This window comes from Vreelandella subterranea, from assembly GCF_900111305.1.
In the GTDB taxonomy this organism is placed as follows: domain Bacteria; phylum Pseudomonadota; class Gammaproteobacteria; order Pseudomonadales; family Halomonadaceae; genus Vreelandella; species Vreelandella subterranea.
This window is the reverse complement of the sequence record NZ_FOGS01000003.1, coordinates 196090-310103: the sequence shown is the minus strand read 5'-3', so window position 1 is coordinate 310103 and position 114014 is coordinate 196090. Positions and strand designations below refer to the sequence as shown.

Sequence of the window (114014 nt, the reverse complement as noted above, 5' to 3'; positions counted from 1 at the left end):
TCATTGAAGCGAGCAGCGACTGGTTGTAGATGTTATTGGACGAACGAATGCAGACGCTATACCCAAGGTCGTCGCTGGCAAGGTCTTCATAACGCGTGATGTCACTGGGATCCACATTCTCACGGTTGTAGTAGATCGCCCTTGCGCGTTGGCTAAACCCGAACCACATGCCTTCAGGGTGGCGCATGGATTCGGGGAGACGTTCAGCGAGCACGTCGGACTCGATTCCCTGGAAAATGCCCTCCTGTTCAGCGCGCCATAGCCTGCCGGCATCAACCGTCATCATGATATCGGCAGGGCTGGCGACGCCTTCGCGCTGGATGCGTTCTATCAGTTGGTCGGAGTCACCTTCGAGAATATTGACTTCGATGCCGGTTTGCTCAGTAAATGCAGTATAAAGCCGCTCGTCAGAATCGTAGTGACGAGCGGAGTAGACATTCAGCTCATCCGCCAGGGCATGACTAGCGAAGGCGGAGCTGGCGAGAGCAACCGCGACCGGAGCGGCAAAACGTGCAGTTTTCATCGATTATGATCCTTACGTTGCTAATGATAATAAGTTGTATTATTAACACTATTATTAAAGCTTTTTGGAGCGTTAACGTCAAGGCGACTTACCGTTGAAGCGTGCATATGGAGTAAATAGAAAATAGAATGTTAATTACTTTCAAACGTATTGTAGGGTTGCCTGTAGCAGGCAATCGAGAATAGAGCGGTGAGGCAATGACAGCAACCATGAAGGCGGCGCAAAAAGCGCTTAATGAGACGGCGCTAACGATGCATCAGGTGCAGCACGCTTTTGACCAGCATACCGTTGTAAAGGGTGTAGACCTGACCGTGGCACCGGGAGAAGTGGTGTGTCTGCTTGGTCCTTCTGGCTGTGGCAAGACCACCTTGCTGCGTATTGCGGCGGGTTTGGAAACGCTGCAAGAAGGCAGTGTCAGTCTGCAAGATGAACAAATTGCCGCGCCAGGACTTCGTCACGTGCCGCCAGAAAAGCGTAACGTCGGGCTGGCGTTTCAAGACTCGGCGCTATTCCCTCATCTGTCCGTGATGGAAAATGTCACCTTTGGCCTGAAGCACTTGTCGGCCAGTGCCCGGCGTGAGCGTGCCGAGGAGTTGTTAACTCAGTTGGGAATGGCGAATTATGCGTCAACCTATCCCCATATGCTGTCGGGCGGTCAACAGCAGCGTGTTGCCCTTGCCCGGGCATTGGCGCCCGAGCCGCGGCTGATGCTACTGGATGAGCCTTTTTCAAGTCTGGATGCGCGGCTGAGAGATCGGATACGCGACGATACACTGCACGTCCTGAAAAAAGTCGGGGCTGCGACCTTGCTGGTTACCCATGATCCGGAAGAAGCCATGTTCATGGCGGATCGTATTGCGCTGATGCGCGAGGGACGCATTGTGCAAACAGGCACGCCGAGAGAGCTCTACTGCTCACCCAAAGACCCGTTCGTGGTGACCTTTTTTGGTGAGGTCAATGAGATTGAAGGCGTGGTTGAAGGGGGGCAGGTTACAACGCCTGTGGGCTGGGTGCCGGCTGAGGGTATCGCTGATGGGACGCGCGTGCAGGTGATGATTCGTCCGGAAGCCTTGCGTGTCATCGAGCGAGACCTGCCTGCGGATACTCACTCGCATAGTCATATCGTCATGGCCAAGTTACTAGGTCGCAGTAGTTTGCTGCATTTATGTGCCCATGCAGATGGTGGTCAGGAAGCCCACCTTCATGCCAGGGTTCCCGGGGTTTTCTTGCCTGCTGAAGGGCAGCCGATCGATATTCATTTGGATTTGTCGCAGGTGTTCGTATTTCCCCGCGCCGCTGAGGAACATTAACGGCATTCTTGGCAGTGACGGTTATGCCCCGGGTCGTGAGCGACGCATGGCCATACTCAGCAGTATCACGGGCAGAATGCCGACCACAACGATCGCCAGCGATGAAGTGGAGGCTTCCGCCAGGCGTTCATCAGACGCCAGGTTGTGTGCCCTGACGGCAAGGGTATCGAAATTGAACGGTCGCAGTATGACCGTTGCGGGGAGCTCTTTCATGACATCAACGAAGACCAGAATCCCTGCCGCTAGCAAGCTGCTGCGCATCAAGGGCGTGTGCACGTAGCGCAAAGTACCGCCCGCCGTTTGTCCCAGGGTGCGAGAGGCTGCATCCATGCTGGGGGTGACCTTGCCGAGACTGGCTTCTACGGCATTGAAGGAAACGGCTAAAAAGCGCACGACGTAGGCGTAGAGCAGGATAAAGGCCGAGCCGCTGAAGATCAGACCAATGATCTGGCCGTTATATGCCTGTAAGCTCGTATTGATGATGTTATCCAGCCACGCAAAGGGAATCAGGATGCCCACGGCCACCACCGAGCCGGGAATGGCGTAGCCCATCGCCGAAATGCGCGTTGTAAAGCGCGCAAGCGCTGTGTCGTGTACCCGAACACCATAGCTGAGCAGCACCGCCGTGCCGACGGCGATGATGGCCGCAAGCGCCGCCAGGCTTAGGCTATTCCAGGCAAAGCCGATAAAGCGTGATCCCCACAGTGAATCTCCTTGTGTCAGCGCCAAATCGAGAAGAATGCCGCTAGGCAGCAGAAACCCGACGATGATTGGAATGGCGCATGCTGCGGTGGCAGCCGCTGCCCGCCATCCGTGAAGCGCATATTCGGGCAATTGCTGATAACGGTTGGTGGTATGGAAGTAGCGCCGCTTACCGCGAGACCAGCGTTCCAGTAATACCAGAACAATGACGAAGCTGAGCAGGCAGGCAGCTAGCTGAGCCGCCGCCACGGGCTCACCCATGCCGAACCAGGTGCGATAGATGCCGGTGGTGAAGGTGTCGACCCCAAAAAACTGCACTGCCCCAAACTCATTGAGGGTTTCCATCAGTACCAGCGATACGCCGCCCACCAGCGCCGGGCGTGCTAGCGGAACCGCAATACTGAAAAACAGACGCCAGGGACCTCGCCCCAGCGTACGGCCGACGTCGAGAACGCATACCGACTGTTCTAGAAAGGAAGCACGGGCCAGCAGGTAAACATAGGGGTAAAGCACCATGGTGATAAGGGTGGCAGCACCGCCTAGCGATCGAACGTTAGGAAAGAAATAATCGCCGTGTTCCCAGCCGAACATGTCACGCAGGGCGCTCTGAAAGGGACCAGAAAATTGCAGGAAGTCGGTATAGGCATAGGCGATCACATAGGTGGGGACCGCCAGGGGGAGAAGTAATGCCCACTCGAATAATCGTTTGCCCGGAAAGCGGCACATAACGACCAGCCAGGCGCTTCCTGTGCCGATGATCAGGGTGCCGAGCCCCACCCAGACGACAAGCCAAAAGGTATTGCTCAGGTAGCGCGGCAGCACCGTGCTGGCGAGATGTTGCCATACGCCATCGGTCGGCAGCGCAATATGCGCAAACACCACGATGACAGGCAGTGCCACTACCAATGCGACGCTGATGAGGACTGTCGACCAGAAATTCAGTTTGCGCTGAGGGCTGGGCCGCTGTGCGGCTAACTCACCAGAAGTGGAGCGGGACACGTGGAGACTCCTAGCAAAAGCAGACGGGGATCGCAGCGACATAGGGCGCGCACGGTGAGAAATAGTACCATTGGCCGCCGACAGCTGCAGCCACTTGACGTCCAGTCAGTTGCTATTCACAAAAAGCCCGGCGTTATGCCGGGCTGAATGACTTGAAGGATGATGAAGATCAGCCAACCAACACGCTGGGTAGACCGGTGATCAGGACGGGGAAAAAGGCCATCAGTGCGCACGCGAACAGAATGATTGCCACAAACGGAATAACCGCTTTGTAGAGGTCAACGATCTCTACGCCAGGCGGTGCCACCCCCTTGAGATAAAACAGAGCATAGCCGAATGGAGGGGTAAGGAAGGAGGTCTGGAGCACAACGGCGACCATCACCACGAACCACAGCACATCGATGCCCATCGTCTCGACAATCGGCAGCATAATGGGGAAGCTGAGCAGCACGATTCCCGTCCAGTCCAGGAACATCCCCAGGATGAATACCAGAAAGAGCATCAGCACCAGAGCGCCGAACGTACCGCCTGGCATGGAGAGGACGACATCGCTGATGACCTCCATACCACCACCAATCGAAAACACCCCGGTAAACGCCGTGGCGCCGACCAGTACCAGCATCACCATGGTGGTGGTTTTGCCCGCTTCGATCATGGTGCTGTAGCAGGTGGAGAGCTTGCGGTCTCCGAAAATCATGAACAGCATAAAGGCGATGAAGACACCAATGGCGGACGCTTCAGTGGCGGTGGCAATGCCGGTGAACAGGGCCCCCAATACGCCCAGAATCAATGACATCGGTGGGACCACGTACTTCGCCAGCATGACCAGAAGCTGCCTGGTGCTGACTTCGGCGCGCTCCGCTGCGGGCACCTTCGGGCCGTAGGAGGGTTTTACATAGCAAATGATCAGCACGTAAAGCGCATACATGACGCCGAGTATCAAGCCGGGTACCAGCGCTCCGGCAAATAGCGCACCCACCGATACCGGGGAGTAGCTCGCCATCAGGATCAACATGATGCTGGGCGGAATCAAGATCCCCAGGCAGCCGCTGGCCATGATGACACCGGCGCTCAGCTCTTTGTTATAGCCGTACTTGAGCATCGGTACCAGGGCAATCATGCCCATCACCGCAATGGACGCACCGACAATCCCCGTTGTGGCAGCGAGCAACACCGAGACTACAACCACCGTCAGCGCAAGCCCGCCACGCAAGTTGGCAAGCAATAAACGCATGACGTCGAACATTTTCTCGGTCACGCCTGAGTCGTTCAAGAATCGCGCCATCAGGATAAACAGCGGGATGGCGACAAGCACGTAGTTATCCATGGCGTTGCCATAGACGTTGTTGATAATGATGCCAAGGGTGTTGGCGCCAGGGCCCAGAAAAGCGCCAATGACGGCCACGCCCCCCAGCACAAACGCTAGCGGATGGCCCATGAACAGGCCGACTAGCAGGCCGCCAAACATCACCAGAGTCAGTAATTCTGCACTCATGCGTGGTTCTCCTCACGCAGTTGAATAATAGCGCGCAGCACGATGGCAATGGCCTGCAGCAAAATCAAAGCCGCCGCCAGGACAATCACCCCTTTGACGGGATATACCGGAATGGAAACCATACCGTAGGTGGTCTCGCCACGGCTGATGGAGCGCTCGAAAAAAAGCCAGCCGTAGGTCAACATCAGCCAGATAAACGGGATGAAAAATACCACATAGCCGACGATTTCCAGGGCTGCCTGTTTCCTGCGGGCTAACAGACGCTTCAACACGTCGACTTCCACATGCGCATGGTGACGAAGTCCATAGGCGGCCATCAGCATAAAGTGAGCGCCGAAGAGCATTTTGGTCACGTCAAAGGCCCAGTCGCTTGGGCGCCCAAGGAAAAAACGCATCGCGATGTCATACAACACAATCAGTGTGATAACCGCGATAAGGGGTGCAACAATTCGCCCGAAGAGCTCATTGAACCTGTCAATGGCTTTTGCGATCGCATGCATGAGTTATCTCCCGATTCCGGATTGGCACTAGACGTAAAAACCGCCCCGACGCTGACATCGGGGCGGTTATCGACGGTTAATTACATGCAGGCTTCGATTTCTTCAAGCGATGGCAGGTTGTCGATTGAGCGGGTCATGTTGAACGGCACGGTGATATCACGCCAGCTCGCGTAGTGCTCCATATAGCTGATCATGGAGTGGTAAACCTTTGCGTGCATTGGGTCCTCACATGCGCCGCGCAGAATCACTTCGTTGGTCGCGTCCTGGATGGTGGCAAGGTCTTCAGCCGAGAGCGTGCTGATTTCGACGCCATCTTCCTGGAATTTCACGGTTGCCTCGGTGGATTGACGTTCTGACCATGCCAGCGACCAAGCCATTGTCGCGTCCGCAGCGATTTTCAGGGTTTCCTGAGTTTCCTCGGAAAGCTCATCCCAGGCATCCTTGTTGATCATTACACCGAAGACACTCGCCGACTGGTGCCAGCCAGGGGTTGACCAGTAATCGGCCACTTCGGAGAAGCCAGCGTTATAGTCGACGCCCGGTGTAGAAAACTCACCCGCATCGATCACGCCGCGCTCGATCGCCTGGTAAACTTCCCCACCGGCCAGCGTGACCTGCGAGCCACCCAGCTTTTCGAGGACGCGGCCCTGGTCGCGGCCAGACAGGCGCAGGCGCTTGCCTTCAAGGTCGGCAATGCTTTCGATGGGCGTGTTACCCATGAAGCCGGATTCGTTATTGGTGATCCCGTAAGGCAGGTACACCATGTTGTAGTCGCCGTATACTTCTTGATAGAGGTCCCAGCCGCCCCACTGCTGAATCCAGTTGAGATAGTCAACGCCGTTGAAAAGGCTGGTGGTCGTGGCGAGCGGCGAAAACGCCGGGTTGCGGCCTGCCCAGTAGCCGGGCCAGTCGCCCGAGGCCTGGATCGAGCCGGTTTCGGTGGCGTCAAACACCTCGGTACCGGGCATCAGCGTGCCGCCGGCACGGAAGTTGATCTGCAGCTCGTCGCCTGCCAACTGGTTGACCAGCTCGACCCAATGCTGGTCAATTTTAATGAGGTCCAGGTTGTCTGGCCACGTCGTGGTCATGGTCCACTCTTGCTGGGCATGAGCGGTCGAGGAGATGGCTGCCAATGCAACACCGGCAGCGAGACTTGTAATGGCAAACTTGGCAGTTTTTTTCATGTTGGATCCTGTTGGTCGCCGTTAGATTTATTAGGGGATTTGGATGCAGTTCGTGCAGTTGGCATGCATTACGTTTACGTAAAGGAATGGATTACCCTGCAGGCTTAAATTAGCACATTCAGGCCGTTGCAATGCAACATCCCTGCTGTGTCGGGCAGATGCCGGGCAAGCAGGGCGTAGATGTTTCTTATTTATATATAAATCATGTGGTTAGTATTTAATTGGGTCGTTCGGGCGACACCACCTAAGTGTGAAAAACGTTGAAAGGGTCTCGGTGATGCAACCAAAGTTGTAAGCTGTCTATCCCGTCGAGGAGATGTTATGTCGTCGTTATCAACCGGCGAAGCGGTAGTGTCACGGTCGATCACGCTACTGGTTCAACGGGCAAGACAGCTGGAAAGGCGGCGTTGGCGTCAGCTCGTCTGGCTGCAAGGCGGTGCCAGGCAATGTGAAGCGCTGGCGGTTGCGCTATGGCAAACCCAGGCTTGGCATTCCCCACTATGGATAGGCAAGGGTGCCCCCGTTCAGCCCGCACTGAAAGCCAATCAGGCCACTCACCGGCTCGGTACCGAACATCAACTGGTGGTGGTCAATGCCCATGACCACGCCGGTGGCTTCAATCCTGATGCGTTAGGTGCCATTGGCGGGACCCTGACAGCGGGGGGGCTGCTTTTGTTGATCACGCCCGACGACTGGGGGCGGGAGCCCGACCCGGACTACGCGCGCATTGCCGACGCCCCCTGGCAGTGGAGCGACCTGACAGCGCGCTACCTGGCACGTCTGGCCGCTCAGTTGAAAGCGTCAGAGCAGATCATCCGCTGGGTACCCGGAGCGCTGCCTCGACTGGGGCGCCTCGTGGCAACGCCGCCGATAATGCAAAAGCCCGAGGATACCGATTGCGTTACCCTGGATCAGGCGGCTGCCGTCAGGGCACTGGTCGGTCTCAAACGACGGCGACCGCTGGTCATCACCGCCGACCGAGGCCGGGGTAAAAGCGCCGCGCTGGGCATTGCCTGTGTTCGATTGCTACAGCAGCAGAGAACCTCGCGGGTGATTGTCACCGCGCCACGCCTGGCCGCCGTGGAGGCTGTGTTTGAGCGTGTAGTGGCGCTATGTCCTGATGGCAACCGAGTCACCCCTGAGCGATTTACCTTCACCAACGGCGCTGAGCTTTTATTCGTTACGCCCGATGCGCTTGGCGAACACCTGGCATCAGGAACGCTGGGCGGCGACGGCAGCTACCTGATGGTCGATGAAGCCGCAGCGCTCCCCCCGGCGCTGTTAGCGCAATGGCTGGCCGCCTTTCCAAGGCTTGCGTTTGCCACCACCGTGCATGGTTACGAGGGGTCCGGGCGCGGGTTTGCACTGCGTTTTCGTCACGTACTGGATGTGCAGACACCGGACTGGAAGGCGCTCACGCTCAATACGCCGGTTCGCTGGCAGGCGGCGGATCCGCTTGAGACAGCGCTCAATCAGCTACTGCTATTGAACGCGCCGTTGCCTAACGCTAAGGAGGCATTATCGCGACCCTCGGCTTCGTACGCAGTCCCCCGCGATGAACTGGCCCAGAACGAGGCGGCGCTGGCCCCATTATTTGGTCTGCTGGTGCAGTCCCACTATCGTACGACCCCCAGCGACTTGCGCCAGTTGTTGGATGGCCCCGGTATGCACCTGCGCGTTATCGGCCAGCAGCAACGGCCACAGGCAGTGCTGGTCACCCGTGAAGAAGGCGGCTTTACAACGGACCTTGCTGATCAGGTGGCGCGCGGAGAACGCCGCCCCCAGGGGCATTTAATGGCTCAGTCACTGGCGGCGCATGCAGGCTGCCGGGATGCGCTGACAGCGCGTTGGCGGCGGGTGGTTCGTATTGCCTGCCACCCTGGCTGGCGTCGTCAGGGGTTGGGGGGCAGGCTGTTGGGTGACGATCGGCAACAAGCCGCCGATCAGGGCGTCATGCTGTATGGCGCCACCTTTGGCGCGGATGCGGGGCTGCTGCGTTTCTGGCGTGCCGAAGGGTTTAGAACGGTGCGCCTGGGCGTTACCCGGGAACCTTCAAGCGGTGAGTTTGCCATCATGGTGGCCAGCGCCTTGAACCCGGCAGGTGAAAAAGTGCTGGATGCCCTTTCCGAACGATTTATCGCCCTGCTGCCCAACTTGTTAGCATTTGAACTGGCGCGTTTGCCTGCCGAGGTGGTGAGCCTGGTGATCAGCGAACTGCCCGAGCAGCCGTTGACCGCGGTTGAATGGCAGGACATCGACGATGTGGCGACAGCGCATCGGGCCCCTTCCCTTGCCCGGTCGTCCTTGCAGGCACTGGCCCGCGAAGCGAGTCGCTGGCCGCTGTCGGCCACGGGGCAATCAGCACACCAGCAACTGGCTGCCTGGGCGTTCCAGAATCAGCCGCTTGCCGAGGCGCCGGGTGTGTCCGTGCGAGCGCTACGCGAGGCGGTGCGAACTCTTTGGGCTCAGCAACCGCTTCCCCCCGCTGCCCGGGACCGTTAAAGTAAGCCAGTTATCCATGATAAAGAGTTTCCATGAACGAACATCTTGATGCGCTGACCCCAACACTCGTGTGGCAGCATTTTCGTACGTTGTGTAATACGCCTCGCCCATCCGGCCATGAGGCCCAGCTTGTTGAGTTGCTGGAAGCCTGGGCAGAGACACAAGGCATGACCCACGACCGTGATGCCTTTGGCAATTTGCGTCTGTGCAAGTCGGCTACTCCGGGGTATGAACACGTTCCTGGGCTTATTCTGCAGGGCCATTTGGATATGGTGGCTCAAGCCAATGCCGGTCACGCGCATGACTTCCAGCGTGACCCGATCGCGACCTATGTCGCTGACGGCTGGCTGCATGCCGAGGGCACGACCCTGGGGGCTGATAATGGCCTGGGCGTGGCCGCGATTCTGGCGCTGCTTGAGGACCCAGAGCTAACCCATGGCCCTCTGGAGGCCTTGTTTACCCTTGAGGAAGAAACGTCAATGGGCGGTGCCCTGCATCTGGCCGAAAACTGGCTGGAAGGAGAGCGCCTGCTGAACCTCGACAGCGAGGATCACGGCGAGGTGTTTATTGGCTGTGCGGGCGGGGCTGATGTGGTCGTGAATGCCCAGTTGCCCAGCGCCGCACTCAGGGACGACGAGTGCCTGCTCAGACTGTCGCTGACGGGATTGAAGGGGGGGCATTCGGGGTTGGATATCCATCAGCCGCTGGGTAACGCCAACCGCCTGTTGGTGCGCGTACTGCGCTCACTCGAGGATGTCGATGCCCGATTGCTGAGCTATCAGGGTGGCACATTGCGCAATGCGATCCCTCGCGAAGCCTTCGCCGATATCGCCCTGCCTGTTGACGAGCAGCAAGAGGCGCTGGCAATTGTCAAGGAGCTGACGCAGACGCTGCAGCGTGAGCTGGGCAGTGGCGATGAGGGTATGCGGCTGGTTGCCGAGCCCATCAGCCCAAGCGGAGACGTTGAGCCGCTGACACTGGATGCCAGCACCATGCTGGTGGCCGCGTTGCATGCCGCCCCCTGTGGCGTCGAACGGATGAGTGCTGATGTGCCCGGCGTGGTTGAAACGTCCAACAACCTGGGGGTGGTAAGCCTGGATAAAGGGCGCTTTCACCTTTGTGCACTGGTGCGCTCGCTGCACGACAGCGCCGTCGTGGCCATGGCGGACCGTTTTAAAGCGCTGTTTGGACTGATCGGGGCAAGGGTCAATGTCGAGCACGGCTACCCGGGCTGGGTGCCCAATCCCGACGGTGACCTGCTCAAGCGCTTTAAAGCCTGCCACCAGTCGCTGTTAGGCAAACAGCCAGCGGTCAAGGTGATTCATGCGGGGCTCGAGTGCGGCATTCTGGGCAGTAAATATCCACACCTCGATATGCTGTCATTTGGCCCGACGATTCGCGGCGCGCACTCGCCGGATGAGCGCGTTGAACTGGCAACGGTGGACGAGTTCTGGGGCTTGTTGAGAGCGTTGGTGGAAGACCTGGCGCACAACTCCTGAACCCAAAACGGCACCCGATGGGTGCCGTTTTGATTCGGTGAATGGCTTCTTGAGCGCTTATTTACTGAGGTAGGCGTTCAGCATCCAGACGGTTTTTTCCTGCTCGCGGATGTAATCGCTTGCCTGCGAAGCGGTGCCTTCATCGTCGGCGTCTGACGCGATGGACAGCAGTTCACGCTGCAGTTCGATCAGCGCTTGATAGCCGCGCAGTACGCCATTGACGCAGGCGGTGCCATCGTGGACGTCCTTGTCTTCCTCGATCCGCGATAGCTTGATGTAGTCGCTGTATGCGTGGACCGGTTTGTGGCCCAATGTGAGGATGCGCTCGGCAACTTCATCCACTTTCGTCAGCAGGTCGGTGTAAAATTCTTCGAACTTGGCGTGCAGCTCAAAAAAATCATTACCCCTGACGTTCCAGTGATAGCCACGAACGTTCATGTAAAAAATCTGGTAGTTGGCGAGCAGGTGATTGAGTTTTTCTGCCAACTGGGTGGCGCTGCCTTCGTGAAGACCGATGCTGTTGGTATCGGACATATCTTGGCTCCTTGGTGAGCGCCGCTGTGCGGCGACTGACGTTGGTGGTCAGGTTAAGTGGGCGAGCGTGCGGTGCAAAGCAGGTTTTTTGCATTGCCGCTATAGCGCTAGCCCATTACCTATCAATGTGTAGCCATTAAGTCTGTAGGTATTAAGTGCTGACGAGGCCGTCGCTTTTCAAGGGCGGGCCGCCCGCCAGAGCCGAATCAGGTTTTCGCAGCGGGCTTCAAGCAGCTCTGCCGTGCGCGGTAAAGCGTCGCTTAACGGCATCGGGCCATCGGCAAGCGCAAAGGCGGCGGTCACGCCCTCCTGGAAACAGGCCTGCCAGCCATCGCCCAGACTGCCCGCTAATACAACCACCGGTACCTGTTGCCCTGCAGCCGCCCGCGCAACGCCGATGGGAGTCTTGCCGGAAAGGCTCTGGCCGTCCAGGCGCCCCTCACCGGTAATCACCAGGTCGGCCTGGGCGAGCAGGGTGTCAAACCCGGCCTGCTGCATGAGCATGTCGATGCCGGGTTTCAGCGTGGCACCCAGGAAGGCGTGCGCCGCAAAGCCCATGCCGCCCGCTGCCCCCGCGCCGGGCAGGTCGCGGTCATCCCGGCCCAGAACATTGGCCGCGATGTCGGCAAAGTGGCCAAGCGCCTGGTCAAGTTGCTGAACCTGAGCGGGGGTCGCCCCTTTTTGTGGTCCGAAAACGGCGCTGGCGCCGTGCTCGCCAAGCAGCGGGTTATCGACATCCACGGCGGCGTCAATGTCCAGCTTGCCAAGCCGAGGGTCCAGCTCCTCTAATGACAGCGTCGCCAGGTCGGCAAGCGCTGCCCCGCCCGGAGGCAGCGACTGCCCCTGGCTATCGAGCAAGCGAGCCCCCAGCGCCTGAAGCATGCCAGCACCGCCATCGTTGGTGGCGCTACCGCCCAATAAAAGCAGCGCTTTCTCTGCGCCGTGATCCAGTGCGGCGAGAAACAGTTGGCCTACGCCATAGGTAGACGTATAACGCGCATCGCGCTCCTGCTCGGTAAGGGGTTGCAGACCACTGGCTTCTGCCAGTTCAATAAACGCGGTACGCTGGTCAGCGAGCCAACCCCAAGCGGCCATACGCGGGCGGCCCAGGGCATCCAGCACCGTTTGTTGGCGACGCTCGGCCCCGGTTGCCGCGATCAGGGCGTCGAGGCTGCCTTCACCGCCGTCAGCCAATGGGCAGATCAGCGGATGAAGGTCGGTGGCTGCCCGTGCGGCGCCACGGGCCATGGCATGTGCCGCTTCTTCGGCGCTCAGTGCGTCTTTAAAACTATCGGGGCAAAACAGGATATGCATGGGCACCCTTTTCAATGATCATGGTCAGTAGAGTGAGCTTAGCGCGCCGTGTCGGTGCAAACCAGCGCCACCCGTCAACCCAAGGAGTGGTTATGAAGTGGATGCCTTTCAGTTTCATATGCCTGCTCGCCCTTGGCGGCTGCCAGGCGGTACCGTCATCGCTGCCCTACGCGGACCCCCCGCCTTCCCAGGCGTGCTACTTTCCAAGCGCTGCGTCTTCAACCTTGACCGCAAGTGTCGATGTGCTGACTGAATGGGGTTTCAGCCTGGACGCAAGCGATACCCGGCTAGGCCTGTTAAGCGCCAGTCGAGAGCGTGAGCTACATGGCGCGTCGGACCTTTACGCCTCGCCGCACTTCAGTTCTCGAACGTCGCTGAGCGTGTTCGGTGGAATGGGTATTGGCGGCCGGTCGCACTTGGGGGTCGGCTTGGGCGGTGGGTTTGGTCAGTTGCCCATTGAAGTGGAGCGTGTATCGCTATTGTGGGATAACCATCACGTGCGGGTGTCACGGGATATCCGCCGGTTTGACCAGTATGGCAGCTTGCGCACGGGGCGTAGCGCCAGTACCGACGATTTTTGCGCGCGATTCCAGCGTGCCCTGGACGCGAATACGGCCACAGGAGACAGCCCATCATGAGCGTGATTCACTGGGCCGCGGCTGGCTTGCTGGTAATGCTCAGCGGCTGCGCGACGACAGCATCACCCGAGCCCCGCGAACTGGTCTATCAGGTACCGTCCGAAGACACCTTTCGTGCGGCAGTTAGCCTGATGATCGAGCAAGGCTATGTCGTGCGCCATGCCGATTTATCGCTTGGGCGTGCCGAAGGCGTGTTGGCCCGCTGGCCTGGTTACCGGCTAGTGCTCGAGGTGAATGAGGTAGGCAGGGAAAGCCATGTAAGCGTTTCGGCGTGGCGGGGCGGGCAGCCGTTACCGCCTGATCGTCTGGATCCATGGCTGGTGGCGCTCCAGAGTCGCCTGGAGGTGGCACCATGAGGTTTGTCACCCGTTGGCTGACGCCTGCATGGATGGGCTTTATAGGGGCGTTGAGCCTGTTGACCAGCGCGAGCGCCATGGCGCATCCCCACGGATGGATCGACATCAGCGTCCGTGTGCTTACTAATGACGAGGGGCGGGTAACGGGGCTGCACCAAACCTGGCAAATGGATCCGTTCTATAGCCTGGTGGTGTTCGACGAGCTGCAACGTGTTGATGGGGCGACGCTCGACGAGGGGCTGGATCAGCTGGGCGGCGAAATACGCAACAATCTCGCAAGCCAAGGCTACTTCACCGAAGTGCGGGTGGACGGAGAGCGCCTGCCGCTGGGGGAGGTGAGCGAATACACTGCCATGCAACGCGATAATCGACTGACGTTTATTTTTATCCTGCCGTTTGCATCTGCGCCAGCATTAAGCGGCAGCAAGCTCACGTATCAAGTCTATGACCCGACGTATTACCTTGAGGTGGTGCATGAAGCAGAAGGTGACCAGCCAAGCGACAATGCCCTTGTGCTGCGTGCCATGCCCGAGTGCGAACTCTCCATCATGCCTGCGGACCCGGATCCCGAGAAGGTCGTGGAGGCGTCACGCCTTGATGCCGATGAAAGCGGCGAGCCGGGTTTAGGGCGTTATTTTGCTGAAACAGGCCAGGTGGTGTGTCCATGATGTCTCGGCGTTTACCCTGGGGGCTGCTATGCCTGTTAGCGGTGTTGGTAGCGGTGGCCAGCCTTGTTGTGTGGCTGGGTGGGCCGACCTCCATGAGTTATACCCTGCTCGGCTGGCAGCGTGAGCTACACCGGGAACTCACCCTTGCACTGACGGCGCTTTCGGCACAGTCAGCGGCGGCCACCTGGGCAGCACTGCTGGGCGTAAGCTTCGGCTATGGCGTGTTTCATGCCGCCGGGCCGGGGCATGGCAAAGCGGTGCTGGCAACATTTCTGATGTCTCACGGTGGCGCCGTAGGGCGTGCCCTGGGGCTTTCGTTTGCCGCGGCGCTGCTTCAGGGGCTCACGGCCGTTTTATTGGTGGCCGTCCTGGTCTACGGCCTCGGCTGGGTGACGCGTCAGGCGATGGGCAGTGTCGTATGGGTGGAATACGCCAGTTTTCTTCTGGTAGCCGCGCTGGGCGTATGGCTTTGCTGGCGGGCTGTCGGCCAGCTGCGCCGAGCTTATGCTATGCACGACCACGACCACGACCACGACCACGACCACGACCACGACCACGACCATGCATGCTGCGGGGGACATCATATTAGCCCGCAGCAGTCGCTGGATTGGCGCACCGCGCTAATGACCGTCGGTGCGATTGGCATGCGCCCATGCAGCGGGGCGGTGCTGATGCTGGGGGCTGCAGGCCTGCTGGGCCAGTTTGCCGTGGGGGTGGCCGCTGTTGCCGCCATGTCGCTGGGTACGGGGCTGACAGTGTCGGTGCTTGCGTTGGCCAGTGTGGTGGCGCGGGGCTGGGCACAGCGGCGCCTGGCGCGTCAGGGGGCGACTCACCGGCGCGCTCAGCGGGTAGCCGGCTGGGTCGCGCTTGCGGGGGGCATCGTGATCGTGACGCTGGGCGTTTCCCTCTGGGCGGCGGGCGTTGCCCAGCCCGTGGGTGACCCCGTGTTGGGGGAACCGCCGTCTCGGTCAGGCAATCCGCTCACTGGCGGTTAGCCCCTTAGGTCCAGCGTTTCGATCAGCGCCGTGAGGTGTGCCTGAATTGCCTGCTGTTCGCCGGGTGAATAAGGCTCGGCAATACCGTGGCCCCAAACCGGTGCTGGCCAGGCGTCGTCGTCATGGCGGCGAATCACCACATGCACATGCAGCTGGCTGACCACGTTACCCAACGTGGCGATATTGAGCTTGTCGCCGTTAAAGGCGGCCTTCATCGCCCGGCCCAGCTGGCCGGCCTCCCGCCAGAGTTGTTGCTGATCGTCGGGCGTCAGTTCAAACACCTCGCTCAGCGCAGCATGCCTGGGCACCAGGACCACCCAGGGATAGCGCGCGTCGAGCATCAACAGGGCGCGACAGAGCGGCAAGTCTGCCAGTGGCTGCGTATCGTTAGCCAGGCGTTCATCGAGTAAAAAGGGCGTCATTAGTTGGTTCCTTATTGGGGAGTGCATCCTGTGCGCGGCAAAGTAGGCGTAATCCTGAAAAGGCTGTTACCCTGAAAGTGCTTTTGGCTCATACGCATTGAGTTGAAGTATCCCGATAGTGAATGAATTTGTTAAGGAGAACACTCATGAAAAAACTACTGGCAATGAGCTTTATTCTTTTAATGTCGGCAGGCGCACTGGCGGGCTGTAATACTATCAGCGGGGCAGGTAAGGACGTACAAGAGGGCGGTAAAGCCGTTCAAGACGCTGCAAGCTAAGCAAAACGGTGCTTAGCGGGCCGACGTTTTGCGTCGGCCTGCTGCGTTATAAGCGCTTTTTATGTGACAGGAGTTCCAAGGATGACATGTCAACGTGGTTGGCAGCTTGCTGTTTTGATGTTTTTCCCCCTCTTCTTGGCAGCCTGTGCCCAGACGCCAGGCAAAGGAGGCGAAGTTCCGAGTGCGCCACCGCCTCCGACGGTGGATAACGCTCAGTCTTCCGGTGATGAAGCAGCCTGTCGTCTGGACGACATTCAGTACGCCGTGGGAATGCCGCTTGGTGACCCGTCAAGCGACGCGCTGGCGCGCCAAGGTGGCGCTGAGCAAGTCCGCGTGTTGCGACCAGGGGAGGCGGCCACCATGGACCATCGCCCCGGGCGGTTGAATATCCACCTCGATGATAATGACGTCATCGAAGAGCTTCGATGCGGTTAGTCGTAGCGGTCCTTCCAGCGCTGGCGGTTGACCTGTTCTTTAAGTAATTCCAGGACGTCGTACACCACCTGCTCGGTGACCCGGTCACTGCCTTCGTCCGGTGTCAGCCAGCTGTCAAAGCCGTTTTCCGCCGCGCCTTCAACGAGCCGTTGGAACTCGGGGGAGTGAATCGACAGGGCGACTTCATCTACCAGCCGTTGGGCAACGCCACTTAACGACGCTTCCATGGCGCTGGCTGCAGGCTCACCCATGGGCAGGCGTCGCAGCCGCTGGATTTCGGGGCTTTCACGCAGCGTACGGCTGACCAGGTTGCTGATTGCCGCCATGATGGCCTGTCGGTTGTGCTGGTAGGCGGTGCCCACCGACGTCTCGAGCCGCTGGGCAATTTCCTGGATGAGTTGCTGTTTGCGAGGCATGACGACACGGTCTATGACCTGTTCGGTCAATGAATCGCTTGAGCGTATCTGCTGCTGAACATTCCCCAGCAACCGCAGGGCGATACGGTCGGAGAGCTCTTCCAGCAAGATATCGTAATACTTGGCGAAGAACTGATAGATCCACCAACCCTTGACGTTGATCAGACGCAGCCGGTGCAGCCGGTACAGCAGCGAGATAACCCGCAGAATGCGCAGCCAGCGCAACCCGCTCAGGGGGATGCAGCCCAGGACGTCGTACCAATGTACAAAGGGGTAAAAGAACCAGCGATGGTAGCGCCGCTCGGCAATCGCCACGGCCCAGCCCAGCAGCACGTCGGCGATAAAAATGCCGACAAAGAACAGGTCGATGGTAATAAAACGGCTGTGAATGGTTGTCGCGTAGGCGCTGTGAAAACTCGGCGATACCGCCTCTATCGTCTGGTTGATCGGGGGGAGTAAAAATAGCGAATCGAACAACAGCAAACCGAGGTTGATGACCACGGCTGCCAGAATGAAAAAGTCCCAGCCGATATGCGCGTACTCAACACCCTTGGGAAGATGAGGGCGGCGCTCCCTGGCAGGCATGGCAACTCCTTTGGCTTAGTGGGCGGGTGTCGCGCAAGACAGGCTCAGGTCGGCGTCTGGGATTGATGCTGCTGCTGAGCCAGCTGTTCCTGATCCTCGGCTTGTTTGCGCATTTTCTTGCGCAGGGCGGCTTTCTCAAAGCGTAGCTGCTGCAATGGCGTTTCCAAGGCAAGTGGCGGAACGCGAGCGGGTTTTCCGTCGGCGTCCACTGCCACCATGCTGAGATAGCAGCTATTGGTATGGCGAATCAGTTTTTTGCGGATATCTTCCGCCACTACCTTGATGCCAATTTCCATCGATGAGCGCCCTACATGATTGACGCTGGCCAAAAAGGTTACCAGCTCGCCAACGTGAATGGGTTGCTTGAAAAGCACCTGATCCACCGACAGGGTGACCACGTAATGGCCCGAGTAGCGGCTGGCGCAGGCGTAGGCCACCTCGTCGAGCTTTTTGAGAATCGCACCGCCGTGAACTTTGCCACTGAAATTCGCCATGTCAGGCGTCATCAAGACGGTCATGGACAATTCGTGCTGACCGGGCAGGGCGGTCATTGGGGTTTCCGACATCGGCTCTACTCGTCTCTTGATATCCATGTAAAGCGCCTGCCGATAGGGCAGGCGCTGAGGCATTACCTGAGCTTAAAACCACACCAGGCCAACCGAGATGATGGCGCCGGTGATAAACAGCTGAACCAGGCAAAAGCCCATAATATCCTTGGCTTTCAAGCCTGCAATGGCCAGGACGGGCAAGGCCCAGAACGGCTGCAGCAGGTTGGTCCAGGCATCACCCCAGGCAACGGCCATGGCAATGCGTGAAATATCCGCCCCCAGTGCTTCCGCTGCGGGCAGCATGACCGGTGCCTGAACAGCCCACTGGCCACCGCCCGACGGCACAAAGAGGTTGACGACCCCGGCGCTGATGAACGACCAGAATGGCAGTGACGTTTCCGTGGCAAACGAGATCAACCACTCGGACATGCTCTGTGCCAGGCCTGACTCCACCATGATGGCCATGATGCCGGCATAGAAGGGGAACTGAATGACAATGCCAGCGCCACCTTTAATGGCTTCGTGCAGGCTGTTGAGCAGGTTGCGCGGTGTGCGGTGAAGGACAATCGCCAGAAACAGGAACAGGAAGTTCACCACGTTGAGGTTCAGGCCGCCCCCACGCAGCAGGAAATGATCCGCCAGGAAAAGCAGGCCGGGGATACCGACCAGCCAGGCCAGAGACGTGCTGTTTTCCAGCTTTTCAGCCGGGCGGGTAATACGGCCTTTGGCTTCGGGCTCATCGTCCAGCAGCTTGGTATCCACATAGACGCTGTCTTTTTCGTCCGGCAGCATCAGCCGGTTGACCAGCGGAATGGAGACGAACAGGCACGCCACAATGGCCAGGTTGAAGAACGCAAACACCGTTGAGCCGGTGCCGATAACGCCGATATCATCAGCGGCGAAGTGGCCCTCGGTGGCAATGGTGAGCGGAATTGACCCCGCCAGGCCCCCGTGCCAGACCACAAAGCCGGAGTAGGCGCTGGCGACCAGCAGGCGGTAATCGACGCGCACCAGGCGCGCCAGTTCCTTGGCAAACAGCGCACCCACCACCAGGCCGAAGCCCCAGTTAATCCAGCTTGCCGTCAGCGATACCAGGGTGACCAGGATAATCGCGCCGCCGGGGCTTTTTGCCGTACTGGCGAGGCGTTGCAGCAGCCGTTTGACCGGTGGCGAACTGGCCAGCATGAAGCCGGTGACCAGTACCAGCAACATCTGCATGGAGAAGGTCAATAACCCCCAGAAGCCATCGCCCCAGAAACGCAGGACGGCCAGTGGTGTCTGGCGCTCGATAGCGATCGCCGCGACTGCGGCAATCAAGGTCAGTAGCAGTACAAAGATATACGGGTCGGGAAGATAGCGTTCGACCATCTTCACCGCCGGTTTGGATATCATTTTCAACATGGCAGGCTCACTTTTTCATTATTAGGAAGTACAACGCTAATATACGGGGCAACAGCCACTTTTTCATCCTGGCAGCCAGATTTGACAAGCGCTTGATCAACGCCAGCGCGTAAGGCGGTAGTGGCGGTAATAGCCTATCAGGACAGCCGAGCGCACGCAGGTAAATACCATGAAGGCGAGCCACAGGCCATGGTTGCCAAGCCCCTGGGCCAGCCACCAGGTAGGCAGATATGCCGCCAGGCCAATAAAGATGCTGTTGCGCATGGCGGCGATGGAGGTGGTGCCGATAAACACGCCGTCCAGCAGGTAGCTCCACACGGCGATCAGCGGCATCACGACCATCCAGGGCAGGTAAACAGCGGCGGTGGCGCGCACCTCTTCAAGGCCGGTGAGCAGGGCAATCAATCCATTGCCGCCGAGGGCAAACACGAGCGCGGCACCGGCGGCGGTCCACCAGGAAAAGCGCGCCGCCGCCCGGACCGTATCGGCAAACGCTGACCAGTCGTCACGGCCAACAGCACGCCCTACCAGCGATTCCGCTGCGTGGGCAAAGCCGTCAAGGGCATAGCTGGTGAGCATGATGAATTGCAGCAGTACGGCATTGGCGGCGAGGATGGTATCGCCCTGGCGCGCCCCCTGGGCAGTGAAAAACGCCATGGCAAACAGTAGCCCGAGCGTACGTATGAAAAGATTGCCGTTGACGTTAAACAACGCCGCATAGGCGGAAAGCACCCCCAGGCGGCTGCGTAGAAAAGTCCCTTTGAGCTTGCCTAGCTGTCGCAGGACAAGAAAGCCCCCAAACGCCAGGGCGGAATAGTCGGCGATCACGCTGGCCCACGCCACGCCGTCGCTGGAGAGGCCCAGGCCCATCACGAACCACACATCAAGCACGATATTCACGCTGTTGGTCAGCACCAGGATCATCAGCGTGACGCGGGCGTTCTGCTGGCCGAGAAACCAGCCCAGAATGGTGTAATTGGCCAACACCGCCGGGGCCGACCAGAGGCGTATTTCAGCGTAGCTTCTGGCAAGCGCAGTGGCGGCCTCGCTGCCATCGAGCAGCCATAGCCCGAGGGAGACAATCGGCGATGCAAAGACAATCAGCAGGCTGCCGATCACGATTGCCATGATCAGCGACTGACCGAGCAGGTTGCGCACGTCGCTGTCGCTTTCGCGGCCGACGGCCTGGGCCACCAGGCCGGTGGTGCCCATGCGCAGAAAGCCAAACCCCCAATACAGGAAGCTGAACAGGGTGGCGCCCAGAGTGACGGCGGCCAGGTAGCGGGAGTCAGGCAGGTGGCCGACCACGGCCGTGTCCACCAGCCCGAGCAGCGGAACCGTGATGTTGGAGATGATGATGGGCCAGGCTAGCGGCCATATACGCACCTGATTCGCCTAGGCAGCCGTGATCAGCCGGTACTTGTGCATCAGCTGGTCGTGCGTTTCGGGGCGTTCCGGGTCAAGGGGGATGCAATCGACCGGGCAGACCTGCTGGCACTGGGGCTCGTCGTAGTGGCCGACGCATTCGGTGCACAGGTTGGGGTCGATTACATAGATTTCTTCGCCCGGCGAGATGGCGTCGTTGGGGCATTCGGGTTCACAGACGTCGCAGTTAATGCATTCGTCGGTAATCATCAGGGCCATGGGTATACCTCACGGATGGCGTTAACATCCAGGTAATGTTATTACCTGACTGTTTTACTCAACAATAGCGTCGTCAGCTAGTGTAGTGCTTACGCAACGTCTCTGCGACCTTGGGATGGACCAGCGGTGAAACATCGCCGCCAAGCTTGGCAATTTCCCGCACCATCGTGGAGGAAATGTAGGAGTTTTCCACCGCCGGGGTGAGGAAGACACTCTCAAGTTCCGGGTTCTGGGCGCGGTTCATGTTGGCAAGTTGCAGCTCGTACTCAAAGTCGGAGACGGCACGCAGTCCGCGCAGGATAATCGTTGCCCCCTGTTCGTGCATCATGGAGGTGAGCAGATTGGAAAAACCGATCACCTCCACGTTGGGTAAGCCCGCGCAGACCTCCTGCGCCAGCTCGATGCGGGTGGCTAAATCCAGGTGAGGGTGTTTGCCGGGGCTGGCGGCGATCGCAATCACCACCTTGTCGAACATGCGGGCACCACGCTCGATCAAGTCGTAATGACCGTGAGTGATGGGGTCGAAGGTGCCCGGGTAGACGGCGATATTGACGCGCTGGTACGTCATGACGCTGGCTCCTCATCGTCCAGGCGGCCGAAAGGATTATCGCTTTCCAGCGATACCGCCTGATCATAACCGGGAATATGGATGCGATCCGCCCGAATATCCAGCTCGGGACCCTCAAGTACCGCTTCGCCAAACTGATAGCGGGGCGCGTAATGGCCTCGGTCGGCATGCTCCAGATACGCGGCGGCATTCTCGCGAACGCTTTCGCGGCGCGTTTTCCAGGCCTGGATGGCAGCGGTGCCGTGGCGCTGGGTTAACAGGCGTTCGGTCACCGCGGGTGATAGCACAACGCCGGTCGCGTTGTTACCGCCGAACCCCTTGGCGTTGATGAGGGCGGCATCGGCGTTAAACGACTGGGCAACTGACGAAAAGCGCAGGCGGTCGGCGTAGACGTCGTCGGCCACGGCGTCCAGGGTGGGGATGCCGGGTAGTAATTGGTGGGCAAAGCTGCCCAGCGCGCTGACTAGCTGGTCACCCGCCGCGCTGCCTTGAGAGTGACCGATAAAGGCTTTGACGGCCACCACCGGCCAGGCGTCGATGCCGTTGGCGCGGGCGATCTCATCGAAGACATGGGATTCGGTGATGCGGTTTTTAGGCGTGCTGGTGCCATGAGCGTGCAGGAAGCTGCGCGACTTCAAGGCGTTGTCGCCCAGCATGTTACGGATCAACGACGCTGACTTGCCCAGCGTAATATAGTTGCCGATACCGGGCGCCGAAATGGACCGTTTGTAGCCGTCGGCGTTGACGAACACCTCCGGCACGGCACCCAGAATATCGGCACCCACTTCAAGGGCCAGGGCGTCGTCCATCAAGAGCACAAACTGGCTGGCCTCGGCCATGGTAAAACCACAGTTGCGTGCAAAGGGGCGACAGGCGCGCTGGTAATCTGCGTCGGTCAGGAGCTCCAGCGCGTCGAGGGCCTTGAGGCTGGCATCATCGGCCAGTGCGCCCATGGCCCTAAAGCCTTCGATAATTTCGGGGGTAATCGGCGCATCGGCGGTGCCGACCATCACGACTCGGCGTCGCCCGGCGCGAATATCGTCGATACCCAATCGCAGATTATAGAGAAAGCTCGCGCAGGCGCCCAGCGCGGCGCCGGTGCCGCCAACGCTGCCCAGTACGTAGGCGTTCAGGAAGTCGGCGGGCATCTGGCCATAGCCTAACGGCATCTGTTTGGAGGTGGCGCGCTGCCCGCTTACCAGGCTCTTGAGCAATCCTCCCCAGCCCTGTTCGTCTAGCTGGCCGATCGAGTTGCCCGCATAGACGGCAATATGGTCCGGATTCAACTGCTGGCGAAGGTGTTCCCAGGAAAGGCCGCTGGCGCCCAGGCAGTCGCTGGCCCCAAACACCGACATCGCCAGACCGCGAGGGTGATGTACGCTGCGGTAAAGGCTGGCGGGATCGAAGCCGGTCGGCAGTTGAGCGGCCGCGCGTACCTTGGGGGGCTGCGCATCGGGCAGCAGGGCGTTCATTTCACCCGCAGGCACGCAGACGTCAACCGTACGCAGGTCGATATCCTGGATCTGCCAGCTGCTGGGTAGCTGCTCAGGCAGCTGCCGACGGCGCAGCCGAAAGCGCAACGGCTCGGCGAGTTGCATGCTGACGTGGCGATTGGCGGGCAGCCCGGGCTCACTAAACCGCGGGTCTTCGTTGCGGCGAATGAGCGTGTGGTTGAGAACGTATTCGCGTAACGTATCCGCGGGCGCTTTGACGGACTGCCCCGTGTTGTCGTGCCACCCCTGGGGAGACGGCGAAGCCAAGCGCATCAATGCCGCCAGCCCCTCTATTGTCTGGCGTTGCTGGTCAGCAGGGAGCGCATCAAGCACGGTCCGGCGGAAGGCCTGATGGCCCGAGGTTCTGCCAGCGGGATTGATGCCGCCCATGCCGACAATCACCGGTAAGTGTGACAAGCCGGGTTCCTCGTGGTGCGGTGGTTTAAATAACAGTTATCGGCAATGCGTCACTGACAGTAAAACCTGTTGCTTATAAGCAAAGAGTCTTACCCGCCGCTTTGCACTTAATAAATATGACAAAATGCGTGTTACTGCCAATGATCATATCACCGTGCGAGCAGCGGCGTCATGCCGCAACCATGTCGGGCTGGTAGAATCGCCTTATTTACGCGACTTATTGCGCGCTGGCCCCCGGGGGGGCATGACGCGATGGTCAACGGATCCTTTTTACATGAGAGTCAATATGCAGCAGCTTTCGCGGCCGGTGGTGACCAATCAGCCAGGCCCTCACCACGATTTGGCCCGCCGGGTCAGCCGTGGGCTCACACATCCACTGCGCAAGCCGATTGCGAGCCATACCCAGGCGGCATTCGCCTCGGTAGCGCAATGGTGTGAGCGCCAGACAGGCCCGCTGATACTCGATGCAGGTTGCGGCGTGGGGCTATCGACCCGGCGGCTGGCGGAGCGATTTCCTGATCACACCGTGATTGGTGTCGATCGCAGCGAGGACCGGCTCACCCGGGCCCATGGCGAGCTACCTGAGAATGCCCGGCTGGTGCGTGCCGATCTGGTCGACTTCTGGCGGCTGGCGCACCAGGCCGGGTGGGTGCCCGAGCGGCACTATCTGCTTTATCCGAACCCTTACCCCAAGGCGTCGCATTTGAAAATGCGCTGGCATGGACATCCGGTCTTCCCCACACTGTTGGCGCTGGGTGGCTTGCTGGAGGTTCGCTCAAACTGGTCGCTGTATATTGAGGAGTTCGCCATGGCGGTTTTTCAGGCGACCGGTCAGCGGGCCGAGGTCAGTGAATGGGGGCCCAGCGGCGACTATTTAACGCCGTTCGAGGCCAAGTACCATCAAAGCGGCCAGACGTTATGGCGTTTGCGTGTGGCATTGGAGTCGAGATGACATTTGTCTATTTGGTGCTGGCGATTATTGCCGAAGTGATTGCCACCAGCGCGTTAAAAGCGTCAATGGGGTTTACCCGTCCGCTGCCAAGTCTTCTGGTGGTCGGTGGCTATGGGGTGGCATTCTACTTGCTGAGTCTGGTGCTGCGCAGCTTGCCTGTCGGGATCACCTACGCCATCTGGGCAGGGCTGGGTATCGTACTGGTCACGCTGGTTGGGGTGGTGGTTTTCGGCGAAAAGCCGGATGTGCCCGGGATCGTCGGTATTGGCCTGATCGTCGCTGGTGTAGTGATGCTACAGGTGTTTTCGAAAATGAGTGTTCATTAAGGAGAGGCGGATGTTGCGCGGTGGCTGGCAGCGTTTTAGTAGCAGTGATTGGGGATGGCGGTCAGCAGTGGGTGTGCTGAGCCTATTGATCAGCTGTCCTTTATGGGCCGACTTTGGCCGGGTGGGTCAGCTCCAGGAAAAGGGATTTGCCGTCAGCGCCGAGGCGCGTTTGCTGAATGCCGATGCGGCACCGCTGGCAAGCATTGAGCCGATGAGCCAGCTTTCCCCGGCATCGGTTACCAAGGCGTACCTGGCCGCTGCTGCGTTGGAGCGCTTTGGCCCCCAGCATCGGTTTACCAGTCAACTGATCAGTTCCGGGCGCGTGCAGGATGGCGTGTTACGCGGCGACCTGATTTTCGAAGGCGGCGGTGACCCCGGCCTGACCACCGAAGATATCTGGCGTTTGGTGCAACGGTTGCAGCAAGCAGGCGTGCGCCAGGTCGAGGGGGCCCTGGTTGTCAACCAGTGGCGCTTTGGCCCCGTGGACTGCATCACCACAGACCGTTGCGATGCGCTGACGCGCGTCGCCAATGCCTATAGTGCCCCTCTGTCGTCGGCTGGGGTGAATTTCGGTAGCTGGTGTGCCAACGTCGCACCGGCGTCGGCGCCCGGCAACCCGGCGCGTATATCGCTGTGCGACAGCCAGTCGTTGGGCGCCACGATTGACAATCGAGTGGTCACCAAGCCCGATAATAGCGGCACCGAGATCAGTGCCGAACGGATCACCAACGCCGACGGTGATGTCTTTCGGCTGAGCGGGCAAATATCGACCAATGCCCGGGCACGGGATGTCTATCGTGGTGCCGGAGATGCCGCCGAGGTCACCGCCGAGGTACTGCTGGACATGCTCCGGCAGGCAGGGATCAGCGTACGCGATGGCTGGCGACTCACCTCGGTACGGCCGCCGGGTGATGCGCAGCGTCTTGCCGCGGTGGATAGCAAGCCGCTGCAGGAGTTGCTGCTGCGCATCATGAACTATTCGAATAATTACATGGCCGATGTGCTGGCCCTCAACCTGGTGGAATCTCCCCAGGCTCAGCTTCGCGAGGCGGGGCTGGCATTGGAGCATTATGCCCAGAGCCTGCCGGGGCACGGGCCGCTGACGCTATACAGCGGTAGCGGGCTGACCACCGAAAACCGCACGTCGGCACATGGCATCAATGTGATGCTGACCGAGATGTTCCATGAAAGCGCGCTGTTTCCGAGTTTCATCGCCGCCTTTCAGTCACCCGCCAACGGCGTGATGCGTTTTATCCGGCGCGGTTCCGATACCTTTCAACACAACGTCATGTTAAAAACCGGTACGCTTAACCAGCCCTTTGCCGTGCGCGCCGCTGCGGGCTACTTTCGCACGGCACAGGGTCGCTGGGGGGTATTCAGCGTGCTGGTCAACGGCAATGCCAGTACACCCTACCTGAACTGGTCGCAGGTGCTGGATCCGCTGACCCAGGATCTTGAAGCCATGATACTCGCCAATTGATGACGTTATTTTTGAGGCAATTGCCATGAAACCAGGGCATACCGGTTTGACACATTTAGCGCACTCGACGCGCTACTCATGGAAAGGGTTGAAAGCGGCGTTCCGCAACGAATCCGCGTTTCGTCAAGAGGTAACGATTACCGCCATTCTAATGCCGCTGGCCTGGTGGATAGGCGAGGGTCCGGTGAGCTGGCTGTTATTGATCGGCAGCTGCTTTGTGGTATTGATCGTCGAGTTGCTCAATAGCGCCATTGAAAACGTGGTTGACCGTATCGGCACCGAGCATCATGAGCTGTCCGGGCGGGCCAAGGACATTGGCTCGGCCGCCGTGATGCTGTCGTTGATACTCGCAGGGCTCACCTGGGGGCTGTTAGGCTGGCAGAAGTTCATCGGCTAACGTATCAAGTTTCCAGGGCAGCGAGGTCATTATGCAACTCAATGAAGCGTTTTTACCGTTCGATACCTTACCCAAAGCGCTTCAGCCGGTGACGAAGCAAGCATGGCAGCGGCTGTGTGAGGCGCTTTCCCAGGCGGATAATGTGGCCGACATGACCGACCAGCCACTGCCATCCGCTGAGTGGCCGTCGCTGTCTGCTGAACGCCGCCAGGCCCTTTTGCGCGTGCTTTCGATCTCGAGCTTTGCCCTCGATACGCTGATCCGTTATCCCGACTGGCTGGCGACGCTCGACAGTGGTGGAGAGCTGGATGCCACGCCCTCCCGCGAGGACCAGGTCCAGTTGTTAGCCAGCGCGCTGGAAAATGCCGACGACGAAGACGCCATGCACCGGGCCATTCGCCGCTTCCGGCGTGCGCGTATGCTGGGTATCGTTTGGCGAGACCTCAACCGGCCATCGGGCTACACCATGTGGGATACCGCCCATGCGGTCTCCCGACTGGCAGAAATTTGTCTTGAAGCGGCGCTTGGCTGGCTCGAAGAGTTTTATGCCCCGCGCTGGGGGCTGCCAGCCCCTACACGCGATGGCGAGCCGCAGCGGCTAGTGGTGCTGGGTATGGGCAAGCTGGGGGCCGGCGAGCTGAATCTGTCCTCGGATATTGACCTGATCTTTGCGTTTGCTGAAAACGGTGAGACCCAGGGCGGTCGCAAGCCGCTTGAGCACCAGGAGTACTTCACCAAGCTGGGCCAGAAGCTCATCGCCGCGCTGGATGCAATGACCGCCGAGGGCTTTGTCTTCCGTGTGGACATGCGCCTGCGCCCGCTGGGCGATGGCGGGCCCCTGGTGGGCAGTTTTGCGATGCTTTCCAGCTATTACCAGGATCAGGGCCGCGAGTGGGAGCGTTATGCAATGCTGAAAGCGCGTCCTGTCGCGGGGGATCTGGACGCGGGTGAGGCGTTGCTCGCCGGGCTGCGCCCCTTCGTGTACCGCAAGTACCTGGATTTTGGTGCCATCGAGTCCCTGCGCGAACTGAAAGCGATGATCAACCGCGAGGTGAAGCGCAAGGGCATGCAGCAAAACATCAAGCTCGGGCCGGGCGGTATCCGCGAGGTCGAATTTGTGGTGCAGGCGTTTCAACTGATTCGCGGTGGGCGCGACACCGAGCTTCAGGTGGCTTCCTTGCAGACGGCGCTGACACGCTTGCCAGCGCTTGGGCTGTTACCGCAGGAAGTGGTGGATGATCTGCTGCCCGATTACGCCTTCCTGCGCGATATCGAGCACGTCCTGCAGGCCCTGGAAGACCGCCAAACGCAAACACTGCCCGGCGACGAAACGGATCGTGAACGGGTCGCGTTTGCCATGGGGCATGAGGACTGGCCAAGTCTCGTGCACCAGTTGGAGGAGGCTCGCGAACGCGTCCGTCAGCATTTCGACGCGGTGATTGCCGAGCCAGAAGACGAGGTGGAAAACGAAAGCGATGAAAAGACGCCGGGTCTCGAACAGTGGCGGCTGCTGTGGCGCGGCGAGCTGGAGCAGGACGAAGCCCTGGAACGCCTGGAGGAAGCCGGGTTCCAGTCGCCTGACCAGACACTCAGGCGACTGTCCCGCCTGTATCATTCGCGTCAGGTGCAAAGCATGCAGCGGATTGGCTTTGAGCGCCTGGATGCGCTAATGCCCCTGCTGCTCGACGCCCTGGCCGAGAATGACACGCCGGATACCGCGCTTTCGCGCGTTCAGCCCCTGATCGAAGCGGTCCTGCGGCGCACGGCATACCTGGCCCTGCTGCGTGAAAACCCCCATGCGCTGGAGCATCTGATGCGTTTATGCGCGGCGAGTCCCTGGATCGCCGAGCAGCTGGCGCGTTACCCCATTCTGCTGGATGAATTGCTGACCCCCGATACCCTCTATACGCCGGCCGATAAAGACCGGCTGGCGGATGAACTGCGCCAGACACTGAACCGGCTTCCCGAGGATGACGAAGAAGCGCAGCTCGAAGCGCTACGGGTCTTCAAGCATGCCCAGATGCTCCACGTGGCAGCCTCGGATATCGCGGGCACCCGGCACTTGATGAAAGTAAGCGATTACTTAACTTACATCGCCGAGGTGATCCTGGATGCCGTGCTGGCAATGGCCTGGAAGCATCTCGCCGCCAAGCATGGTGTACCCAGCGGCTGTGATTCCCGCGAGCCCGCGTTCTTGATTGTGGGTTACGGCAAGCTCGGGGGAATCGAGCTGGGCTATGGGTCCGACCTGGATCTGGTGTTTCTCCACGATAGCGACGGTCAGGGCGCTACCGATGGCCCGCGGCCCATCGATACGCCGGTATTTTTTACCCGCCTGGGCCAGCGGATTATTCATCTGCTCACGGCGGTGACGCCGGCGGGCAGTCTGTATGAGGTCGACATGCGGCTCAGGCCTTCGGGCAATTCCGGCCTGTTGGTCACCTCGCTTGCCGCCTTTGCCGATTATCAGCGCCAGCACGCTTGGACCTGGGAGCACCAGGCACTGGTTCGCGCACGGGTGGTGGCCGGCAACGCATCGTTGGCAGACAAGTTTGATCAGTTGCGTGGGGATATTCTGGGGCGCCAGCGGGATACGGCCGTCTTGCGGGAAGAGGTGGTCAATATGCGTCAAAAAATGCGCGACCATCTTGCTACCAAAAGCGGGGGAGATACTTTCAATCTCAAGCACGACGCCGGTGGCATGGTGGATATCGAGTTCTTCTGTCAATACGCGGTGTTAGCACTTGCTAACCAGACACCGTCACTCCTGACCTATAGCGATAACATCCGTATTTTAGAGGCTCTGGCAGAGAGTGGGCACTTACCCAAGGAGGAGGCGGAACAGCTTCGCGACGCCTATCTTGCGTACCGGAGCGCGACCCACCGGGCCGCGTTGACCGGTGACAAAGCGGTGGGGCTTGCCGCTGACTACGCCGAGCACCGTAATGTCGTCACGACATTGTGGCAGCGTTTTCTGGCGCCTTGATGCAGGGATACGAATGGCGATAACACGGCAGGTAAACAGCACAGAGGTGCGCGATGATCGGTAATATCCTCGGCACCTTGCTGCCCGTTTTTCTGATTGCCGGGGCGGGGGCTGCCTATGGACGGTTTCGCACGCCGGATATCCGCAGTTTAAACACCCTGAACATGGAGCTGTTTGTCCCGCTTCTGGTGTTCGCGGTACTGGCCGACCGGCAGGCGCCATTGGCCGATTACGCCTGGCTGGCAGGTGCGGCCGTAGCGGTTGTGCTGGGCTCAGGGGTGTTGCTGTGGCCGGTTGCACGCTGGCTGGGTCTGGATATCAAAACCTTCCTGCCGCCGATGATGTTCAACAACTCCGGCAACATGGGCGTGCCCTTGCTGGTCCTGGCATTCGGTGAGGAAGCGCTTCCGGCGGCGGTCGTGGTCTTTATTGTCGAAATGCTGCTGCACTTTTCGGTGGGGCTTTACATGCTCAACCCGCGCACATCGCTTTGGCATTTGTTGCGCATGCCGATTGTGGCCGCCAGCCTGGCAGGCTTGGCCGTCAACGTGAGCGGGCTGCCATTACCCGAGTGGTTGCTGGAGGCAATGAACATGCTGGGCGGGGTGTGTATCCCGTTGATGCTGTTTGCGCTCGGGGTGCGGCTACTGGATGTCGATTTCAGCGACTGGCGTACCGGCCTGCTCGGCGCCTTGCTGTGCCCACTGTCGGGGCTTGCCATTGCGCTGCCGCTGATTGTGCTGCTGCCGCTGAATAGTCTTCAGGCGGCGGTGTTGCTGGTATTCGGTGCGCTACCGCCTGCCGTGCTGAACTACCTGGTCGCGGAGCAGTATCGACTGTCGCCGCACAAGGTGGCGTCAATCGTGTTGATCGGTAACCTGGGCAGCCTGTTGGTGATGCCGCTGACCCTGGCGGCTGCCTTTATCTGGCTTCATGCTCCCCAATAACGCCAGCTGCCGTGAAAAAGGGGCACTCAAGCTATCTGACATCGTCAGTTTTTCTTTTCCGTTTCACTTTTGATTTCGTACTGCCCTTCAAGCACATCCCGGTGACGAGTGCCTGAAGAAGGCTCAGAGTGATTGCCGCCAATGTCATGGGCCTGTTGGGCGCGCATCTGCTCCATGCGCTTTTTCATCTTGTGGCGGACAAACGGCATCATGGCCCAACCGGCCAGCAGGAAGAAAAACCCTAGCACGACGCCGACAATCATCAACATGCCAAATGCCAGCCAGGTGAAAAGCAGCTTTAAGCCACCCGCGACGCCATTGGGTTGAGTCCGTGTCGCCCGGGCACGCCATTGGTGGGCAGCCTGCCAGGCGGCATTACGTTGATCACGATTCATGTGGGGCATGCAAGCCTCCCTCGTTTGGTCACACCGATTGGAACACACTGGTCGAGGAGAGTTCAGTCTGCTTGACTCGGTGATAACGTTAAGACTGCTTTGCATGCAGAGCGAGAGCCCAGGTGTTACGCTCCTTCAAAGCGTAACGAGTTCATTGTGACAGGGTTGTTATATGGCAAATCATGGAGGAAAGTCGGTGTTCATCGCATCGACGCTGATCATTTTCGGTTTGGTGGTTGTCGGCGCATCTTTCCCGGAAAGTTTTGGCAGTGCCGCAGAGTCGGCACTCGCGACCATCACCGAGTTGTTCGGCTGGTTCTATCTGTTTTCCGTGTTTGGCTTTGTGGTGTTTCTATTTGGCCTGGCGCTCAGTAAATACGGCAAAGTGCGCTTGGGGCCTCAGGACAGTCGGCCCAACTATACCTTCTTTTCCTGGATCAGCATGCTGCTGGCCGCGGGGTTCGGCGTAGGCCTTGTGTTCTACGGCATGGCCGAACCCATGTTTCATTACATTGACCCGCCCTACGGCGATGTAACCGCAGAAACCGAGGCCTCGGCGCGCTACGCGATTCAATACAGCTATTTCAACTGGGGAATTCACCAGTGGGCGGCGTTTTCCGTGGTCGGCTTGATCATTGCCTATTTCCAGTTTCGTAAGGGCCAGGCGGGGCTTGTGTCCTCGGTTCTGTCATCGGTCACGGCGAAGCACCCAAGAATACGTCCTTACGCCTCCTGGCTGGATGTGTTTGCCGTAGTAGCCACGGTCATGGGGGTAGCGACTTCGCTAGGCCTGGGTGTGTTGCAAATGAACGGCGGCTTGAATGCCGTCTTTGGCCTGCCCGAAAACGGCTTTTGGCAGTTTGTCATCCTGTTTGTGATGTTTTGCGCCTACATGCTCTCCACCTGGTCGGGCCTGGACAAAGGCATCAAGCGTTTGTCGAACCTGAACATGATGTTGTGCATCGGCCTGATGCTTTATGTGCTGTTTACCGGCCCGACCATCGCGATTTTGGAGACGATTACGGTCGGGCTTGGCGACTATCTGCAAAACTTTATCGGCATGAGCCTACGTACCGCGCCGTACAGTGATGAAAACTGGGCAAGCAGTTGGACCATCTTCTACTGGGCGTGGGTCATCGCCTGGTCGCCTTTCGTGGGTACCTTTGTTGCCCGCGTATCCCGGGGACGTACGATCAAGGAATATGTCTTTGGCGTGCTGCTGGTGCCGCCGCTGTTGGCCTGCTTGTGGATTGGCGTGTTCGGCGGCGCCGCACTCAATATGGAAATTGTCGGTGACGACGTTGGCCTTGCAGCGGCGACCCAGGACAATATCACCGTGGCACTGTTTGAAATGTTCGATCTAATGCCGTTTTCCGGTGTGCTGTCGCTTATTGCCATCATGTTGATTTTCGTTTTTCTGGTGACGTCCGCCGACTCGGCGTCCTACATCGTGGCGCAAATGACCGATAATGGCTCCATTAACCCGCCGCTTTACAAGCGGGTGCTGTGGGGGGGGTTGATCGCCGCGATCTGCTTTACCCTGATTTTGGCGGGCGGGCTGACCGGCCTGCAGTCGGCAGCGGTGCTATCCGCGCTTCCGTTCACCTTTATTCTCTACATGATGGTGATCGTGCTGGTACGAGAGCTGCGAGCAGACCGTAAAGCGATGCTTACCCAGCTGTACCGTCGCCACGGCGAAACACCGGTGGGGGCGGATGCCTTTGAAGCGGAAGAGTTAGGCGAAGAAGAGCGCTTACGCCGTGCGCCCAACGTTATCAACCGGCGTATCAATCACTGAGGGTATCTCTCCCATGAAGGGTAACGACTGATGGTCAGGCAAACGCGGCACGGTGCCACTCGGCGAGCGTCCAGGGGGGCTGTCTTTGACCGCTGGTTGGACCGAGCCGTGTGTGTCGCGGTCGTAATGGCACTTGTCATCGGGCTAGCCGCCGTTATCGCGCACTGGTGGTTTTAAGCCGTCCGCGGGCGGGTTTCGACGCGGTTTCGGCCCAGATGCTTGGCGTGATACAGATGCTGATCGGCCTGGGCCAGTAGCGCCGCTGGGCTGATCGTCGTCTGGGCAGGTGTGCTGGCGACCCCCATGCTGGCGGTCAGGTGGGTATGCGTACTCGAGTAGGCATGAGGGATGGCCAGCGAAAGCACGGCCTGGCGTAAACGCTGGGCGACCTCAAGCGCAGCCTCCTCATCCTTATTGGGCAAGACGCAGACAAACTCCTCGCCGCCATAGCGTGCCAGCAGGTCATGGGCCGGGTCGATGCAGTTATTCAGCACCTGTGCCACCGCGCGAAGCGTGTCATCACCCATGGCGTGACCGTAATGGTCGTTAAATTCTTTAAAGTTGTCGATATCGATAAAGATAACCGAAAATGGTTCGGCACGTCGCCTGGCACGTTTCCACTGCTGCTGATAAAACAGGTCAAAATGCCGCCGATTGGCGACGCCGGTCAGCCCATCAATATGCGACAGATGGTGGAGCTGGTCGCGTTGGTCCAACCCTTGTTGAAAGGCCTGCAACAAGTGGTCGAGGCTGTCGACCAAATGCCCCAACTCATCATGACGATGACCTCGCAACCGGGGTTTATCCCACTCGCCGGGGCGTTCGGGATCGGCATGGGCGATAGCGTCGTGGACCTTGAGCAGTGGTCGGGTAATAAAATAATGGAAGAAGGCAATAATCAACAGGCTGAGTATAAAGGCTTCCACCACGCTGGACCCAACGACGGAGATGCTTCGATCGAGAAATTGCTGGGTAAGGCGCTGCTCATCAAGCCGAAGCTCGACCTTGCCGACCTCGGCTTCGGGTAGGTCGGCGGCCACGTAATAATTAAGCGGAATCTGATAATACAGCATATCGCCAAACAGTCGTTGGCTTAGCCAGCTCGTTTCAACTGCTTCGGTGGGAGCAAACCCGGCCAGGGGGCTGCCGAAATCGTCAAGAATGACGACTTCGGCAATTTCGTTATCGCTGAATAACCCATAGGCAATCTGATGGGCCAGGTCAGGGTTCAACTGAAATGCGGCTTCGGCGGCAGCACCCTTGACGATAGCCAGCTGCTGTTCAACACGCTGGGCGACACTCTGACGCATCGACGAGGCGTGATTGAACAGCTCCATACTGCCTGCGATAACGCTGATCAAGATAGCCAACAGCATGGTGAGCAGGGCTTGCTTGGATGTCAGGCTCCCCGAGCGCAACGGTAGGGATGCTTTATTCATGGCGCCAAGCTCCGCGTGCCTCGCCAAGAGGAGGGAGGTTGTGCTGTAGCCGCTTGATCAGATTCCTGGAGACGCTGGGATGACAGGCAAGATACAGCGGCGCACGATAAAACGTAAAAAGGTGATTCAGCGCCACGTTTTCGGCGTTGGCCAGAAACTCGCCGGTGGCTTTGCCGGTGACGATGACATCGACAAGGCCCGCGTTCAAACGCGCCAGATTCTCGCGTTCATTCGGGGCGCGCAGCACCTCAACTCCCTGCGCAGCGACATGATTACCCACCGCATCTTCGCGGAAGCTGCCTACGCGAAAGTCAGCCAGCTCTTGTATTGAGCTCGCCTTGATATCCTGGCCCTCAAGGCTGAACGCTGCCCACTCGTTGACGACCAGTGGCCCCGCCCAGCGAAAGAGAGCCTCGCGCTCTGTTGTTCGGGTGGTGGAGTAAACGCAATTTTGCTCGCGCAGGCGTGCAGCGGTATAGGCCCTGGCCCAGGGAAGTAGCCGAAACTCCGCGTCAACATCCGCCGCATGTAATGCCGCCCGTAGCACCTGGGTGGCGCTACCTATGATCTGTCCTTGCTCACTTGGATAATTGAAGGGCGGGTAATCTTCGGTATTGATGATCAGCGGCGCCGCACTGAGTGGCTGGCTAAGGGCCAGCAATAAGGTTCCCAGCAAAGACCGCCAGCCTGTCGAGAAGCGTTGCTTTAACGGTTCATTCCGCATAATCGGTGACCTCGCGGTCTTTTTGTCCGGCACGAAGGTCCTCCAGAGCCTTCTGCAGGCGATTAATCAGGCCTTGATCCGTGGCGGGGTTGATAGCGAAGTATAAGTCCGACTCGCTTAACGTATGCACGGCCGTTAATCGACTGGCGTCCACGCTTTCCCGGGTGGCGATCCAGCGCGCCACTTCATCGCTATAGGCCCATAAATCGACGCGTCCACGACGCAACATGTGCAGGGCGCTGAGGTTATCGATGGCCGGGCGGAGTAACTCGGCCGGGTAGTCGGCTTCTTGCAGCGCTTGAGCGCCAATATCTTCACGGATCACCGTGATGCTTAACTGTCTGTCAATCGCCTCTTCCAGCGAGCCGAGCTGAGCGACCTGATGATCCCAGGTCAACAGCACGACCCTGTCGCGTGCAATGGGACCCACCCATTTGAAGTGTGCTTCCCGGGCAGGGGTACGGGTGGTCGAAAATAACGCCGTGCTGGGTTTGCTTAGCGCCAGCTCGTAGCCGCGTACCCAAGGATAGTAGAGGATATCCTCACGCTTGAAAGGTGTGCCAGTATGCTCAAGTATTGACTCAAGCAGCGTGACCGCTCGACCCTCCAGCTGACCCGTCTGTGGGTCCAGGTAGTTGTAGGGAGGGTACTCCTCGGTAACAAAGGTGAGCGACCTCAGGCCAGAAGGCGAACCGTCAGCGAGTGCCAAGGTGGCTAGCAGGGACATTAGCCCTGCTAGCCACCACCCGATGATCGGCTTTCGACGACAACTCCCTGCCCCCGCATCCTTCATGTACTAACGTCCCTGTTATTAGATGATCAATCAAACTTAGAGCAAGCCGCCGCGACTGTCACCTCTATTCTTCCAACGCTAGGCGTGTCGCTCGTGCCGCAACCTGATACGCTTGGCGTCTTGTTCGCTGGTGAGAGACATCATGGTGCACGCTCAATCTACCCAAGCGGCTTCAGACTTCGCTTCGCGTCGTGAAATTTTTGGCTGGGCGATGTTCGATTTTGCCAACCAAGCCTACACCTTGCTGATTATCACCGTGGTGTTCGGCGAATTGTTTACTACTGTCATTGTCGGCGACCGCGGCGATAACTTTAGGCTTGCCAATCTGCTGTGGAGTCTTGCCCTGGCCACCAGTTACCTGTTGGTGGTGGTCACCGCACCGCTCTGTGGTGCGATCATGGATGAGCGGGCAGAAAAGAAACGCTTTCTGCTGTTCAGCTACCTGGCCACCGTTGCGACGACCGCCATGCTGTATTTTGTGGCGCCAGGCTATGTGGTCCTTGGGCTCATCCTGATCATCCTTTCGAATTATGCCTACTCGATGGGGGAGTCATTTATCGCGGCCTTTTTGCCTTCACTGGGTCCTCCCCAGTCGCTGGGCAAGATCTCCGGGTTTGGCTGGGCGCTGGGCTATATCGGCGGGCTCTTTGCCGCGGGTTTCACCCTGGTGGTACTTGGCGAAGCAAGTGCCGACAACTTCGAGCGCATTCGCTGGGTAGGTCCCTTCGCTGCCGGATTTTTCCTGGTGGCCGCCATCCCTACCTTCATATGGCTGAAAGAGCGGGCAACCCCGCAACCGCATCACGGATCCTACTGGCACACGGCGCGGCGGCGGGTCACGGCCACTTTTCATGACCTGAAGCATTTCAGGGATCTGTCGGTGTTTCTGGTATCGCTGCTGTTTTCGATGGCTGGGGTGTACATCATTATCGCCTTTGCCTTTATTTACGGGGCCCAGGTGATTGGTTGGGAAGCAAGCGTGCGCAATATCATGTTCATTATTGTGCAAATTACGGCGGCCGCCGGGGCGTTGGGCTTTGGCTGGATTCAGGACCGGCTGGGTGCCAAGCGTACCTATCAGATCACCCTTGGGCTGTGGATCGCCGCCATTCTGGCGATCTGGCTGACCCCGGAGTTCACCGACTGGGTGAACCAGGCCACCGGGTGGCAATGGCAACCCCAGTATGTCTTCTTGTTCGTGGGCTGTTTAGCCGGGCTAAGCCTGGGTTCCAGTCAGTCGGCAAGCCGTGCCCTGGTCGGCTTATTCTCGCCAACGACCAAGTCAGCGGAATTCTTTGGCTTTTGGGGGTTGGCCAACAAGCTGGCCGGTGTCATCGGGATTGTGCTGCTGGGAGGGCTGCAGGCGCTGGTCGGTCTCCAGGCATCTATCCTGCTGTGCGCGGTATTGTTTGGCGTGGCGATGCTGATTTGCGCCAGGGTCAACGAAGCGCGTGGTCGCCAGGCAGCGCTGAACTGGCGGGCATCCCCTGGGTAGCTTGTGTCAGCTGTAGCGATATGCTTAGCTGCACAATCATGGACCCGGATACAAGGAGTTGATATGGGCATTGAAGTCGGTGGATTACTGGGGCTTATCTGGCTCGTCATCATCGTTTGGGCCATCATCAAGGTGGCGAAAAGCACCGCGGGTGGTCTGGCCAAGTTGCTGTGGATACTGGTGTTGCTGTTTTTTCCACTGGTGGGGCTGATCGTTTGGCTGCTGCTGGGGCCGAAAGGATAGAACTGCGTTACTGATGACGCCGATATGAATAAGGCAGGCCCCGGGCCTGCCTTATTAGGTAACTGGCTATCGATTAATGGCGATCAGCTTTGTTCTTCACCGGGAGGCGCCTTGTAATGCCCGGGAATTTTAAGTTTCTCACCGTTAGGCAGATCGCGCACTTGGGTGGGTACGTAAACGCGTTTGATGACACTTTTGGGTTTGTCACTTCCCATGACCGTCTCCTCCTGTCAGGTTGTCGACAGCGTAGTCACTTACATTAGCTGTCGATGTCACAAGAATCAAGCGGCGGCTTTTGGGTAAAATGGTTAATAAACGTGCATATTGCATCGCCTGGCAAGCGCTTGGTCACTTTTGAGGTATTCTGTAAATAAACATAAACAGCTTGCTTTTGCGTGGGGTAAAGCAGGCGATAAGACACATAGCTTAGATGGAGTTGACAACTAGGATGGTGGATCGCTTAGAAGAACAGTTTCAGACGCTTGGAAGTCAAGAATCGCACAAGCCTGATTATCCCGAAAAGGATCATATTCTCATCATCGAGGATGATCAGCGCCTGGCCGAGCTGACCCGGGATTATCTGGAAGCCAACGGCTTTCAAGTTACCTTGGAGGCTGATGGGGCGAAGGGGGTGGATCGCATTCTGACGCTGCAGCCGGATCTGGTGATTCTTGATTTAATGCTGCCCGGGGAAGACGGCCTGGCGATCTGTCGTCGCGTGCGGCCCAACTTTGCGGGGCCGATCATGATGTTGACGGCACGTACGGACGATCTGGATCAGGTGTTGGGGCTGGAAATGGGCGCAGATGACTATGTGCCCAAGCCTGTTCAGCCCAGAGTACTCTTGGCCCGCATGCGGGCGCTATTGCGACGTGCCGATGGGCCCGCCTCTGAAGGCGAGATACGTCTGCGCTTCGAGAATCTGGAAATCGATAATGCCACCCGTGAAGCCTGGCTGTCGGGGGAGCGCATCGATTTGACCAGCGCGGAGTTTGACCTCTTGTGGCTGTTGGCGCGCAATGCCGGGCGTGTACTCACCCGTGAAGAGATTTTTAATGATCTGCGCGGGATCAAATACGATGGACAGGATCGCTCGATCGATGTGCGGGTATCACGTATTCGCCCCAAGATTGGTGATGACCCCAACCAGCCCCATCGTATCAAGACGGTACGTAGCAAGGGTTACCTGTTTGTGAAAGACAGCTAAGAAGGACAGCCACATGCGGCGGGTTCTCAGCCACGGCTCGTTTTTACGCTTTTATCTGCTGCTGGGTGCCGCGCTGTTAATGGTGTTTTTAATTGCCCTGGGCGGGCGCGCCTTTATCGAGCAGGTCAGCCGTGAGGATTATCGCGAGGCATTAGCGGCGCTGCCGATGTCGTTAATGGCGGAGCAACTCGCCGACAGTACGCCCCGCGAACGCCAGGCGAAGCTGGCGGGCTGGGCCGAGCAGCTCGATATGCAGTTGACCCTTGTGCCGCTGGAAGATGCATCCCTGAGCTATTTCGAGCGTGCCCGTCTGGAGCGGGGGAAAGTACTGGTGGCGACCTCCCCCTGGCGATTACAGCGCCGCCTGCCTGACCAACCCTGGCTGTTACAGGCCGACTTCCCTTACTGGAGCGAGCGACAGTGGCACGCCACCATAGAGATACTGGGTGCCTGGCTTTCACCGCTTGACGGTAGCGAACGCCGTGAGCGGCTGGGTGCACTGGAGCAGGGTAGCTGGCCACTTTCGCTGACCGACCGCCCGCCTGCTGCGTTGAGTGATGCGCAGCGTCGCCAGCTCGATCGCGGCGAGGTGGTCATGCAGTTACGCGGCGAGCAGCTGTCGATCAGTTTCGTCTATCAACTGCCCGACGGTTCCCAATGGCTTGAAGCAGGCCCTGCCACCGGGGGCTCTGACCTGCCGCTCAATCTTCACCTGCCGTTATTGATGGCCCTGATGGTCGTGCTGGCGCTGATTATCTACCTGGTGATGCGCAGTATCGAATCGCGCATGGCGCGTCTCGAGCTGGCGGCGACAAGGATTGCCAGCGGCCGCCTGGAAACTCGCGTCAAGGTCGAAAGCGGCGACTTCCTAGGGCGCCTTGGCATGGCGTTCAACGGCATGGCCAATCAGGTGCAGTCGCTGTTGCGCGGCCAGCAGGAGATGATTCGCGCCGTGTCACACGAGCTGCGAACGCCGGTAGCCCGTATCCGGTTTGCCGTGCAAATGGTCGAGGACATGACCGACCAGCCCGCGATACGGCGCCAGCTTCAGGGTATCGATACCGATATTGCCGAGCTGGATGAGCTGATCGATGAAATTCTCACCTATGCCCGGCTGGGGGGGGAGACGGTCAACGGCGCCGAGCTGGAAACCTCGCTGGTGGAATGCCGGGCGATGGCCGAGCGGGTGATCGACGCGCTTTCGCCGCTCCATGAAGGCTTGTCGATAACGCTGGCGCCGGGGCCTGACATCGAGCTGCTGGCGGAGCCCCGCTATCTTCAGCGCGCCTTGCAGAACCTGGTCAGTAATGCCTGTCGCCATGGTCAGTCCAGGGTGGTGATTGGGCTTTGGGATGAACCCCATCTGGTACGTATTGATGTGGAGGACGATGGGCCGGGGATTCCAGCCGATGCGCGGGCCGACGTGTTCAAACCTTTCGCCCGCCTGGACGATAGCCGTGCGCGCAGTTCGGGAGGCTACGGGCTGGGGCTGTCGATTGTGCAAAAAGTCATGGCAGGCCACGGCGGTAGCGTCACCGTGGATACCAGTCCTTCCCTGGGTGGCGCGCGGTTTACGCTATTGATTCCGCGTCGCGAGTCGCCGGTTTGATGCCGTTGAGGACGGCAAACGACGTTTCCTGTGCGGTGCGTAAAAAATCCTGCATCCATGGTGCCTCCAGCGTTTCCTCGCGGACGGCGGCATACAGCGTACTCCACACGCCCTGCTCGCCAAGCTTGACGGCACTTACGTAGTCGCGTTCCAGGTACTCCGAGAGCGCCCAGTTAGGCAGCGCGCAGACCCCACGGCCGCTGGCGACAAGCTGCATCATCATGATCGTCAGCTCGGCGGTGCGGATTTCCCGGGGGCGCACATTGGCGGGTGTCAGAAATTGGCTAAAGACGTCAAGCCGTGACTGCTCGACCGGGTAGGTGATCAGGGTTTCATCGGCAAGTGCCTCGGGCGTCACGAAGCCCTGGCTGGCAAGCGGATGCTGCCGGGCAACCGCAAGCAATCCTTCGTAGCGGAACAGCGGCGCGTAGTGAACCCCCTCGATGGGCTGCGGATCCGCCGTGATCACCAGGTCGAGCTGTTCGCGCGCCAGCGCGGGCAGCGGGTCAAAATGGTGGCCGCTGGGGATATCGATCTCGACCTCGGGCCAGTGATCGCGAAAGTAGTCCACCGTGGGCATCAGCCACTGGAAGCAGCTGTGGCACTCAATGGCCATGTGCAGCCTGCCCATTTCGGTCCCCGCCATGCGGGCCAGGTCGCGCTCTGCCTTGCGGACTTCGGGCAGAATCTGGTCGGCGAGGGCCAGTAGACGCAGTCCGGCGCGGGTGAACTCAACCGGCCGGGTCTTGCGCATGAACAGCGGGCTATCCACTCGGCTCTCAAGGTCCTTCAGCTGATGGGACAGCGCAGACTGGGTGAGGTGGACCCGCTCGGCGGCTTCTACCAGAGATCCCGTCTCACGCAGCGCCAGCAGGGTGCGCAAGTGGCGTAATTCAATCATGGTGAAATTTTTTCATTCTCAGTATTAGAAACTTTAGTTTGATTCACTTTTTATGGATGCCCAGACTAAGTGAAATCATTCACGTTGCAAGGTTTCATCATGACAGTTTCTCATATCCTCGGCTATCCCCGAATTGGTGCCCAGCGCGAGCTTAAAAAAGCCACCGAAGCTTACTGGCAGGGCGAGTGTTCCCGCGAAGCGCTTGAACAGACCGGCCGCGACTTGCGCTTTCGCCATTGGCAAGCACAGCAGGCGGCGGGGCTCGATCTGGTCAGCGTGGGGGATTTCGCGTTTTACGACCAGGTGCTCAATGTCTCGGTACTGTTAGGCGCGGTGCCCGAGCGCTTCCAGGCGGCACGGGAAATCGCGGCGGGTGACATTGACCTGGATACCACCTTTCGCATGGCGCGGGGGCGGGCGCCCAGCGGCGAACCGGCAGCTGCCTGTGAAATGACCAAGTACTTTGATACCAACTACCATTATCTGGTCCCGGAGCTGCACGAAGGGCAACGCTTTACCCTCGCCTCCAACCGACTGTTCGACGAAGTCGACGAGGCACTGACCGCGGGATTTACCCCCAAGGTGACCCTGACCGGACCGCTCACCTGGCTTTGGCTGGGTAAATCCCCAAGCGGCGAGCTGGACCGGTTGACGCTGTTGGACAGCGTTCTGGACGTTTACTGCGAAGTGCTGGCACGCCTTGCCACTCAGGGTGTCGAGTGGGTTCAACTGGATGAACCGGCGCTGGTGCAGGACTTGCCCCTTGCCTGGCAGCAGGCCTTTGAGCGCGCCTATCACCGCTTGCAGTCCGCTCCCGTGAAGCTGATGGTGGCCAGTTACTTTGGTGGTCTGGGTGACAACCTGTCGGTGGCGACCCGGCTGCCGGTGGATGGGCTGCACATTGACGCTGTCTGCGCGCCTCAGCAGGTAGACAGCGTGATTGATCGACTGAGCCCTCACCAGGTGCTGTCGGTGGGGGTTGTCGATGGCCGCAATATCTGGCGCGCTGACCTGGCGGCGCTGAGAGAGCGCCTGCTGCCGCTCAAGGTTCGCCTGGGTAAGCGGCTCTGGCTGGCGCCAAGCTGCTCACTGCTGCACGTGCCGGTGGATCTGGCCCAGGAAACAGACCTTGATGAGGCATTGGTCAGCTGGCTGGCCTTTGCCCGCCAAAAGCTCGACGAGGTGGTTTGCCTGGCCCGGCTGATCGATAATCGCGCCACCGACCTTGATGAGCAGCGCTTGAAGGCAGCAACGCAGGCGTTGGATGAGCGGCGCGAATCAGGGCGTATTCATCGGCCAGCCGTCGGTGCCCGGGTTGCTGCCATCACGGCCGAAGACAGCCAGCGTCACGCCCCCTATGCCGAGCGTGCCGTGGCCCAGCGGCGGGCCCTGAACCTACCCCTGTTGCCGACCACGACGATTGGCTCCTTCCCGCAAACCCCCGCTATCCGAGCGGCGCGTCGTGCCTTTAAAGCGGGTGAGATAAGCCAGCCTGACTACGAGGCGCGCATGCGTTCGGACATTGCCTACGCGGTCGAGCGCCAGGAAGCATTGGGTCTCGATGTACTGGTACACGGTGAGGCCGAGCGCAACGACATGGTGGAATACTTTGGCGAACAGCTGGACGGCTTTGCCTTTACCCGCTTTGGCTGGGTGCAAAGCTACGGCTCGCGGTGCGTCAAGCCGCCGATCATTTTTGGTGACGTGACCCGTCCGGACGCCATGACCGTACCCTGGAGCACGTATGCGCAAACGCTCACCGACAAGCCCATGAAAGGCATGCTGACCGGCCCGGTAACCATCCTGCAGTGGTCCTTTGTACGCGATGATCAGCCGCGGGACACCACTTGTCGGCAGATTGCGCTGGCGCTGCGTGACGAAGTGCAGGATCTGGAGCGCGCCGGTATCCGGATCATTCAAATCGACGAGCCCGCCCTGCGCGAAGGCTTGCCGCTACGCCAGCAGGAATGGCAGGACTACCTGGACTGGGCAGTGGCGTGCTTCCGGTTGACTGCCTCAGTCGTCGACGACAGCACGCAGATTCACACCCATATGTGCTATTCGGAGTTCAACGACATCATTGGCGCCATTGCGGCGCTGGATGCCGACGTGATCACCATCGAAACGTCACGCTCGAACATGGAATTACTGGACGCCTTTCAGGACTTTGCCTACCCCAATGAAATGGGGCCAGGTGTTTACGATATCCACACGCCGAATATTCCCGACGTGGCGTGGATGGTCGATTTGCTGGAAAAAGCGCTGGAAAAGATTCCCGCCGAGCGGCTGTGGGTCAACCCGGATTGCGGCCTGAAAACCCGCACCTGGGCCGAGGTGGAACCGGCCCTGGCCAATATGGTCGAGGCAGCCCAGCAGGTGCGTCAGCGCTATACGTAAACGGACCTTTAACCCCGGCCTGGTGCCGGGGTTTTTGCACTGGGCTAGCTTTTGCTGGCGTAGGCGTAGAGCAGGGTTTCCTGGGCGCTGATGGCATCCCCGCTGCCAGGGTCTTGCAGGTGGTAGCTGCCGTCGCTTTGCAGCAGCCAGCTCTGGCAGTTGTCGACCAGGTAGGTTTCCAGGTCCTTGCGCACCCGCGTGGCCAGCTTTTTATCCAGCAGCGGAAAGCAGGTCTCCACCCGGTGGAACATGTTGCGCGACATGAAGTCGGCACTTGAACACCAGATCTCCGGCTTGCCGTCGTTGTGGAAATGGAAAACCCGGGTGTGTTCCAGAAAGCGGCCAATGATCGAGCGGACACGGATATTGTCCGACACCCCCGGCACGCCGGGTTTAAGGCAGCACATGCCACGGATGATCAGGTCGCATTCCACACCCGCCTGGGAGGCGCGATAAAGCGCCTTGATCAGTTTCGGCTCGGTGAGCGAATTGCACTTGATAATGATATGGGCCCGCTTGCCCTTGCGGGCGACCTGGGCTTCACGGTCGATCATTTCCATTAGCCGCTCGTGCAGGGTAAACGGCGCGTGGAGCAGCGTGTCGATCTTGCGCGCGCGCCCCATCCCCGACAGCTGCTGAAACACCCGGTGCACGTCGGCGCAAAGCGCCTTGTTGGCGGTCAACAGGCTGTAGTCGGTGTACAGCTTGGCGGTCTTCGAATGGTAGTTACCAGTACCCAGATGCGCGTAGTGGCGGAGCTCGCCCTGCTCGCGGCGGACGATGTGCAGCAGCTTGGCATGCGTCTTGTACGCCATGATGCCGTAAATCACGATGGCACCGGCTTCCTGAAGGCGCGATGCCAGCTGCAGATTATCGGCCTCGTCGAAGCGAGCGCGCAGCTCGATCACCACGGTGACTTCCTTGCCCTGGCTGGCCGCGTCCACCAGTGCGCTGACAATCGGCGAATCGGCGCCGGTACGGTAGAGCGTCTGTTTGATGGCCAGCACATTCGGGTCGCGGGCCGCTTCGCTGAGCAGGTCCTCGATTGGCGAAAACGACTGGAAAGGGTGGTGCAGCAGCACGTCCTGCTTGGCGATGGCATCAAACAGGCTGCCGCCTTTCAGGGCTTTGGGGATCCCGGGCGTGTATGGCCGGTAGAGCAGTTCCGGCCGGTCAACATCGCCCAGTACGGCCATCATCCGGGTCAGGTTGACCGGGCCTTGCACGCGGTACAGGTCGTCAGCCTCGAGGCTGAACTGGCGCAGCAGGAAGTTGGTCAGGTCGTCCGGGCAGTTATCGGCCACTTCCAGACGTACACCACTGCCATAGCGGCGAGCCAAGAGCTCGCCACGCAGCGCGGAGGCCAGGTCGGAGACCTCTTCCGGGTCGACACTCATGTCGGCGTTGCGTGTCAGGCGGAACTGGTAGCAACCGCGCACCTTCATGCCGGGAAACAGTTCTTCGGCATGGGCATGAATCATCGACGACAGGAACACGTACTCGGTATAGCCCTCGCTACACAGATGCTTGGGAAGCGCCATGAGGCGTGGCAGCGAGCGGGGCGCGGGGAGAATCGCCATCCCCCCGGCGCGTCCAAAGGCATCCTTGCCCTCCAGCTCGACGATAAAGTTGAGGCTTTTGTTCACCAGCCGCGGAAAGGGATGCGAGGGGTCCAGCCCGATGGGGCTGATGACCGGCATGATGTCGTTGTTGAACAGCTCATGGACCCAGTCTTTTTGCGCCTTGGTCCATTGGTCGCGGCGACGGAACCTTAGCCCCTGCGCTTCTAGAGCAGGTAACAACGTATCGTTGAGAATCTGATACTGGCGGACGATTTGCGCATGGGCAATGTCGGAAATCTCGGCCAGCACCGCCCTTGGCAGCCGCCCGTCGGCACTCGTTGTATCGTCACCCAGGGCAATCTGGTGCTTGAGTCCGGCCACACGAATTTCAAAGAACTCATCCATGTTGGATGAAAAAATCAGCAAGAACATCAATCGGTTGAGCAGCGGGTGTGCTTCATCCAGCGCCTGCTCCAGCACACGGATATTGAACTGCAGGTGGGAGAGCTCGCGATTGAAGTAAAGCTGCGGGTCGTCCAGATCGGTCTCAGGCAGCGCTTCGCGGGCCTGAACGCCCGTGGGCGTGCGGTTGACGCGAAGCGTGGACATCTCGCTGTCGCTACCGTCACTGTCATGGCGCGGATAGGGCGAGTTATCGGTGACCTGGTCGTCCATGGTAGCTGCCTCCGGCGTTAGTCGTCTCTGAGCATATCACTGCCTGATACGCATCTGTTAACGCAGTATGGCGGAGGAAGATGACAAAGACGTGTCACGGCATTGTCATCTAGGCCATGTCGGCCTCAGCCACCCAGGATCAACGCGTATTCGTCAGCAGTCGTGCGGCGTCAAGGGCAAAATAGCTCAGAATACCGTCAGCCCCGGCGCGCTTGAAACACATCAAAGACTCCAGAATGACCGTGTCGGCATCCAGCCAGCCATTGTCGAAAGCGGCGCGATGCATCGCGTACTCGCCGCTTACCTGGTAGGCGTAGGTGGGGACGCGTAATTCGCTTTTGACACGTCTGACAACGTCCAGGTAGGGCATTCCCGGTTTGACCATGACCATATCGGCGCCTTCGGCAAGGTCCATCGCCACCTCATGAAGCGCCTCGTCGCTGTTGGCCGGGTCCATCTGGTAAGTCCGCTTGTCGGCCTTGCCCAGGTTGGCGGAGGAGCCCACGGCGTCGCGGAAGGGGCCGTAGTAGTGCGAGGCATACTTGGCACTGTAGGCCATGATGCGCACGTTGTGCAGATGCTCCTGTTCAAGCACCTGGCGGATAGCGCTGATACGCCCATCCATCATGTCGGAGGGGGCTACGACATCGGCACCGGCTTCGGCATGGGAGAGGGCTTGTTTGAGCAGGGTGTCGACGGTGCGGTCGTTAAGCACGTAGCCGTTTTCGTCGATAATGCCGTCCTGACCGTGGATGGTATAGGGGTCAAGGGCGACGTCGGTGATGATACCCAGTTCCGGGAGCGCCTCTTTGAGTGCGCGCACGCTGCGCTGTACCAGGCCATTGGCGTTGTACGCCTCTTCGGCGAACTCGGTTTTCTGTTCGCCGCCGACGACCGGGAACAGCGCAATCGCGGGAATGCCCAGGGCGTAGGCCTCGCGTGCCTGCTCGATCAAGAGGTCAATGGATAGCCGCTCGACGCCTGGCATGGAGGCGATGGCCTCGCGCTGCTGGCTGCCTTCCAGAACGAAGACCGGCAGAATAAGATCGTCGGCCGTCAGCGTTGATTCGCGCATTAAACGGCGGGAGAAATCGTCGCGACGCATGCGTCGCAGACGCGTCGCGGGAAAGTGACGAGGGGTAGGTGTACTCAACGGTCTTCTCCACAAAAACTCGAAAATGAGGCTATCTGCCGCCCTTGGCTGAGTATATCAGCCCTGACCTGCATCGAAAGCCGTCTTGTGGTGCGCTTAAAGACTGACTAAAGTGGCGCAAACGCTGCTGAACGAGCAGGCCCTGCACAAGGAGAAAAGCATGACCAAACAGGTAGCCGTGATTCTTGCTGGCTGCGGTGTATACGACGGGTCGGAAATTTACGAAACCACCCTGACGCTACTGCGCTTGGACCAGCTGGGGATAGGATATCGTTGTTTTGCCCCGGATATCGAGCAGCACCATGTGGTCAATCACCACACCCAGGAGGCCAGCACCGACGAACGCCGCAACGTGCTGGTGGAGTCCGCTCGGTTGGCGCGCGGTGATGTGAGTCCGCTGACCGAGCTGGCCGCCGACGAGTTTGACGCCGTGATTGTGCCCGGCGGCTTCGGGGTGGCCAAGAACCTGTCTGATTTTGCCAGTGCCGGCGACAGCATGGAGGTTTTGGAATCGTTCAAGGAGGTGCTGTCAGGCTTTCGCGACGATGCCAAGCCGATCGGCCTGATCTGTATTGCACCGGTGTTGGCGACGCGTTTACTGGGCGATGGCATTGCCGTGACGGTGGGAAATGACCCTGGCGTATCCGGGGCCATCAGTGCCATGGGCGGCCTGCACCGCAGCTGTAGCGTCGAGGATATCGTGGTCGACCTGGAGCACCGTGTGGTCACCACGCCTGCCTACATGCTGGCAACGCGGATCAGCGAAGCCGCCACCGGCATCTTCAAGCTGGTTGATCGGATTGATGACATGATGGGCTGATCCGTTGGGCCATGCCCTGCCGGATCGCTTTATAGACTGACCCGCCGCTGCCTTCAGGCAGCGGCGGGTTATTTTATTCCTCGCCTGGCTCTTCAGCGGCTTTTTCCGCACGCCGCTTGCGGACCAGGCGCCCAAACAGAAGGCCAACCTCGTAAAGCAGGTACATGGGAACGGCCAGCAGGCTTTGCGAGATAACGTCGGGTGGCGTGAGCACCATGCCAATCACGAAACAGCCCAGGATAATATACGGGCGTTTTTGGGAGAGGCTTTCGACCGTGGTGGCGCCGGACAGAATCAGCAAAAAGGTGGCGACCGGAATTTCAAACGCCACGCCAAAGGCAAAGAATAGCTTGAGCACGAAGTTCAGGTACTGATTGATATCCGTCATCACCGTGATGTTGTCCGGCCCTGCCTGGGTGAAAAACGCAAACAGCAACGGGAACACCACGTAATACGCAAACGCCGCCCCGGCATAGAACAGCAGAATGCTGGAGACCAGAATTGGGACTGCCAGGGCTTTCTCGTTGTCGTAAAGCCCCGGCGCGATAAACGACCAGGCCTGGTGCAGCACGAACGGCACCGCAATGAACAGCGCGGTCACCAACGTCAGTTTGAATGGCGCAAGGAAGGGGGAGGCCACTTCGGTCGCGATCATTTGCGACCCCGGGGGCAGCAGCGCCATCAGCGGTTCTGCCACGAAAAGATAGATGTCGTTCGAGAACGCATAAAGCCCGAGAAAGATCACCAGAATCGCGATAACGGCCCGCATCAGTCGCGAGCGCAGCTCGATCAGGTGCTCGATTAACGGCGCTTGTTTCTGATCATTGTTGGGCTCCTGCGAATCACCAGAGGTACTCATGGGTGCTTGCTGTCCTTGGTCGATGACTCGGCGTCGGCCGACGCGGGGGCTTTCTCACGGACGGTTTCCAGCGCTTCATCCAGATGCGAGGCGGCACTGGCGGCACGCTTTTCCGTCGCTTCCGATGTATCGCCGGATGGCGACGCTGGCTTTTCGGGAGCGTCGGCTATCCGCTCTACGTCATGCTTGGCTTTACGAAGGCTGTCATCGAGCTTTTTCTGCTGGTCGGAGAGCGTTTTACGCAGATCTTCCGCTTCGAGCTGGGCGCTGATTTCGCGCTGCATGCCCGAGACGGTGCGCTTGATCTTGCCGACCCACAGGCCCACCGTGCGCGCCGCGCGCGGCAGGCGTTCCGGGCCCAGTACCAGTAGCCCGACAACGCCAATGACCAGAATTTCAAAAAAGCCAAAATCGAACATGGCTTATTTGCGCTCGTCGTTTTCAGCTGCCTGCTTGTCTTTCTCTTCGGCCTGAACGTCGTAAGTGTTGCCGGCCTCATCGTGACGGACTTTCGCCTGGGGCTGATCGTCGTCCTTCTTGTCGGCGTCCTTCTCGTCCTCATGGACGGCTTTCTTGAAGCCTTTTACCGCGCCGCCCAGGTCGGTACCGACGTTGCGGAGCTTTTTCGTGCCGAAAACCAGGATGATGATGCCTAGTACAATCAGCAACTGCCAAATACTGATACCACCTAACATATGCGTGTCCTCGTGATGGGGCTGTGTTGCAAAGCCTGAAAGCTATTGTGGGCGTGTCGCTTTTTCGTCGTGGCCGGAAATGCCGAAACGGCGCGCCAATTCGTTGAGTACATCCTGATGATCCAGGTCCAGATGCGACAGCATCACCAGGCTATGAAACCATAGGTCGGCGGTTTCGGCGACCAGTGCCTGTCGTTCGTCAAAGCTGCCATGTTCGGCGTCTTTGGCGGCGAGCAGTGTTTCGGTGGCTTCCTCGCCGAGTTTTTCGAGTATCTTGTTCAATCCCTTGTAATGCAAGGAGGCAACATACGAATCGTCCGGCGACGCGTGCCGACGCTTACGTAATACGTCGGCGAGCGCATCAAGCACAGGTGCATTATTGGGGGTGGAAGGCGTCGTGTCCATGGGGATCCTCGGGTTCTTGAACTATTGCCATACCAGCAGCAGCAGACCGATGGCGGCGGCCACCAGCACCGGCCATTGCTGACTGCCTGCCCATTGGCTCAGGGGCTGCCAGGCCAGTGCCAGGCCCAACAGCACCAGGCCAATACGCAGGCGATGCTGGCGTTTGCCCTGGCGAGCCATTTGCTGTCGCATGTCGCTGATGGCAGAGGTCTGCTGGTGACGCTGGCGGTGCTCGTGCTCCATGCGGCTGAGCGCCTGATGCGCCAGTACCGGTAGCTCGGGTAACTGGTGCGCCAGTTCGGGTGCCTGGCGTTTCAGCGAGCGCCATAGACCGCCGACACCTGCCCGTTCTTTCATCCACTGCTCGAGATAGGGCTTGGCCGTGCTCCACAGGTCCAGGTCAGGGTAAAGCTGCCGACCCAGGCCCTCGATATTGAGCAGGGTTTTCTGCAAGAGTACCAGTTGGGGCTGTACTTCCATATTAAAGCGCCGCGCGGTCTGGAACAGCCCCAGCAGGACCTGGCCGAAGGATATATCTTTCAACGGTTTTTCCAGGATCGGTTCGCACACCGTGCGAATCGCCGCTGCAAACTCGTTGGCGCGGGTGTTTTCGCCCACCCAGCCGGACTCGATGTGCAGCGCGGCGACTTCGTAATAGTCCTGATGGAAAAATGCCAGCAGGTTGCGGGCCAGGTAATCCTGGTCCTCCCGGGTCAGGCTACCGACAATGCCGCAGTCAATGGCGATATATTGCGGATCTTCCGGGTTATCGCAGTTGACGAAGATATTGCCGGGGTGCATGTCGGCATGGAAGAAATTGTCGCGAAATACCTGGGTAAAGAAGATTTCCACGCCGCGTTCGGCGAGTTTCTTAAGGTTGGTGCCGTTGGCCTTGAGGGTGTCCAGGTCGGCAACGGGCACGCCGCGAATACGTTCCTGAACCATGACGTGGCGGCGGGTGAACGGCCAGTAGATGGTCGGTACGAACAGCAGCGGGGAGTCTTTGAAGTTGCGCTTGAGCTGCGAGGTGTTGGCGGCCTCCTTGTACAGGTCAAGCTCGTCGAACAGCGTGGACTCGTAGTCCCTGATGACTTCCACCGGGCGCAGGCGGCGCGCTTCGGGTACCTTGGCGAGCAACTTGGCCACCTGGTACATCAGCGCCATGTCCTGACGCATGATGCGGTCGATGCCGGGGCGAATGATCTTGACCACCACGTCTTCGCCGCTATGCAGCTGGGCGACATGAACCTGCGCAATGGAAGCCGAGGCCAGAGGCGCCGGGTCGAAGAACGCAAAGGCATCGCTGAGCGACATGTCGAGTTCTTTTTCCACCCGGGTCACGGCGTGCTCACCCGGAAAGGGGGGCACCTGATCCTGCAAGCGCTTGAGTTCGTCGGCGATGTCTTCGGGCAACAGGTCGCGGCGGGTGGAAAGCATCTGGCCGAATTTGATAAAAATCGGCCCCAGCGTTTCCAGCGCGAGGCGAAGGCGCTCGCCACGGGAACGCTGTCCGATGGGCAGCAGGCGTAGCGGCGAGAACCACAGCAGGAAGCGCAGCCACCAGGGCAGGCGATCAAGCGGCAGGAGCGTATCCAGACGGTAGCGGGCGATCACCCAGCTGATGCGAAACAGCCGCAAACTCATTGGCGCGCTCCTGCTCGCAGCCGTCGGTCGAGGCGCTTAAAGCGGGCCTCCAGGCGGTCAGTCGCCACCTCGAGGGCGGTCAACTGGTCGCGTAATACATCACGCTGCTGTCGGCCAGGCAGCAGGCGGGCTTCTTCAAACACGTACTCGGCGACGTCCTGCACCAGTTCGTCCCTGGTACGCAGACCCCAGTCAGCCGCTCGCCGCACGCCCTCGGCCAGCGAGTGGGCAGGCGTATCCCCAAGCCAGCGTGCCAGTTCGTTTTCCCAGTCGAGATCCAGGTCGAGGAGCAGCGTGCGCGTCGCTTCCAGTAAATGCACCTGGCCGCGTATCGCCAGCTTGCCTTCAAACATCAGCTGCTCGACCGACGTGCCGCCAAGCCAGGCTGACAGGGTTTCGGGGGTCAGTTCCACGACGGCATCAGCGTGGCGGTCATCGAGATCGTCAGCGCGCAGCAGGTCGATCCCGGCGTCGTGATAATGAAGCACCAGGGCGAGCCTGGGCTGTTCGAAACGCACCAGCAGGCGACTCCCCGAAAGTCTGGCAAGCCGCGCGGGTGACGCCGGGTCACGGGCAAGCAGGGCGTTCAGCGTGCGTTCACATCCGGCCAGCAGCAGGGTCGGGGTTAGCAGCATGCTGACCTCTCGGTGGTTGGTGTCATAGCTTGATGCCGCGGTGCAGTGCCACGATGCCGCCGGTTAAATTGGTGTACTCCACCCGTTCCAGGCCGGCGTCTTCCATCATGCTTTTCAGCGTTTCCTGGTCGGGGTGCATACGAATCGATTCCGCCAGATAGCGGTAGCTTTCGCCGTCGCCTGCCACCCATTCGCCCATTTTCGGCAACAGGCGGAAAGAATATTCGTCGTAGGCCTTGGTCAGCAGCGGGTTGTTGGGTTTGGAGAACTCCAGCACCAGCAGGCGGCCGCCGGGTTTGAGGACACGTGCCATGGAACGCAGCGCGGCGTCCTTGTCGGTGACATTACGCAAGCCAAACGCGATGGTGATGCAGTCAAAGCTGTTGTCGGGAAACGGCAGGCATTCGGCATTGGCCTGCACATACTCGACGTTGCTGCCCACGCCGTTGTCCATCAGCTTGTCGCGACCCACGTTGAGCATGGAGGCGTTGATATCGGCGAGCACAACTTTGCCCCGCGGGCCGACCAGGCGGGAAAATTTAAGTGTCAGATCACCGGTGCCGCCTGCAATATCGAGCACCTGGTGGCCCGGCCGAACGCCGGCGCGCTCGATGGTGAGGCGTTTCCAGACACGATGAATGCCCATCGACATCAGGTCGTTCATGACGTCGTAACGTGCGGCGACCGAGTGGAAAACGTCGGCTACCCGAGAGGCTTTTTCGTCGAGAGGCACTTCCTGATAACCAAAATCGGTCGTGCGTTTATCCGTGGGGCTCATGGGGCTCTGGCTCCAGCGTTCGAGGCGATGAGCGTCGACCCAGCGGTCGCCGCATTGATAAGGTTGACGACATTGTAGCCTTGTCCGCCCCGACTTGTCTGCGTTTGCTCTGGGGCGTTACGTCACAGCTGTTTGAACTGGATACTGGTAGGCTCGCGGGAGGCCCCGGCCTCCTCCAGCCGTTGCAGGTAGTTTTCCCAGTAGGCCGTTTGATGCTGGGCCAGATCATAGAGGTAGTTCCAGCTGAACAGGCCGCTGTCGTGGCCGTCGTCAAAGTGCAGTTTGAGCGCGTAGTTGCCTGCCGGGGTGATGTTTTGCAGCCCTACATCCTTTTTGCCGACCTGCAGCACGGCGGTATCGCCGCCATGGCCGCGTACCTCGGCAGAGGGCGAGTAAACCCGCAGCAGTTCTACCGGCAGGCGATAGCTTTCGCCATTGGCGTAGCCGAGCTCAAGCTCGCGGGTCGACTTGTGATAGTGAACCCGGGTGGGCGTGGGAGCAGTCATGATACACCTCAAAAGCGGCTGGGTGTCGGCGGCCAGGGATGGCGCGCCAAGGCTCGGCATCCCTGCCGAGCCAACAGGTTACAGAATATAGCGCGACAGGTCTTCGTCGACGGCTAGCTCACCTAGCTGGGCATTCACGTAATCGGCATCGATCACCAGCGGGCTTTCCATGTCGCCGCCCTTGAACGAGGCCTCTTCCAGCAGGCGCTCCATGACGGTATGCAGGCGACGCGCGCCGATGTTCTCGGTACCTTCGTTGACCTGCCAGGAAATTTCGGCGATGCGCTCGATACCGTCCTGGGTGAACTCGATGTCCAGCCCTTCGGTGGCCAGCAGGGCCGTGTATTGCCTGGTCAGCGACGCCGACGGTTCGGTCAGGATGCGCTTGAAGTCGCCGGGGGTCAGCGCATCCAGCTCGACGCGGATGGGCAGGCGGCCCTGCAGTTCGGGGATCAGATCCGACGGCCGCGACAGATGGAAGGCACCGGAGGCGATAAACAGGATGTGGTCGGTCTTGACCATGCCGTACTTGGTCGAGACGGTCGACCCTTCGATAAGCGGCAGCAAGTCGCGCTGCACACCCTCGCGAGAGACTTCGCCGCCGCTCGACTGGCCGCTGCCCTTGGCGACCTTGTCGATTTCATCCAGGAAAACGATACCGTGCTGCTCGACCGCTTCCACGGCGCGGGCCTTGATCTCTTCCTCGTTGACCAGCTTGCTGGCCTCTTCGTCGCGCAACAGGCCGAAGGCTTCCTTGACCTTGACACGGCGTGTTTCGCGCTTCTGCTGGCCCATGTTGGAAAACAGGCTCTGCAGCTGGCTGGTCATCTCTTCCATGCCGGGAGGCGTCATGATGTCGATACCCTGACCCTGGGCGGAAATCTCGATATCGATTTCCTTGTCGTCCAGTTCGCCTTCACGCAGCTTCTTGCGGAATGTCTGGCGGGTGCCGTTATCCTCGCGCGGCTTGTCTTCCTGGCCGCGGGGCGGCGGCAGTAGCGCATCGAGAATGCGGTCTTCGGCGGCATCCTCGGCCCGGTGGGCGACTTCTTCCTTGGCGTGTTCGCGGACCATCTTGATGGCCGCTTCGATCAGGTCGCGAATGATCGATTCAACGTCGCGACCCACGTAGCCCACCTCGGTGAACTTGGTGGCCTCGACCTTGATGAACGGTGCACGCGCCAGTTTGGCCAGGCGGCGGGCAATCTCGGTTTTACCCACGCCGGTGGGGCCGATCATCAGGATGTTCTTGGGCGTGACCTCCGGGCGCAGCTCATCGTCAAGCTGCATGCGGCGCCAGCGGTTGCGCAGGGCAATGGCGACGGCGCGTTTGGCATCCTGTTGGCCAATAATATATTGATCCAGGGCGTGGACGATTTCGCGGGGTGTCATCTGGGTCATAAAAGGGGCCTCAACGTTCGTTGGTGTTCAGCTCTTCAAGCGTGATGTGGTGATTGGTGAACACGCAGATGTCACCGGCGATAGCGAGAGATTTTTCGGTGATCTCCCGGGCGCCCAGTTCGGTATTTTCGAGCAGCGCCCGAGCACTGGCTTGCGCATAGTTGCCGCCGGAACCAATGGCGATGATGCCGCGCTCGGGCTCGACGACGTCACCGTTGCCGGTAATGATCAGCGAAGCACTGTGGTCGGCCACGGCCAACAGGGCTTCAAGGCGGCGCAGGGCGCGGTCGGTGCGCCAGTCCTTGGCAAGCTCGACGGCGGCCTTGGTGAGGTGCCCCTGGTATTTTTCAAGCTGGGCTTCAAAGCGTTCAAACAGGGTGAAAGCATCGGCGGTGCCGCCCGCAAAGCCCGCCAGTACCTTGCCCCGGTAGAGGCGGCGTACCTTGCTGGCATTGCCTTTCATCACGGTATTGCCCAGCGATACCTGGCCGTCACCCGCCAGGGCGACTTGGTTTCCGCGACGCACGGATACGATGGTGGTCATGGAGGTAACTCCTTGGGGGGAGGCTGGCTCCCGATGACGATCGGGTCGATGCTCGACCCTCGTTAAGCAGTTCCCAACAAAGTGCGGGCGGTCGATAAAAAATCAACCGCCCGCACGTCATTGGGGAGTGAGTTTGTCAATTCTGCAGTTGAATCAGCAGCGGCTCGATGCCTTGGGTAGCCATTAAATCCTGGGCGCGGTTGAGTTCGCGGGTATCTTCATAAGGGCCAACCTGTACGCGATGCCAGGTGTTGCCGTCGGCCTGGATCTCGCTGACCTGTGCCAGCAGGCTCAGATTACGCAGCCGTTGGCGCAGCTGTTCGGCATCGCTCAACTCGCGAAACGACGCGGCTTGCAGCACATAGCGGGCACCGTCTTCACTGGCCGTTTGCTGCGCAGTGCTGACCTGGTCTTCCGGGCGCATATTGGCCGCAATCACCTGGGCGATGGGGTCGTCACCGCTGGTGGTGCTGTCGGCTTCGGCGGCAGTTGGTGTCTCAACGCTGGAAGGCGGGGCCATGCCGGGGGCAATTACCTCCGTTTCAGGCAGCAGGGTGTAAAACTCGAAGGTTGGCATGGAGGTCTCTGTCGAGTCTTCGGTTTCCCGTGCAGCCTCGCGTGCTTCCCGCTCCTCGGCGCTGGACTCAGACGCCGTTTGAACGGCGTCATCCGGCGTGTCCTGCCAGGGGGCGGTGCCATGCTGGTGTTGAGCCAGAAAGAAACCGGCCGCCATGCCCGCCAGGCCCCATAGCCAGCCGGGCAAGCGGAACCCATCGCTCGAGCGGCGGGGCGATTTGCGCTGGCTCGTGGCGCCGCGGCGGGTGGGCTTTTTACGCGGGCTCGCCATGGCTTACATCTCCTCGGGGGCGCTGACCCCCATTAAATCCAGCCCATTGCGCAGCACCTGGCGGGTGGCAAGGCCCAGCGCCAGGCGCGTATTGCGCAGGGTGTCGTCCTCGACCATGACCTTGACGGCGTTGTAGCAGGTATGGAAATCCCCCGCGAGGTCAAGCAGGTATTGGGCGACCTGCTGGGGTTCGCGATTGTGGGTGGCGTTTTCGATGACTTCCGGGTAGCGGGCCAGGCGGTTGAGTACGGCACGCTCCTGGTCGCTGTCCAGCAGGGCCAGGCTGGCCATGGCAAGGTCGTGATCGAAAGGCTGTCCTGCCGCTTCGGCCTTGCGCAGCATGCTGCACACCCGGGCGTGGGCATACTGAATATAGTAGACCGGGTTGTCGTTGGACTGGGAGCGCGCCAGGTCGATATCAAAGGTCAGTTGCGAGTCGGCCCGGCGGGCGGCCAGGAAGAAACGCGTCGCGTCGCGGCCCACTTCGTCGATCAGGTCGCGGACGGTGACGTAGCTGCCCGCGCGCTTGGAGAGTTTTACCTCGACGCCGGAGCGGGTCACCATCACCATCTGGTGCAGCACATAGTCCGGCCAACCTTTGGGGATGCCGACATTCAGCGCCTGTAGCCCGGCGCGTACCCGGGTGATGGTCGAGTGGTGGTCGGCCCCTTGCTCGTTGATCACCGTCGTGAAGCCGCGCTGCCACTTGTCGAGATGGTAGGCCACGTCGGGCAGGAAGTAGGTATAGCCGCCTTCCCGCTTGCGCATTACGCGGTCCTTGTCATCGCCAAAGTCGGTGGTGCGCAGCCACATGGCGCCGTCTTCTTCATAGGTATGGCCTGCGGCAATGAGTTTCTCGACCGTGGCGTCCACCTTGCCGTCGTCATACAGCGAAGATTCCAGAAAGTAGACGTCAAACTCGACGCCGAAGGCTTTCAGGTCGAGGTCCTGCTCCCGGCGCAGCCAGGCCACGGCAAAGGCTTGAATCGCGTCAAGGTCATCGGCGTTGGCATTGGCGGTGACCTCGCGATCATCGGCGCTCACCGTTTTGCCCGCCATGAAATCCCTGGCGACATCCATGATGTATTCGCCGCGATAGCCGTCTTCCGGCCAGCTGTCATCCTCGGGGCCAAGCCCTTTGGCGCGCGCCTGTACCGAGCGCGCCAGGTTGTCGATTTGCGCGCCCGCATCGTTGTAGTAGAACTCGCGGGTCACGTCATAGCCGCTGGCATCGAGCAGGCGACACAGGCAGTCGCCGATCGCAGCGCCACGGCCATGGCCCACGTGCAATGGTCCGGTGGGGTTGGCGGAGACAAACTCGACCTGTACTTTCTCACCTCTGCCAATCAGGCTGCGGCCAAAGGCATCGCCGCTGTCGAGTACCTGGGCGACAATTTGCGCGGCGGCGTCCGAGGCAGCAAAGAAGTTGATGAACCCGGGACCGGCAATTTCGGTTTTCTGGATGGCGTCGCTTGGCGGCAGTGCCGCGACCAGGGCGTCGGCCAGTTCGCGGGGCTTCATGCCGGCCGGTTTGGCCAGCATCAGCGCCAGGTTGGTGGCGTAATCACCGTGGGCCTTGTCCTTGGTGGGGTCCACCTTGATGGTGGGCGCTAGATCAGCGGGCAGCACGCCTTGGTGTTTGAGCGCGGAAACCGCGCCGTCGAGCAGTGAACTAATCGTGTCTTTCATTTAAGTATCCGGGTGTTAATCAGTGGCGGCGTGGGCATGCACGCATCGCTATTCAGCGGCAAGGTGCCCCATTATCGGCAATTGAGCCGCAGTTTCAAAGCGATGTGTCGGCTGGCGCCTAGGACAGGCTTTGTGGATCAATGTCGATCGACCAGCGAACCCGGCGTGCGTCGCGGTTGGCTTCCAGCCATTGGGTCAACCAACTGGCGGCGGCGTGCAGTTGGCTTCGCTTGTCTGCGGTCAGCATGACCTGCAGGTGGTAACGGTTCTGGCGGCGCTCCATGGGGGCGGGGACCGGCCCCAGGCAGCGGGCTTGTGCGTCGCTGCTGGACAGCCATTGGCGCAGGGCTTGGGCGGCCTGCCGGGCCAGGCCAAGCGCGGCCTCTTCCTTGGGGCTTTCAATGCGTAGCAGTGCCATGAAGCAGAATGGCGGCAGCTGCGCGAGGCGGCGCTCTTCCAGCAGGTTGCGCGCCAGTGTGCCATAGCCGTGTTCGGCAAGCTGGCCCAGGTGTGGGTCGTCGGGATGCAGGGTCTGCACCAGCACGCGTCCTGGGTGGGCCGCCCGGCCGGCGCGACCGGCGACCTGCTCGAGCAGCTGGGCGCTGTGTTCCAGGGCCCGGAAATCCGCCGCGTAGAGCCCGCCGTCGGCATTGACCACCACCACCAGCGTCACATGGGGGAGATGGTGGCCCTTGGCGAGCATTTGCGTGCCTACCAGCAGGCAGGGGTCGCCGCGCTGGATCTCCTTCAGCATCTGCTCGAAACTGTCCTTTTTCCGCGTGCTGTCGCGGTCGATGCGCTGCACCGTGGTCTTGGGGAACAGGCTTTGCAGGGTCTCTTCGGTACGCTCCGTGCCGCTGCCCAGAGCGCGTAAATCGCCACTGCCGCATTCCGGGCAAGCGTCCGGCAGGGCGCGGCGGCTGTCGCAGTGGTGGCAGGCAAGCAGCGGCGGCTGGCGGTGCAGGGTCATACGGGCGTCACACTGGCCGCATTCGGCAAGCCAGCCGCAGCTGTGGCAGGCCATTGTCGGCGCAAAGCCTCGCCGGTTGATGAAGATCAGCACCTGTTTGCCAGCGGCCAGGGTGTTTTTGATGGCGGTGAGGGAGGCCGGCAATAGCCCTCCCTGGCGCCGCTGGTGGCGCATGTCCACCAGCTCGAGTTTGGCGGGCGGGTGACGGCTGGGCCGCTGGGTTAGACGCAAATGCCGGTAAGTCCCCGTCAACGCCTGCTGCAGACTTTCCAGGGACGGTGTGGCGCTGCCCAGCAACAGGGGGATTTTATGGCGGTGGGCGCGGGCGACGGCCAGGTCTCGGGCGTGATAGCGCAAACCGTCCTGCTGCTTGTAGGAGCCGTCGTGCTCTTCGTCGACGATGATCGCACCAGGGTTGGCGAGAGGGGTGAAAATCGCCGAGCGGGTGCCGATGATGATCAGCGCCCGCCCGCTGGCGGCGGCCTCCCAGACGTCCAGGCGCTCGGGGTCGGTAAGCCCTGAGTGCAAGGCCACGACGGGTACGCGAAAGCGGCTTTTGAAGCGCGCCAGCGTCTGCGGCGTCAGGCCGATTTCGGGTACCAGCACCAGCGACTGCTTGCCCTTGGCCGCCACCGCCTCGATCAGCTGCAGATAAACTTCGGTCTTGCCGCTGCCGGTAACGCCCTCCAGCAAGCAAGGGTGGTAATCATCGAGTTTTTCATGCAAGGCGGCCAGCGCCGTCGCCTGCTCCCGGTTAAGCGGCAACGCAGGGCTTGCCAGCAGGCTGCCGCCGGGAGGCGTGGGGGCAGTGAGAGTAATGTCCTGCGCCTCGGCCAGGCCCTTTTTTTCCAGCGCGAGTAACTGGTCGCGGCTAAACCCATGCGCATTGACCGCGCGTCCCGGCAACCCGTGGGGATGCTGTTGCAGCAGCGCGTGTAACGCCGCCTGCTTCGGGGCGCGGCTCAAGCGGTCATCGTCCGGCGTACCCGACGCCCGCCAGAGTGTTTGCGTGCGTCCGGCCATCGGATGGCCCTGGCGTAGCCGTGCCGGCATCGCCATGGCCAGGGTGTCGCCCAGACTATGCTGGTAGTAGCGCGCCGTGAACTGGCAAAGCCATAGCCAATCGGCGGGCAGCGGGGCGTCGTCCAATGTTTCGCTGACGCTGCGCAGTTGGGCGTGCGGCAGGTCGCTGTGGTCCGCCAGTTCAGCGATCACGCCGACGACATCGCGATGGCCGAACGGAACGCGGACGCGCAGACCGACCTGCCAGCCACCGGGCGGTGGCTGGCGGCTGGGCAAGTAGTCGAACAGGCGTCGCAGCGGCGACGGCAGGGCGATTTTGAGCACCTGGGCGGAAACAGCGTCGGACAATTGGCCTCCGGCATTAGTTTTGCTAGAATACGCGGCCGCTCTGACTTTAAACGAAGGAGCGATTAACCGGTTAGTCGTTTTTTAAACCCGTATGCGGTGCCTGGCACGAGATCAGGTGGCGGCATACCGCTGATGAGGCTCAAGATGAAACAAGGTATCCATCCGAATTACAACACGGTCACCGCCAACTGTTCCTGCGGTGCTAGTTTCCAGGTGGGTTCCACGTCGGGTCAGGATTTCTCCCTGGACGTGTGCTCCAACTGCCACCCTTTCTACACCGGTAAGCAGAAACAGGCGACCACCGGTGGCCGTGTAGAGCGCTTCAACAAGCGTTTTGGCGCTGCAATCAAGCGCGGCTGATCTTACGATCCGCCATATCGAAAGCCCCAGGGCTTGCGAAAACCCACGCCAAGGCGTGGGTTTTTTTATATGGGTGACGAGAGCGTTGCAATAACGAGCCGCCCTATGTCGGGTTAAAATGGAAAAAATTTCCACAAATGCTGCATTGCATTAATGGAAACAACCCTTATCGTTGAAGCATTTACGCATAAATTTCATTAAAAATGTTTTAAATGTTACGAAATGAAGGTAAAAGTCGATTAAACGACCGTTTTCATGTCGGGTTTACCGCTTGCTTGAGCGGGCCGGGGTTTTTCTATATTCTGACACCACTTATCTCCTTTCTATGTAACTGGACCCTTGACCATGACCGATGCAAACAAGCAGGCCGCTTTGGATTATCACGCGAAGCCGATTCCCGGCAAGCTGTCGGTGGAGTTGACCAAACCCACCGCGACGGCACGGGATTTAGCGCTGGCGTATAGTCCTGGGGTGGCCGAGCCGGTCAGGGAGATCGCCCGCGAAGCCGAAAATGCCTATCGCTACACTGGTAAAGGAAACCTGGTCGCGGTCATTTCCGACGGCAGCGCGATTCTCGGGCTGGGCAACCTGGGGCCGTTGGCCAGCAAGCCGGTAATGGAAGGCAAGGGCGTACTGTTCAAGTGTTTCGCCGGTATCAACTCGGTGGATATCGAGGTGGATGCGGAAAGCCCGCAGGCGTTTATCGACACAGTGGCGCGCATTGCCGATACCTGGGGCGGGATCAATCTCGAAGACATCAAGGCGCCTGAATGTTTTGAAATCGAAAAGGCGCTGATCGAGCGCTGCAGTATCCCCGTGTTTCACGACGACCAGCACGGCACGGCGATTGTCACCGCCGCGGGCATGCTGAACGCGCTGGACATTGCCGGTAAAACGATCGACAACGTCAAGATTGTTTGCATGGGTGCGGGCGCGGCGGCCATTGCCTGCATGCGGCTACTGGTATCCTGTGGGGCGAGCAAGGAAAACTTGATCATGCTCGACCGTCGCGGGGTTATTCACAGCGATCGCGAAGGCATCAATGAATACAAGGCCGAGTTTGCCCGGGACACGGACATGCGCACCCTGGATGACGCCATCGACGGTGCCGATGTGTTTATCGGTTTGTCAGGCCCTGGCTTGTTGTCGGCTGAGCAGGTGAAGACAATGGCGCCGGATCCGGTGATTTTCGCCTGCACTAACCCGGACCCCGAAATTCATCCCGATGTCGCCCGGGAGGCGCGCCCGGATGTGATCATGGCGACCGGTCGCTCCGACTTCCCCAACCAGGTGAATAACGTTCTGGGCTTCCCGTTCATCTTTCGCGGCGCGCTTGACGTGCGCGCGACGCGTATCAACGAAGCCATGAAGCTGGCGGCGGTGCACGCGCTCAAGGACCTGGCCCGCGAGCCGGTTCCCCAGGAGGTGCTGGATGCCTACGAGCGTGCCGACATGAAGTTTGGCCGCGAGTACATCATTCCCACCCCCGTCGATGTAAGACTGCTGGCGCGGGTTTCCTCGGCGGTGGCCCAGGCGGCGGTGGACTCAGGCGTGGCACGCAAGCCCTATCCGGCTCACTACCCGCTTGCCACCATCAATGATGTCTACGGTGGATAGATCGCGACATCTGCTAATGTCATGTTGGTACCAACGCCCGCTATCCAGCGGGCGTTGGTCGTTCAGTCGGCGGTTGAATAGCGTGTCAGGCCTTCCTGGGCGGTAGAGGCAATCAGGCGGCCGTCCCGCTGGTAGATATGCCCCCGGGCAAGTCCACGGGCGCCACCCGCCCACGGCGAATCGATAACGTACAGCAGCCAATCGTCCAGGCGGGTATCGTCATGCAGCCAGAGGGCATGGTCCAGGCTTGCAATGCGCAGCTGCGGGTCGGTATAGCGGATGCCGTGTGGTGTCAGGCTGGTGGTCAGCAGGTTAAAGTCAGAGGCATAGGAGAGCAGGTGACGGTGGAGGGCCGGGTCATCGGGTAGGCTGCCAGCCAGGCGAAACCACAGGCACTGACCGGCAGGCTCTGACTGATCCGGGTTCCCTTTGAGATGCAAAAACTCGATCGGGTGGCCAGGGAAGCGAGAATGTTTGACATCACCGCTTTCTATCAACGCCTCGGGTGTCGGCACCTCGGGCATCGCGCGCTGATGACTGAAGCTTGTTTCGTGACTCTGAAACGAGGCGCTGCAGAAAAAGATCGGGCGGCCCTTCTGAATCGCTGTCACGCGGCGAGTGGTAAAGCTGCCGCCGTCGCGAATGGTGTCCACCTGATAGACCACTGGCCGGTGAGGGTCCCCGGGGCGGAGAAAATAGCCGTGCTGAGAGTGCGGGCGGCGCTCGATGGGCACGGTGCGGCTGGCGGCGGCGAGCGCTTGCCCCAGTACTTGCCCGCCGTAGAGTTGGGGGAAGCCCAGGTCCTGGCTCTGGCCACGAAAAAGGGTGTCTTCAAGGACTTCTAGCTCAAGCAAATTGACCAGCGTATTCAGCGCGTCTGCCATTCTGGGTATCCTATAGTCTCTTATTCAGCGGCGCTCAATGGCGCCGTTCATACGATCGTTTTGTTACCTTAACGGAGTTTGCTGTGATTCGCAGCGATGAATTTTACATGCACCGGGCGCTCGACCAGGCGCATCTGGCGGCTGACATGGGCGAAGTGCCGGTGGGGGCTGTGGTGGTTGACGATGGCGGCAGGATTATCGGTGAAGCCGGCAATGCCCCGGTATCCAGCTGCGACCCAAGCGGTCATGCAGAAATTCGCGCCCTTCGGGCGGCGGCTCAGCAGCTAGGTAACTACCGTTTGTCCGGCTGTACGTTATTCGTGACGCTGGAACCTTGCATGATGTGTGTCGGGGCGATGATCCATGCCCGCCTGCGCCGCCTGGTCTACGCGGCTGCCGAGCCGCGCACCGGCATGGTCGAGTCTAAAGCCAATCTGCTGGCGCAGCCGTGGTTCAATCATGCCATTGACGTCGAGGGCGGGGTGCTGGCGGGGCAGTCAAGCAGGTGCTTAAAAGCTTTTTTTACCGCCAGGCGGGACGAAGCAGGCCGCTAGCCTAGTCGTCAACGCTGCCGGTAGCGACCTGGTTACGGCCTTCCCGCTTGGCACGATAAAGGGCCTTGTCGGCGGTTTGCATCATGCGCGTCATGTCGAACGGTTGAGGGTCGGTTACGCTCACGACCCCGGCGCTCAGGGTGATCGGCTCGCCATCGGCATGGGGCAAGCAGGCATGGATGATCTGCAGGCGTAGCGTATCGGCCAGCGTTCGGGCGGCCTCCATGTCCAGGCCGGGCATCAAGGCAACAAACTCCTCGCCGCCATAACGCGCAAAAATACCGCCATGCTGTTCCATCAGCGCCTCTCCCATTAACGCCATGCGTGACAGGTAGTCGTCGCCTACCAGGTGGCCCAACTGGTCGTTGACGCGCTTGAAGTGGTCAATATCAAACAGCGCCAGGCTGAGTGGCCGCTTGGATCGGTGCATGCTGACGTGGTCGAGAAAGTGGCGCCGGTTGGGGATGCCGGTCAGCTCGTCGTGGCTGGCCAGCCATTCAATCTCGCGCTGTAACTGACTGCGAGTGCGTATTTCCTGCTGCAGCGAGGTGTTGTTCTGCTGCATGGCGCGATGTTGATAACCCAGGCGCTTGAAGCTATAGATGACCAGGTACACGAGATAGGCAAAGGTCAGGCCCAGCACCAGGCTGATGGTGGGTAATCTTGGTAGTTGGCTAAGGAGGTGGTCACGGCGGGGCTGGTCGGAAAGCGTCAGTGCTCTGTCGCCTAGCTGGACGCGATGATGGTAGGTCCAGGGGCCAGGGCGGGAGGCATCGCCATGCTGGGCGAGCACTTGACCATCGGCGTGCCATTGCATCAAGCCTTCTTTGTCGGGTAACTGTTCAAACAGGCTTTTCGCCAGCAAAGGAAAGCTGACTGCCATCGCGGTTGCGCCTATATGGGCCTGTTGCGCGTTCATGACCGGCAGGTAGTAAATCATGCCGCGTTCGCCCTGCAGTAGTTCGATTATTTCCGTGCTGCCTTCTCGAACGCCGCGCAGCGCGGGTTCGAGCGCGGAGCGCCCCGCCGGTTGAACATCAAAAAGGCGAAGCCCTAAGAGGCTTAAATTAGCAGGTGTGGCGGGGTATACCTGGCGGATACCACTGTCAGGCGTAATAAAAGCGATGTTGATTAAATAGTTGAAATCACGCTGGTAGCCCCTGGCTTGATGTGCCCACTGGCGGTAGCTTGGCGGTTCTGACTGGAGTTCCCAGATGCGGGCGAAGCGGCGCATGGCGTCAAGGTGGCCGGTGATCTCTCGGTTGAGCTGGGTCGTCACGGATTGAACGCGTGTTTCAGCCTGCTTGTAAAGCGTGCGCTCGGCCTCAACGTGCAGCCGTTGCCAAAGTAGCAGTGATAGGCCAACCAGGCCAAGGGCCAGCCATAAGGCGGTGGACAAATAGCGTTTGCCGCGCCAATAGGGATACACATAAATAACGTGAGCCGTCAGCAGCGCCATATGGATGAGAAGCCCTGGCCATGCCGTGGCGTAATGCAACAGGGGGGTAAGCTCGGGGTGCAGCGCCGATTTCATGGCTTGTAAACTGGTCAGCAAGGCGGCGGCCCCCATCAGCAGGGGAGCCCCCAGTCGTGCCCGCAAATGCAGCATGAGTGCCAGCGCGTTGAGTTGGAGCGCCACCGTGGTGAGTAACGGAGCCCTGAGGGTTTCGATGGTCGCACCCGGCAAAACCTGCTCGGCCAGCAATTGCCATGTGGAGGTGGCAACCCACGCTTCTGGTAGCAGGTAGCTCAGTATGCCGGGGGTGAGTAATCCCAAAGTGCCTGCGGCGAGCAGACACATGACCGGCCAGGCACCGCGCATGACGGCCAACTGGGCAAGTGCCAGCAACCACAATGCCAGCGCGGTCATTCCCGGCGTCACCCACAGCAGCGTTGTCGCCCCCATCAAGACGGCGATAGCAAGCGTCAGCGCAAAACGGCTGCGAAACGTTGGAGGCATTACGGTCTCGACTTAATCAAGCGGCGGTATCAACTCGAACATTAACAGGGGGTCTGCGTTGACAGGCGTTTGCTCTAGCTGGAAGAACTGCTGGCGACTGCGTTCAACGTACTCGATCATTTCGTAGTAGCGCCGAATGTTGCGCACATAAATGACGGGTTCTCCGCCACGGGCGTAACCGTGGCGCGTCTTGCTATGCCATTCGCGCTGTTGCAACAAGGGCAGCGCCTCGCGCACATCCGCCCAGCTGTCCGGGTCACCGTCGCGCATTTCGGCGATTTTACGGGCATCGTAAAGATGCCCCAGGCCAACGTTATAGGCCGCCATTGCCATAAACAGACGGTCGTCTCCGGTGATGTCACTGGGCAGGCGGTCCATGATGCTGCGCAGGTAGCGTGAGCCGCCGTCGATGCTTTGCGCTGGGTCGCGGCGGTTCTCAATGTCCATCTCCTTGGCGGTAGGGCGGGTCAGCATCATCAGGCCGCGTACGCCGGTGGGCGAGACAGCCTCGGGATCCCAGTGGGACTCCTGGTAGCCGATGGCGGCAAGCAGTTTCCAGTCGAAGCCGGTATTCTCGGCGGCCTGCTTGAAGTCCTCGGTGAAGCGGGGAAGCCGGGCATCCAGATGGGTGAGGAAGGTGCGTGTACCGACATACTCGAGGTAATCGTCATGGCCGAAATAGCGTGCCACAAGTTGGTCGAGAGCCCCTGTCTGCTGAAGGTCTTCAAGAAAGCGGTTTGCTGCCTTGAGCAACCCCAGCCCCCGGCCACTGGGAACCGCCCAGGCCATCGAGACCGGATCGCCCAGCGGGAAGCCGTGCTCGACATTCTTAAAAAACAGCCGGTTAATGCGGAACTGATGTTCAAAAATCACGGCCGCGTCGAAACGGCCATCTTCGATTTGGGCCAGTAGCTCGGCGACCTCCAGCTCGTGGGACTCGCGCCAGCTTAATTCGGGATAGTCTTCCTGCAGCTCGCGTAATGCCTTACTTGTGCCTGCGCCGCTCAGTGTGCCCAGTGACAGGCCGACGAGGTCGCTGGGTTCAGTGATGCCGTTGAGTCCGCGACGGTAGACCACCAGTGGCTGCATGTTGATGATCGGCCGGGTGTAGTGAATGCCAGGCGTATCGGTGAGCAGGGGAAGCGCCGCTGCCCCCAGGTCGCCTTTCTCACGCACCGCGGGTAGCACGCTCTCGGGGTGGTGACTGGCATCGATGTTAAGGCTGACCCCCAGGCGATCGGCAAACCGCCGCATGAGCTCATACTCGAAGCCAGTTGGCCCGTGGCGGCCCTCATAATAGGTGGTCGGCGTATTGCGCGTATGCAGGGTGATGAAGTCGCGCTGGCGTATCTGCTCCAGGTGCTCGCCTTCCGGCACAAATGAAAAGGTCGGCATCATCACCAGCAGCGCAATGGCCGTTAGTGCATAGTAATAGCTTGAGCGAGCGAGAAAATGTCGGCAAATCAGCGTCAGCATAGTGTCTTGTCGGCGCGGGATAAGCTGCCACGATACCCAGCCATCGGCAGACTGTCACCTTGTTGATTTCGTGTGGCCGACGCTTTCCAGTATCATAGGCGTTGATTAGTGTCATAAAAGAAGGCCGCACGGCGGCCCGGTGATTTCCCTGCTCGAATTCTCCCTGCTCTAGAGGCTTCTGGATATGCTCGAACTGCGAGGCGCGCCCGCCCTTTCTGCCTTCCGTCATGCTCGGCTATTAGCGGTGCTGCGTGAACGTGTCCCCGAGGTCGAGGCGCTATCCGCCGACTACGTTCACTTTATCGACCATCACGCGCCGGTGGAGGCGGACGCTCATCAGCGGCTGGTGCAGCTGTTGGATTACGGCCATGAAGCAGCGGTTGAACCACCCAAGGGCGCACAGCGTTTTTTGGTGGTGCCGCGCATTGGTACTCAGTCCCCCTGGTCCTCCAAGGCCACCGATATTGCGCATAACTGTGGTTTGCACCAGGTCAGCCGCATCGAGCGTGGCGTCGATTACCGGATAAGCATGACCGCCATGCCGGATGAAGAGGGGCTCAAGGCGCTGACCGCCCTCCTGCATGACCGTATGACCGAAACCGTGCTCACCGATGCCTCGGATGCCGCCAAGCTGTTTGCCCACCACGACCCGGCGCCGCTGGGCAGCGTGGACATCATGACTGGCGGCCGTGAAGCCCTGGCCACCGCCAACCGTGAGCTGGGGCTGGCGCTTGCCGATGACGAGATCGATTATCTTGTCGAGGCCTTCAATGAATTGGAGCGCAACCCAAGCGATGTCGAGCTGATGATGTTCGCCCAGGCGAACTCAGAGCACTGCCGCCATAAAATCTTCAATGCCGACTGGCTGATTGACGGCGAGCCGCAAAGCCACTCGCTGTTCAAGATGATCAAGAACACCTTTGCCACCTCCCCGGACAACGTGCTGTCGGCCTACAGCGACAACGCGGCGGTGATCAAGGGCAGCCAGGCCGGGCGCTTTTTTGCGACACCGTTGACCGGTGCCGACGACGAGCGTGCCCTGTACGGCACCCATCAGGAACCTATCCACATCCTGATGAAGGTGGAAACCCATAACCATCCGACGGCGATTGCGCCGTTCCCCGGGGCGGCGACTGGCTCGGGCGGTGAAATTCGCGACGAAGGGGCGACCGGTATCGGCGGCAAGCCCAAGGCGGGGTTGTCCGGCTTTACCGTTTCCAACCTGCGTATCCCCGAGTTCGTCCAGCCCTGGGAAGCCTTCGACTATGGCAAACCCGAGCGCATGCAGTCAGCGCTTTCGATCATGCTGGATGGCCCGATCGGCGGTGCGGCCTTCAACAACGAATTTGGCCGACCCAACCTGACGGGCTATTTCCGTACCTACGAGCAGGACGTGCTCAGCGAAGACGGCATCGAGCGGCGTGGTTTCCACAAGCCGATCATGATCGCTGGCGGCTACGGCAATATTCGCGCCCAGCACGTCCAGAAAGGTGACATCCCTGTCGGCGGTAAGCTCATCGTCATGGGCGGCCCGGCGATGCTGATCGGCCTGGGTGGTGGGGCTGCCTCCAGCATGGCCTCCGGGGTGTCGAGCGCCGACTTGGACTTTGCCTCCGTGCAGCGGGAAAACCCGGAAATCGAGCGCCGTGCCCAAGAGGTGCTCGATCGCTGCTGGGCGCTGGGCGACCATAACCCTATCCGTTTTGTTCACGATGTCGGTGCTGGCGGGCTTTCCAATGCGCTGCCAGAGCTGGTCAAGGACGGCGGGCGAGGCGGGCTGTTTGACTTGCGTGCGGTGCCCAATGCCGAGCCGGGCATGAGCCCGCTGGAAATCTGGTGCAATGAAGCCCAGGAGCGCTATGTGCTGGCGGTGGCGGCCGACGACATGGCGACGTTCGAGGCGCTGTGCGCCCGCGAGCGCTGCCCTTACGCGGTGGTGGGCGAAGCGCTCGAGCAGCACCATCTTGAAGTGCGCGACGGCCATTTCGAGACCCGGCCGGTTGACCTGCCGATGAGCGTACTGTTCGGCAAGCCCCCCAAGATGCAGCGTGAGTTTAATCGCCAGTCGCCGACGCTATCGGGGGTGATGCTCGACAATCTGGACCTGCGCGAAGCGCTGGACCGCGTCCTGCGTCTGCCCACGGTGGCCTCGAAGAGCTTCCTGATTACCATTGGTGACCGCTCTATCACTGGGCAGGTGGCCCGGGACCAGATGGTCGGCCCCTGGCAGGTACCGGTCGCGGATGTCGCCGTGACAACCGCCAGTTTCGATACCCATGCGGGCGAGGCGATGGCCATGGGCGAACGCCCGCCGGTGGCCCTGATTGATCCAGCGGCCAGCGCCCGTCTGGCGGTGGCCGAGGCGATCACCAATCTGGCCGCGGCACCCATTGCCAAGCTGGGCGACGTCAAGCTTTCGGCCAACTGGATGAGCGCCGCCGACTACCCTGGCGAGAACCAGGCGCTTTACGACGCCGTGCACGCGGTCGGCATGGAACTCTGCCCGGCGCTGGGCATTGCCATTCCGGTGGGCAAGGACTCCATGTCGATGCGCACCGCCTGGCAGGCCGAAAATCCCCAGGGGGAGATGGAAGAGAAGTCCATTACCTCGCCGCTGTCGCTGGTGGTCACCGGCTTTGCACCCGTGACCGACGCCCTGGCGACCCTGACGCCGCAGATCAATCTGGAGCAGGACGAATCCGACCTGATATTGATCGATCTGGGCAACGGTCAGAATCGGATAGGCGGCTCGGCGCTGGCGCAGGTATACGGTCAGGTCGGCAATGAGTGCCCGGATGTGGATGACGCCGAAGACATCAAGGCGTTCTTCGAGGTGATTCAAGGCCTCAACCGCGATGGCAAGCTGCTGGCCTACCATGACCGCAGCGACGGCGGTTTGCTGGTGACGCTGCTGGAGATGGCGTTCGCCGCCCATTCTGGGCTTGAAATCAAGCTCGACTGGCTGGTCGACGAGCCGGTGGAAGCGTTTGGCGCGCTGTTTTCCGAAGAGCTGGGGGCGGTGATCCAGGTCAATCGCCAGGATACCGAAGAGGTGCTGACCCAGTTCGCCGTGGCCGGTATCGAAACCTGTGGCGTGATTGCCCGCCCGCGCTACGACGACCAGGTGCGCGTGACGCTGTTCGAAGAGCCGCTACTCGAAACCACACGCCAGCTCACCCAGCGCACCTGGTCTGAAACCAGCTATCGAATGCAGGCGCTGCGTGATAATCCTGAGTGCGCCAAGAATGAATTCGATAACCTGCTCGACGTTCGTGACCCCGGTCTCAGCGCTTCGCCGAGCTTTGATGTCAACGACGACATCAGCGCGCCATTTATCAACACCGCGAAACCGGCCATGGCCGTGCTACGCGAGCAAGGCGTCAATGGCCAGGTGGAAATGGCCTGGGCGTTCGACAAGGCCGGTTTTGACGCTGTCGACGTCCATATGAGCGATATCCTGGAAGGGCGGGTGTCGCTTGACGATTTCAAAGGCCTCGTCGCCTGCGGCGGTTTCTCCTACGGTGATGTCTTAGGCGCCGGCGGCGGCTGGGCGAAGTCGGTGCTGTTCAACGAGCGTGCCCGTGAGCAGTTTGCGGCGTTCTTCAAGCGTGACGACAGTTTCTCGCTGGGGGTGTGCAACGGCTGCCAGATGCTATCCCAGCTTCAGACATTGATCCCCGGCGCGGAAGACTGGCCCACCTTTGTGCGCAACGAATCCGAGCAGTTCGAGGCGCGCCTCTCCATGGTCCGGGTGGAAAAAAGTCCCTCCATCCTGCTGGCCGGTATGGAAGGCTCGCAGCTGCCCATTGCCGTGGCCCATGGTGAAGGTCAGGCCGCGTTCCGCGACAGTGCCCACCTGCGCCGGATGCAGTCGAGCAGCCAGGTCGCTCTGCGTTACATCGATAATTATGGTCAGGCAACCACCCGCTACCCGGCGAACCCTAACGGGTCACCGTCGGGAATTACCGGGCTGACCACCCCCGACGGGCGCGTCACCATCATGATGCCGCACCCTGAGCGCGTGGCGCGGGCGGTGACCAACTCCTGGCGCCCCAGCGAATGGACCGAGGACGGTGCCTGGCTGCGTCTGTTCCGTAATGCTCGAGCGTGGTTAGGCTAAGTCCTGACGCCCGAATACCAGGTGATGGATGACATACCCTCAAAAGGCGGCTTCAGGGCCGCCTTTCGCTGCTGATGCGATGACACCCAAGCTGCGCCCCTATCAAAGCCAGGCGGTTGGCCGCGTGGTTGAGCATTTCCGTGCTTCCCACGCCCCGGCGGTGGTGGTATTGCCCACGGGAAGCGGTAAATCGTTGGTGATTGCCGAGCTTGCCCGCCTGGCCCGAGGGCGAGTGCTGGTGCTGGCACACGTGCGTGAACTGGTCGAGCAGAACCACGCCAAGTATCAGGCCTACGGCCTGGAGGCCGATATATTCAGCGCCGGGTTGAAGCGTAAAGAGGCCGAGCGACAGGTGGTCTTTGGTTCGGTGCAGTCGGTGGTGCGCAACCTGGACCGGTTTGCCGACGGTCGCTTCACCCTGCTGGTGGTTGATGAGTGCCACCGCATTTCCCTCGATGAAGACGCCAGCTATCGTCAGGTAATCGACCACCTGCAGCAGCAAAACCCACAGCTTAAAATACTCGGCCTTACGGCAACGCCTTATCGCCTGGGGCAGGGGTTCATCTATCACCGCCATTATCACGGCATGGTGAAAGGCAATGATGACTGCTTCTTTCGCGACTGCGTGTTCGAGCAGCCGCTCAGGTTGATGGTCAAGCAAGGCTATCTGGCCGAGCCCAAACGCCGCGATATGGCGGTCGAAGGGTATGATTTTTCCCGCTTGATACCGGCGGCGACGGGGGCTTACTCGGAGGCGGCGCTGAATCAGGTGGTGGCGGGTAATCGGGCCACGCCGGGTATTATCCGCCAGGTCGTCGAGTTGGCGGAGGGGCGCCAGGGGGTGATGATCTTTGCCGCAACCATCGCCCATGCGGAAGAGATCATGGGCTATCTGCCGACGGGGCAGGCGGCGCTGATTACCGGTGCCACCGTATCCCAGGACCGCACGGCGATTATCGACGCCTTCAAAGCCCAAAGGCTTAAATACCTGGTCAACGTGGCCGTGCTGACCACTGGCTTTGATGCTCCCCACGTGGATTTGATTGCGATACTGCGGCCGACCGAGTCGGTCAGCCTGTATCAGCAGATGGTGGGTCGGGGGCTGCGCCTGGCACCTGGCAAGCAGGACTGCCTGGTGCTCGACTATGCAGGCAACCCCTGGGACCTCTACGCGCCGGAAGTGGGTGAACCCAGGCCGGATAGCGATAGCGAGCCGGTGCAGGTGGCGTGCCCTGAGTGTGGTCATGCCAACCTGTACTGGGGCAAGCGCGACGGTGAGCTGGTGATCGAACATTTTGGCCGCCGCTGCCAGGGGCTTGTCGAAGATGAAAACGGCACGCGCCAATGCGCGTTTCGCTTTCGCTTCAAGGTCTGCGATGAATGCGGCGCCGAGAACGATATCGCCGCCCGCCGTTGTCACGGCTGCCAAACGCTGCTGGTCGACGCGGATAGCAAGCTCAAGGATGCCCTGAAGCTGAAAGACGCCAGGGTGCTAAGGGTCAGTGGCATGTTACTGGAAGCTACCACCAACGGGCGCGGGCTGCCGCGGCTCAAGGTTACCTATCATGATGAAGACGGCGCGAGCCTGACGGAATGGTTTGCCCTGGAGACGTCGGCGCAACGGCGTGCTTTCTACGTAGCGTTTTTGCGCGATCATTTGCGCGCGCCGGGGATGCCCTGGCAACCTGCCACACCTCAGGCGGTTGTCAGCGAACAGCACCGCCTGCGCCATCCCGACTTCGTGGTCGGGCGCAAGGTAGGGCGCCACTGGCAGCTTCGCGATAAGCTGTTTGATTATCAGGGCCGCTACCGCAAAGCCAGCGATGCAGGTTAAGGTGGCTTGGTCACTTTATTAAGTAATGCCGATATTGGGATATTGATCCACTAGCAGATACATACAGCTTTAAAAATCGCCTATCTAACTGAGGAACCGACCCGCGTGAGCGAGACGCCAAGCGTTAAACAGGCCCCCTCAAGCACGGACGCCTCGGACACAGCGCCGGTGGCCGAAGCGTTGGGGCGGCTATTCAACGAGCCGATCACTCAATTGCCGGAGGATTTATATATCCCTCCGGAGGCGCTGCGCGTCTTTTTGGAAGCCTTTGAAGGGCCGCTTGACCTATTGCTTTATCTGATTCGCCGCCAGAACCTGGATATTCTGACCATCAATGTGGCCACCATTACGCATCAGTACATTGAATACGTGGAACTGATGAAGGCCATGGAAATCGAGCTGGCCGGCGAGTACCTGCTGATGGCGGCGATGCTGGCCGAGATCAAGTCGCGCACCTTGCTGCCCCGGCCGCCCAAAGCGGAAGGCGAGGAGGAAGAGGATCCGCGGGCAGAATTGATCCGTCGCCTGCAAGAGTATGAACGCCTCAAGGAAGCCGCCGAGTCACTGGATACGCTGCCGCGCGTTGGCCGCGACTGGTTCAGCGTGCAGGCAGGCTTGCCGCCGCTGGAGGCGCGGGTCATTCATCCGCCGGTCGAGCTGGATGAACTGCTGGGCGCACTGGCCGATATTCTCAAGCGCGCCGAGCTTGCCCAGGCGCACCATATTAGCCGGGAGGTACTCTCCACCCGTGAACGGATGCTTGCCATCATGGAGCAGCTCGGTGGGGAGGGCGGCGAGCTGCACTACCTGCCCTTTGCCGCGCTGTTTACCCTGGAAGAGGGGCGGGCAGGCGTTGTGGTGACGTTCATGGCGATTCTGGAGCTCGCCAAGGAAGCCATGATCGATATCGTGCAAAATGCCCCGCTCTCGCCAATCCATGTGCGTGCGCGCCCCGCCGCCATTAGCGACGGCCATGACCCCGAAGACGCCTTTGCAATCGATGACGCTGGCGAACATTCTGATGAAGAAAGCGCGTTTGAAGCACCTGCCGACAGGGAAGCACCATGAGTGAGATTGATTCGCCGCTGGAGGAAATACTCGAAGCCGCGTTACTGGCGGCGGGTGAACCACTCTCGCTGGAGCGCATGGAAACGCTGTTTCTGGATGGCGAGTGCCCGTCTCGGAACGAGCTTCGCGAGGTGCTGGCCCGGTTGAGCGAGCGCCATGAACACGGCGCCCTGGAGCTTATCGAAACCGCATCGGGGTATCAGTTGCGTATTCGCCCGCGGCTGTCCCAGTGGGTATCGCGGCTATGGGATGAGCGCCCCCAGCGTTACTCACGGGCGCTGCTCGAAACCCTGGCATTGATTGCCTACCGGCAGCCGGTGACCCGCAGTGACATCGAAGACGTCCGCGGGGTCAGCGTGAGCAGCTCGATCATGCGTACGCTGATGGAGCGCGGCTGGATACGCGTGGTTGGCCATCGCGATGTGCCGGGAAGACCGGCGGTCTACGCGACCTCGCGCAGCTTTCTGGATGATTTCGGCTTGAAAACCCTGGATGCCCTGCCGCCGATGCACGAGCTGGTCAGTGGGGAAACCGATGGCCAGGACGCCGCTGATGAGCCTGACACGAACGACGGGCAAACGCTGTTGCCGGATCCGCCGTCCTCTGACACGCAGGAAGCACTGGACGACGCGCCCGAAACCGTGCAGGATGCGCCACCCGAAACGGCCGATAGTGCCGAGACGCACGCCGAGACGGCGTTAACCCAGCCGCTGAGCTTTGCCGACCTAGAGGCACGCCTGGCGGCACGTGCGCAGCGATCCGATGACCAGGATGCGCGCACGCAGACCCATGATGAGAGGTCAGACGACCATGAGTCAGAGTAATACCCCCCCTACCAGCGAAAAGCTGCAAAAAGTTCTCGCCCGCGCCGGTCTTGGCTCGCGGCGTGAAATGGAAACCGTGATTGCCGACGGCCGCGTCAAGGTCAACAATCAGGTCGCCAAGCTGGGCGACCGAGTTGAAGCGCGCGACAAGGTCAGCGTTGACGACCGGCTGGTGACGCTGAGAGCGGAAGACGAAACACCGCGCCGGGTGATCATGTACAACAAGCCGGAAGGCGAGTTGTGTACCCGCAAGGATCCCGAAGGCCGTCGCACCGTGTTCGATCGCCTGCCGCGCTTGAAAGGCGAGCGCTGGATTGCCATCGGTCGCCTGGATATCAACACCAGTGGGCTTTTGCTCTTCACCACTGACGGCGAGCTGGCCAACCGCTTGATGCACCCCTCGACGCAGGTCGAGCGTGAATATGCGGTGCGCGTGATGGGTGAAGTGAAGCGTGAACATATCATGGCCATGGTAGACGGCGTGATGCTGGAAGATGGTCCCGCCCGGTTCACCGATGTTCAGGAATTTGGCGGTGAAGGGATCAACACCTGGTTCCATGTGGTCATTCTGGAAGGTCGAAACCGCGAGGTTCGTCGACTCTGGGAGTCCCAGGAACTGACGGTAAGTCGTTTGAAACGGGTTCGTTACGGCAATATCTTCCTCGATAAGCGCGCCAAGGCGGGAGAGTGGGTCGAGCTGTCCCAGGATGAAGTGGATGACCTGGCGGCACTGGCTCAGCTTGAAACCCGCAAGGTCCCCGAACTGACGCCGGATGAAAAGAACCGTTGGAGCCGGGATAAAAACAAGCGTCGCCCGGTGCAGGCAATGCGCAAGCCCAAGCGCCGCTGAGGGGCGTTTGTAACAAGAGGCAAATTAAGGCAAAAGTTCAAAAAAGGCTTGCGGATAGCGTAGGCGATCCGTAAGATATGCATCCGTTCGGGCGGGTCGTTAGCTCAGTTGGTAGAGCAGTTGACTTTTAATCAATTGGTCGCAGGTTCGAATCCTGCACGACCCACCAGCCGAACTTTATTTAGATTTGCCGCCGCCGCGTGAGCAGCGGGTCGTTAGCTCAGTTGGTAGAGCAGTTGACTTTTAATCAATTGGTCGCAGGTTCGAATCCTGCACGACCCACCAGATTCAGCACCCCTGACAGTTCGCTGTCAGGGGTGTTTTGCTATGTGTACACTGTCGATGCCTGACAATTGGACTTGCCGTCAGCAACCATTTCCCGCCAAAATAGTCTCATGAGTATAGAGACTGGCATAAAGCCAACGCGAAAGACGCAGCGGTTTTTGCCAATGAGAGCGGCGCGTGCGGAGTGCATACGCCGTGACTGATGTTTAACAGGGGGATTCCCTGTTCGTCACAGTGGTAGACACGATGACTATTATGACTACTCAAGCTGAGCTTGATGCTCCGCTCCCCAGCCCTTACTGCCCGACCCGCATACCCGCTGAAGATCAGGCGCGGGTGGCGGAAATCAAGCAGTTGCTTAAACAGCACAACGCCGTACTGGTGGCGCACTACTATACCGATGACGCCATTCAGCAACTGGCGGAAGAAACCGGTGGTTGCGTGGCCGACTCGCTGGAAATGGCGCGCTTCGGTGCCCGCCACGATGCCACCACCCTGGTGGTGGCCGGGGTGCGCTTCATGGGCGAAACCGCCAAGATTCTGTCGCCTGAAAAGCGCGTGCTGATGCCCACCCTGGAGGCTACCTGCTCGCTGGATATCGGTTGCCCTGCCGACGAATTCAGCGCTTTCTGCGACGCCCACCCTGACCGCACCGTGGTCGTCTATGCCAATACGTCGGCTGCCGTCAAGGCGCGTGCCGATTGGGTGGTCACCTCATCCATCGCTGTCGAGGTGATCGAGCACCTTCAGGCCAAAGGCGAGAAAATTCTCTGGGCGCCCGATAAACATCTGGGTGGTTACATCCAGAAAAAAACCGGTGCCGATATGCTGATGTGGGACGGCGCCTGTATCGTCCACGAGGAATTCAAGGCGAAAGGCGTCGAGGATCTCAAGCGGCTGTACCCGGATGCCGCCGTGCTGGTTCACCCGGAGTCGCCTGAGCCGGTGGTTCGGCTGGCCGATGTGGCGGGGTCGACATCGCAACTTATCAACGCGGCCAAAACCCTGCCCAACGAACAGCTGATTGTGGCAACCGATCGCGGTATCTTCTTCAAGATGCAGCAAGCGGTACCCGAGAAGATGCTTTTCGAGGCCCCGACGGCGGGCAACGGCGCGACCTGCCGCAGCTGCGCTCACTGCCCGTGGATGGCCATGAACGCCCTCGACAACCTGGCAGGTGCGCTACGCGAGGGCAGCGGCGAGATTCAGGTCGGCAGTGAATTGCGCCAGCAGGCGCTCAAGCCGCTGGAGCGAATGCTCAACTTCAACACTTAGCGCCGTGACATACAGAGGCCGACTTGTCGGTCGGCCTCTGGGTACTTATCAACGTGCTCAGCCTCAACCGGTTGTGCCTGGAGCTCCTCCCCTAGAACTCCGCCAGAGCCTCGCGGTAGTCCATGAAATCCTTGCGCCGCTGTTCGATGCGTGCCAGCGTCCGCTGGTCGTTTTCGCGCTCAGCGGCGTCTTCGGCTATATCCAGTTGACGAATACCGCTATCCACGCGCCCGGTAAGCTGAAGATATTCCGCCCGGGCCAGGTGGCCCAGGCCGTTACGCCCGCTTCGCCCGGCAGCCTCTGACAGCAGGTTGAAGCCCTGCGGGTTTTCGGGATGTTGCGCGGTGACGTCGCGCAGGATGTTATAGGCCGCATTGGGGTCTCGCTGAAGTTGCGCCTCGGCCAGGATGAGCTGGGCAGGCAAGTAGTCAGGCATGAAACGCAGCAATCGCTGGCTGCGCTGGATGGCGTCATCGTAGCGCTGCGCCTGAAGGGCAACCTCTGCCGCTGACGCCGGCAACATGGCAAGGTCGGGCTGTTCATCACGTAGTCGATCAAGCGCCTGGAGCGCGGCATCCACCTGGCCGGACCGGGCCTCGGCCAGGGCGGCTACATAGCGCTGTGCCGCTTCGCTGGCGTCTTCCTGAGCCAGGCGGGAAACGGCCTGCTGGGGCGACTGTGAATGGATCTGCAGTAACGCCCGGCCGCGGATCATGTCGTAGAGCGTATCGTTAGAATAGCTTGAAGCAACGTCCATCTGAGCGGCCCGTGACTGCGCATCGCTCAAGCGGGATTCGGACACTGGGTGGGTCAGCAGGAATTCCGGTGGCGTACCGCCCTGGAGGCTGGCCATGCGCTGCAGGGTGCGGAACATGCGTGCCATGGCGTCCGGGTCGAAGCCGGCATCGGCCATGGCTTGAAGACCCACGCGGTCGGCTTCCTGCTCGTAGCGGCGCGAGTAGGTGAGCTGGTCTTGAATGATGGCAGCCTGAGACCCCATGGCGGTGGCAATGCCCGCATTGCCTCCTCCGCCGGCCGCGATCAGCAATCCGGCCAGCATACCGGCCATGGCCGGTAGCTGTGTCTGTTCAGCGCGCTCGCTACGGCGTGCATAGTGGCGCTGGGCCAAGTGGCCAAGTTCGTGGGCAATGACCGAGACAAAGGCCCCTTCGTCTTCGGCAAAGGCGAACAGGCCAGCGTTGATTCCTACCACGCCACCGGGGACGGCAAAGGCGTTGAGGGTCCGCTGGTCGACCATGACGGTGGTCACGTCCAGGTCGCCCAGTTGGCTATGCGGAGCCAGACGATCAACCAGACTGGCCAGGTAATCATGGGCAATGGGGTCCTGCCATTGGGGAGCGTGGGCGCGGAACTGGCGCAGCCAGGCGCGGCCCAGCCGGTGTTCTTCGCCGCTGGTCGACGAATAGCTGCTGCCCAGGCGGGGTAACGTCTGCTCGTCACTGACGGCGGGCGAGGGAATCAGCAGCGTCGTACTGCAGGCGAACGCTAAGGCGCGCGTCCAGCCTGTTGAGGCGATAAAAAAGCGCGGCATGGCATCCTCATCGGTGATGGAAAGCGCTGGGTCATTGCTTATGACATTGATTCAGGCGGTGAAGTGCCGTTAAATCAATGCGCAGTCAATACTGCATAGTCTATGCAACAATGACGTATGCGTGCAGGGTCTTTTTTGAGGGGGAGAAGAATGGTAGAGCAAACAACGCATTTACAGCCTGATAGCGTGCTCGACGCCTGCGGGCTTCATTGCCCGCTACCACTGCTCAAGGCCAAGCAGGCCTTGGCCGGCCTATCCCCGGGGCAGTTACTGGAAGTGCGCGCCACGGATGCAGGCTCGTGGCGGGATATAGAGGCCTTTGCCGAGCAGAGCGCCCACCAGCTGGAAGCCCGCGAGCAGTGTGGCGATATCTATCATTATTGGCTTCGCAAGGCAGAAGGCGAGCGCTCATGAGCCTGCGTAGGATATTGAAAAGCTGGGTCGAACGGTACTTTTCAGACGAAGAAGCCTTGATCCTGCTGTTGGTGCTTATCGCCGGTTTCGCCGCGGTGATCTGGTTCGGCCGTATGCTGGCGCCTTTTTTTACCGCCTTGGTCATTGCCTTCTTGCTTCAGGGCGTGGTGAGCGCATTGACGCGGCGTGGCATCCCGCATCTGCTCTCGGTGATCGTGGTGTTCCTCGGCTTTGTTGGCGTGTTATTAGCTCTGGCGTTTATTCTGCTACCGCTGATATGGGATCAGTTGATTGGCCTTGTCCAGGAAACGCCGCGCATGTTTGCAAGCGGGCAAAACTGGCTGGATGAGCTGCAGTCGCGCTATCCCAACCTGATTACCCCGGATCAAATGCAAAACTGGATTGGCGTTGCCAGCCGCGAAATAAGTCAGTTGGGCCAGCGCGCCCTGACACTATCGCTGGCCTCCCTGGGTAATCTTCTATCGCTGATTATCTATCTGGTACTGGTACCCATACTGGTCTTTTTCATGCTCAAGGACCGAGAGGCACTGGTTGGCTTTACATTGTCGCTGCTGCCGCAAAAACGTGCCTTGATGGCGCGTATCTGGCGTGAAATGGATGACCAGATTGCCAATTATATTCGCGGCAAGTTTATCGAGATCATTATTGTCGGCACCGTCTCCTTTATCACGTTCTCGTTCTTTAAGCTGCCTTACACGGCGCTGCTTGCAGTATTGGTGGGCTTTTCGGTGCTGGTGCCGTATATCGGTGCGGCTGTGGTCACCTTGCCGGTCGCTGCGGTAGCCGGATTTCAATTCGGGCTAAGCGAATCGTTCGTCTATGTACTGGTGGCTTACGGGGTTATTCAGGCGCTGGATGGCAATGTCCTCGCCCCGGTACTGTTCTCGGAGACGAACAATATCCACCCGGTGTCGGTGATTGTGGCGGTGTTGTTCTTCGGTGGCATATGGGGGTTCTGGGGGGTGTTTTTTGCCATTCCGCTCGCCACGCTGCTAAAAGCGTTGGTGCATGCCTGGCCACGGGGGATGAAAGGACGCGATGAGCGCCATCATGCCCTCGCCAGCGAAGAATCAATGGAAGAGTCACTGTAAGTCACAACGGCCTGGCCTCCCCAGCCGTCTGCTGGATGGGGAGGCGGTGGCTTATGAGGCGTTGAGCGCCTGAGCCGCCGCAAGTACCTCGTCAACGTGCCCAGGGACTTTGACACCCCGCCAGGCCTGGGCAAGCTTGCCTTCGGTGTCGATTAGAAAGGTACTGCGTTCGATGCCCAGATGCTCTTTGCCGTACAGCTTTTTAAGCTTGATGACATCAAACAGTTTGCAGACCGTCTCGTCCTTGTCTGACACCAGCGTAAAGTTGAAATCCTGCTTGGCTTTGAAATTCTCCTGGGCGCGGATGCCGTCCCGGGAAACACCCACAATAACCGTGTTCGCAGCGTCGAAATCGGCCTTGCGGTCGCGAAAATCGCCGCCCTCAGTGGTGCATCCCGGCGTGCTGGCCTTGGGATAGAAGTACACCACCACCTGCTGGCCGCGCAGCTCGGATAACGTCAGGGTGGTGTCACCGGTTGCCGGTGCCGAAAAATCGGGGACGGTCTGGCCTATGTCGAGTGGCATAAATGGTTCCTCAGATAGCGTGGTTTCAAAAGGCGATTACACGCAAGCTTGCGCCGCATGTCAAAGAAGAAAGCATCGCAGGGGCAAAACTTGCCGCGCTTTCCGCTGTACAGGGTCGGGCGGCCTGAGTACCATTTGTCCTTTGTGGATTCCTGTTGAGATGATGGCATGCTGCGTAAAGCACTAACCCGGCTCTTTATCTCGTGATATTCAGACGCTCGATTTAACCACTTGCAGGTGAGGAAAAAAGGATGATCACAGGCAGCATCGTCGCCCTGGCGACGCCGATGAAAGTCAATGGCGACATCGACTGGGAGGCGCTTCGTCGTCTGGTGAACTTCCATCTCGACAATGGCACCGACGGGATTGTGGCCGCAGGTACCACCGGTGAGCCCACGACCATGTCGTTTGCCGAGCACTTTGACGTGATACGCAGTGTCGTCGAGGAAGTGGACGGGCGTATTCCGGTCATTGCCGGTACCGGGGGTAATGCGACATCTGAGGCTGTCGAGCTGGCGCGTTATGCCAGTGAAGTTGGCGCCGACTATTGCCTTTCCGTATGTCCTTACTATAACAAGCCTACCCAGGAAGGCTTGTATCAGCACTTCAAAGCGGTGGCGGAAGGCAGCAAACTGCCGGTTATTCTTTACAATGTGCCGGGGCGTACTTGCTCAGATCTCTACAATGAAACGGTGGTCAGGCTGGCCGACATCGACAACATCATCGGCTTGAAGGATGCCACGGGTAATCTGGAGCGAGCGGAAGATCTTATCGCCCGCCTCAAGGGCAGCGACTTCATGCTTTACTCGGGTGACGATGCCACCGCCTGTGATTTCATGCTGATGGGCGGGCATGGTGATATTTCGGTGACCGCGAACGTAGCGCCCAACGCCATGCATGAACTTTGCGTCGCTGCGGTAGCCGGGGATGCGGACAAGGCGCATCAGATCAACACACGCCTGATGCCGTTGCACACCAATCTCGGGATCGAGTCCAACCCTATTCCGGTAAAGTGGGCGTTAAACCGAATGGGGTACGCCGACGCGGGTATTCGCCTGCCGCTGACGTGGCTGTCAGACAAGTATCACGCCACGGTCAGTGAAGCCCTGCAGCTCGCGGGAGTTGTCGAGGAATAAACCGTAAAGAAATTTTTGCTACTTGGCGAACCTGGGTTGCATGGCGTCAGGTAAACGATCTGTTGACTGTTAAGGTGGCTTGATGAGCTCTGTGCTTGGAAAACACGCGCTGAAATGGATTCCGCTGGCCCTGGCAGGTGCTGTGACGCTTGCCGGCTGCGCCCGGGATGAAGGCTTTTACCATGACCGTAATTTGGACTACGTGAATGCGACGCCCGCCGCTCCACTGGTATTGCCCGATAGCCGCAACACCCAGCGCTACCGCGATGCGCTGCCGGTGCCGGAAGTCGCGAACCAGCGCGTACAGGGGGAAGTCGCCGAGGTGCGTCCACCCCAACCGCTAGGTGTGGGAAGTGGCCTGACGCCTGATTACGTTGAAGTCCGTGAAATTGGCGAACAGCGGTGGCTGGTGGTAGACGCTGCCCCGAGTAACGTATGGACGCAGTTGGAAAACTTTGTTCGAGCGCGGGGCCTTGATGTGCAGCAGAGCCGTGCCACTGAAGGTGTTCTGGTCACCTCTCAGGCTGAATTCCGTCTACAAAGCGCGCTTCGCGAAGGCAGCAGCGAAATTCATTGTGAGCGCGCTGGTCAAAGCATGGCCAGCTGCATAGATGCCTTGGCGACCTACTTGAGTGACAGAAGCGCCTCTTCTATCTCTTCCAATGCGGCGTCGTCTTCCTCTTTCAATGCCCAGCGTCTTGAGGATGCGGAAAGGATAGCGCTGCGTCAGGAAGGTGATGAGTGGCTGGTGACGATTTCTCACCCCGTCGAAAAGGTCTGGGCCGAGTTGAATCACTATCTGGAACTCGATTTTGACCGGGAAGGCACGCGCGAGCTGCTGACATCTGACCCGGATAATCTCACCTTTACCGTCGAGTACATGACGGAAAGTGAACGCAACCGCAACCCACTCCAGATTGTGTTTAGCGCGGATGTGCGTCGCATGTCCCAGGAAATCCGTCTGGAACTTCAGCCCGATGGAAATAGTTCAATTCTTCGGGCCGTCAATACAAGTGATCGTGGCTTCAGCGCCGATGACCAGCGCGAACTGCTTGAGCGGGTAGCCGGCTATTTACGTTAATTCAATGACCTTTGTCTCTTTGCGGAGCACCCATGGAAAAGCGCCAAGAACTCTATGCCGGTAAGGCAAAATCTGTCTACACCACCGATGATCCGGATCTGCTGGTACTCGAGTTTCGTGATGACACCAGCGCCTTTGACGGCAAGAAGAAAGAGTCGCTGGCACGTAAGGGGATGGTGAATAACCTCTTCAACGCCTTCATCATGGAGCGTCTGGAAGACGCTGGCATTCCGACGCATTTCGAAAAGCAGCTTTCTGACACGGAAAGTCTGGTCAAGAAGATGCAGATGATCCCGGTGGAATGCGTGGTGCGCAATATCGCTGCGGGTGGCCTGGTCAAGCGCCTCGGCGTTGAGGAAGGTATCGCGTTGAACCCGCCGACGTTCGAGCTGTTTTTGAAGAACGACGACAAGGGCGACCCGATGATCAACGAGTCCCTGGCGGAAACCTTTGGCTGGGCGACACCTGAGCAGCTCGCCAAGATGAAAACCCTCACCTTCAAGGTCAATCATGTGCTCAAGCAGCTGTTCGCCGAGGGTGACATGCTGCTGGTGGACTACAAGCTCGAGTTTGGCGTATTCAACGGACAGGTAGTGCTGGGTGATGAGTTTTCCCCTGATGGATGCCGGTTATGGGACGCCAATACCCGCGAGAAGCTTGACAAGGACCGTTTTCGCCAGGGCCTTGGCGGCGTGATTGAAGCCTACGAGGAAGTCGGCCGCCGCCTTGGGGTTACCTTTCCCCGTTAACGTTCAGCCTAACGTGTCGATAGCCACCACCTCCAGCGTGGTGGCTTCGCCGTTCTGGCGTGGACAAAACTTGACGTCCACATCCCGCAGCCGTACGCCGTAAACCCGTTCGGAGGGTTGGCGGTGTTGGTAGGCCGGGCGTGGGTCCTGGCCAATGACCTGCTCGATCAGCGCCCTTAGCGAGTCGCGGTCAGCACGCTTTGCCAGCTGATCCAGCGCTGTGGCGCTGAACTGAACCGTCAACTGCTCGGGCGGGGCGGGGGCAAAACCTGCTTGAGCCTGAGGGTGGGCTTCAGCCCAGGGAAGGTAGGGTTTGATATCCACCACGGGCGTGCCGTTGACCAGATCGCAGCCTGACAGTATCAGGCGCACGCCCTTGTGGGTGTCGATCCGACGGAGTTCGACCAGCGACAGGCCGAGCCGGTTGGGGCGATGCGTGCTGCGGCTGGCAAATACGCCCACTTTGCGGTTGCCGCCTAACCGTGGTGGCCTGACGAGAGGCGACCAGCGTTCAGGGCTTTGGTGGAACACAAAACTGATCCACACATGGCTGAAGGCGTCGAGCCCGCGCACGGCCAACGGGTCGTCGTAGGGCGGGTGAAGAATCAACTCCGCGCTGGCGTCAGGCGCGAGGCCGGGCTGGCGGGGGACGCCAAACTTATCGGCATAGTCACTCGCCACATGGCCGATGGGTGTCAGCGAAAAGGATTCGCTGAGTGGGGCATGATGCATCACACTGCCTTATCAAAGGGAAAAAACCAGAGGGTCGAGTATAAAACAGCCGTGTTGTCAGTACAGTGGTGCTGAGCATGCCTTGAAAAAGAAAGCGATACGCTCACAGGGTGAAACATGAAAGATGAACAGACTGCACAGCCCTCGACGGCCCGCGTCACCTACCGCTTGGCACGCGCCCGAGACGCCGCTGATCAGGCAGAGGTGTTCTACCATGCCGTGATGCAAGGGGCCGCGACGCGTTACACCCTGGCCCAGCGGCGCGCGTGGGCGAGCGCCCTGCCCCGCGAGGCCAGCGCCTGGTCAGCGCGCCAGGCGCTTTACACGACGCTTGTGGCCAGCTGTGATGGGCGCTGCGTGGGGTTTATTGAACTGGATGTGCCCGCCGGCCGGGTCGAGACCCTCTACGTATGGCCATCGCTCAGCGGGCGCGGGATCGGCACCACCCTATTGATCCATGCCGAACGATGTCTGTTGGAGCAGGGGGTTGACCGTATCCACATCGAAGCAAGCCTGACGCTCTACGAACGGCTGCTGCGACGTGGCTGGCAAAATCTGGGCGAGCAGTGGGTCGAACGTGGCGGTGAGCCTCTGCAGCGTTTTCGGCTGCAGAAGCGACTTATCGCCGTCGAGACCTGACCTAACCGCTCCCGGTTAGCGGGCCGCCTGGCGGGTGACCCGCATCGACAGGTCAATGGCCTGGATGTCCTTGGTCAAGGTGCCACAGGAAATACAGTCGACCCCCGTCTCGGCGATCGCGCGCAACGTCCCGTCATCGACATTCCCCGATGCTTCAAGTGTGGCGCTACCGGCTGTCAGTTCGACGGCCCTGCGCAGTTCATCCAGGCTGAAGTTATCCAGCATGATGACATCCGCTTTTGCAGCAAGCGCCTGCTCCAACTCGGCAAAGTTTTCGACTTCCACCTCAACGGGCAAGTCGGCAGCCAGCTTGCGCGCCTGGGCGACGGCTGCCTGGATGCCGCCGCAGGCAGCGATGTGGTTTTCCTTGATCAGAAACGCATCCCACAAACCAATGCGGTGATTGTGGCCGCCGCCGCACATGACGGCGTATTTCTGTGCCAGCCGCATGCCGGGCAGTGTCTTGCGGGTGTCCAGCAGGCGCACGCCGGTATCGGCGATAAGGTCGACATAGTGGCGGGTCGCTGTCGCCGTGGCGGACAGGGTTTGCAGCACGTTAAGCGCTGCGCGTTCGCCAGTCAGCAGGCTGCGTGCAGGGCCCTCCAGGGTGAGAAAACATTGCCCGGCCTCCAGTCGGTCGCCATCGGCAGCCTGCCAGTGAAGTGCAACGCGGCTGTCCAGGCGGCGGAAAATGTCGTCGACAAAGGCAACGCCGCACAGCACGGCCGGGACCCGGGTGATGACTTCCGCCGTCGCCAGCTGGTGGTCCGGGATCAGTTGGGCGGTGATATCGCCAGGCCCCACGTCCTCGGCAAGCAGGCGTGCAGCGCTGGATCGGATTTCTTCGGCAAGGGCGGTTTGGTAATGCATGGCATCAGTTCTCTGGGCGTTAACGTCGATGACCGGCATTATAGTGAAAGAGCGCGCCAACGTAGAGGAGTCCTTCGCGTGATTGACCCACAATTTTCTCCCGGCCGATGGCCGGGGGCACGTCAGGTGGCGTCGCCAAATGCGGATCAGCGCCCTGATGACGAGGTATCGCTGCTGCTGATTCATGCCATCAGCCTGCCGCCCGGCCAGTTTAAGGGAGCGGCCATTGAGGCATTATTTACCAACCAGCTGGACCCCGAGGCACACCCTTATTTCGCCACCATTGCCCATTTAAGGGTATCTGCTCACCTGTTGATTCGCCGTGATGGCGAGTGCGTCCAGTTTGTCGACACCGACCGGCGGGCCTGGCACGCGGGGCGTTCCCGGTGGTGGGACCCGCGCCAACGGCGCTGGCGGCAAGCGCTAAATGATTTTTCGGTGGGGATTGAACTGGAAGGCGATGAAACGAACCCTTTTACCAAGGCCCAGTACAGGGCGTTGGCCAAGGCTGCCCGCTGGTTGTGGGACCGTTATCCTGCGCTTACCCCAGAGCGGGTGACCAGCCATGCAAGGGTGGCGCCGCTGCGTAAAACCGACCCCGGGCCAACGTTTGATTGGGCCTACTGGCGTCAACTGTTGACGGACCGGGAAGATGATTCAGCTCGCGACGATCCCCGGAATTAAAACGGTAGTTTGACTACACCGGGGGATGTCCTTAGCGCCCCGTCAGGTGCCTTAACAAAGCCTTATGTTGCGGTGCAATAGTTTGTTTTCGATAGCCTTTTAGGTGTTACTGTAATTGGCAGCGTAGCGACTTTGCGGTATCTTCGCATATACAAAAGGCTAACTTTTACAACAATTATGTAGCTTTACTACATGTCCATGTAGGTAGCTCGTTGAATGTAGAAGAAAAAACCGACGGCGCTCAGGCGTCGATCATCAGCATGCCAGTGGTGGCGACACACCACAGCCGCCCCAGGCCCGACGGGCTAGCGGGGTTGATTGTCATTTATCGTCATTCGGAGAGACCTCTATGAGTCTGGAGACAAGAGAAGATCTCGATCCGATCGAAACCGCGGAATGGATTGATTCCCTGGAATCGGTATTGGATCGTGAGGGCGAAGATCGTGCCCGCTACCTGATGACCCGCCTGGCGGACCGCCTGCGTCGGGACGGCATGAGGGTGCCCTTCTCGGTGACAACCCCGCATCGTAATACGATTCCGGTTCACCGCGAAGCGCCGATGCCGGGCGACCTGTTCATGGAGCGTCGTATCCGCTCCCTGATCCGCTACAACGCCATTGCCCAGGTGATTCGCAACAACCGTGCCAAGCCCGGCCTGGGCGGTCATATTGCCAGCTTCATGTCGTCAGCCACGCTGTATGACGTAGGCTTTAACCACTTCTTCCGTGCCCCGCAGGGCGACTTTGAAGGCGACCTGATCTACATTCAGGGCCACGTGGCGCCAGGCATCTACGCGCGCTCCTACCTGGAAGGTCGCCTGTCCGAAGAGCAGATGGACCGTTTCCGCCAGGAAGTCGATGGCGATGGCCTCTCGTCTTATCCCCACCCCTGGCTGATGCCGGATTACTGGCAGTTCCCGACGGTCTCCATGGGCCTTGGCCCGATCCAGGCGATCTATCAGGCGCACGTGATGAAGTACCTGCATCACCGTGAATTGAAGGATATGTACGACCGCAAGATCTGGTGCTTCATGGGGGACGGCGAGTGCGACGAGCCGGAGTCCCTGGGTGCGATCTCGCTTGCCGGGCGCGAAAACCTCGACAACCTGATCTTTGTCATCAACTGCAACCTGCAGCGCCTTGACGGTCCGGTGCGCGGCAACTCCCGCGTGATGGACGAGTTCGAAGGCGTGTTCCGCGGCGCGGGCTGGAACGTCATCAAGGTTGTCTGGGGTCGCCACTGGGATCCGCTGTTCGAGAAGGACAAGAAAGGCGTCCTGCAGAAGCGCATGGACGAGGCGGTCGACGGCGAGTACCAGAACTACAAGGCCAACGGCGGGGCCTATACCCGCGAGCACTTCTTCGGCAAGTATCCGGAAACCGAAGAGATGGTCAAAGACCTCTCTGACGAGGACATCTGGAAGCTCAACCGTGGTGGCCACGACCCGTTCAAGGTCTATGCGGCCTACCATGAAGCGGTCAATACCTCGAACGGCAAGCCCACGGTCATACTGGCGCATACCGTCAAGGGCTATGGCATGGGTAGCGGCGATGGCGAAGCCGCCAATGAGGCCCACCAGGTCAAGAGCATGGAATACGAGGCGCTCAAGACCTTCCGTGACCGCTTCGGGATTCCGCTCACCGACGAGCAGCTCAAAGACGTGCCGTACTACATGCCGGAGCAGGATTCCCCCGAGCTGAAGTACCTGCACCTGCAGCGCGAGCGCCTGGGTGGCTATCTACCGGCGCGCCGCAGTGACTTCGACGCCCTGGAAATCCCCAGCCTTGAAGACAAGGCCTTTGCTTCCCAGATGGGCGGTTCCAAAGGGCGTGAAGTGTCCACCACCATGGCGTTTGTGCGGGTACTGAACGGGCTGGTCAAGGACAAGAAAATTGGCAAGAAGGTTGTGCCGATTATTCCTGACGAAGCGCGTACCTTCGGCATGGAAGGCATGTTCCGTCAGCTTGGGATCTACACCTCTGAAGGGCAGAAGTATGAGCCGGTCGATAAAGGCCAGATCATGTTCTACCGTGAAGATCAGAAGGGCCAGATTCTCGAGGAGGGGATTTCCGAAGCAGGCGCGATGTCGGCGTGGATTGCGGCGGCGACCTCCTACAGTAATAACAACGTCACGCTGCTGCCGTTTTACGTCTATTACTCGATGTTCGGCTTCCAGCGTATCGGCGATCTGGCCTGGGCGGCAGGCGACCTCCAGGCGCGCGGCTTCATGGTCGGCGGTACCGCAGGCCGTACTACGCTCAACGGTGAAGGTTTGCAGCACCAGGATGGCCACAGCCTGATTCAGGCATCGACCATTCCCAACTGCAGAAGCTACGACCCCACCTATGCCCACGAAGTGGCCGTTATTCTGCAGGACGGTATGAAGCGCATGTTCGCCGACAAGGAGAACTGCTTCTATTACCTGACGGTCATGAACGAGAACTACGAGCATCCTGAGCTTGAAACCGTGCCGGTCGACGATATCGTCAAGGGCATGTACCTGCTGCGCGAAACCAAGGGCAAAAAAGGCCGCGTACAGCTGCTGGGCTCGGGGACGATCCTGCGCGAAGTCGAAGAAGCGGCCACGCTGCTCGAAAGTGACTGGGGGATCGGCGCTGATATCTGGAGCGTGACCAGCTTCAATGAGCTGCGTCGTGAAGCGCTGCTGCTGGACCGTGAAGCCTTCCTGAGCCCTGATGCCGAGGCCAACAAGCCTCACGTCACCAAGTGTCTGGAAGGCCGTGAAGGGCCGGTGATCGCGTCTACCGACTACATGAAGCTATACGCCGATCAGGTACGTGCCTGGGTGCCGAACGATTACACCGTGCTGGGTACCGACGGCTTTGGTCGTTCCGATACCCGCGAGAAGCTGCGTTACTTCTTCGAGGTGGACCGTTATTTCGTCACCGTCGCGGCGCTGCGTGCACTGGCAGACCGTGGTGAAATCGATCGCAAGCTTGTCGGTGACGCCCTGAAGAAGTACGGCATCGATGTCAACAAGCCGAACCCGCTGACCAGCTGATCCGCTGCCCGGCGGGCAAGTGCCCGCCGGCTCGATCCGATTTTAAAGGAGCGCGACCTTGAGTAGCGAAATCATCAAAGTTCCCGATATCGGTGGCGATACCGATGTCGAAATCATCGAGATTGCGGTGTCGGAAGGCGATGTCATTGAAGCAGAAGACACCCTGATCACGCTCGAATCCGATAAAGCCAGCATGGACGTACCGGCTCCGAAAGGGGGCAAGGTCATCAAAGTGCTGGTCAAAGAGGGCGATAGCGTCTCTGAAGGTGACGATATCGTCGAGCTGGAAGTCGAAGGTGGTGGCGACGCCGGGGGGGAAAGCGACGAGTCCCCCGCTGAGTCATCTGGCAGCCAGCAGGATGACGCCCCCGCCCAAGCGTCCGAGCCGGAACCCTCGAAGCCTGCCGCCAAAAAGGTGTCTGGTGGCAAGCAGACCGTGGACATCAAAGTGCCCGATCTGGGGGGCTCGGATAACGTCGAAATCATCGAGGTCGCAGTGGGCGAAGGCGATGAGGTTGACGCCGAAGACACCTTGATCACCTTGGAGTCCGATAAGGCCTCCATGGATGTGCCGAGTCCTCATGCCGGTAAAATCGTGTCGTTCAGCGTCAAAGAAGGCGACACGGTCTCGGAAGGCGATGTCATCGGGCAAATGGAAATCGCCGGTGAAGGCGGCGACACCGAAGACACGGCAGACGAACAGGCATCCAGCCAGGCCAGCAGCGAACCCCAGGCGGCGGCTGAGCAGGATGATGCGCCAGACGAAGCTGCCAGCGGTGAACCGGAGCGCAAAGAGATTCGTGTGCCCGACCTGTCCGGTTCCTCCGATGTTCCGATCATTGAAATTGGCGTAGCGGCCGGTGACGAGGTCGACGAAGAAGACCCGCTGATCACCCTGGAGTCCGACAAGGCGTCGATGGATGTCCCCAGCCCCTACAAGGGCAAGCTCCTCGAGCTGACCGTCAAAGAGGGCGACACGGTCTCCGAAGGCGATGTGATCGGCTATATCGAAGTCGCGGGTGCCAAGCAGGCAGCCCCGAAAAAAGCCGCACCCGAAAAAGCCCAGCCACAGAGCGCCAGCCCGTCCAGCACCAAGCCTGCCGAGTCGCCTGCTGGCACCCCCAGCCCCGAAGCGCAGATGGCATCGCACAAGCCGCGTGACGGCAAGCTGGTCCATGCTGGTCCCGCCGTGCGTATGCTGGCGCGGGAACTGGGCGTCGACCTGGCCCTGGTCAAGCCCAGTGGCCCGAAAGACCGCGTGCTGAAGGAAGACGTTCAGGCCTATGTGAAGCAGGCGATTGCCAACCAGGGCAAAGCACAGGCGGGTGCAGCCCCGGCGGCCACCGGTGGCGCAGGTATTCCGCCGGTGCCGGAGGTCGACTTCAGCCAGTTTGGCGAGGTCGAAGAAAAGCCGATGGGACGCCTGCTCAAGATGGGCGCGACCAATCTGCATCGCAGCTGGCTCAATGTTCCCCACGTTACCCAGTTCGACGAAGCGGATATCACCGAGCTTGAAGACTTCCGCAAGTCGATGAAGGCCGAAGCCGAGGCCCAGGGCGCCAAGCTGACGCCGCTACCGTTCATGGTCAAGGCCTGTGCCTTTGCACTGCGCAAGTTCCCGCAGTTCAACGTCAGCCTGAAAGGTGACGGTGAAACGCTGGTATGGAAGCACTACGTGCATATCGGCATTGCGGTGGACACGCCAGAAGGCTTGATGGTGCCGGTGGTACGTAATGCCGACCAGAAATCCCTGATCGAGATTGCCAAGGAAATGGCCGAGCTTGGCAAGAAGGCGCAGTCCAAAAAGCTCAAACGCGACGAGATGACCGGCGGCTGCTTTACCATTTCGAGCCTGGGCTCGATTGGCGGTACTGCGTTCACGCCTATCGTCAATGCACCGGAAGTGGCCATTCTGGGCGTTTCCAAGTCCCAGATGAAGCCGGTATGGGATGGCAGTGCCTTCCAGCCGCGGCTGATGATGCCGCTATCGCTGTCCTACGACCACCGGGCAATCAACGGTGCGGATGCAGCGCGCTTCACCGCCTTCCTTGCGGATGTGCTGACCGATATCCGTCGTTTGCTGCTGTAAGTGGCAATGGAAGGTCTTGTGAGCGGCGTCCGGTAGGGCGCCGCTTGTGTTTGAGCCGCCGTTTTTTGAACACAAGGGCGACCAAAGTACAGGTTGGGCGTCACTTGGCTGATTTTATTTAAAAAAATGCCTTCATAACCGTGCTTTCAGGCTTTTGGGTAGTTGTGTCGCCTGAGAGGCACGGTTATTGTCGGCTGATTGATTTATTGCATTTCTATTATTCAAGGAGCAGAGCCATGCGTTTAATCCTGTTGGGTGCCCCCGGTGCGGGGAAGGGGACTCAAGCTCAGTTTATCTGCGAGCGTTATAACATTCCCCAGATTTCCACCGGCGACATGTTACGCGCGGCGATCAAGGATGGCAGCGAGCTGGGCCTCAAGGTCAAAGAGATCATGAACAGCGGCGGCCTGGTGTCCGACGACATCATCATCGACCTGGTCAAAGAGCGTATCAGCCAGCCCGACTGCGCAAATGGCTTTCTGTTCGACGGCTTCCCACGCACCATTCCCCAGGCGGACGCCATGAAAGAAGGCGGTGTCAAGCTCGATCACGTGCTGGAAATTGCCGTTCCCGACGAGGAGATTGTTAATCGTCTGGCAGGTCGGCGGGTTCACCCTGAGTCAGGGCGGGTCTATCATATGGAGCACAATCCGCCCAAAGAACCGGGCAAGGATGACGTGACCGGCGAGGCGCTGATTCAGCGCGAGGACGACCAGGAGTCCACTGTACGTAATCGGCTCGCGGTCTATCATGATCAAACGGCGCCGCTGGTCGATTATTACCAGCAGTGGGCTAAAGAAGATCCCGAGGCGGCACCGCAATACCACCGCGTTGAAGGGGTTGGCAGCGTGGATGATATTACCCGTCAGGTCACCGAAGCGTTGAGTTAAGGCTTCCGGGCAAGCACTAGCCAATTCGTGATGGCCCGCCCAGTGCGGGCCATCGTCGTATGGGCAAGGCAAAGGTATAATGCCCGTCTACTTTTCACGAGTGCTGAATCGCTATGTCGCAATACCTTCTCGCCCTCGATGCCTCTTCAAGCGCCTGCTCCGCTGCCTTGCTGCGCCAGGACGCCGGCCACAGCGAGTGCGTCGCGCGCTTTGAAATGACACCGCGTGCGCATACCCGGCGGCTGTTGCCGATGGTCGATGAGGTCTTGGGCGACGCCCAGGTTACGTCAGGCCAACTGGATGCGGTTGCCTACGGCCGCGGCCCCGGTTCGTTTACCGGGCTGCGTATCGCTGCGGGGGCAGCGCAGGGCCTGGCATTTGGGCTGGATCGGCCGTTACTGGGTATCTCCACGCTTGAAGCGCTGGCACTCCAGGCCCATCGTCGCTATCACCTGCGCCATGTCGTGACTGCGCTGGATGCCCGCATGGGGGAGGTCTATGTGGCGACGTGGCACTGCTTGCATGACAGCGTGCGCCGTCAAGGCGACGAGGCCGTCCTCACGCCCGAAGCGGTGCAACTGCCCGACGAAGAAACCGACTGGGTTGGCGTCGGGAGCGGTTTTACGCTTTGGGAGCAGTTCAACACCCCGTTTCAGGCGGCAATGACGCACCATCTGACCGACCTTGAGCCGCGTGCCGAGGAAATGGCCTGGCTGGCCGCCCGGGACTTCGCTGACGGGTTGGGGCAGCCAGCCCACGCGGTGCAGCCGGTCTATCTGCGCAACCAGGTGGCGTGGAAAAAGCCGGCATGACGCTGCCCGATGTCGGCCAGTTGCCAGCCGGGTTAACGCTTGTCTATCGCGATGGGCAACTGGTGTTAACCGGCAATGAGCGGCAGTTCGGTAAGCCGCTCAGTGTTGATTTTGCGGCCGGGCGGGCTGCCCATCGGCGCCAATTTGGCGGCGGGCGTGGTCAGTTGGTGGCCAAGGCCTGCGGCCTGAACAAGGGGCTCAACCCGCACGTGGTCGATGCCACGGCCGGCCTGGGCCGCGATGCCTTTGTATTGGCAAGCCTGGGCGCGACGGTATTGCTGATCGAGCGCGTCCCGGCGATTGCGGCCCTGCTTGACGATGGCTTGTCCCGTGCAGCCAACATTGCCGACACCGCGCCCATCGCTTCGCGTATGACGTTGCGCCACGGGGATGCCGCTGAGGCACTGGCCGCGCTGGTAGCTGACGCTGCCTTTGATCCTGAGGTGGTCCATCTTGACCCCATGTTTCCCCACCGGGAAAAGTCTGCGCTGGTCAAAAAAGAGATGCGCCTGTTTCGCGAGCTGGCCGGTGACGACGACGATGCCCCCCGCCTGCTGGAAGCGGCTTTGGATGTGGCCACCCATCGCGTGGTGGTCAAACGACCGCGCAAGGCACCGCCGATTGCCGGGCCTGCACCCCAGCACACCCTGGAAGGCAAAACCAGTCGCTACGATATGTATGTCCACCGCGCCCTGACGCGCTAACGCTTACCAAGGAGGGGGAATGTCGTCGATCTGGCGCGAAGGCAATCGCTTTACCCTGCTTCCTGAGGCGTCGCGGTTTCTACCTGCAATGCTCGATGCCATTCATCATGCCCAGCACTATGTGCTGGTAGAGCTCTATTTGATGGCGTCAGGCAGATTGGCCGACCGGGTTATCGAGGCGCTCGTCCAGGCGGTCAATCGCGGGGTAACGGTGTGTCTGCTGCTGGACGGGTTTGGCTCGATGGGCTTGTCGAGCCAGGACCGGCGTCGCTTGATCAACGCGGGTGTTCAACTGCGCTTTTTTAACCCGCTGGGCTTTCACTCCCTGGCGCGCAACTTGAGCCGCGACCATCGCAAGATCGTGGTGGTCGATGGAGAGCTGGCGTTCACCGGTGGCTTTGGCGCGGTCGACGAGTTCCTTGATGCCTGGTATGAAATTGCGGTGCGGGTTGAAGGCCAGGTGGTGGCTGACTGGGAAAACCTGTTCAGGCGGTTGTGGCGGTCGCGACTGACGCGCCCTGACCAGGCGCAGGCGAGCAGCCAGCCATTGCCCGTCCAGCGCACGCCGCCATGTTTTGCCGACGGTGTGCGTGGACGCGTGATGTCGGCGAGGGGCTATCGCTACCAGGCCATTCGTTATTCGCTGTATCAACGGGTAAGACAGGCAAAGCAACAGCTGTGGCTGTGCACGCCCTATTTCGTACCCACCTTTCCCCTGCGTCGACGTCTGGTGCGCGCCGCCAGGCGCGGTGTCGACGTGCGACTGTTATTGCCGGGCGCCAAACATGACCACCCTGGCGTGCGTTATGCCGGGCAGCGCTTTTATCAGGCGATGCTCAAGGCCGGGGTACGCATCTATGAATTTCAGCCGACGTTTATCCACGCTAAGTTTGTGCTGGCTGACGAGTGGGTCAGTATCGGGTCGTGCAACTTCGACCATTGGAATCTGCACTGGAATCTCGAAGCGAACCAGGAGGTGGATGACCCGGGCCTGGCACAACAAGTACGCGAGCTCTTCGAGGGCCACTTCGCCGCCAGCGAGGAGGTGGACCCCGTAGCCTGGGCGGCGCGGCCCTGGAAGCAGCGCGCCAAGGAGTGGCTCTATGGGCTGCTGGATGCCTTGGCGACCCGGCTCAAGTAACTTAGCGGCGCTGTTTGCCCTTGGCGGGCGTTTTTCGGCGCGGCTTGGGCTTGGTGGTTTCCGGTGGCACGCGGTAGTGTAGATAAAGGTCGAGCACCAGCTCCGGTAACTGGGTCACCAGCGCTTCCTGGTGCTCAAGGTCGCCCGCCATTTCGGCCATATCGGGCTCGTCGTCAAACAGCCCCGACAGCAGCATGAAAGGCAGCAGTAGGGTGGCCGCGGTTTCCTCGTCATCCTGGAACCAGGCACTCTCATCGCAGAACACGCCTTCCATGAACCCGGCGCACCAATCGCCGATGGGCGTCTCTTCGGCGGGTATGCCGCCAAGGGTCAGTTCGAAGGGCAGTTCAGGCAAGCCACCCTGCTCTAGAACCGCCATGGCATTATCGCGTAGCAGCGTGAGCAGGTGGATAATGTCGTCGCGCTGCGCCTCGTCGGCATAACGGGGTTCGCCATGGAACAGCTCGGCGATCCACTGGGCAGGCGGCACTTCGCTGGGGCCGACGGCCAGCGCAACGAGAAATCCGTGCGCCGAAATCAGGTCCAGAGCATCTTCGTCGACCTGGTCCGACGCGAGAAAATCGTCCAGCCTGTCGAGTTGTTCATCGTCAAGCAGCGGCTGCGGCGGAGTCGCCTCTTCGGGCGGATGGGGACGCGCTGGCATAAGGGGCCTCATCAATGAGCAGCGGAAACAAACAGTCAAAATGACACAATGACGGCTAGTTTATCACTAATGACGACCACGCCACTCCCCCCTTGGCCCGATGCAACCCTTGCGGCCCTGACGACAGAGGCATTGCACCAGGCTGCCCGCGAGCGCGTCGAGCACGCTTGGCAACGTTGCCGCGAGGTCTATCCAGAGCTACCGCGTCCTGGGGTATGGTTTGACCTGCGCGGTGCTTCCGCCGGTCAGGCGCACCTTGGCCGCGGCGGATTAAGGTTCAATCCTGTGCTGCTGGATGAAAACCGAGGCGCGTTTTTCGACGAGGTTATCCCGCATGAAATGGCCCACTGGCTGGTGTTTCACCTCGCCGATGGCACCCGCTTGAAACCCCACGGACGCGAATGGAAAACCGTGATGCGCGACCTGTTCGGCCTGAAACCCAAGGTGACACATCGCTTTAACGTGGCACGGGCGCAGCCAGCTCCCTATCGCTACCGGTGCGGTTGTCGAGACCACCAGTTGACGCCTCGGCGTCATGCTTTGGTCGTAAAAGGTCGTCGCTATCGCTGTCGTCATTGTGCTGAGACCTTGGTCTACTGTGCTGGATGACGCCTGGATTCTTTGCTATAAGTTATTGTAATTAATGCCAAAAACGTTAATACCAATGTCTAAAGGGAAGGCCGGGCCGAGAGGTTTATGCTAGGGTGACAAATAGGTGGTGCCGGTAACGTTAAAAATAATATCGGCTACATTCCTTTAGAGAGTGCATTTCCACGGACAGAGGCAATTTCATGAGCGAACAGCAGAACGTCTATCCGGTGCGCGAAGATATCGCCGCCAACGCGTGGGCTGACGAAGCCACCTACCAGGCTATGTACCAGCAGTCGGTAGACGATCCGGAAGGCTTTTGGGCTGAACAGGCCAAGCGGCTTGACTGGATCAAGGCGCCGACCAAGATCAAGAGCACTTCCTTCGCGCGTGACAATGTCGATATTCGCTGGTTTGAAGACGGCCAGTTGAACGTCGCCGCCAACTGCCTGGACCGACACCTCGAAAAACGTGGTGATCAGACCGCGATCATCTGGGAAGGCGACGATCCCAGCGAGTCCAAGCACATCAGCTATCGTGAGCTTTACGAACGCACCAACCAGCTGGCCAACGGCCTGAAGGAATTGGGGGTCGGTAAAGGCGACACGGTCACCCTGTATATGCCGATGATTCCTGAAGCCGCCATGGCCATGCTCGCCTGTGCGCGCATTGGTGCGGTGCACTCGGTCGTGTTTGGCGGTTTCTCCCCCGACGCGGTGGCACAGCGGGTTATCGGGGCCGATTCCAAGCTGGTGATTACCGCCGATGAATCGGTGCGCGGTGGCAAGCAGGTACCGCTGAAAGACAACGTCGACGCCGCCCTGACTCGGGAAGGAACCAATGTCTGCCAGAATGTACTGGTGGTCAAGCGCACCGGCGGCGAGATCGAATGGAAAGAAGGCCGCGACCTGTGGTTTAGCGACCTGGTCGACAAGCAGTCCACCGAATGCGAGCCCGAAGCGATGGGCGCGGAAGACCCGCTGTTCATTCTTTACACCTCGGGTTCCACCGGCGCGCCCAAAGGGCTCAAGCACACCACCGGCGGGTACCTGACCTTTGCGGCGATGACTCACCAGTACGTGTTCGACTATCATGAAGGTGAGGTCTATTGGTGCACCGCCGATGTGGGCTGGGTTACCGGCCACAGCTATATTGTCTATGGCCCGCTGGCCAACGGCGCTACCACCCTGATGTTCGAGGGCGTGCCCAGCTACCCGACCCATGGCCGTTTGGGCGACATCGTCGACAAGCATAACGTCAATATCCTGTACACCGCACCGACCGCGGTGCGCGCCTTGATGGCCCACGGCGACAACGTCATGGACTCAAGCAAGCGCGATTCGCTGCGCCTGCTGGGCTCGGTGGGCGAGCCCATCAACCCCGAAGCCTGGGAATGGTTCTACCGCGTCATCGGTAACGAAAAGTGCCCGATCGTGGATACCTGGTGGCAGACCGAGACCGGCGGCATCATGATCTCGCCACTGCCCGGTGCCACACCGCTCAAGCCCGGCTCGGCGACCAAGCCGTTCTTTGGCGTTCAACCCGCGCTGGTGGACAACGAAGGCAACCTGCTTGAAGGCGCCACCGAAGGCAATCTGGTGATTCTGGATGCCTGGCCGGGGCAGGCGCGGTCAATCTGGGGCGACCACGATCGCTTCGTGCAGACCTATTTCTCCACTTACGACAACATGTACTTTACCGGTGACGGCTGTCGCCGTGACGAAGACGGCTATTACTGGATCACCGGGCGGGTTGACGACGTCCTTAACGTGTCGGGCCACCGCATGGGGACCGCCGAGATCGAATCGTCGCTGGTGGCCCACTCCGCGGTTGCCGAAGCCGCCGTGGTCGGCTTCCCTCACGATATCAAGGGTCAGGGTATCTACATTTACGTGACCTTGAACGACGAGATCGACCCGACGGATGAGTTGAAAAAAGAGCTGACCCAGTGGGTACGCAAGGATATCGGCCCCATTGCTTCACCGGATGTCATTCAGTGGGCACCGGGCCTACCCAAAACCCGCTCGGGCAAGATCATGCGCCGTATACTGCGCAAGATTGCCGCCAATGAATGCGACGGTTTGGGGGATACCAGTACGCTGGCCGATCCTTCGGTAGTGGATGAATTGATCGAGCATCGCGTTAATAAATAGCCTGTTCGCTGGCCCCGTCGTTCCCACGATGGGGCAGGTGATACACAACAGGCTGAGTGTTGGCCCGTTTTCCAAGGGCCAGAACGATCAGTGCCGGCCATCGCGCCGGCACTGCTTTGTTCGGCGTGATGAAGAATCCATTACAAATTGTGCATATGACGCTTGGGCATGGCTTAGCCCATGGGGTACCATGCCTTAACCGTATGTGCCCAGCGTCGCGGCAGCAGCAAACCCCGCTGCTTGAGGAACCGGAGGAATATCCATGGCAGTAGCCCACAAGTTTATCGTCGCAGACGACCATCCGCTGTTTCGTGCAGCACTCACCCAGGCGTTGCGCCAACTGGCCCCGCAGGCAGAAATCGTGGAAGCCGATACCATGGAGGCGACAATGGAGGTGGTCAACCGACACCCGGATGCTGACCTCATTCTGCTGGATCTGCACATGCCGGGCGCCCATGGTTTTTCGGGGCTTATCCAGCTGCGTGGGCAAATGCCTGATATCCCGGTGGCCGTCGTCTCGGGCAGCGACGAGCCCTATGTCGTGCGCCGTGCCATCGATTATGGCGCGTCAGGCTTTATTCCCAAATCATCATCGCTGCAGCTGATCGCTGAAGCGGTCAGCGAGATTTTGCAGGGTGAGGTGTGGCTACCCGAGGCATTGGCGGGCGTGCTGGAAGAAACCAGCGAGGAAGAGTCGCGTTTTGCCGAAGCGATTGCGTCGCTGACCCCCCAGCAGTTCCGGGTGCTCAACATGCTTACCGAAGGTCTGCTGAACAAGCAGATTGCCTACGAGCTGAACGTGTCCGAAGCGACCATCAAGGCGCACGTGACGGCCATTTTGCGTAAACTGGGCGTACACTCGCGCACGCAAGCCGTGATTGCAGCGCAGAAGCTGGAAGTCGAGCCGCCCAAAGTCGAGTCGTGACGGGCCTCTTCGCCTGGCGCTGAGCTGGCAGAGCGGCGCTTCGCGCCAAAAACCGCCTCCGTGGTCTTGCCACGGAGGCGGTTTCGTTCAAGCGGTCTTCCAGCTAGGCCTTGGTCGCTCGGCTGGCCTGGAGCGTGCGCGTCAAGAGCGCCCGCAGCGCCGCCGGGCGTACCGGCTTGAGCAGCAGCTGATACCCGGCGCGCTTGACCTCCTCGGCCACGGCTTCGGTGCGGTCGGCGGTAATCACGATACCGGGGACGGCAGTGGTCAAACGCTCGCTCAGGGCTTCAAGGGCCATCAGGCCGGTGACCTCGTTATCCAGATGGTAGTCGGCCAGAATGGCGTCCGGGTCGCCATCCATATTGCGCAGGATCGACTTGGCGCCGCCGATACTGGTGGCAGTGAAGACCTCGCAGCCCCAGCCACTGAGCATGGCGGTCATGCCCTCGAGAATCAGCGTTTCGTTGTCGATACATACGATGCGGGTCCCGGCCAGTTTGTTACCCGTGCGGCGTGGTCCCTGGTCCTGGTCGTCGGTGCGGGCTTCGCGGGCTTCAACGCGCGGCACGCTGACCGAGAACACCGTGCCGGTACCTTCCCAAGAGCGAACCTTGATCGGATGATCGAGCACACGACTCATGCGGTCGGCGATGGAAAGCCCAAGCCCGAGGCCTTTTTCGCTTTCCTTGTGCCGTGATACCTGATCGAGGCGACGGAACTCCTGGAAAATTTCGCTGAGCTTGGAGTCGGGAATCCCGGGGCCGCTGTCCCAGACTTCAATGACCAGCCGCTCGCCCTGGCGGCGACAGCCGAGCATGACACGGCCTTCCTGGGTATAGCGAATCGCGTTGGAAAGGAAGTTTTGCACAATACGGCGCAGCATCTGCGGATCCGAGTCGACCCACTGCTGGGTAGGCACCACGACCAGGTCCAGCCCGCGCTCATCGGCCATCACTTCAAACTCGGCGCGCAGCGGGCGGAAGATGTCGGCCAGTGCAAAGTGGCTGCGCCGAGGCGTCAGAGCGCCTGCGTCGAGCTTGGAGATGTCCAGCAGTGTACTGAGCAGCTCTTCCGCCGCCTGCAGCGAATTATCGATATGCCCAATGGTGCGTTGGGTATCCGGGACGGTGACATTTTGCATGAGCGCCGAGGTAAACAGCCGCGCGGCGTTAAGCGGCTGGAGCAGGTCGTGGCTCGCCGCCGCCAGGAAACGCGTCTTGGACGCGTTGGCATCTTCAGCCAGCTGCTTGGCCTGACGCAGTGCCTGTTCGGCTTCGGCGCGGACGCGGTTCTCCTGGCGCAAAGCCGCGTTGGCTTCCGAGAGCGCCTGGGTCCGCTCGCGCACGCGCTCCTCCAGGGTTTCATTGGTTTCCTTGAGGGCGACCTCTGCCTGACGGCGTTCGGTAATATCCTGATAAAGGGCAAAGAAACCCAGAATCGACTGGCTGTCACCGAAGTGGGGGGTATAGGTCACCAGCATGTGGCGCAGGGAGTCGCCCATGGGCATGGACACCTCGAAGCTGACGCGTTCGCCACCCAGGGTGAGGGCCACCCAGGGGGCTCTTTCCTGGGCCTGACGCCTGGGCAGCACGTCTTCGTAGCGTTTGCCGATCACGGCATTACGATCAATACCAAAGGCCTGTTCATAAGCACGGTTGGTGAACAGGTAACGACCTTCCTTATCGAAGTAGGCAATCAGGGCAGGAACGTTATCGGTGTAAATCCGGATATTGTTCTCTGAACGAATCAGCGCTTCCTCGATGCGTTTTTGCTGGGTAATATCCTGATAGGTGTACACAAAGCCGCCACCCGGCATGGGGTTGCCCTGCACCTCGAGCACGCTGCCATCCTGACGGTAGCGGACGTAGCGGTGGGGATGACCGTCGCGAATATTGTCCAGCAGCAGTTGGACATGTTCTTCAGGGTCGCCGGGGCCGTATTCGCCGTTGTGGGCGTTATAGCGGAAGATACGGTCTATTGGCGCGCCCACACGAATCAGGTGATCAGGGAAGCGAAACAGCTCGAGGTAGCGCTGATTCCACACCACCAGTCGCAGGTTCTGGTCGACAACGCTGATGCCCTGGTTGATGTTCTCGATGGTGGCCTGCAACAGAGCCCGGTTGAATTCGAGCACCTGGGAGGCTTCATCGACAATCGAGATGACGTCGGAAATACCGATGCCGCGTCCCTGGAGGGCAGAGTTGACCACGATCCGTGCAGAAGACGCCCCAAGCACAGAGGCCAGGAAGCGCTCGGTGAACTGGATAACATCGATAGAGGCTCGGGTGCTGTCATCCAGCGGTTTACCCGCACGTCTCGCGTAGTCTTCAAAGGCGCGGTCCACCTGACCCGCACCCAGGAAGCGTTCACAAAGCACCTTCAAGTCTCCCACCGTGGTCGCCCCGGTCCAGGGGCGGTTAACCGAGGTTTGACGGGTTTCAACGCTGTCGACGAAAAGCGACGCCTGAATGCGCTCGACCACGCGCTGGGACGTAACCTGGGAGATGAAGATATAGCTGAACAGATTAACCCCCAGGGACAGCATGACCCCATGGGTGAAACTGTCGCCCATATTCAGGCCGAACAGCGCCGTCGGCGACAGCCAGGCGAGCCCGAGAGGGCCGCCATCGAGCCAGTCGGCTGGCAGCACACCGGCGCTGATCATGGCGGGCATGAGCAGGCTGTAGATCCAAATGGCGAAGCCGGCGTTCATGCCGACGATCACCCCTAGCCGGTTACCGCGCTTCCAGTACAGGCCGCCGATCAGCGCAGGGGCAAACTGGGCCGCTGCCGCAAAGGACAGCATGCCAATCGACGCCAGTGACGTGAACTCGGCGATCATCTGGTAGAAGCCGTAGGCCATGGCCAAGACGGCGACGATGGTCAGGCGTCTCGCACGCAGGACCAGGCGACCGTAATCCCTCGCCTTGGTGTCGAACCAACGCAAGCGGAACAGTGCCGGGATCACGATTTCGTTGGAGATCATGATCGAAACGGCGACGGCCGCGACAATGACCATACCCGTGGCGGCGGAAAAGCCGCCGATGAACGTCAGCAGGGTGAGCCATTCATTGCCGGATGCCATCGACAGCGCCAGAACATAGGTGTCAGGCTCGACCGAGGAACCGGAAAACAGCATCAAGCCAGCCGCTGCCAGCGGGACGACAAAAAACGAGATCACGATCAGGTAGAGCGGAAACAGCCAGCGGGCTTTTGTCGCATCGTCGTGATGCGTGTTTTCAACCACCGCGACGTGAAACTGACGGGGCAGGCAAAGAATCGCCAGCATCGCCAGCAGGGTTTGCGCCCAGAAGCTTTGGCCGAAATCCTGATTGGCCAGTTGACGCTGAAGTTCCAACTGGGTCTCTGCATAGCCCATCAGCTCGCCCAGGCCGTCGAACATGCCCCAGGTGACAAATACGCCAAGCACCACGAAGGCGATCAGCTTGACCAGTGACTCGAAAGCGACGGCGTGGATCAGTCCCTCGTGGTGCTCGGTGGCGTCGGTGTGTCGCGTCCCGAACAGAATGGCAAAGATCGCCATCACCACGGCGACATAAAACGCAGTATCGCCAAACAGGGGCGCCTTGGTCATGTCGCCTTCCGCGGTCAGCACGCTGAACGTCGTCGAGACGGCTTTCAATTGCAGCGCGATGTAGGGCAGGGTGCCGACCAGGGCGACAAGGCTCGCGAAAGCCGCCAGCGACTGGGTTTTGCCGTAGCGCGAGGCAATGAAGTCGGCGATGGAGGTGACGTTCTGATGCTTGGCTACGCGGATCATTTTCGCGAGCACGGGCCAGAACAGTAAAAACGTCAGCACCGGTCCCACGAAAATACTGGCAAACGACCAGCCAGCGGTCGCCGCCTGGCCCACGGCACCGTAGAAGGTCCAGGAGGTGCAGTAAATCGCCAGGGCCAGGCTGTAGATAATGGGGCGACGGCGGCTTGACCCGACCATGCGAGCGCGACGGTCGCCGTACCAGGCGATACCGAATAGCACCGCGATATACACAAGCGATACCGCGACCAACAGTCCGCCATGAAACATAGCTGTCTCCCGCCTTATGCCTATCGTTCAAGCAACTGGAACCTACCCGTCAGGCGCACCATTCTAGGCGAAATAAGATTTGGCGTCAGGCGTGAGATAGGGGGGATTATGCGTTATCGCATACATGGGTCAGTAGCGGGGAGGTATCGCGCAGCGTCCGCATCCGGTCGATTTGCGGCTCCCGGGTTTCCGGCTCTAGGGGAATCAGTTCACGGCTATCGCAATTGAGCACATAGGGGTGGTGGGTAATCACATCGGTGTAGTGGCGTTCGAACTGGTACAGAATGAATTGCGCCACTCGCTCGTCATCGCTGCTACCCAGTTGAATGTTCTCGCTGTCGACGACGCTGAACTTGGTCGTCACCGGAAAGATGAAGGTCCACGGCCGCCAGACCTGTTGGCTGGTATCGCTGGAAATCACCTCGGCGGTGTCGGGAAGCTGCTGCTGCTTGTGCTCAAACCACGAATACTCCATATGGATCTGGTAGCTGATCATACCCAGCCCCCCGCAAACGGGCACAATCCACTTGGGTAATCGTTTACCGCTGAGCGTGCGCAGGAATAGGCCAACCCCTGCCGCTGCCAGGCCTGCAAATACCGCGGCAATCAGATGCCAAATCATAATACGTCCTTCTAAAAAGCCATCGGGCCTCCCGGAGGAAGCCCGATGGCGGGTCGATTCCAAAGCCTGCGACCCTTAGGGCCGCAGGTAGGGAATGATTATGACTTAATGGTCAACGGCAACGCCAGCGCCTTTCGGGTAGCGAACGCTTTCGACCAGATCCTGGATCTCCTGCGGAGGCTCGTTGGTCACCTTGCAGACCAGGAAGGCTACTGTGAAGTTGATCATTGCGCCGACCGCACCGAAGGACAGTGGCGAAATACCGAACAACCAGTTATCCGGGGTGTTTTCCAGCATGTTGGTGCCCGGAATGAACAGCCAGCCCAAGTAGGTGAAGATGTACAACAGGGTGCAGGCCAGGCCGGCCAGCATACCGGCTACGGCGCCTGAGTTGTTCATCTTCTTGGAGAAGATGCCCATCATCAGCGCGGGGAACAGTGACGCACCCGCGATACCGAAGGCCAGGGCCACCGTCTGAGCGGCAAACCCGGGTGGGTTGAGGCCAAGGTAGGTAGCTACCAGGATGGCGCCCGCCATGGAAATACGTGCGGCCAACATTTCACCCTTCTCGGTGATCTTGGGATTGATCATGGTCTTGATCAAATCGTGGCTGATGGCCGATGAGATTGCCAGCAGAAGACCGGCTGCCGTCGATAGCGCCGCGGCGATACCGCCCGCTGCAATCAAACCAATGACCCAGCCGGGCAGGTTGGCAATTTCAGGGTTGGCGAGTACAAGAATATCGTTATTGACGGTCAGTTCGTTACCTTCCCAGCCACGCGACTCAGCAATCTCGGCGTATTCTTCATTGCTGTCGTTGTAGATCTGGATGCGACCGTCATTGTTCTTGTCTTCGAAGTTGATGAGGCCGGTTTCTTCCCAGGTGCGGATCCAGCCAGGGCGCTCTTCGTAGATGAGTGCCTCTTCCGCCGCGGCGTCATAGTCTTCTACCTGCCCCGCCATTTCCGGGTAGATCGTCGTGGCGAGGTTCAAGCGCGCCATGGAACCAACCGCCGGTGCGGTGAGGTAAAGTAGCGCGATGAACACCAGCGCCCAGCCTGCCGACCAGCGTGCATCAGCAACTCTGGGGACGGTGAAAAAGCGAATGATGACGTGGGGAAGACCCGCCGTACCGACCATCAGCGACAGAGTAAACAGCACCATGTTGAGCTTGTTGTCGACATCGGCTGTATAGTCCCTGAAGCCCAGTGCGTTAACCACCTCATCGAGTTTCTGCAGTAGCGGCAGACCCGATTCGGTATGCGTGCTGAACATGCCGAACATCGGGATGGGATTGCCGGTCAACTGCATGGCGATGAAAACCGCGGGGATGGTATAGGCAATGATCAGGACGACGTACTGCGCCACCTGGGTATAGGTGATGCCCTTCATGCCGCCGAAAACGGCGTAGAGGAATACGATCGCTGCTGCAATCCAGATGCCTGCGGTGTTGGGCACCTCCAGGAAGCGCGAGAAGGCGACGCCCGCACCGGTCATCTGACCGATAACGTAAGTCACCGAGGCCACGATCAGGCAGATAACCGCCACCAAGCGGGCCGTGTTGCTGTAGAACCGGTCGCCGATGAAGTCGGGAACGGTAAACTTGCCGAACTTACGCAGGTAGGGCGCAAGCAGCATGGCGAGAATGACGTAGCCGCCGGTCCAGCCCATCAGGAAGGTGGAGTTGGCATAACCACCAGAGGCCAGCAGACCCGCCATTGAAATGAAGGACGCCGCCGACATCCAGTCCGCAGCGGTTGCCATCCCGTTGGTGATTGGATGGACCCCGCCGCCAGCGACATAGAAGTCTTTTGTCGACCCCGCACGTGCCCAGATCGCAATGCCTATATACAAGGCAAAGGAGGCACCTACGAAGAGCAGGTTGATTGCAAATTGGCTCATACCGGCTTACTCCCCTAGGCCAAATTTTTCGTCAAGCTTGTTCATTTTCCAGGCATAGAAAAAGATCAAGGCGATGAAGGTGAGAATTGACCCTTGCTGAGCAAACCAAAAGCCCAGATCGGTACCACCGACAGGGATTGAGGCCAGTAGCGGGCGAAAGAGAATAGCGCAGCCGTATGAGACGAATGCCCAGACCGCCAAGCATCCAATAATGGTACGGACGTTGGCTTTCCAGTATTCAGCAGCATTGGATTTGTCGTCTGCCATTGTGTTGCTCTCCACTAGTGGTTTTTAGGTTGGAAAGTTCACTCGGAATAGCGGTTGACCCACCAGGCCAATCGCACGTTTTTAGATCCACTCGCATTTTGTGATGTCATGAATCAGCCGTTCGTTAACACGTCACTTGGCCAAGGTGCATTTTGAGTGGTGCAACGACGTGCGATTACCCTGCATGACTCACTGACAATACTGGGCAATAAATGCAAAAAATAAATCCCAGACTTTGGTATCAATAAACTTTGGTGGTGATCAAAAGGTAGCCAATCACTTGAAAATGAGCCTTTTTGTGGGTTTTTTACACCAATGAGCAAAGTTTTATTAGTGACATGGGACGATGGTCTAGGTGGGGAGTATAGGGCGATGTTTGCTATGTTCTAAAGATGGTAAGCCGTTTTTTAAATACGTCTAAAAGCGACGGTTTATTTTGTCAGTGACACGCCGCCAACATAAGTAAAGCGTATTAGACATTAGCGCAATAATCCAAAGTAGTAGTTGCGAGACTGGCTGTGAAGAATGATTGAGTATAGTGGTTGAGAAGATTGGTCGAGAAGAGTAAGTGTGAGATGTAATTGAGACCGTCAGGCTTCCTGACGCCGCATTATGCTAACGAGGTCATGCCCATGGTAGATGTAGACCTTTCCCAGCCCCCGTTTTCACTGCTGGATGACGAGGGCAAGGATCACGTGCGTCGTGGCATGGACCTCGCCTATTTTGAACGCCACGATATTATTGTCGAGACAGGCCAGGCTGGCGAGTACGTCTATGTGATCCACAAGGGTGAGGTCGCTGAACTGGACCCTACCTTGCCGTCCTCCATGTCGCGTATCGGCCACTACACGGCAGGCGATTTATTTGGCGCTATCAGTATATTGAACGGTAAAAGTCGCTACCGCTTTCAAGCGGAGCAGGAATGCCTGTGCTACCTGATGCCCAAGGCGTTATTCAAGACGCTGTGCAAAGAGTACCCCGAGTTTAGCCAGTTCTTCCGCCAGTCGCTGGCTCATAAAGCTCGCCTGTTGACCGAAAAGCGCGCCGAAGGCGGCGTGACGATGGCGGGCTTCATGCTGGCCCGCGTCAGCGAATGCATGCGCGCACCGTTGCTGCTGCCCGCCAATGCGGATATCGACAAGGCCGTGCGCACGCTCAGCGATAGCCATGCCGACAGTTTGCTGGTCGAGGCCTCAGGCCGGACGGGTATGGTCACCAAGACCGACCTGCTCAATGCCATTGTGCTGTCGCAGCGTCCGGTGACCACGGCGCTTGCCGATATCGCCCAATATACCCTGGTGACGGTGAGGCCCGCTCAATACTTGTTTGAAGCGCTGGTCGGCATGACCCGCCACAAGGTGACGCGTGTCGTGGTGGTAGACGATAAACAGGTCGTCGGCGTGGTCGAGTTGACCGATGTGCTGAGCTATTTCTCCAGTCGCAGTTATGTGGTCAGCCTCCAGGTCGAGCAGGCCAATGACTTGACCGAGCTGGCAGCCGCCAGCCACCGCACCCCCGAACTGGTCAGCGCACTGATGGCCCAGGGCGTGAAGCTACGTTTTGCGATGGACCTGCTGGCGGCACTGAACGGTCGCATCATGAGCAAGGCCTGGGAGTTCACGATTGACGCGGCGCACCAGCAGGACAGTTGCATGATGGTCATGGGCAGTGAGGGTCGCGGTGAGCAAATTCTCAAGACCGATCAGGATAACGGGCTGATTCTCGCCGATGATGCTGACTGGCCAGCGGTGCAAGACGACATGCAGCGGCTTACCTCGACCTTGATCGAGCTGGGGTATCCGCCGTGTCCGGGCAATATCATGGTGTCGAACCCGGATTGGGTCGCCACGGTAAGTGAATGGAAAGGGCGCATTGCGCGCTGGGCTAGCGCGCGTGACGGCGACAGTCTGATGAAGCTGGCGATCATGCTCGACTCTCACGGTGTGGCCGGCAACCCGAGCCTGCTGGAAAGCGTGCGCGAAGAGCTGTTTGAGCGCTGCTCCCGGGATGAGTTGCTGCTGTCTTACTTCGCCCGCACCGCGCTGCGCTTTTCCACGCCGCTGACGCTGTTCGGTTCACTCAAGAAGCCCCAGCACGGTATCGATATCAAGAAAGGCGGCATCTTTCCCATTGTTCATGGCGTTCGTACTCTGGCGCTCGAGCGGCGTATTCATGCCACCTCGACGTTTGAGCGTCTGGATGCCCTGGCCGAGGACGGGCGACTCAACCGCCGTTTTGCCGATGACCTTGGCGAAGCCCTGGCGCTATTCAGCGAGTTGCGGCTCAAACGGCAGTTGGATGACCTCGCCAACGACGGCACCGATGACCAACAGGAGCGCTCCAACCGGGTCGTGGTGCAGGAATTATCGTCGTTGGAGCGCGATTTACTGCGCGAAGCGCTGCATATCGTCAAGGATTTCAAGCAGCGTCTTTCCCATCGTTACCACTTGGAGTATTCGTGATCAGTCGACACTACCTGGACGCCCCTTTCGCCTGGTTTGGTGGCATGCTGCGCAGAGGAAGCGAGCGCCGCCGCTATGCAGCATCTCCCTACGCGTGGCTCTTCCAGCCCTACCTGGGCAATGAACTGGTGGCATTGGCTTGCTTTGCCCACCATGGCGTCATGAGCGTAGCAGCGGTGACGCTGCGCCAGCACCAGGTGCTGACCAGTCGTGCCTGGGTGGCGGCGCTAAGGGAAGACGCGCGCGGAGGAAGTGATGCCGCCGAGCGTCGTCATCAGCTGCTGTATAGCGTCGAGGCCACTAAACCGCTGAACATTGAGAGTCTGCGCTCGCTGGTTGAGTTTATCGGCAATCGGCCAATCATTGGCTGGCAGCTCGATCAGCGTCTCGCCCCGCTTGAGCAGGCGCTGCGTGATCATTTGGGGTTCGGGCTGCCCAATGCCCGGGTGGATGTCACCAGACTGCACCAGCGCCATTTGCGGCGACTACATCCCCAGGCGGAACAGGAAGCCGAGCTGGCGCGTGCGCTTGACTGCTGGCAAGTGCCCAGCAAGCCCCCCCAGCAGGCGCTGGAAGACGCCACGGCCAGCGCGCTTCTGTACCTTCGCCTGCAGCGTAACGAGGTGGATACTGTTTCATAGCGGCCTGCGATTGGGTCATTGCGCTGGGAGTTGCTAGAATAACGGCTGCTTCTTTTACCATCGGCAGTGCGATTACCATGCAACATGATCCTGTTCATTTTGACCCGGCGTTGGCGACTGCCGACGCGGCACCCGGCTTATCCGACGCGGCTGACGCCTCGGAAGCCCACGATGCCAAACAAAAACGCGAGTTCAACAAGCTGCAAAAGCGGCTTCGCCGCGAAACGGGCAATGCGATTATCGACTATCGCATGATTAACGAAGGCGACCGCGTCATGGTCTGCCTGAGCGGTGGCAAGGATAGCTACACCATGCTTGAGATGCTGCTGAGCCTGCAGCGCAATGCGCCGGTCAACTTCTCGCTGATAGCCGTCAACATGGACCAGAAACAGCCGGGGTTTCCCGAGCATGTGCTGCCGACCTATCTCGAGCAACGCGAGGTGGATTACCATATTCTGGAACGTGATACCTACTCGGTGGTGAAAGAGAAAACCCCCGAGGGCAAAACCACCTGCGCGCTGTGTTCGCGCATGCGGCGCGGGTCGCTGTATGGCTTTGCCGAGGAAATCGGTGCGACCAAGATCGCTCTGGGGCATCACCGGGAAGATATTCTGGAAACGCTGTTTTTGAACATGTTTTTCGGCGGTAGTCTGAAATCGATGCCGCCCAAGCTGCTCTCCGACGATGGCAAGAACATCATCATCCGGCCCCTGGCCTATTGCAAGGAAGCGGATATTGCCGAGTACGCGCGCCTGATGGCGTTTCCCATTATCCCCTGCAACCTGTGCGGCTCCCAGCCCAATATGCAGCGGCAGGTGGTCAAGGAGATGCTGGCCGAGTGGAACAAGAAACACCCTGGCCGTCTGGAAAGCATGTTCAAAGCGGTCACCAACGTCGCGCCTTCACAGCTGGCTGATCGTGACCTGTTCGACTTTGCCGGGCTGGAAGCCAAGCAGGCGGAATTGCTAGCGGGGCGTATTCAGGCGTTTAACGTTGGTTAGCCACCTTCTTCTTCGGCGAGCCGCTGCAGCTTCGCCATGTCGAGGATCTGTACCTCACGACCGGAAACGGCGACCACCTCCTGCGACTGCAAGCGGCTGACAATCCGGCTGACGGTCTCGACGGCCAGGCCCAGGTAGTTGCCGATGTCGGCCCTGGGCATGGAAAGACGGAAGCTGTAGGGCGAGTACCCACGGCGGCGAAAACGATCGGAAAGCGTGACCAGAAAGGTCGCCAATCGCTGATCAGCGGTCTTGGCCGATAGCAGGCGCATCATGCGCCGGTCATTGCGCAGCTCCTTGCTCATGCTGCGGTATATCTGGCCGCGTAACTCGGGCAGCTTTTCAGACAGCCGGTCGAGGCGGTCAAAGGGAATCTCGCACACGGTGGTGGTCTCCAGGGCGATCACGCTGCCGGGGTAGTGCGGCTCATCGATCGCATCGAGCCCCACCAGCTCACTGGGGAGGTAAAAGTTGGTCAGCTGGTCATGCCCGCCACCTTCGCCGGTGATCTGCTTGAGGCTCCCGGAGCGCACCGCATAGACGCTGTTGAAGGCATCCCCCTGATGGAATAGAGCCTCGCCTTTCTTGAGTGGCGCGCGTCGCTGGATGATCGCGTCGAACTGATCGATATCCTCAAGCTCCAGTGCCAGCGGCAGGCACAGCGAACTCAAGCTGCAGGTCTGGCAGCGTGCTTCGTGCAGGGCGGCGCGCCGCCGATGCGTGGCGTCCAGCATGAGAGTCTCCAACAGAGATGGCGTGACCTCATTATGGAAGCTGGCGCCCATGAATAACAACCGCTAAACAATATTTGAGTAATGATGGCTGGCCTCAGAGGGCAAGCGTGCATCAAAGGCCATGGCCAGGTGGCGTATCAACAGACGGCCGATAGGCGTCACCTCGAGTCGATGTTCTCGGATATCGATCAACCCATCGTGCTGCGCCTGCGCCAGTGCGCTTAACGTTGATTGGAAATAGCCGCGCGCATCGATCTGCCAGTGTTCACTGAGCGTCGATAGGTCAAGCTGCATATCGCACATTAGCCGTTCGATGGCATCACGCCGGATCAGATCGTCTCGGCATAGCCGTATGCCGCGTAGTGTGGCCAACTGCCCCTGGTCGATCGCCGCCTGGTAGTGCCCAAGCTGGCTGTGATTTTGCGCGTAGCTGTCATCCAGACGTGAGATGGCGGAGACACCAAGGCCGATAAGGTCGCATTGGGCGTGGCTGGAATAGCCTTGAAAGTTGCGTTGCAGCGTACCGCGACGCTGGGCGATGGCCAGACTGTCGTCGGGCCGGGCAAAATGGTCCATACCGATATGCACGTAGCCAGCAGCCGTCAGCATTTCAATCGTGGTACGCAGCATCGCCAGCTTTTCGTCGCGACTGGGCAGCTCGGCATCAAGAATCCGTCGCTGCGGGGGGAATCGCTTTGGCAGGTGGGCGTAATTGAAGACCGACAGGCGTGCGGGGTTCAGTTCGATGATCTGGCGAAGGGTTTGCGCAAAGCTGTCGGCGGTTTGGCGTGGCAGGCCGTAAATCAGGTCGAGATTTAACGAACGGAAGCCCAGGCGGTGGGCTTCGTCCATCAAGGTTTCGGTCAGCGCCCGCGGCTGGGGGCGGTTGATCGCCTGCTGAACCTGTGGGTCGAGGTCTTGCACGCCCAGGCTCAAGCGATTGAACCCCAGTGACTGCAGATGACGCAGCGTCAATACATCGGCTTCCCGAGGGTCGATTTCGATGGCGTAGTCGCGCTCAGGATCGTCTGAAAGCCCGAAGTGGGCATCCAGCTTATCCACCAGTTCGCTCATCTGGTCGAGGGTCAGAAACGTCGGCGTGCCACCGCCCCAGTGGAGCTGCTCCACCGGGCGTCGGGTATCCAGGTTCTGCGCTGTCAGCGCCATTTCCTTGTCGAGCCCCGCGAGATAGGACGCGGCGAGCGCGGTGTTTTTTGTCGCGATCTTGTTGCACGCACAGTAAAAGCAGACGTTGCGGCAGAAGGGGATGTGCACATAAAGTGACAGCGGCCGTTGGGTCTGGTTACTGCGTTGCAGTGCCGCGCTGAAATCGTCGGCGGTAAACGATGGGTCAAAGGACAGCGCGGTGGGGTAGGACGTATAGCGCGGGCCGCTTCTCGCATAGCGATGGAGGCGGTCAGCGTCCCACACCGCCGCCGCGAGTGGATTACCCGGCGCTGATTGAGCTGAGTGAATGGGGGCAGGCATGAGGCAGGGCTCCAGGCTGAGTCTTGCGTCATGGTAGCGAGTGCCGCCCACGGCAACGTTGAGCCACGTCAAGAAAAAGCCCGTTAGCAGCAAACGGCACATAACAGGAGAGCGTGAGTTTGGACACGCAATGGCCAGAGGAAAAAGTCGTCAGCCAGCAGGCGCTGGCTGACGCGGTCGCCGAGCAGGCCGAAGGCTGTTTTTGGCGGGAAGGTCTGGGGCCTCTCAGGCTCTATGGTCAGGCAGACCTAGGCTGCCTGCTACTCGCCCATGGAGCAGGTGCCGGGCATCGGTCAGCCTTTATGCAGCAGTTTGCCAGTGCGCTCGCACGTAATGGCCTGCAGGTGATGACCTTTGACCTGGGCTACATGCAGCAAATGCAGGCGACGGGCAAGCGCCGCCCACCGCCCGTCATCCACCGAAGCGTTGCTGAGCTGGCGCATTGGTATGCGTGCCTGGCGCCGTTAACGGTCAAGCCGCTGTGGCTTGGGGGTAAATCCATGGGTGGCCGTGCCGCGAGCATGCTGGCAAGCGAGCAACCCTGCCCCGGGCTGGTGATCGCCGGTTATCCCTTTCATCCGCCCAAGGCGCCCGACAAGCTGCGCCTGGCGCACTGGTCGAGGGTTCAGGTGCCGGCGCTGATTCTCCAGGGGGAGCGCGACCCGCTGGGGAGCCGTGATCAAGTGGCGGGGTATACGCTACCGGATAACGCCCGCGTGGCCTGGCTGACCGATGGCGACCACGGCTTCAAGCCGCGTCGCGCATCGGGGCTTGATCAGACGATTTTGATTGACGAAGCCGCCGCTCTTGGGGCATCCTTCGTGCGCGCTCAAAGCCTGCAGTGAGGCGTCAGCCAAGCGTGCGTTTGAATCATGAGATGGGCCGGTACCTTAACGCGTATTTGTCCACAGTATTTGAACGTAGCGTGTTGACTTCCTTCGCATCTCCTGTAGAATGCAGCGCCACGTGACCAGCGGGTGGTTAGCTCAGTTGGGAGAGCACCAGCCTTACAAGCTGGGGGTCACTGGTTCGAACCCAGTACCACCCACCATCTCATGATGGCCTGGAAACGTTGCAGTAAGGAAAGCACCTAGCGTTAGCAGTGCGATACAGCGGACCGGTAGTTCAGTTGGTTAGAATGCCGGCCTGTCACGCCGGAGGTCGCGAGTTCGAGTCTCGTCCGGTCCGCCA

General features: G+C 59.8%; 101 protein-coding genes and 4 tRNA genes (1 of these 105 running past the window's edge). 55 read left to right on the top strand and 50 right to left on the bottom strand.

Annotated elements, in window-relative coordinates; genetic code table 11:
• Positions 1-523, bottom strand: the 5' portion of a protein-coding gene (locus BMX75_RS06985; protein WP_092826508.1) for a Fe(3+) ABC transporter substrate-binding protein. Its footprint begins 503 nt before the window's first position; only the first 523 of its 1026 coding nucleotides appear in the window; its start codon is at positions 521-523; its stop codon lies beyond the left edge, outside the window.
• A gap of 197 nt (positions 524-720) precedes the next feature.
• Between BMX75_RS06985 and BMX75_RS06980 the strand changes: the two genes are divergently transcribed.
• A complete protein-coding gene (locus BMX75_RS06980; protein WP_092826506.1) occupies positions 721-1833 on the top strand; it encodes an ABC transporter ATP-binding protein in 1113 nt (370 codons plus the stop codon).
• 21 nt (positions 1834-1854) lie between these two features.
• Here the strand turns inward: BMX75_RS06980 and BMX75_RS06975 are convergent, their stop codons facing one another.
• The 4 genes from BMX75_RS06975 to dctP all read right to left on the bottom strand — a co-directional run bounded on the left by BMX75_RS06975 (position 1855) and on the right by dctP (position 6713).
• Positions 1855-3477: an ABC transporter permease gene (locus BMX75_RS06975; RefSeq protein ID WP_245748415.1), complete on the bottom strand. Its 1623-nt coding sequence runs from the start codon at positions 3475-3477 to the stop codon at positions 1855-1857.
• Positions 3478-3703: 226 nt separating this feature from the next.
• On the bottom strand, positions 3704-5029 hold the full coding sequence (locus tag BMX75_RS06970; RefSeq protein WP_092826502.1) for a TRAP transporter large permease: 1326 nt from the start codon (positions 5027-5029) through the stop codon (positions 3704-3706).
• Positions 5026-5529: a TRAP transporter small permease subunit gene (locus BMX75_RS06965; protein WP_092826500.1), complete on the bottom strand. Its 504-nt coding sequence runs from the start codon at positions 5527-5529 to the stop codon at positions 5026-5028. The genes BMX75_RS06970 and BMX75_RS06965 overlap by 4 nt, the downstream gene beginning before the upstream one ends.
• Positions 5530-5609: 80 nt before the next feature.
• Entirely contained in the window at positions 5610-6713 is a 1104-nt protein-coding gene (dctP, locus tag BMX75_RS06960) for a TRAP transporter substrate-binding protein DctP (RefSeq protein WP_092826498.1), read from the bottom strand.
• 321 nt (positions 6714-7034) lie between these two features.
• Here dctP and BMX75_RS06955 point away from each other — a divergent pair, with 321 nt between their 5' ends.
• Together BMX75_RS06955 and BMX75_RS06950 are read left to right on the top strand one after the other, a co-directional pair.
• On the top strand, positions 7035-9215 hold the full coding sequence (locus tag BMX75_RS06955; RefSeq protein ID WP_092826496.1) for a tRNA(Met) cytidine acetyltransferase TmcA domain-containing protein: 2181 nt from the start codon (positions 7035-7037) through the stop codon (positions 9213-9215).
• A 32-nt stretch (positions 9216-9247) separates the two neighbouring features.
• Positions 9248-10714 (top strand): aminoacyl-histidine dipeptidase, encoded by a 1467-nt coding sequence (locus BMX75_RS06950; RefSeq protein ID WP_092826494.1) that lies wholly within the window; start codon positions 9248-9250, stop codon positions 10712-10714.
• Between the two features lie 57 nt (positions 10715-10771).
• Here the strand turns inward: BMX75_RS06950 and BMX75_RS06945 are convergent, their stop codons facing one another.
• Together BMX75_RS06945 and BMX75_RS06940 are read right to left on the bottom strand one after the other, a co-directional pair.
• Positions 10772-11248, bottom strand: a complete 477-nt coding sequence (locus tag BMX75_RS06945) for a Dps family protein (RefSeq protein WP_066318217.1) — start codon at positions 11246-11248, stop codon at positions 10772-10774.
• Positions 11249-11425: 177 nt separating this feature from the next.
• On the bottom strand, positions 11426-12562 hold the full coding sequence (locus BMX75_RS06940; protein WP_092826492.1) for a glycerate kinase: 1137 nt from the start codon (positions 12560-12562) through the stop codon (positions 11426-11428).
• A gap of 92 nt (positions 12563-12654) precedes the next feature.
• Between BMX75_RS06940 and BMX75_RS06935 the strand changes: the two genes are divergently transcribed.
• Genes BMX75_RS06935 through BMX75_RS06920 form a run of 4 tightly spaced genes read left to right on the top strand, consistent with a single transcriptional unit; the run spans position 12655 to position 15219 of the window.
• Complete coding sequence (locus BMX75_RS06935; protein ID WP_092826490.1) at positions 12655-13200, top strand: hypothetical protein; 546 nt, start codon at positions 12655-12657, stop codon at positions 13198-13200.
• Positions 13197-13556 carry a hypothetical protein gene (locus BMX75_RS06930; RefSeq protein WP_092826488.1) on the top strand — a complete coding sequence of 120 codons (360 nt, stop codon included), beginning with the start codon at positions 13197-13199 and terminating at the stop codon, positions 13554-13556. Before BMX75_RS06935 ends, BMX75_RS06930 begins: the two co-directional genes overlap by 4 nt.
• Entirely contained in the window at positions 13553-14224 is a 672-nt protein-coding gene (locus BMX75_RS06925; RefSeq protein WP_422822063.1) for a DUF1007 family protein, read from the top strand. Before BMX75_RS06930 ends, BMX75_RS06925 begins: the two co-directional genes overlap by 4 nt.
• A complete protein-coding gene (locus BMX75_RS06920) occupies positions 14221-15219 on the top strand; it encodes a nickel/cobalt transporter (RefSeq protein WP_245748406.1) in 999 nt (332 codons plus the stop codon). The genes BMX75_RS06925 and BMX75_RS06920 overlap by 4 nt, the downstream gene beginning before the upstream one ends.
• On the opposite strand, the gene BMX75_RS06915 is transcribed toward BMX75_RS06920, so the two are convergent.
• On the bottom strand, positions 15216-15641 hold the full coding sequence (locus BMX75_RS06915; RefSeq protein WP_092826486.1) for an HIT domain-containing protein: 426 nt from the start codon (positions 15639-15641) through the stop codon (positions 15216-15218). The two genes, BMX75_RS06920 and BMX75_RS06915, sit on opposite strands and share 4 nt — an antisense overlap.
• Positions 15642-15787: 146 nt before the next feature.
• Between BMX75_RS06915 and BMX75_RS06910 the strand changes: the two genes are divergently transcribed.
• Both BMX75_RS06910 and BMX75_RS06905 read left to right on the top strand, forming a co-directional pair.
• The gene (locus tag BMX75_RS06910) at positions 15788-15919 is read left to right on the top strand and encodes an entericidin A/B family lipoprotein (protein WP_092826484.1); all 132 of its coding nucleotides are present in this window, start codon (positions 15788-15790) and stop codon (positions 15917-15919) included.
• 81 nt (positions 15920-16000) lie between these two features.
• Positions 16001-16354 (top strand): I78 family peptidase inhibitor, encoded by a 354-nt coding sequence (locus BMX75_RS06905; protein ID WP_245748405.1) that lies wholly within the window; start codon positions 16001-16003, stop codon positions 16352-16354.
• On the opposite strand, the gene BMX75_RS06900 is transcribed toward BMX75_RS06905, so the two are convergent.
• From BMX75_RS06900 to BMX75_RS06870, 7 genes are all read right to left on the bottom strand, one after another.
• A complete protein-coding gene (locus tag BMX75_RS06900; protein ID WP_092826482.1) occupies positions 16351-17355 on the bottom strand; it encodes a hypothetical protein in 1005 nt (334 codons plus the stop codon). The two genes, BMX75_RS06905 and BMX75_RS06900, sit on opposite strands and share 4 nt — an antisense overlap.
• A gap of 44 nt (positions 17356-17399) precedes the next feature.
• Positions 17400-17948, bottom strand: coding sequence for an acyl-CoA thioesterase (locus BMX75_RS06895; protein ID WP_422822062.1), 549 nt, complete (start codon positions 17946-17948; stop codon positions 17400-17402).
• A 45-nt stretch (positions 17949-17993) separates the two neighbouring features.
• Positions 17994-19304: a short-chain fatty acid transporter gene (locus BMX75_RS06890; protein WP_092826478.1), complete on the bottom strand. Its 1311-nt coding sequence runs from the start codon at positions 19302-19304 to the stop codon at positions 17994-17996.
• Between the two features lie 96 nt (positions 19305-19400).
• Complete coding sequence (locus tag BMX75_RS06885) at positions 19401-20690, bottom strand: MATE family efflux transporter (RefSeq protein ID WP_092826476.1); 1290 nt, start codon at positions 20688-20690, stop codon at positions 19401-19403.
• A gap of 9 nt (positions 20691-20699) precedes the next feature.
• Positions 20700-20948, bottom strand: coding sequence for a YfhL family 4Fe-4S dicluster ferredoxin (locus tag BMX75_RS06880; RefSeq protein ID WP_066318235.1), 249 nt, complete (start codon positions 20946-20948; stop codon positions 20700-20702).
• Between the two features lie 73 nt (positions 20949-21021).
• Complete coding sequence (coaD, locus tag BMX75_RS06875; protein ID WP_092826474.1) at positions 21022-21516, bottom strand: pantetheine-phosphate adenylyltransferase; 495 nt, start codon at positions 21514-21516, stop codon at positions 21022-21024.
• Positions 21513-23399, bottom strand: coding sequence for a beta-ketoacyl synthase (locus tag BMX75_RS06870; RefSeq protein ID WP_092826541.1), 1887 nt, complete (start codon positions 23397-23399; stop codon positions 21513-21515). The genes coaD and BMX75_RS06870 overlap by 4 nt, the downstream gene beginning before the upstream one ends.
• Before the next feature lie 313 nt (positions 23400-23712).
• Here BMX75_RS06870 and trmB point away from each other — a divergent pair, with 313 nt between their 5' ends.
• From trmB to BMX75_RS06840, 6 genes are read left to right on the top strand one after another with little or no spacing between them, the layout of a single operon-like run.
• The gene (trmB, locus tag BMX75_RS06865) at positions 23713-24378 is read left to right on the top strand and encodes a tRNA (guanine(46)-N(7))-methyltransferase TrmB (RefSeq protein ID WP_092826472.1); all 666 of its coding nucleotides are present in this window, start codon (positions 23713-23715) and stop codon (positions 24376-24378) included.
• On the top strand, positions 24375-24704 hold the full coding sequence (locus tag BMX75_RS06860) for a DMT family transporter (protein ID WP_092826470.1): 330 nt from the start codon (positions 24375-24377) through the stop codon (positions 24702-24704). Before trmB ends, BMX75_RS06860 begins: the two co-directional genes overlap by 4 nt.
• Positions 24705-24714: 10 nt before the next feature.
• Positions 24715-26184, top strand: a complete 1470-nt coding sequence (dacB, locus tag BMX75_RS06855) for a D-alanyl-D-alanine carboxypeptidase/D-alanyl-D-alanine endopeptidase (protein WP_092826468.1) — start codon at positions 24715-24717, stop codon at positions 26182-26184.
• Positions 26185-26209: 25 nt separating this feature from the next.
• Positions 26210-26581: a diacylglycerol kinase gene (locus tag BMX75_RS06850; protein WP_092826466.1), complete on the top strand. Its 372-nt coding sequence runs from the start codon at positions 26210-26212 to the stop codon at positions 26579-26581.
• 31 nt (positions 26582-26612) lie between these two features.
• A complete protein-coding gene (gene glnE, locus BMX75_RS06845) occupies positions 26613-29567 on the top strand; it encodes a bifunctional [glutamate--ammonia ligase]-adenylyl-L-tyrosine phosphorylase/[glutamate--ammonia-ligase] adenylyltransferase (protein ID WP_092826464.1) in 2955 nt (984 codons plus the stop codon).
• Positions 29568-29620: 53 nt separating this feature from the next.
• Positions 29621-30514 (top strand): AEC family transporter, encoded by an 894-nt coding sequence (locus tag BMX75_RS06840; protein WP_092826462.1) that lies wholly within the window; start codon positions 29621-29623, stop codon positions 30512-30514.
• A gap of 44 nt (positions 30515-30558) precedes the next feature.
• Here BMX75_RS06840 and BMX75_RS06835 read toward each other — a convergent pair whose 3' ends face one another.
• Positions 30559-30918, bottom strand: coding sequence for a hypothetical protein (locus BMX75_RS06835; RefSeq protein WP_092826460.1), 360 nt, complete (start codon positions 30916-30918; stop codon positions 30559-30561).
• 163 nt (positions 30919-31081) lie between these two features.
• On the opposite strand from BMX75_RS06835, the gene BMX75_RS06830 reads away from it, so the two are divergent.
• On the top strand, positions 31082-32707 hold the full coding sequence (locus BMX75_RS06830) for a BCCT family transporter (protein WP_092826458.1): 1626 nt from the start codon (positions 31082-31084) through the stop codon (positions 32705-32707).
• Positions 32708-32880: 173 nt separating this feature from the next.
• Here BMX75_RS06830 and BMX75_RS06825 read toward each other — a convergent pair whose 3' ends face one another.
• From BMX75_RS06825 to BMX75_RS06815, 3 genes are read right to left on the bottom strand one after another with little or no spacing between them, the layout of a single operon-like run.
• Positions 32881-34146 carry a diguanylate cyclase domain-containing protein gene (locus tag BMX75_RS06825; protein ID WP_092826456.1) on the bottom strand — a complete coding sequence of 422 codons (1266 nt, stop codon included), beginning with the start codon at positions 34144-34146 and terminating at the stop codon, positions 32881-32883.
• On the bottom strand, positions 34139-34870 hold the full coding sequence (locus BMX75_RS06820) for a substrate-binding periplasmic protein (RefSeq protein ID WP_092826454.1): 732 nt from the start codon (positions 34868-34870) through the stop codon (positions 34139-34141). The genes BMX75_RS06825 and BMX75_RS06820 overlap by 8 nt, the downstream gene beginning before the upstream one ends.
• Positions 34860-35597, bottom strand: coding sequence for a substrate-binding periplasmic protein (locus BMX75_RS06815; RefSeq protein ID WP_092826452.1), 738 nt, complete (start codon positions 35595-35597; stop codon positions 34860-34862). Before BMX75_RS06815 ends, BMX75_RS06820 begins: the two co-directional genes overlap by 11 nt.
• Positions 35598-35805: 208 nt before the next feature.
• Between BMX75_RS06815 and BMX75_RS06810 the strand changes: the two genes are divergently transcribed.
• Both BMX75_RS06810 and BMX75_RS06805 read left to right on the top strand, forming a co-directional pair.
• Complete coding sequence (locus tag BMX75_RS06810) at positions 35806-37158, top strand: MFS transporter (protein ID WP_092826450.1); 1353 nt, start codon at positions 35806-35808, stop codon at positions 37156-37158.
• 63 nt (positions 37159-37221) lie between these two features.
• Entirely contained in the window at positions 37222-37401 is a 180-nt protein-coding gene (locus BMX75_RS06805) for a PLDc N-terminal domain-containing protein (protein WP_085917053.1), read from the top strand.
• An 83-nt stretch (positions 37402-37484) separates the two neighbouring features.
• Here the strand turns inward: BMX75_RS06805 and BMX75_RS18310 are convergent, their stop codons facing one another.
• On the bottom strand, positions 37485-37616 hold the full coding sequence (locus BMX75_RS18310; protein WP_267886945.1) for a hypothetical protein: 132 nt from the start codon (positions 37614-37616) through the stop codon (positions 37485-37487).
• 233 nt (positions 37617-37849) lie between these two features.
• Here BMX75_RS18310 and BMX75_RS06800 point away from each other — a divergent pair, with 233 nt between their 5' ends.
• Together BMX75_RS06800 and BMX75_RS06795 are read left to right on the top strand one after the other, a co-directional pair.
• Positions 37850-38608 carry a winged helix-turn-helix domain-containing protein gene (locus BMX75_RS06800; RefSeq protein WP_092826448.1) on the top strand — a complete coding sequence of 253 codons (759 nt, stop codon included), beginning with the start codon at positions 37850-37852 and terminating at the stop codon, positions 38606-38608.
• A 13-nt stretch (positions 38609-38621) separates the two neighbouring features.
• Positions 38622-40217 carry an ATP-binding protein gene (locus BMX75_RS06795; protein ID WP_092826446.1) on the top strand — a complete coding sequence of 532 codons (1596 nt, stop codon included), beginning with the start codon at positions 38622-38624 and terminating at the stop codon, positions 40215-40217.
• Here the strand turns inward: BMX75_RS06795 and BMX75_RS06790 are convergent.
• Positions 40180-41118 carry a LysR family transcriptional regulator gene (locus tag BMX75_RS06790; protein WP_092826444.1) on the bottom strand — a complete coding sequence of 313 codons (939 nt, stop codon included), beginning with the start codon at positions 41116-41118 and terminating at the stop codon, positions 40180-40182. The genes BMX75_RS06795 and BMX75_RS06790 overlap by 38 nt on opposite strands.
• 99 nt (positions 41119-41217) lie before the next feature.
• On the opposite strand from BMX75_RS06790, the gene metE reads away from it, so the two are divergent.
• Positions 41218-43515: a 5-methyltetrahydropteroyltriglutamate--homocysteine S-methyltransferase gene (gene metE / locus BMX75_RS06785; protein WP_092826442.1), complete on the top strand. Its 2298-nt coding sequence runs from the start codon at positions 41218-41220 to the stop codon at positions 43513-43515.
• A 44-nt stretch (positions 43516-43559) separates the two neighbouring features.
• On the opposite strand, the gene ppk1 is transcribed toward metE, so the two are convergent.
• The gene (gene ppk1 / locus BMX75_RS06780) at positions 43560-45686 is read right to left on the bottom strand and encodes a polyphosphate kinase 1 (protein WP_422822064.1); all 2127 of its coding nucleotides are present in this window, start codon (positions 45684-45686) and stop codon (positions 43560-43562) included.
• Between the two features lie 205 nt (positions 45687-45891).
• The gene (gene hemB / locus BMX75_RS06775) at positions 45892-46905 is read right to left on the bottom strand and encodes a porphobilinogen synthase (RefSeq protein WP_092826438.1); all 1014 of its coding nucleotides are present in this window, start codon (positions 46903-46905) and stop codon (positions 45892-45894) included.
• 160 nt (positions 46906-47065) lie between these two features.
• Here hemB and elbB point away from each other — a divergent pair, with 160 nt between their 5' ends.
• On the top strand, positions 47066-47725 hold the full coding sequence (gene elbB, locus BMX75_RS06770) for an isoprenoid biosynthesis glyoxalase ElbB (RefSeq protein ID WP_092826539.1): 660 nt from the start codon (positions 47066-47068) through the stop codon (positions 47723-47725).
• Positions 47726-47798: 73 nt separating this feature from the next.
• On the opposite strand, the gene tatC is transcribed toward elbB, so the two are convergent.
• The 13 genes from tatC to BMX75_RS06705 all read right to left on the bottom strand — a co-directional run bounded on the left by tatC (position 47799) and on the right by BMX75_RS06705 (position 60069).
• Positions 47799-48584 carry a twin-arginine translocase subunit TatC gene (gene tatC, locus BMX75_RS06765; protein WP_092826436.1) on the bottom strand — a complete coding sequence of 262 codons (786 nt, stop codon included), beginning with the start codon at positions 48582-48584 and terminating at the stop codon, positions 47799-47801.
• The gene (gene tatB, locus BMX75_RS06760; protein WP_092826434.1) at positions 48581-49003 is read right to left on the bottom strand and encodes a Sec-independent protein translocase protein TatB; all 423 of its coding nucleotides are present in this window, start codon (positions 49001-49003) and stop codon (positions 48581-48583) included. Before tatB ends, tatC begins: the two co-directional genes overlap by 4 nt.
• Before the next feature lie 3 nt (positions 49004-49006).
• Positions 49007-49279, bottom strand: a complete 273-nt coding sequence (tatA, locus tag BMX75_RS06755) for a Sec-independent protein translocase subunit TatA (RefSeq protein WP_092826432.1) — start codon at positions 49277-49279, stop codon at positions 49007-49009.
• Positions 49280-49321: 42 nt separating this feature from the next.
• The gene (locus tag BMX75_RS06750; RefSeq protein WP_092826430.1) at positions 49322-49684 is read right to left on the bottom strand and encodes a phosphoribosyl-ATP diphosphatase; all 363 of its coding nucleotides are present in this window, start codon (positions 49682-49684) and stop codon (positions 49322-49324) included.
• A gap of 21 nt (positions 49685-49705) precedes the next feature.
• The gene (gene ubiB, locus BMX75_RS06745) at positions 49706-51328 is read right to left on the bottom strand and encodes a ubiquinone biosynthesis regulatory protein kinase UbiB (RefSeq protein ID WP_092826428.1); all 1623 of its coding nucleotides are present in this window, start codon (positions 51326-51328) and stop codon (positions 49706-49708) included.
• Complete coding sequence (locus BMX75_RS06740; protein ID WP_066318298.1) at positions 51325-51963, bottom strand: ubiquinone biosynthesis accessory factor UbiJ; 639 nt, start codon at positions 51961-51963, stop codon at positions 51325-51327. The genes ubiB and BMX75_RS06740 overlap by 4 nt, the downstream gene beginning before the upstream one ends.
• A gap of 22 nt (positions 51964-51985) precedes the next feature.
• Entirely contained in the window at positions 51986-52741 is a 756-nt protein-coding gene (ubiE, locus tag BMX75_RS06735; RefSeq protein ID WP_066318301.1) for a bifunctional demethylmenaquinone methyltransferase/2-methoxy-6-polyprenyl-1,4-benzoquinol methylase UbiE, read from the bottom strand.
• A gap of 122 nt (positions 52742-52863) precedes the next feature.
• A complete protein-coding gene (locus tag BMX75_RS06730; protein ID WP_092826426.1) occupies positions 52864-53247 on the bottom strand; it encodes a gamma-butyrobetaine hydroxylase family protein in 384 nt (127 codons plus the stop codon).
• Between the two features lie 78 nt (positions 53248-53325).
• Complete coding sequence (hslU, locus tag BMX75_RS06725; RefSeq protein ID WP_092826424.1) at positions 53326-54648, bottom strand: ATP-dependent protease ATPase subunit HslU; 1323 nt, start codon at positions 54646-54648, stop codon at positions 53326-53328.
• A gap of 10 nt (positions 54649-54658) precedes the next feature.
• The gene (gene hslV / locus BMX75_RS06720; protein WP_066318308.1) at positions 54659-55192 is read right to left on the bottom strand and encodes an ATP-dependent protease subunit HslV; all 534 of its coding nucleotides are present in this window, start codon (positions 55190-55192) and stop codon (positions 54659-54661) included.
• Between the two features lie 136 nt (positions 55193-55328).
• The gene (locus BMX75_RS06715) at positions 55329-56039 is read right to left on the bottom strand and encodes an SPOR domain-containing protein (RefSeq protein ID WP_092826422.1); all 711 of its coding nucleotides are present in this window, start codon (positions 56037-56039) and stop codon (positions 55329-55331) included.
• A gap of 3 nt (positions 56040-56042) precedes the next feature.
• On the bottom strand, positions 56043-57728 hold the full coding sequence (gene argS, locus BMX75_RS06710; protein ID WP_092826420.1) for an arginine--tRNA ligase: 1686 nt from the start codon (positions 57726-57728) through the stop codon (positions 56043-56045).
• Positions 57729-57846: 118 nt separating this feature from the next.
• The gene (locus BMX75_RS06705; protein ID WP_092826418.1) at positions 57847-60069 is read right to left on the bottom strand and encodes a primosomal protein N'; all 2223 of its coding nucleotides are present in this window, start codon (positions 60067-60069) and stop codon (positions 57847-57849) included.
• Positions 60070-60213: 144 nt separating this feature from the next.
• Here BMX75_RS06705 and rpmE point away from each other — a divergent pair, with 144 nt between their 5' ends.
• Entirely contained in the window at positions 60214-60429 is a 216-nt protein-coding gene (gene rpmE / locus BMX75_RS06700) for a 50S ribosomal protein L31 (RefSeq protein WP_044630499.1), read from the top strand.
• A gap of 345 nt (positions 60430-60774) precedes the next feature.
• Positions 60775-62046: a malic enzyme-like NAD(P)-binding protein gene (locus tag BMX75_RS06695; protein ID WP_092826416.1), complete on the top strand. Its 1272-nt coding sequence runs from the start codon at positions 60775-60777 to the stop codon at positions 62044-62046.
• Between the two features lie 62 nt (positions 62047-62108).
• Here BMX75_RS06695 and BMX75_RS06690 read toward each other — a convergent pair whose 3' ends face one another.
• Entirely contained in the window at positions 62109-62930 is an 822-nt protein-coding gene (locus tag BMX75_RS06690; protein ID WP_092826414.1) for an acyl-CoA thioesterase, read from the bottom strand.
• 86 nt (positions 62931-63016) lie between these two features.
• Here BMX75_RS06690 and tadA point away from each other — a divergent pair, with 86 nt between their 5' ends.
• Complete coding sequence (tadA, locus tag BMX75_RS06685; protein WP_217639866.1) at positions 63017-63484, top strand: tRNA adenosine(34) deaminase TadA; 468 nt, start codon at positions 63017-63019, stop codon at positions 63482-63484.
• Between the two features lies 1 nt (position 63485).
• Here the strand turns inward: tadA and BMX75_RS06680 are convergent, their stop codons facing one another.
• Complete coding sequence (locus tag BMX75_RS06680; RefSeq protein WP_092826412.1) at positions 63486-65444, bottom strand: GGDEF domain-containing protein; 1959 nt, start codon at positions 65442-65444, stop codon at positions 63486-63488.
• 12 nt (positions 65445-65456) lie between these two features.
• Complete coding sequence (mltF, locus tag BMX75_RS06675) at positions 65457-66920, bottom strand: membrane-bound lytic murein transglycosylase MltF (RefSeq protein ID WP_092826410.1); 1464 nt, start codon at positions 66918-66920, stop codon at positions 65457-65459.
• A 184-nt stretch (positions 66921-67104) separates the two neighbouring features.
• Between mltF and purL the strand changes: the two genes are divergently transcribed.
• The 8 genes from purL to nadA all read left to right on the top strand — a co-directional run bounded on the left by purL (position 67105) and on the right by nadA (position 77176).
• Positions 67105-71040, top strand: a complete 3936-nt coding sequence (purL, locus tag BMX75_RS06670; protein ID WP_092826408.1) for a phosphoribosylformylglycinamidine synthase — start codon at positions 67105-67107, stop codon at positions 71038-71040.
• Between the two features lie 28 nt (positions 71041-71068).
• A complete protein-coding gene (gene radD, locus BMX75_RS06665; protein ID WP_422822061.1) occupies positions 71069-72874 on the top strand; it encodes a DNA repair helicase RadD in 1806 nt (601 codons plus the stop codon).
• A gap of 105 nt (positions 72875-72979) precedes the next feature.
• Positions 72980-73942 carry a segregation and condensation protein A gene (locus BMX75_RS06660; protein ID WP_092826404.1) on the top strand — a complete coding sequence of 321 codons (963 nt, stop codon included), beginning with the start codon at positions 72980-72982 and terminating at the stop codon, positions 73940-73942.
• Positions 73939-74766, top strand: a complete 828-nt coding sequence (gene scpB / locus BMX75_RS06655; RefSeq protein WP_092826402.1) for an SMC-Scp complex subunit ScpB — start codon at positions 73939-73941, stop codon at positions 74764-74766. Before BMX75_RS06660 ends, scpB begins: the two co-directional genes overlap by 4 nt.
• The gene (gene rluB, locus BMX75_RS06650) at positions 74753-75616 is read left to right on the top strand and encodes a 23S rRNA pseudouridine(2605) synthase RluB (RefSeq protein WP_092826400.1); all 864 of its coding nucleotides are present in this window, start codon (positions 74753-74755) and stop codon (positions 75614-75616) included. The genes scpB and rluB overlap by 14 nt, the downstream gene beginning before the upstream one ends.
• Before the next feature lie 93 nt (positions 75617-75709).
• A tRNA-Lys gene (locus tag BMX75_RS06645) sits at positions 75710-75785 on the top strand.
• Positions 75786-75825: 40 nt separating this feature from the next.
• Positions 75826-75901: transfer RNA gene (locus BMX75_RS06640), tRNA-Lys, on the top strand.
• Positions 75902-76147: 246 nt separating this feature from the next.
• The gene (gene nadA, locus BMX75_RS06635) at positions 76148-77176 is read left to right on the top strand and encodes a quinolinate synthase NadA (protein ID WP_092826398.1); all 1029 of its coding nucleotides are present in this window, start codon (positions 76148-76150) and stop codon (positions 77174-77176) included.
• A gap of 91 nt (positions 77177-77267) precedes the next feature.
• On the opposite strand, the gene BMX75_RS06630 is transcribed toward nadA, so the two are convergent.
• Positions 77268-78728: a M48 family metalloprotease gene (locus tag BMX75_RS06630; RefSeq protein ID WP_092826396.1), complete on the bottom strand. Its 1461-nt coding sequence runs from the start codon at positions 78726-78728 to the stop codon at positions 77268-77270.
• A 150-nt stretch (positions 78729-78878) separates the two neighbouring features.
• On the opposite strand from BMX75_RS06630, the gene BMX75_RS06625 reads away from it, so the two are divergent.
• Both BMX75_RS06625 and BMX75_RS06620 read left to right on the top strand, forming a co-directional pair.
• Positions 78879-79142, top strand: a complete 264-nt coding sequence (locus BMX75_RS06625; protein WP_092826394.1) for a sulfurtransferase TusA family protein — start codon at positions 78879-78881, stop codon at positions 79140-79142.
• The gene (locus BMX75_RS06620) at positions 79139-80254 is read left to right on the top strand and encodes an AI-2E family transporter (RefSeq protein WP_092826392.1); all 1116 of its coding nucleotides are present in this window, start codon (positions 79139-79141) and stop codon (positions 80252-80254) included. Before BMX75_RS06625 ends, BMX75_RS06620 begins: the two co-directional genes overlap by 4 nt.
• 51 nt (positions 80255-80305) lie before the next feature.
• On the opposite strand, the gene BMX75_RS06615 is transcribed toward BMX75_RS06620, so the two are convergent.
• Positions 80306-80779: a peroxiredoxin gene (locus BMX75_RS06615; RefSeq protein ID WP_092826390.1), complete on the bottom strand. Its 474-nt coding sequence runs from the start codon at positions 80777-80779 to the stop codon at positions 80306-80308.
• Between the two features lie 251 nt (positions 80780-81030).
• Here BMX75_RS06615 and dapA point away from each other — a divergent pair, with 251 nt between their 5' ends.
• The 3 genes from dapA to purC all read left to right on the top strand — a co-directional run bounded on the left by dapA (position 81031) and on the right by purC (position 83745).
• On the top strand, positions 81031-81915 hold the full coding sequence (gene dapA, locus BMX75_RS06610; RefSeq protein ID WP_092826388.1) for a 4-hydroxy-tetrahydrodipicolinate synthase: 885 nt from the start codon (positions 81031-81033) through the stop codon (positions 81913-81915).
• Positions 81916-81997: 82 nt separating this feature from the next.
• Positions 81998-82996: an outer membrane protein assembly factor BamC gene (bamC, locus tag BMX75_RS06605; RefSeq protein ID WP_092826386.1), complete on the top strand. Its 999-nt coding sequence runs from the start codon at positions 81998-82000 to the stop codon at positions 82994-82996.
• Between the two features lie 32 nt (positions 82997-83028).
• Positions 83029-83745 carry a phosphoribosylaminoimidazolesuccinocarboxamide synthase gene (gene purC, locus BMX75_RS06600; protein ID WP_092826384.1) on the top strand — a complete coding sequence of 239 codons (717 nt, stop codon included), beginning with the start codon at positions 83029-83031 and terminating at the stop codon, positions 83743-83745.
• Positions 83746-83748: 3 nt separating this feature from the next.
• Here the strand turns inward: purC and tsaA are convergent, their stop codons facing one another.
• Positions 83749-84477 carry a tRNA (N6-threonylcarbamoyladenosine(37)-N6)-methyltransferase TrmO gene (tsaA, locus tag BMX75_RS06595; protein WP_092826382.1) on the bottom strand — a complete coding sequence of 243 codons (729 nt, stop codon included), beginning with the start codon at positions 84475-84477 and terminating at the stop codon, positions 83749-83751.
• Between the two features lie 117 nt (positions 84478-84594).
• Between tsaA and BMX75_RS06590 the strand changes: the two genes are divergently transcribed.
• Complete coding sequence (locus BMX75_RS06590; RefSeq protein ID WP_092826380.1) at positions 84595-85116, top strand: GNAT family N-acetyltransferase; 522 nt, start codon at positions 84595-84597, stop codon at positions 85114-85116.
• A 15-nt stretch (positions 85117-85131) separates the two neighbouring features.
• Here the strand turns inward: BMX75_RS06590 and nadC are convergent, their stop codons facing one another.
• Entirely contained in the window at positions 85132-85986 is an 855-nt protein-coding gene (nadC, locus tag BMX75_RS06585; RefSeq protein ID WP_092826378.1) for a carboxylating nicotinate-nucleotide diphosphorylase, read from the bottom strand.
• Between the two features lie 81 nt (positions 85987-86067).
• Here nadC and ampD point away from each other — a divergent pair, with 81 nt between their 5' ends.
• From ampD to BMX75_RS06550, 7 genes are all read left to right on the top strand, one after another.
• A complete protein-coding gene (ampD, locus tag BMX75_RS06580) occupies positions 86068-86670 on the top strand; it encodes a 1,6-anhydro-N-acetylmuramyl-L-alanine amidase AmpD (RefSeq protein ID WP_245748413.1) in 603 nt (200 codons plus the stop codon).
• A gap of 349 nt (positions 86671-87019) precedes the next feature.
• Positions 87020-89692: a pyruvate dehydrogenase (acetyl-transferring), homodimeric type gene (gene aceE, locus BMX75_RS06575; RefSeq protein WP_092826374.1), complete on the top strand. Its 2673-nt coding sequence runs from the start codon at positions 87020-87022 to the stop codon at positions 89690-89692.
• Between the two features lie 58 nt (positions 89693-89750).
• Complete coding sequence (aceF, locus tag BMX75_RS06570) at positions 89751-91781, top strand: dihydrolipoyllysine-residue acetyltransferase (RefSeq protein ID WP_092826372.1); 2031 nt, start codon at positions 89751-89753, stop codon at positions 91779-91781.
• A 236-nt stretch (positions 91782-92017) separates the two neighbouring features.
• Positions 92018-92671 carry an adenylate kinase gene (gene adk, locus BMX75_RS06565; protein ID WP_092826370.1) on the top strand — a complete coding sequence of 218 codons (654 nt, stop codon included), beginning with the start codon at positions 92018-92020 and terminating at the stop codon, positions 92669-92671.
• 113 nt (positions 92672-92784) lie between these two features.
• Complete coding sequence (gene tsaB / locus BMX75_RS06560; protein WP_092826368.1) at positions 92785-93483, top strand: tRNA (adenosine(37)-N6)-threonylcarbamoyltransferase complex dimerization subunit type 1 TsaB; 699 nt, start codon at positions 92785-92787, stop codon at positions 93481-93483.
• The gene (locus tag BMX75_RS06555) at positions 93480-94187 is read left to right on the top strand and encodes a class I SAM-dependent methyltransferase (RefSeq protein ID WP_092826366.1); all 708 of its coding nucleotides are present in this window, start codon (positions 93480-93482) and stop codon (positions 94185-94187) included. The genes tsaB and BMX75_RS06555 overlap by 4 nt, the downstream gene beginning before the upstream one ends.
• Before the next feature lie 19 nt (positions 94188-94206).
• A complete protein-coding gene (locus tag BMX75_RS06550; RefSeq protein ID WP_092826364.1) occupies positions 94207-95328 on the top strand; it encodes a phospholipase D-like domain-containing protein in 1122 nt (373 codons plus the stop codon).
• Between the two features lies 1 nt (position 95329).
• Here the strand turns inward: BMX75_RS06550 and BMX75_RS06545 are convergent, their stop codons facing one another.
• The gene (locus BMX75_RS06545) at positions 95330-95992 is read right to left on the bottom strand and encodes a YecA/YgfB family protein (RefSeq protein WP_175474705.1); all 663 of its coding nucleotides are present in this window, start codon (positions 95990-95992) and stop codon (positions 95330-95332) included.
• A gap of 69 nt (positions 95993-96061) precedes the next feature.
• Here BMX75_RS06545 and BMX75_RS06540 point away from each other — a divergent pair, with 69 nt between their 5' ends.
• From BMX75_RS06540 to BMX75_RS06530, 3 genes are all read left to right on the top strand, one after another.
• Positions 96062-96601 (top strand): SprT family zinc-dependent metalloprotease, encoded by a 540-nt coding sequence (locus BMX75_RS06540; RefSeq protein ID WP_092826360.1) that lies wholly within the window; start codon positions 96062-96064, stop codon positions 96599-96601.
• A gap of 182 nt (positions 96602-96783) precedes the next feature.
• The gene (gene acs / locus BMX75_RS06535; RefSeq protein WP_092826357.1) at positions 96784-98733 is read left to right on the top strand and encodes an acetate--CoA ligase; all 1950 of its coding nucleotides are present in this window, start codon (positions 96784-96786) and stop codon (positions 98731-98733) included.
• A gap of 262 nt (positions 98734-98995) precedes the next feature.
• Positions 98996-99658, top strand: a complete 663-nt coding sequence (locus BMX75_RS06530) for a response regulator (protein ID WP_092826355.1) — start codon at positions 98996-98998, stop codon at positions 99656-99658.
• A gap of 103 nt (positions 99659-99761) precedes the next feature.
• Here the strand turns inward: BMX75_RS06530 and BMX75_RS06525 are convergent, their stop codons facing one another.
• The 4 genes from BMX75_RS06525 to BMX75_RS06510 all read right to left on the bottom strand — a co-directional run bounded on the left by BMX75_RS06525 (position 99762) and on the right by BMX75_RS06510 (position 106497).
• Positions 99762-103706: a hybrid sensor histidine kinase/response regulator gene (locus tag BMX75_RS06525; RefSeq protein WP_092826353.1), complete on the bottom strand. Its 3945-nt coding sequence runs from the start codon at positions 103704-103706 to the stop codon at positions 99762-99764.
• A 106-nt stretch (positions 103707-103812) separates the two neighbouring features.
• Positions 103813-104328 (bottom strand): hypothetical protein, encoded by a 516-nt coding sequence (locus BMX75_RS06520; protein WP_092826351.1) that lies wholly within the window; start codon positions 104326-104328, stop codon positions 103813-103815.
• Between the two features lie 105 nt (positions 104329-104433).
• Positions 104434-106230 (bottom strand): sodium:solute symporter family protein, encoded by a 1797-nt coding sequence (locus BMX75_RS06515; RefSeq protein ID WP_092826349.1) that lies wholly within the window; start codon positions 106228-106230, stop codon positions 104434-104436.
• Between the two features lie 6 nt (positions 106231-106236).
• Complete coding sequence (locus tag BMX75_RS06510; RefSeq protein ID WP_066318397.1) at positions 106237-106497, bottom strand: DUF4212 domain-containing protein; 261 nt, start codon at positions 106495-106497, stop codon at positions 106237-106239.
• Positions 106498-107129: 632 nt separating this feature from the next.
• On the opposite strand from BMX75_RS06510, the gene BMX75_RS06505 reads away from it, so the two are divergent.
• The 3 genes from BMX75_RS06505 (at position 107130) to ttcA (ending at position 110601) form a co-directional block, all read left to right on the top strand.
• A complete protein-coding gene (locus BMX75_RS06505; protein ID WP_092826347.1) occupies positions 107130-108959 on the top strand; it encodes a DUF294 nucleotidyltransferase-like domain-containing protein in 1830 nt (609 codons plus the stop codon).
• Positions 108956-109600 carry a 3'-5' exonuclease family protein gene (locus BMX75_RS06500; protein WP_245748403.1) on the top strand — a complete coding sequence of 215 codons (645 nt, stop codon included), beginning with the start codon at positions 108956-108958 and terminating at the stop codon, positions 109598-109600. The genes BMX75_RS06505 and BMX75_RS06500 overlap by 4 nt, the downstream gene beginning before the upstream one ends.
• Before the next feature lie 77 nt (positions 109601-109677).
• Positions 109678-110601, top strand: a complete 924-nt coding sequence (gene ttcA / locus BMX75_RS06495) for a tRNA 2-thiocytidine(32) synthetase TtcA (RefSeq protein WP_092826345.1) — start codon at positions 109678-109680, stop codon at positions 110599-110601.
• On the opposite strand, the gene fnr is transcribed toward ttcA, so the two are convergent.
• Both fnr and hemN read right to left on the bottom strand, forming a co-directional pair.
• A complete protein-coding gene (gene fnr / locus BMX75_RS06490) occupies positions 110598-111335 on the bottom strand; it encodes a fumarate/nitrate reduction transcriptional regulator Fnr (protein WP_092826343.1) in 738 nt (245 codons plus the stop codon). The two genes, ttcA and fnr, sit on opposite strands and share 4 nt — an antisense overlap.
• 63 nt (positions 111336-111398) lie before the next feature.
• Positions 111399-112823, bottom strand: a complete 1425-nt coding sequence (hemN, locus tag BMX75_RS06485; RefSeq protein WP_092826342.1) for an oxygen-independent coproporphyrinogen III oxidase — start codon at positions 112821-112823, stop codon at positions 111399-111401.
• 113 nt (positions 112824-112936) lie between these two features.
• Here hemN and BMX75_RS06480 point away from each other — a divergent pair, with 113 nt between their 5' ends.
• The 3 genes from BMX75_RS06480 (at position 112937) to BMX75_RS06470 (ending at position 114014) form a co-directional block, all read left to right on the top strand.
• A complete protein-coding gene (locus BMX75_RS06480) occupies positions 112937-113668 on the top strand; it encodes an alpha/beta fold hydrolase (protein WP_245748401.1) in 732 nt (243 codons plus the stop codon).
• 130 nt (positions 113669-113798) lie between these two features.
• Positions 113799-113874: transfer RNA gene (locus BMX75_RS06475), tRNA-Val, on the top strand.
• 63 nt (positions 113875-113937) lie between these two features.
• Positions 113938-114014 (top strand) — tRNA-Asp (locus BMX75_RS06470).

Excerpts from the sequence above, each read along its gene's own strand:
- BMX75_RS06980 (WP_092826506.1), top strand. The coding sequence starts at position 721 with ATGACAGCAACCATGAAGGCGGCGCAAAAAGCGCTTAATGAGACGGCG.
- BMX75_RS06970 (WP_092826502.1), bottom strand. The coding sequence starts at position 5,029 with ATGAGTGCAGAATTACTGACTCTGGTGATGTTTGGCGGCCTGCTAGTC.
- BMX75_RS06965 (WP_092826500.1), bottom strand. The coding sequence starts at position 5,529 with ATGCATGCGATCGCAAAAGCCATTGACAGGTTCAATGAGCTCTTCGGG.
- dctP (WP_092826498.1), bottom strand. The coding sequence starts at position 6,713 with ATGAAAAAAACTGCCAAGTTTGCCATTACAAGTCTCGCTGCCGGTGTT.
- BMX75_RS06955 (WP_092826496.1), top strand. The coding sequence starts at position 7,035 with ATGTCGTCGTTATCAACCGGCGAAGCGGTAGTGTCACGGTCGATCACG.
- BMX75_RS06950 (WP_092826494.1), top strand. The coding sequence starts at position 9,248 with ATGAACGAACATCTTGATGCGCTGACCCCAACACTCGTGTGGCAGCAT.
- BMX75_RS06945 (WP_066318217.1), bottom strand. The coding sequence starts at position 11,248 with ATGTCCGATACCAACAGCATCGGTCTTCACGAAGGCAGCGCCACCCAG.
- BMX75_RS06940 (WP_092826492.1), bottom strand. The coding sequence starts at position 12,562 with ATGCATATCCTGTTTTGCCCCGATAGTTTTAAAGACGCACTGAGCGCC.
- BMX75_RS06935 (WP_092826490.1), top strand. The coding sequence starts at position 12,655 with ATGAAGTGGATGCCTTTCAGTTTCATATGCCTGCTCGCCCTTGGCGGC.
- BMX75_RS06930 (WP_092826488.1), top strand. The coding sequence starts at position 13,197 with ATGAGCGTGATTCACTGGGCCGCGGCTGGCTTGCTGGTAATGCTCAGC.
- BMX75_RS06925 (WP_422822063.1), top strand. The coding sequence starts at position 13,553 with ATGAGGTTTGTCACCCGTTGGCTGACGCCTGCATGGATGGGCTTTATA.
- BMX75_RS06920 (WP_245748406.1), top strand. The coding sequence starts at position 14,221 with ATGATGTCTCGGCGTTTACCCTGGGGGCTGCTATGCCTGTTAGCGGTG.
- BMX75_RS06915 (WP_092826486.1), bottom strand. The coding sequence starts at position 15,641 with ATGACGCCCTTTTTACTCGATGAACGCCTGGCTAACGATACGCAGCCA.
- BMX75_RS06910 (WP_092826484.1), top strand. The coding sequence starts at position 15,788 with ATGAAAAAACTACTGGCAATGAGCTTTATTCTTTTAATGTCGGCAGGC.
- BMX75_RS06905 (WP_245748405.1), top strand. The coding sequence starts at position 16,001 with ATGACATGTCAACGTGGTTGGCAGCTTGCTGTTTTGATGTTTTTCCCC.
- BMX75_RS06900 (WP_092826482.1), bottom strand. The coding sequence starts at position 17,355 with ATGCCTGCCAGGGAGCGCCGCCCTCATCTTCCCAAGGGTGTTGAGTAC.
- BMX75_RS06895 (WP_422822062.1), bottom strand. The coding sequence starts at position 17,948 with ATGGATATCAAGAGACGAGTAGAGCCGATGTCGGAAACCCCAATGACC.
- BMX75_RS06890 (WP_092826478.1), bottom strand. The coding sequence starts at position 19,304 with ATGTTGAAAATGATATCCAAACCGGCGGTGAAGATGGTCGAACGCTAT.
- BMX75_RS06880 (WP_066318235.1), bottom strand. The coding sequence starts at position 20,948 with ATGGCCCTGATGATTACCGACGAATGCATTAACTGCGACGTCTGTGAA.
- coaD (WP_092826474.1), bottom strand. The coding sequence starts at position 21,516 with ATGACGTACCAGCGCGTCAATATCGCCGTCTACCCGGGCACCTTCGAC.
- BMX75_RS06870 (WP_092826541.1), bottom strand. The coding sequence starts at position 23,399 with ATGGGCGGCATCAATCCCGCTGGCAGAACCTCGGGCCATCAGGCCTTC.
- trmB (WP_092826472.1), top strand. The coding sequence starts at position 23,713 with ATGCAGCAGCTTTCGCGGCCGGTGGTGACCAATCAGCCAGGCCCTCAC.
- BMX75_RS06860 (WP_092826470.1), top strand. The coding sequence starts at position 24,375 with ATGACATTTGTCTATTTGGTGCTGGCGATTATTGCCGAAGTGATTGCC.
- dacB (WP_092826468.1), top strand. The coding sequence starts at position 24,715 with ATGTTGCGCGGTGGCTGGCAGCGTTTTAGTAGCAGTGATTGGGGATGG.
- BMX75_RS06850 (WP_092826466.1), top strand. The coding sequence starts at position 26,210 with ATGAAACCAGGGCATACCGGTTTGACACATTTAGCGCACTCGACGCGC.
- glnE (WP_092826464.1), top strand. The coding sequence starts at position 26,613 with ATGCAACTCAATGAAGCGTTTTTACCGTTCGATACCTTACCCAAAGCG.
- BMX75_RS06840 (WP_092826462.1), top strand. The coding sequence starts at position 29,621 with ATGATCGGTAATATCCTCGGCACCTTGCTGCCCGTTTTTCTGATTGCC.
- BMX75_RS06835 (WP_092826460.1), bottom strand. The coding sequence starts at position 30,918 with ATGCCCCACATGAATCGTGATCAACGTAATGCCGCCTGGCAGGCTGCC.
- BMX75_RS06830 (WP_092826458.1), top strand. The coding sequence starts at position 31,082 with ATGGCAAATCATGGAGGAAAGTCGGTGTTCATCGCATCGACGCTGATC.
- BMX75_RS06825 (WP_092826456.1), bottom strand. The coding sequence starts at position 34,146 with ATGAATAAAGCATCCCTACCGTTGCGCTCGGGGAGCCTGACATCCAAG.
- BMX75_RS06820 (WP_092826454.1), bottom strand. The coding sequence starts at position 34,870 with ATGCGGAATGAACCGTTAAAGCAACGCTTCTCGACAGGCTGGCGGTCT.
- BMX75_RS06815 (WP_092826452.1), bottom strand. The coding sequence starts at position 35,597 with ATGTCCCTGCTAGCCACCTTGGCACTCGCTGACGGTTCGCCTTCTGGC.
- BMX75_RS06810 (WP_092826450.1), top strand. The coding sequence starts at position 35,806 with ATGGTGCACGCTCAATCTACCCAAGCGGCTTCAGACTTCGCTTCGCGT.
- BMX75_RS06805 (WP_085917053.1), top strand. The coding sequence starts at position 37,222 with ATGGGCATTGAAGTCGGTGGATTACTGGGGCTTATCTGGCTCGTCATC.
- BMX75_RS18310 (WP_267886945.1), bottom strand. The coding sequence starts at position 37,616 with ATGGGAAGTGACAAACCCAAAAGTGTCATCAAACGCGTTTACGTACCC.
- BMX75_RS06800 (WP_092826448.1), top strand. The coding sequence starts at position 37,850 with ATGGTGGATCGCTTAGAAGAACAGTTTCAGACGCTTGGAAGTCAAGAA.
- BMX75_RS06795 (WP_092826446.1), top strand. The coding sequence starts at position 38,622 with ATGCGGCGGGTTCTCAGCCACGGCTCGTTTTTACGCTTTTATCTGCTG.
- BMX75_RS06790 (WP_092826444.1), bottom strand. The coding sequence starts at position 41,118 with ATGATTGAATTACGCCACTTGCGCACCCTGCTGGCGCTGCGTGAGACG.
- metE (WP_092826442.1), top strand. The coding sequence starts at position 41,218 with ATGACAGTTTCTCATATCCTCGGCTATCCCCGAATTGGTGCCCAGCGC.
- ppk1 (WP_422822064.1), bottom strand. The coding sequence starts at position 45,686 with ATGTCCACGCTTCGCGTCAACCGCACGCCCACGGGCGTTCAGGCCCGC.
- elbB (WP_092826539.1), top strand. The coding sequence starts at position 47,066 with ATGACCAAACAGGTAGCCGTGATTCTTGCTGGCTGCGGTGTATACGAC.
- tatC (WP_092826436.1), bottom strand. The coding sequence starts at position 48,584 with ATGAGTACCTCTGGTGATTCGCAGGAGCCCAACAATGATCAGAAACAA.
- tatB (WP_092826434.1), bottom strand. The coding sequence starts at position 49,003 with ATGTTCGATTTTGGCTTTTTTGAAATTCTGGTCATTGGCGTTGTCGGG.
- tatA (WP_092826432.1), bottom strand. The coding sequence starts at position 49,279 with ATGTTAGGTGGTATCAGTATTTGGCAGTTGCTGATTGTACTAGGCATC.
- BMX75_RS06750 (WP_092826430.1), bottom strand. The coding sequence starts at position 49,684 with ATGGACACGACGCCTTCCACCCCCAATAATGCACCTGTGCTTGATGCG.
- ubiB (WP_092826428.1), bottom strand. The coding sequence starts at position 51,328 with ATGAGTTTGCGGCTGTTTCGCATCAGCTGGGTGATCGCCCGCTACCGT.
- BMX75_RS06740 (WP_066318298.1), bottom strand. The coding sequence starts at position 51,963 with ATGCTGCTAACCCCGACCCTGCTGCTGGCCGGATGTGAACGCACGCTG.
- ubiE (WP_066318301.1), bottom strand. The coding sequence starts at position 52,741 with ATGAGCCCCACGGATAAACGCACGACCGATTTTGGTTATCAGGAAGTG.
- BMX75_RS06730 (WP_092826426.1), bottom strand. The coding sequence starts at position 53,247 with ATGACTGCTCCCACGCCCACCCGGGTTCACTATCACAAGTCGACCCGC.
- hslU (WP_092826424.1), bottom strand. The coding sequence starts at position 54,648 with ATGACCCAGATGACACCCCGCGAAATCGTCCACGCCCTGGATCAATAT.
- hslV (WP_066318308.1), bottom strand. The coding sequence starts at position 55,192 with ATGACCACCATCGTATCCGTGCGTCGCGGAAACCAAGTCGCCCTGGCG.
- BMX75_RS06715 (WP_092826422.1), bottom strand. The coding sequence starts at position 56,039 with ATGGCGAGCCCGCGTAAAAAGCCCACCCGCCGCGGCGCCACGAGCCAG.
- argS (WP_092826420.1), bottom strand. The coding sequence starts at position 57,728 with ATGAAAGACACGATTAGTTCACTGCTCGACGGCGCGGTTTCCGCGCTC.
- rpmE (WP_044630499.1), top strand. The coding sequence starts at position 60,214 with ATGAAACAAGGTATCCATCCGAATTACAACACGGTCACCGCCAACTGT.
- BMX75_RS06695 (WP_092826416.1), top strand. The coding sequence starts at position 60,775 with ATGACCGATGCAAACAAGCAGGCCGCTTTGGATTATCACGCGAAGCCG.
- BMX75_RS06690 (WP_092826414.1), bottom strand. The coding sequence starts at position 62,930 with ATGGCAGACGCGCTGAATACGCTGGTCAATTTGCTTGAGCTAGAAGTC.
- BMX75_RS06680 (WP_092826412.1), bottom strand. The coding sequence starts at position 65,444 with ATGCCTCCAACGTTTCGCAGCCGTTTTGCGCTGACGCTTGCTATCGCC.
- mltF (WP_092826410.1), bottom strand. The coding sequence starts at position 66,920 with ATGCTGACGCTGATTTGCCGACATTTTCTCGCTCGCTCAAGCTATTAC.
- purL (WP_092826408.1), top strand. The coding sequence starts at position 67,105 with ATGCTCGAACTGCGAGGCGCGCCCGCCCTTTCTGCCTTCCGTCATGCT.
- radD (WP_422822061.1), top strand. The coding sequence starts at position 71,069 with ATGACATACCCTCAAAAGGCGGCTTCAGGGCCGCCTTTCGCTGCTGAT.
- scpB (WP_092826402.1), top strand. The coding sequence starts at position 73,939 with ATGAGTGAGATTGATTCGCCGCTGGAGGAAATACTCGAAGCCGCGTTA.
- rluB (WP_092826400.1), top strand. The coding sequence starts at position 74,753 with ATGAGTCAGAGTAATACCCCCCCTACCAGCGAAAAGCTGCAAAAAGTT.
- nadA (WP_092826398.1), top strand. The coding sequence starts at position 76,148 with ATGACTATTATGACTACTCAAGCTGAGCTTGATGCTCCGCTCCCCAGC.
- BMX75_RS06630 (WP_092826396.1), bottom strand. The coding sequence starts at position 78,728 with ATGCCGCGCTTTTTTATCGCCTCAACAGGCTGGACGCGCGCCTTAGCG.
- BMX75_RS06625 (WP_092826394.1), top strand. The coding sequence starts at position 78,879 with ATGGTAGAGCAAACAACGCATTTACAGCCTGATAGCGTGCTCGACGCC.
- BMX75_RS06620 (WP_092826392.1), top strand. The coding sequence starts at position 79,139 with ATGAGCCTGCGTAGGATATTGAAAAGCTGGGTCGAACGGTACTTTTCA.
- BMX75_RS06615 (WP_092826390.1), bottom strand. The coding sequence starts at position 80,779 with ATGCCACTCGACATAGGCCAGACCGTCCCCGATTTTTCGGCACCGGCA.
- dapA (WP_092826388.1), top strand. The coding sequence starts at position 81,031 with ATGATCACAGGCAGCATCGTCGCCCTGGCGACGCCGATGAAAGTCAAT.
- bamC (WP_092826386.1), top strand. The coding sequence starts at position 81,998 with ATGAGCTCTGTGCTTGGAAAACACGCGCTGAAATGGATTCCGCTGGCC.
- purC (WP_092826384.1), top strand. The coding sequence starts at position 83,029 with ATGGAAAAGCGCCAAGAACTCTATGCCGGTAAGGCAAAATCTGTCTAC.
- tsaA (WP_092826382.1), bottom strand. The coding sequence starts at position 84,477 with ATGCATCATGCCCCACTCAGCGAATCCTTTTCGCTGACACCCATCGGC.
- BMX75_RS06590 (WP_092826380.1), top strand. The coding sequence starts at position 84,595 with ATGAAAGATGAACAGACTGCACAGCCCTCGACGGCCCGCGTCACCTAC.
- nadC (WP_092826378.1), bottom strand. The coding sequence starts at position 85,986 with ATGCATTACCAAACCGCCCTTGCCGAAGAAATCCGATCCAGCGCTGCA.
- aceE (WP_092826374.1), top strand. The coding sequence starts at position 87,020 with ATGAGTCTGGAGACAAGAGAAGATCTCGATCCGATCGAAACCGCGGAA.
- adk (WP_092826370.1), top strand. The coding sequence starts at position 92,018 with ATGCGTTTAATCCTGTTGGGTGCCCCCGGTGCGGGGAAGGGGACTCAA.
- tsaB (WP_092826368.1), top strand. The coding sequence starts at position 92,785 with ATGTCGCAATACCTTCTCGCCCTCGATGCCTCTTCAAGCGCCTGCTCC.
- BMX75_RS06555 (WP_092826366.1), top strand. The coding sequence starts at position 93,480 with ATGACGCTGCCCGATGTCGGCCAGTTGCCAGCCGGGTTAACGCTTGTC.
- BMX75_RS06550 (WP_092826364.1), top strand. The coding sequence starts at position 94,207 with ATGTCGTCGATCTGGCGCGAAGGCAATCGCTTTACCCTGCTTCCTGAG.
- BMX75_RS06545 (WP_175474705.1), bottom strand. The coding sequence starts at position 95,992 with ATGCCAGCGCGTCCCCATCCGCCCGAAGAGGCGACTCCGCCGCAGCCG.
- BMX75_RS06540 (WP_092826360.1), top strand. The coding sequence starts at position 96,062 with ATGACGACCACGCCACTCCCCCCTTGGCCCGATGCAACCCTTGCGGCC.
- acs (WP_092826357.1), top strand. The coding sequence starts at position 96,784 with ATGAGCGAACAGCAGAACGTCTATCCGGTGCGCGAAGATATCGCCGCC.
- BMX75_RS06530 (WP_092826355.1), top strand. The coding sequence starts at position 98,996 with ATGGCAGTAGCCCACAAGTTTATCGTCGCAGACGACCATCCGCTGTTT.
- BMX75_RS06525 (WP_092826353.1), bottom strand. The coding sequence starts at position 103,706 with ATGTTTCATGGCGGACTGTTGGTCGCGGTATCGCTTGTGTATATCGCG.
- BMX75_RS06520 (WP_092826351.1), bottom strand. The coding sequence starts at position 104,328 with ATGATTTGGCATCTGATTGCCGCGGTATTTGCAGGCCTGGCAGCGGCA.
- BMX75_RS06515 (WP_092826349.1), bottom strand. The coding sequence starts at position 106,230 with ATGAGCCAATTTGCAATCAACCTGCTCTTCGTAGGTGCCTCCTTTGCC.
- BMX75_RS06510 (WP_066318397.1), bottom strand. The coding sequence starts at position 106,497 with ATGGCAGACGACAAATCCAATGCTGCTGAATACTGGAAAGCCAACGTC.
- BMX75_RS06505 (WP_092826347.1), top strand. The coding sequence starts at position 107,130 with ATGGTAGATGTAGACCTTTCCCAGCCCCCGTTTTCACTGCTGGATGAC.
- ttcA (WP_092826345.1), top strand. The coding sequence starts at position 109,678 with ATGCAACATGATCCTGTTCATTTTGACCCGGCGTTGGCGACTGCCGAC.
- fnr (WP_092826343.1), bottom strand. The coding sequence starts at position 111,335 with ATGCTGGACGCCACGCATCGGCGGCGCGCCGCCCTGCACGAAGCACGC.
- hemN (WP_092826342.1), bottom strand. The coding sequence starts at position 112,823 with ATGCCTGCCCCCATTCACTCAGCTCAATCAGCGCCGGGTAATCCACTC.